The organism is Streptomyces sp. NPDC059355 (assembly GCF_042752335.1).
GTDB lineage: Bacteria > Actinomycetota > Actinomycetes > Streptomycetales > Streptomycetaceae > Streptomyces.
On record NZ_JBHYXN010000028.1, the window covers coordinates 1 to 111,733 of the forward strand.

Consider the following 111,733-nt stretch of genomic DNA (forward strand, 5'->3'; position numbering starts at 1 on the left):
TCGAGGACGGGCTCACCACCCGCCCGCTGTACACCGCACCCGAAACGGCCGACGAGACCGGGTTTCCCGGGTTCGCTCCGTTCATACGGGGCGGCAGCCCCGCCGGCGGTACCGCCGCCGGCTGGGACGTACGCCAGCGGTACGTCGGACATGACCCCGTACGGGTGAACGAGGCTGTTCTCACCGACCTCGAGAACGGGGTCACCTCCCTCTGGCTGTCCCTGGGCAGCGGCCTCGGCGGCCTCCCCGTCGACACGCTCCCCCGCGCACTCGACGGCGTCTACCTCGACCTGGCTCCCGTCTCCCTCGACGCCGGAGCCGAATACGGCGACGCCGCCCGCGCCTTGCTGCGCCTGTACGCCGAACGGCAGGTGGCCCCCGGGGCCGCCCGCGCGAGCCTCGGCGCCGACCCGCTCGGCCACGAGGCCCGTACGGGTGAGGTCCTGGACCTCACCGACGCCGTCGGCCTCGCCCGGGAGGCGTCCGCGCACTGGCCCGGCGTCCGCACCCTCCTCGTCGACGCGCTGCCGTACCACGAGGCCGGCGGCTCGGCCGCCGAGGAGCTCGGCCTCTCCCTCGCGACCGGAGTCGCCTACCTCCGCGCCCTCACGGAAGCCGAAGGCGAAGCCGACTCCGGCGCCGACTCCCGCACCGACTCCGGCACCACCGCCGGAGCCCTCGCCGTCGACGCCGCCCTCGGACAGCTCGAGTTCCGCTACGCCGCGACCGCGGACCAGTTCCTCACGATCGCGAAGTTCCGCGCCGCGCGCCGTCTGTGGGCCCGGATCGCCGAGGCCTGCGGGGCCCCGGACGCCGGCGCCCAGCGCCAGCACGCCGTCACCTCGCCCGTGATGATGACCCGCCGCGACCCGTGGGTGAACATGCTGCGCACCACCATCGCCTGCATGGCGGCGGGCGTCGGCGGGGCCGACTCGGTCACCGTGCTCCCCTTCGACCACGAGCTGGGCCTGCCGGACGCCTTCGCGCGCCGCATCGCACGCAACACCTCCACCATCCTGCTGGAGGAATCGCACCTGGCCCGCGTCATCGACCCGGCCGGCGGCTCGTACTACGTGGAGCGCCTGACCGACGAACTCGCTCACGCCGCCTGGGAGTTCTTCCAGACGATCGAGAAGGCCGGCGGCCTCGCCGCCGCCCTGCGCTCCGGCCTGGTCGCCGACCGGCTCGCCGCCACCTGGGCCGAGCGCTCCAAGAGGCTCGCCAAGCGCCGCGAACCCATCACCGGCGTCAGCGAGTTCCCGCTGCTCTCGGAGAAGCCCCTCGACCGCGAGCCCGCCCCGGCGGGCCCCGCCGGCGGGCTGCCGCGCGTACGGCGGGACGAGGCGTACGAGGCGCTGCGCGTCCGCAGCGACGCACACCTGGCCGCGACCGGGAACCGTCCGCGGATCTTCCTCGCCGCGCTGGGACCCGCGGCGGCGCACACCGCGCGCGCCACCTTCGCCGCGAACCTGTTCCAGGCGGGCGGTGTCGAGCCCGTCCACGACCCGGTGTCGGTGGACCCGGCGACGGCCGCCGAGGCCTACGCCGCGAGCGGCGCGGACGGCATGGCCGTGCTGTGCTCCAGCGACCCGCTCTACGAGGAGCAGGCCGAGGCGGTGGCCGCGGCCCTGCGCGCGGCCGGCGCGACGACCGTGTTCCTCGCGGGCAAGCCCGGCACGTCGGCGGACGCCGTGGACGAGTACGTCTTCGCGGGCTGCGACGCGGTCGCCGTGCTGTCCTCCGTACTCGACCGGATGGGAATCGCGTCTTGAGCATCCCCGATTTCTCCGAACTCGCGCTGACCGGCGCGGGCCCGGCCGCCGGGTCCGAGGACCGGTGGCGCGCCGCCGTCAAGGAGTCCACCGGGACCGCCGCCGGCGACCTGCTGTGGGAGACCCCCGAAGGCATCGGCGTGAAGCCGCTGTACACGGGCCGGGACCTGGAGGGGCTCGACTTCCTGCGGACCTACCCGGGCGTGGCACCGTACCTGCGCGGCCCGTACCCGACGATGTACGTCAACCAGCCCTGGACGATCCGCCAGTACGCGGGATTCTCCACGGCCGAGGAGTCGAACGCCTTCTACCGGCGCAATCTCGCGGCCGGCCAGAAGGGCCTGTCGATCGCCTTCGACCTGCCCACGCACCGCGGCTACGACAGCGACCACCCGCGCGTCACGGGTGACGTCGGCATGGCGGGCGTGGCGATCGACTCCATCTACGACATGCGGCAGCTCTTCGACGGCATCCCGCTGGACAAGATGACGGTGTCGATGACGATGAACGGCGCGGTGCTGCCGGTCCTCGCCCTCTACATCGTGGCGGCGGAGGAGCAGGGCGTCTCCCCCGACAAGCTCGCCGGGACCATCCAGAACGACATCCTCAAAGAGTTCATGGTCCGCAACACCTACATCTATCCGCCCAAGCCCTCGATGCGGATCATCTCGGACATCTTCGCGTTCACCTCGCAGAACATGCCGCGGTACAACTCCATCTCGATCTCCGGGTACCACATCCAGGAGGCCGGGGCCACCGCCGACCTGGAGCTCGCGTACACCCTCGCGGACGGTGTGGAGTACCTGCGCGCCGGGCAGGCGGTCGGTCTGAACGTGGACGCCTTCGCGCCGCGCCTGTCGTTCTTCTGGGCGATCGGCATGAACTTCTTCATGGAGGTCGCGAAGCTGCGCGCCGCCCGCCTGCTGTGGGCGCGGCTCGTCAAGCAGTTCGACCCGCAGAACGCCAAGTCGCTCTCGCTGCGCACCCATTCGCAGACCTCGGGCTGGTCGCTGACCGCTCAGGACGTCTTCAACAACGTGACGCGTACGTGCATCGAGGCGATGGCGGCGACCCAGGGACACACCCAGTCGCTGCACACCAACGCCCTCGACGAGGCGCTCGCGCTGCCGACGGACTTCTCGGCGCGCATCGCCCGCAACACCCAGCTGCTGCTGCAGCAGGAGTCGGGTACCTGCCGGTCGATCGACCCGTGGGGCGGCAGCGCGTACGTCGAGAAGCTGACGTACGACCTGGCGCGCCGGGCCTGGCAGCACATCCAGGAGGTCGAGGCGGCCGGCGGCATGGCGCAGGCCATCGACGCGGGCATCCCGAAGCTGCGCGTGGAGGAGGCCGCCGCCCGCACGCAGGCGCGGATCGACTCGGGGCGCCAGCCGGTGATCGGCGTGAACAAGTACCGGGTGGAGAACGACGAGCAGATCGACGTGCTCAAGGTCGACAACTCCTCGGTGCGCACCCAGCAGATCGAGAAGCTGCGGCGGCTGCGCGAGGAGCGCGACGAGGCGGTCACGCAGGACACCCTGCGGGCGCTGACGAACGCGGCCGAGCGCGGCGACGGCAACCTGCTCGCGCTGGCGGTGGACGCGGCGCGCGCCAAGGCCACGGTGGGTGAGATCTCGGACGCACTGGAGAAGGTGTACGGGCGGCACGCGAGCCAGATCCGTACGATCTCGGGTGTGTACCGCACCGAGGCAGGAGAGTCCCCGAACGTGGAGCGCACGCGTGCGCTGGTCGACCGGTTCGAGGAGGCGGAGGGCCGCCGTCCGCGTGTCCTGGTCGCCAAGATGGGCCAGGACGGGCACGACCGCGGCCAGAAGGTGATCGCGACCGCCTTCGCCGACCTGGGCTTCGACGTGGACGTCGGCCCGCTGTTCCAGACCCCGGCGGAGGTGGCCCGCCAGGCCGTCGAGGCGGACGTCCACGTGGTGGGCGTGTCGTCGCTGGCGGCCGGCCACCTGACCCTCGTACCGGCGCTGCGCGAGCAGTTGGCGGAGGAGGGGCGCGAGGACATCATGATCGTGGTGGGCGGGGTGATCCCGCCGGCCGACGTGCCGACGCTGCTGGAGATGGGCGCGGCGGCGGTGTTCCCGCCCGGCACGGTGATCCCGGACGCGGCCCACGACCTGGTGACGCGGCTGGCCGCGGATCTGGGCCACGAGCTGTAGGCCGCGGCCGATGCCTCCGAAGATCGAGATCGAGGCCTACGCGAAGGGGGTGCTCGACGGGAAGCGCGCGTTCATCGCGCGCGCCATCACCCTCGTCGAGTCCACCCTGCCCGCTCACCGCGCCCTGGCGCAGCAGCTGTTGACGGAACTGCTCCCCCACACGGGGCGGGCCCGCCGGATCGGGATCAGCGGGGTGCCGGGGGTCGGCAAGTCCACTTTCATCGACGCGTTCGGCACGATGCTGACGGGGCTGGGTCACCGGGTGGCGGTGCTGGCGGTGGACCCCTCCTCGAAGCGTACGGGCGGTTCCATCCTGGGCGACAAGACCCGGATGGAACGCCTGTCGGTGGACCCGGCGGCGTTCGTACGGCCCTCTCCTTCGGCCGGCACGCTGGGCGGGGTCGCGAAGGCCACCCGCGAATCCATGATCGTCATGGAGGCGGCGGGCTACGACGTGGTCCTGGTCGAGACGGTGGGCGTGGGCCAGTCGGAGACGACGGTGGCCGGCATGGTGGACTCGTTCCTCCTGCTCTCCCTGGCCCGTACGGGAGATCAGCTGCAGGGCATCAAGAAGGGTGTCCTGGAGCTGGCGGACGTCCTGGCGGTGAACAAGGCGGACGGCCCGCACGAGCGCGAAGCGAAGGCGGCGGCGCGGGAGCTGTCGGGCGCCCTGCGCCTGATGCACCCGGCGGACGCTGCCTGGACCCCGCCCGTACTCACGTGCAGTGCGCGGGAGTCGGCGGGTCTGGACGAGGTCTGGAACCGCCTGGAGCAGCACCGCCGGCTGCTGGACGCGGGCGGCCGCCTGGCGGCCAAGCGCGCGGAACAGCAGGTGGAATGGACCTGGTCGATGGTCCGTGAGGAGCTGCTGGAGCGGCTGCGCGCGAACCCGGCGGTCCGCGACCTGGCCCCCGGCCTGGAAGCAGCGGTCCGGGCCGGCGCGGTGACCCCCACCTCGGCGGCGGACCGGATCCTCGCGGCCTTCACGGACAGGGACAGTCCCGCCGGGGTGTGAGTCATGGCGGGCCACCCCGGTACGGCGGGCAGATGTGCCGGGGGCAGCGCCCCCGGCACGGTCCCGGGCCCGGGCTCAGACAGTGACCAGCGCCGGCCCGGCCGAATCCACGCTGCGCCGCAGAACGCGGACCCGGTCCGCGGCGTCCTCCGAGGCCAGCAGCGCCGAGAGCACCGCGATCCGCGCCTGCGGCGCCCGCAGCGTCCCCGTCGGGACCGCCCCCGCCGCCACCAGGTCCACGGCCCCGCCGTGCGTGTAGATCTCCGTCACGGGCCCGGCGGCGACCCGCGTGGTCAGCGCCACCAGCACGCCCCGCGCCACGGCGTCCTTCACCGCGTCCACGATCTCCGGCGTCGCGTTCCCCGCGCCGGTGCCCACCAGCACGAGGCCCCGCGCGCCCGCCGCGAGCGCCGCGTTCAGGAGCACCGGGTCCCCGTCCGCGTGGTGCATCACGACGTCCACCCGCGGCGGCACCTGCGGCATCGCGGGCAGCGGCAGCGGCTCCGGGCGCTGCGGAGCCCGCAACATCGTGACCTTGCCGAAGCCGATCTTCCCGAGCAGTTCCTTCGAGGGGTCGGCGAAGGCGTCCAGCGCCACCGCCTGGGTCTTCACCGTGCCGCGGGCCGCGTGCACCCGGCCGCCGAACGTGATCAGCACGCCGAGCCCCCGCGTACTCGCCGCGGTGAGCAGCGCGTCGTACAGGTTGCCCGGTCCGTCCCCGTCCGCTGTACCCATCGGCCGCTGCGCGCCCGTGAACACCACGGTGCGCGGGTCGTGGTGGTGCAGGTCGACGAGGAACGCCGACTCCTCCAGGGTGTCGGTGCCGTGGGTGACGACGATGCCGTCCACGCCCGGGTCGGCCAGCACCTCGTGCACCGTGCGCAGCAGGGTGAGCTGGTGGGCGGTGGTCAGCCGGGGGCTGTTCACGCTGAACAGGTCCACCACCTCGACGGTGATGTCCTTGGGCAGCGGCGCGGTGGCCATGACCTCGCGCCCGTCGGCATCGGCCGCGAAGCCTGAACCCTGCCAGCGGCTGGCTATCGTGCCGCCGGTGCTGATGACGACGATCCGTCCCATGGCCACCCTTTCTCACGTACGGGTGATACCTCGTACATCCGTCCTATCGAAAGCAATGATAGTGAGATCTACGCGCAATACGATTGCCACTTCAGGCCCACCCGTTAGATAGTCTGGGGTGATAATTGCTCCATGGACGCCATTGACCGTGAAATCTTGCGCGAGCTCCAGGCCGACGGCCGCCTCAGCAACCAGGAACTGGCCCAGCGTGTCGGCTTGACCCCCTCCCCCTGCATGCGGCGCGTACGCCAGCTCGAACAGGACGGGGTGATCCAGGGCTACCGCGCGGTGATCGCCCCCGAGGCTGTCGGCCGGGCCTTCGAGGTGCTGGTCTCCGTCGAGGTGCGCCGCGACCGCGCCGCCGTCGAGGCCTTCGAGGCGGCCCTCCAGGACATCCCCGACGTCATCGAGGCGTACCGCCTCTTCGGCAGCCCCGGCTGCCTCCTGCGCATCGCGGTGGAGGACCTCCGCGCCTACGAACGCCTCTGGATCGAAAAGCTGACGGCCCTCTCCGGCATCACCGAGGTCAACTCGCAGATCATCATGAAGCGCATCAAGGAACCGACGGGCCTGCCGGTCTAGGCGCCGAGGCCACGGCATTCACCGCTGCCTCGGCGCCCCGCCGGCCGCGCCGAAGGGGACATCACCCTCCGCGCGTTCGTCGCCCGCTTCCCCGGATTGCATCTGGCGCCCCCGCAGGAGGACTTCGATCGCACATCCATGGATTTCACGCCATTGACCAGCAAGTTTCAGCTATACGGGAGTGAGTTGACCTTCGTCTCGATAGCCTCGCGGGTCCGTGTGTCCGCAGCACGGGCGAACAGGGGGACAGTGAACGTGAGCACCAGCGGCGCGGGCCCGGCCGGCCACCGCATCTCCATCATCGACGAAGACCCGTTGCGCGCACGACGCGAAGCACGCGAACTGCTGGCCGTCATCAGCGACTCCGATCCGCACGCCGCTCTCGACATCCCCCGGCCGCCGCAGGCAGCCGAACACGACCTCCCCGTGGCCAAGGGCGGGCTGGTCACCGACCTGATCGGGCTCGTGTTCGGCGGCGGCTCCATGGTCGCCGCCGGCATTCAGATCTGGCTGGCCCGCGTGCCCCAGCGCACCATCGTCGTCACCCGGCCCGACGGGGCCACGCTGAGCATCTCCGGCAAGCAGGCCCGGGCCGACGACGAGCAGATCCAGCGGTTCCTCACCGGCGGCCCGGAGGCCGGCCCCGCGGACGGTCCGGCCGCCGAGTGAGTGACAACGACCGGTACGCCATGCTCATCGGCGTATCCACGTACGAAAGCGACCGCTACCACGATCTGCCGCCCGTCCGGGCCGACCTGCACTACATGCAGGCCGTACTGGAGAGCACCGAGATCGGCATGTACAACGACTGCGCGGTGGTCGCCGAGCCGACCCGCGCCGAGATGCTGCACGCCATCGAGACGTTCCTGGAGGAGCGGCAGTCCAGCGAGACCGCCCTGCTCTACTTCAGCGGGCACGGGGAGTTCTGCGAGGCCGACAACCAGCTGTACTTCCTCACCCGGGACGCCGACCCGGACGACCTGCCGGGCACGGCCGTGCCTGCCGAGTTCCTGGAGCGGATGCTCCAGTCCTGCCGGGCCTCCTCGAAGGTCGTGCTGCTGGACTGCTGCTCCAGCGGGTCGGTCGTCCAGGGATGGACCGCCAAGGGCGCGAGCGACACGAGCGGTCGGCCTCCACGATCCGGGCGACGAACTCGCTCCCTCTGGCCCGCTCCGTGGCCCGCTCCGTCAACCTCCCCGCGCCGCCCCGCGACCCCGCCCAAGCAGCCCAGGCCTCCCCTGCGCTGGTGAAGGCCCGGCAGCTGGCGGGGCTCGATGCCCGTGACGGCATCGACCTGCAGCGGCTGCTGCGCTACTACGTGCACTGCCTGGGTGCGCAGGCGGCGTCGGGCATGCTGCCCGACCGGGACAGCGGGCGCGGCTCCGCGTACTTCCTGCTGGGCCAAGGGTCGGAGACGATCCAGTCCGGGCTGGGATCCGCCCTGCCCGCACCCTCCCAGCTGCCGAAACCCAAGAGCACAGGTGCCCAGGCCGACGGCGCCGGGCTGCAGGAGTACTGGTACGGCTATCCCGCGGTCACCCTCCCCGAGCGGGGCGGGGACGGTCGGCGGCGCACCGCGGTACGGATCGCGCCGCTGCTGATCCAGTCGATGGAACTGGCCCCCGACGAGGACGGCCGCGACAAGCTCCGCCCGAACGGGGTGCCTTCCCTGCACACCGGGCTGATCACGGAACTGCTGGACGACGACGCTGCTGCCGACCTCCTCGCCCGCTGGCAGCCGACCTGGCAGGAGGGCAACGGCACCCAGATGGTGCGGGCAGTCCGGGAGCTCCTGACCGAGCTCGGCGTTCCGGAGCTGGAGCCCCTCGACCTGTCGGCGCTCAGCGAGCGGTCCGTGATGGACTCGCTGCGGCCCGGTGCGCACAACGCCGCCGTCCTGCTGGCTCCTTCCGGCGTGGAACGGGTCGCGAGCCAGGCGCTCGTGGACAACCTGCTCCAGATGTCCACGCGTACCGGACAGATCCCCGGCACCGCGCTGGACGCACTCCTGGCCGGCGGTGGTGACGACGGCAGCGTCGGCGGCGGCGACGCACCGTTCGTCGTCGCCCCGGGGCCGTGCAACGAGAGCCAGGAGCTGGTGATCTCGTCGGCGATGACCCGCCCGCTGACCGTTGCCACCGGGCCGCCCGGTACCGGCAAGAGCGAGGTCGTCACCGCCGTCGTCACGACTGCGGTCGCCGCCGGCCAGACCGTGCTGGTGGCGTCCACCAACAACGAGGCCGTGAATGTCGTGGCCGAACGCTGTGACGCCATCTCGCCCGGACTGCTCATGCGCACCGGCAATTCCGAAGCGCTCCAGCGCGAAGCGGCCAAGCTCGAGCGGCTTCTTGCCCAGCCCGTAGAGGCGCCGGGGCGCGGTTCGGCGACCGTGGCCGGCGAGCTCCGCAACCGGCACGCCCGATCGGCCGCCCATCGGGCAGAGGCCGCACGGCTGGTGGGCGAGGAGACCCGCGTTCTGGATCTGCTGCGGCAGCGCGCCCGGCGGGCCGACGAGCTCGGACTGCCGGTGGAGCTACTGGAAGGGGCATGGTCCGGCAGCGAGACGGCGGCGGCCTCCCGGTGGGAGGAGCGGGCCCGCAAGGCTGCCGCAGCGGGATGGCTCTCCCTCGGCCGATGGCGCAGGGGGCGGGCCCTCTCGGCGTTCGTCGCGGCATCGGGTCCCGATCCAGCCGCCCCGTGGCCGTCCTGGGCCTCGGGGCGACCGGCTCCGCCCGAGCTCCTCCTCGCCCTGGCGGAGGCCGTGGCCGTGGAGAGCGCGGTGCGGGAACGCGTACCGCAGCTCCTGGCCCAGGACGAGGACGAGCTCAAGCGCGTGCGCCTGGAAAGTGCCGCCGGGCTGTCGGCGGCTTCGGGCGAGCTCGCACGCGCCCTGGCGTCCGAGGCCATGGTCCGAGGGCGCTCCCTCATGGGCCAGCGGCTCCAGGCGCTGCGCCGGCGCTCCGGCTTCCAGAAGAGCCAGCGGAACCTGATGACGCACCTCAAGGGGTGGGCCATCAGCACGCACTCCGTGCGCCAGCTGGAGCTCGTTCCGAAGCTCTTCGACCTGGTGGTGATCGACGAGGCGAGCCAGTGCTCGATCCCGTCGGTCCTGCCCCTGCTCTTCCGGGCCAAGCGGGCACTGATCATCGGTGACCCGATGCAGCTCGGCCACATTCCCGGCATCACCGCGCAGCAGGAACGCCAGGCACGGGTACGGGCCGGACTGAGCGCGGCCCAGCTGGAGGACCACCGGCTCGCCTACCACGTGTACGCCTCGTACCACGCGGCGGCACAGCACGGGGAGGCGGCGCTGCTGCTCGACGAGCACTACCGCTGCCACCCGGCGATCGCGGACATCGTCAACGGCTACTGCTACGAGGGCCAATTGCAGGTCCTCACCGATGTCCGACGCCAGGTCCCTGCGTCGGACCCCTTCGGCAAGGCCGATCCGGCCCCGGTGCTCGGCTGGGTGGACGTGCCGCACGGCGAGTCCGCACGGGGCAGCGGCGATCGGTCCTGGCGCAACGCGGCGGAGGCCGGGCGGGTGCGGGAGACGGTGGACGATCTGCTGCTGCGCCTGCCCGAGGACGCGACGGTCGGTGTGGTGACCCCGTTCAAGGCCCAGAAGGAGGCCCTGGCGCGTGTCTGGGCGGACGACGAGCGGGTCCGCGTGGGCACCGTGCACGCGTTCCAGGGAGGGCAGCGCGATGTGATGGTGCTCAGCCCGGTGGCGACGGGCAACACCCCGCCGCGTACGACGCATTGGGTGGCCGGTCAGGTCAACCTGTGGAACGTGGCGGTCACCCGGGCGAAATCGCAGCTGATCACCGTGGGCAGCCACGCCTTCTGGCAGGAGCAGGCAGGACTCCCCGCGCTGCTCGCCGAACGGTCGACGGTCCTGCGCACGGGGGCGTCCGCCGACCAGGACACGGCCGGCAGGGCGTAGGTGGCCTCCGGCTTCCGCGAAGAGCTGGCCGACCGGCTCCAGGAATACCTGAGCACACGCGGCATCACCGATCTGGAGCGCGCGGCGGTGGTCGGCGGACACACCGTGGACCTGCTGTTCACGGCGGACGGTGCGAACACCGCGGTCCTGATCGACACCGGCCCCCGGCACGACCAGGACCCGGCCCGTCACCTGCGCCTGCACCACGCGCGCGGCGACCTGCTGATCGGCCTGCCCTCCGGCGGCGCCGGGGCAAAGACCGGCCCGGTGACCCGCACGATCCGGGTACCGGCCTGGAGGATCACGGCCGGCGGAGCGGTGCTGGACCCGCTCTTCACCTGACCGGGCGAGAAGGCCAGGGCCTACCAGAGACGTCGGAGCACTCCGGTGCGTTGAAGCTCCTGCACGTGCTCCAGGGCACGGACGGGAGCGGAACCGCCCTTGATCAGTATTCCCGCTTCGATGTTGCGGTCCACCCCGGCCTGGGTGAAGTTGGCGCTGGTCGTCAGCAAGGTGCGCTGGTCGGCCACTGCCAGTTTCGCGTGGGTCTTGGCTCCGGGCTCCTTCCGGTTGGGCAACGGCTTCCCGTAGCGCTGTCACCAGCGGTTCGTAGAACTCGCGCAATGCATCGACGGTCAGCAGATTCTCGCGCGGCACAGTGGCAGTCACGCTCTTCTTCCCCTGCTGGCGCGGCAGGTGCTGGTGTTCCAGTGACGCCCGATAGGCGAAGTGGTGCGGGGTCAATGCCCGTTCGTGCACCTGGATGTACTTGGCGGGGTCTTGTGGCACCACGACCACGACGAGGAAGCAGGGCACCTGCCGGTGGCCAGGGAGCCGCTTGAACTGCTCGATCGACAAGGAGATCTTGAATCCGCCCTCGACGGGCTCGAACTCGCCGACCCGGCGGGTCTTCACCTGGAGTGCGATCTGGACGTCCAGCTCCGGGTCCTCGTGGTCCCGGCCCAGGATCAGGTCCTTGCCGATGTCCGGATAGGGCACAGCCACCTGGAATCCGGCCGCCGCGGCGATCTCCGGTCGCAGGCCACTCACCACGCACCCACGCCCGGAGTGACACCGATCACTGCACGGGCACGCTACCCGGGCAGTGATCTTCACGGAAGGGTGCGATCCGGCCACTCATCGAGGGTGCGGGCGTCGAACGGTCCGTGTCAGAACACGGCCCGCGCGCTCTCCTCATCGAACGGACGGCGGGCCTCCGCCAGCGCCACCTCGTGAACGAACCACTCCAGTACCGCCCTGATGGCCTCACCCTGACCGGCGAAGACCTCCAACGCAAAGGACGGACGCAGGTCGAGCTTGGCCTCGGCCAGCTCGATGCCGTCCACGGCGTTGAACTGCTCCATCAGCGCACGGCGCAACGGCTCGTCGTCGAAGGGCGGCCGCCGCTTCAGGTACTGGAAGACCACCTCGACGGTACCGCTCACGGGATAGATCGCGATCGGCCACAGCGCACGCGAGTCGTTCGACCCTCCGGCATCCAACGTCGGGAAGCAGCTGGTCTCGTTCTTCTTGCCGTAGACCTGGTGTCCGCCCTGCTCCTCCCAGAACCGCAGCACGGCCAGGACGCCCTCGACGACCTCGGGCGTCTGGTTGTCACGGAGCAGCGCTTCGAAGCGGCCGGCTGCGGTCGCCTCCGCCTGCTCCCCGCCGCGTGCCGCCGGCACGGGGAGGTTCTCCTCGGGGATTTCCCCGCACACCAACACGGCGAGATCGGAAGCGGTCAGCCGGTGGGACTTGCCGGCCCGGCCGTTGTCGTCGAAAGGAACCCCTTCCGCTTCGAGGATCTCCTGGGGATCGCCGGAATGCCGGTCGTCCGTCCAGCGGAACCCTTCCGCGATCCGTCCGTCCGCGGTCAGTACGCGATAGGCGCAGTGGAGGCCCGCTTTGGAGGACACGTGGTGACCGACTGCGATGGCGCTGGTGCCGATGACACCGGCCAGGTCGCCGTACGACGTCCATGTCCCGGCCGGAACGGCCAGCAGGATCTCGCGCAGCTCCCGCCAGCCCGCCCACTCGTCATCGGCGTGGACGACCCCTTCCAGCGGGCCGGGCCACAACCGCACGGCCCGGTCGGCCAGGTCCTCGGCGCGGGCAGCGATTTCCGCACGGCCCCACCGCTCCTGCGCCGCGATCCGCTGGTTCATGCGCAGGGCACTGGCGTCCAGCAGTTCCTGCTTGCGGCGGAACGGGTGGTTGGAGAGCTTCGCGTTCTCACCCGTGAGGGTCAGGTTCCCGAGGGTGTGCACGAGCAGCCCGTGGATCTCCTCGGGGCTCTCGCCGTCCCCGACTTCCTCCGCGAGCAGGTCGAACCATTGCTGGGCCGGGCGCTGCGGCAGTACGTGCTCGACGGTGAGCTTCGCCTGGGCATAGTCGACCGGCTCGCTCGACCCGTGGCTCTCCTCCAGCCTGCGCAGGATCTGGAAGCGCTGGTTGCTGCGGCCGCTCTTGTAGAACGGCCGGGTACGGATGGCCTCTCGGACGGCATCGTCGCCGGGCCATGCCCGCGGACCGGTGCGGTTGCGCGACAGGAAGCGCCGTACCGCCTCGGCCGGAGAGCCATCCTTGTCGAGCTCCTTGGGGAGCTCCATGAAGACCCGGTTGCTGCCCGTCGTGGACAGGCCCGCGAAGAGGCGGCGCACCATGTAGCTCTCGGCGTAGGCGAGCGCGGCGGCAGCCTCGTCGGCCGTGGCACTGCCCTCGTCCACCAGGTCGAGGAGGTGCAGTGCGAGGGGGTAGTGGACCTGGCCGCCCCACCGCGACAGGCGTTCCAGCACCGTTCGCACCTGCGGGTCGGGCTCCCTTTCGGGCTCCACGATCCGCATCAGCCGGTCCGCGCGCAGGGCGAGACGGGCGATCTCGGCCTCCAGAGCCTCCTCGTCACCACTCAGCGGTTCGAGGCGCTTCTTCTGGTCCCGGTAGATCTCGCCCTGGCGTGCGCGGCTATTGCCTCCGACGACCAGGTCGAGCCAGACCAGCAGTTCGAGATTGCCCGGGCCCAGCAGTTCCTGCATGGGCAGCCACCGCTTGCGGTAGACCTCCTCCCCTCTGGTGGGCAGGCACATGAAGAGGTAGTTGCGCAGTAGGTCGCTCTGGCTGAGCCCCACACCCGTGTTGTTGATCGACTCGAAGATCCGGTAGACGTTGTCGCCCTCGGCCGCGGTGATCGCGACGATGGACAGGCAGTCACCCAGCACTGATTCGACCTCGTCCAACCAGGCCTCGCCACCGCTGTCGGTTCCGCCGGCCAGTGCGGCGACGAAGAAGCGGTACGCCGCACCCACGTTTCCGGCGCCACCGGCCTTGGGCAGGCTGTCCACACAGGCGATATAAGCCTCCCGGTCGGCCTGCGTCGGCAGCAGGCGGTAGCTGTCCGTGCCGTCCTGGTAGGTGTTGACCAGGAGCAGGTCGTTGATCCGGGCGGCCTTCTTGTCCGCACCGCGGCCGCGGTGATGGTCCCGCAGGGCGGTGAACGCGAGCATCAGGGTGGTCATCCGCTGCTGGCCGTCGACGACGAGCCAGCGCTGCATCCCGCCCGCGGCGATCCGCTCGGGTGCCAGGACCACGGAACCCAGGAAGTGGCCGCTGGCGGCCCTGCCCTCCAGGCGGTCCTCGACGAGCTCCTGCACGTCGTCCCACAACTGCTGGAGCTCCTCCCGCTGCCAGCTGTACGTACGCTGGTAGAGAGGGACTTGGAACTGCTTCTCCCCCTGGACCAGCTTGCTGAACGTGGTCTCCTGTGCGTGCACGCGCGTACCCTCCCCGACCGATGCGGCCCGCCATTGTCTCCCGTGTCGTACGGTGATCAACCGAAAGTTCAGTACTCGTCACCGGTTCGGGAGCTCGCATGGCGACACTGGGAATCCACAAGGACTTCCTCCTGGAGTTCGCCAAGCTGGAGAAACCGGTCCAGAAGCGGGTGTACGAGTCCTTCGACAAGTTCCGCGAGCACCAGCACGCCGGGCTCCACCTGGAGAAGCTGGAAAATCCCCGCGATCCCAGGATCCGAACCATCCGCATCACCAAGTTCATGCGGGGTGTTGTCCTCGCCCCGGATTCCGGCGACAGCTATCTGCTGCTCAAAGTGATGGCACACGACGACGCCATCGCCTGGGCACTGAGCCACCGGGCCACGGTCAACTCGGCAACCCAGGGAATCGAACTGCGTGACGACGTTGCCCTGGAACGCGCGGCCGTCCACGCCCGGAAGGACTCCCCCGCGCCGCCGGCAGCACTCTTCGCCCACGTCGCCGACAAGGAGCTGACCCGTCTCGGCGTCGACCCCGACCTGCTGCCCCTGGTCCGGAACCTCAACGACGAGACGCACCTCGACGCGCTGCGCAAGATCCTCCCGGAACAGCAGTACGACGTCCTCGCCGGCCTGGCCGCCGGACTGACCCCGGAGGAGGTCTGGCGGGAGTCCGTCGCCGTTCACGCCGAGCAGGCCGCAGCAGAGGAACAGCACGGTCAAGAGGACGAGCTCGCCGCTGCCATGGCCCGCTCCCAGGGCCGTATCGCCCTGTTGTCGGGGCCCGATGAACTGCTGGACATGCTGTCCAGGCCGTTCGACGCATGGCGGGTATTCCTGCATCCCAGCCAACAGCGCATCGCCTACCGACCCTCGTACAACGGTCCGGCCCGCGTGAGCGGCGGGCCCGGCACCGGGAAGACCGTGGTGGCCTTGCACCGGGCCCTCCACCTGGCCCGGCGGCTGCCTCCCGGGGCGCCGGACGGCGCGATCCTGCTCACGACCTACACCCGGGACCTCGCCGCCGATCTGCGGCGCGGTCTCGAACTGCTCGTGCCCGACGATTCGCTGGCCGCGAAGATCCACGTCGTCAACATCGACGCCCTGGCCAATCAGCTCGTACGCGACGACCGCGGGAGTCGGATCGCCATTCTGGCCGGTCAAAAGGAAATCCACGCGCGCTGGAACCGGATCGCCCAGCACCTCGGCATCGAGTTCAGCGACGTCTTCCTCGACCAGGAATGGCGGCAGGTCGTCCTCGCCCAGGACCTGCGCTCACCCGAGGCGTACCTCAAGGCCTCCCGCACGGGCCGGGGTGCCGCGTTGAGCCCGCTGCGGCGCGCACAGGTCTGGCGCGCCGTGGAAGCGTTCACCCGGGAGCTCCGGCAGGCCGACGAGTGGACTTTCCTCCAGGTGTGCGCGGAGGCGGCCCGGTTGCTGGAACCGCGCACCGACCGGCCGTTTCGTCATGTCGTGGTTGACGAGGCTCAGGACCTGCACCCCGTGCAGTGGCGCATGCTCAGAGGGCTGGTCGCCCCCGGACCCGACGACCTGTTCATCGCCGGGGACACGCACCAGCGCATTTACGGGAACAAGGTGTCCCTTCGCGGCCTGGGCATCAACGTCAGCGGAAGGTCGCAGCGACTGCGCGTCAACTACCGCACCACACGCGAAATCCTGCAGTGGTCCACGGCGCTGCTCAGCGGCGAGAGCACGGACGACATGGACGGCGGCGTCGAAACCCTCGCAGGCCTGCGGTCCGTGCTGCGCGGCGCACGACCGGATCTGCACGGGTCGGCCAGCAGGACCGAAGAGATGACCGGCCTCACCGCACGCATCGCGCAGTGGGTGAGCGATGGACTGGAGCCCGGCGAGATCGGCGTGGCCGTGCGGCACCTTCCACTCGGCAAAGAGGTGGCGCAGGCGCTCGCACTGACCGGTATCCCGGCCCATGTACTGGGTACTTCCCGTACACCAGGCGACGGCGTCAGCATCGGAACGATGCACCGGATGAAGGGGCTCGAATTCCGGTGCGTCGCGGTCGTGGGCGTGAGCCACGGTGTGATTCCGCTGCCGGCTGCCCTGACGTCGGAGGACGTGGACGCGCAGCAGCACAAGGACGATCTCCTGAGCGAGTTGAACCTCTTGTTCGTCGCCTGCACTCGCGCACGCGAGGAACTTCGGGTCTCCTGGCACGGGACGCCGAGTCCGTTCCTCGCACTCTGATACGGCGCCGCGCCGAACCGTGCGCAGCCAGGGCCACGATGCGTGCGAGAACCCTACGGATCGTCAGACCGCGCGGACATCCTGTCGACGCGTACGACATGACTGACGCTGTCGCCGCCCGGCATGCGGCAAAAACGGCCGAACGCGAGCGCCTGACTCGTGCGCGGGAACGGCGAGAAGGCCGGGACCCCTCTGCGGTGAGCGGCTTCGTCCAGCGCAAGTGGCGTTGGCTCGGCGTAGGCGGCAGCGATGCGGTCGAAGCAGTACTGGCCATGCTGGCAGAGTCGGTGGAGGCCGCCGGGATATCCGAGGCGGACAAGGCAGTGCTCGACCGCGCGCTCGAAGGGGATCCGGATCGCGCCGACTTGCTGCCCGCGGTGCGCTCAGCCCTCGCACACCTACCGCCCGCATCGGTCCTCGGCCACATGCGGAACCTGTGGGCGGGCGGTGTGCGGTGGCTCACCGAAGAGGGCCTGGAACGGTGCCGACTGTTATGTTCGACGGCTCCGAGCCTGGACCTCGTCAGCAAGCGGTCCCATACGGTGGTGGGCGGTCCCGCCTTCTCCCTCTTCGCGACCGCCGCCACCCGGGGTGCAGTGCCCGTGCCGAACCGGTACCTGGACGGACTTCTCCCGTGGGCCCCCCTGACCGTCCTCGACGATCTCGTCGACCACGGTGGCCTGCTGGCCGAAGACGAACCTTGGACGGCGCGCGACGAGCGGGAGGCCCTGTACCTGCGCGCCCGTCTCGCGCCGGAGAAGATCACTGACGAGGAGGCGTCGAGGCTCGGCTGGCAGGGGTTCCTGCGCCGGCAGTCCTTCCTGCGCGGTGAAGCGCTCACCCGGCAGGATCCGGATGACGTGTGGGATCTCCTGTACGACGTCGTCCTGGACAACGACCTGACCGTGTTCGACGCACTCGACGCGGCTCTGCCTCGGACCCAGCAGATCGAACTGCGCGACCTCAAGTCGGGTGCGCTGTCCGGACAATGGCCGCCGAGCATGGGTGAGGACCGCGGACTCTGGCAGCTGATGGCCACACTGTGGAAACCACGGGACATCGTCGACGCCGGACGCAGCCCCTTCTACGCACTCGTCGCCGTGAACCGGGCCTACGATCTGCTCAAGGAGGGCGATCTGGAGGCGGCAGCCCGCCAGGCGCACTCCCTTACGCGTGGTGGCGGCAGCAGCCGGAAGATCTCTGCCGAGTTGGTGCAGGAGGGCTGCGCCATCGCCGCCTACGCGGCTGCGGGACAGAGCGAGCAGGTCGAGTCGATCACGGTCAGAGACAAACTGCTCGACTCCGCGGAGAAGTACGCCGAGATGGCTGCGGAGCAGGGAGACTCCCTCGCCCTGCGCAACCTCCGGCTCCTGCGTGCCTGGAGGGAGACAAGGCGGAATTACCGAGGCCCGTTCGGCAATCCCTTCTTCGAAATCGGTCTGGACCACGGCGCCGACGGATGGGAGGAACGCTGCCGAGAGGTCTTCCGCCGGAACGAGGGCGACACCAAGGCCCAGTCCGCCCTGAACATGGCGGAGGAGCGTATCCGTGGGGCGCTGCGCAACGAGGCAGGCTGGGACGTCTTTTACCGGCTGCCACTGGACCCGGCCCGTTACTCGATGCCGTCCCAAGTGCCGCGGCATCTCGTGCCCCCGGTGGAGGCCCTGCCACGCAGAACGCCGGTGACGAATGGAGGGGAACTGGAGAGCATCCGGGCCCGTGCCGCCGTCGAACTCCTCGACGACTTCCGGACCACAGCCCCGCATCTCGACCGCCACGGTCCCACGCGATGACCTCGTCGCAGTCCGCGCATTGATCACCGCCCGTACCGAACGAAGCAGAGCCTGATGCCTCCCAAGAAGAAGATTCCCAAGAGAGAGCGCCCCCACCGCCCTTGCCCCACCTGCCACCGGACACAGCCTGGAACGGGTGAAGCGGATGCGCCTCACAAGCCCGGGGGACTGAAGCGTCGCCGAGAACGCCGCTCCGAGCTTCCGGCCGAGTCCGCGAAGACGAGCGTCGCCGACGGCCCGGTCCGCCCCGATCCGATCGACGCCATGACGGTGATCAGGGGAGTGACGAACCGGATACCGAAGGCCCTGGAGGACATCGGGACCGGCGAGATGCCCTCGTCCGGCGCTTTTGCCGCTGCAGTGCGCCGGGCGGTCCTGGACGAGTTCCGCACACGCGCCCAGTTCACCGGACGCCTCGCTGAGATCGATGCACTGCTCCGATCCCGGGCCGGGGGCAGTCCCGAGGCAGTCGCGAGCACAATGTCCGCTCACCTGCGCGAACTTCGGCTGCTGCGAGTAACGGAGCCGGAGGAAAGCGACCGGTTCGTGGTGACCGAGGGCGAGGGAGACGCCTTCGAACTCCTCAGTCCGGCATACGTCGACGAGCTGACCGGGAAGGTGGTTCTCGCGGGACAGCTGCGGCGCGTTGCCGGCCCCGCGGGTACGAACGTGGGGGAGGAAGCATGACGGCAGCAGGAATCGACTTCGGAACCACCAACTCCGTCGCCGCCCAGTGGAACGGCGAGTACGTCGAAGTGCTGGAGATCGGCGGGCAGGGCCTCGACGCCAACTGGCGACGGAAGGGGTTCGAGCTGCTCTACCCGTCGGTCGTGGGAACGAGCTCCCTCCGGCCTGGCACGCTGTTCGGCTGGGAGGCCAAGCTGCGTTCCGAACAGGCCGTCGAAGCGTGCAAGCGGATGCTCCGCGAGGAACCCTTCGTCAGGCTGGGAAGTGAGCGGTTCGCCGCGACCACCGCCGCGGCCGGTGTCTTCCATGCCATCGCCCGAGCCGCGGAGGAGGAAGCCGCCACCGAGATCCGCGAAGCCGTCGTCACCGTTCCCGCCAACGCGACCGGCGCCGCCCGCTTCCGTACACGTGAGGCCGCGCGTGCCGCCGGGATCACGGTCCGCACGCTGCTGAACGAGCCGACGGCGGCGGCCATCGCCTACGCACACGAAATGGAGGTCGACGGCGAGTTCCTGGTCTTCGACTGGGGCGGCGGCACCATGGACGCCACCCTGCTCCTGCACGACGACGGCTTCTTCGACGAAAAGGCGAGCCGGGGCGTCAACCGCCTCGGTGGCCTGGAGATCGACGCCCGGCTGCGCCGCCTGGTCCTCCGGCGAGCGCCTGCGCGCGGGCACTGGAGCGAATCGGAGCAGCGGATGTTCGCTCTCGACATCGAGCGGGCAAAGATCCTGCTCTCCCATCAGGAGTCGGTCGTCGTGCAGACGCCCGACGGGGTGGTCGTAGAGATCGGCCAGGACGAGTTCTCCGAGGCCATACAGGACCTCATCAGCCGGGCACTCGATCCTGTCGAGGAATGCCTGGAGCAGGCTCGGATCGATCCTCAGGACCTCACGGCGGTCCTGATGATCGGCGGCAGCAGTCAGATCCCGGCTGTGCGCACCGCCGTGTCGGAGGCACTGGACTGCGAACTCGTCGACACGGCGCTGTGCGACCCCATGACCGCGGTGGCCGAGGGCGCGGCGATCACCGCGGCAGCCATGGACGGCGAGCTGCGCAGCATCATCCGCGTGGTCAACACGCACGCCCTCGGCACGATCACCAAAGACCGCAAGGGCAGGCGGAACTTCAGCGCTCTGATCGACCGGAACCAGCGTCTGCCGCAACAGCGCGTGAAGTCGTACGAGCCGACCAGGGACAACGTCTCCGAGCTGACCGTGGAGGTCTGGGAGGGCGATCCGGACCGTGAGGTCGACCACCCGGACAACGTCAAACTGACCGACCTCGTCCTGACGTACCCGCGGCGTGGCCGGGCCCAGGACGGTGTCTTCGACCTGGAGTACACCTACAGCAAGGAAGGCCTGCTGACCGTCAAGGCGACTCTTCAGAAGACCGGCGAAGTCGTCCTCGACGGCGAGGTGAAGGTGTTCGGGGACGGCAACGTCCTGCCCGAGGTGAAGAAGGAGCTCGCCCGCCTGCGCAACCTCGCCCCGGCAGGCCGACCGGCCACCAAACCGTCCCAACCGGTACAGGGTCGCCCAGACGGCCGGGGGAATGCCGTGCCCAAGCCCGCACCTCCGCGCGCCTCACCGCGGTCGGCCGATCCGAAATCGGCAGCGTCCCCGCTCGTCGTCGATGGATCCAACCTCGCGTGGAACGGAAGGCCCCCACGTGCGGCCGGCGGCAAGCCGAGTTTCGCGGCCCTGGAGGCGGCTGTCCGGTCCCTGCAGTTCAAATATTCCGGACGCGACATCCACGTGGTGGTCGATGCCACGCTGCGCCACGACGTGCCCGCCGAGGAACGCCCCCGGGTGGAAGCCGCCATCGCCGACGGGAAGGTGGTGCAACCGCCCGCCGGGACCGAAGGCCGGGGCGACGCCCTGGTGATCAGCATCGCCGAGGAGGTCGGCGGGGTCATCATTTCCAACGACAACTTCGCGCCGTTCCAGAAGGCCAATCCGTGGCTCCGGGAGACGGGGCGGGTCCTCGGAGCCACCTATTCGCAAGGAGTGTGGGTCTTCAACCGCCGCGTGCCGAACCCGGCGACGCCGGCTCGCCAAAGGTTGACGCACTCAGGCTGACGAGGCGCGGACGCCGCGTCCGCCACGGTGGCACTCGGCAGCCCACGCCCGCACGCACGGTCGTCGCGGAGCGCATGGGCGAACCTCACGGCCCATCGCCTGTGCGGCATCACGCACCGCACAGGCGATGGCCCAGAGCTGCATACGGGCTCGACCGAAAACTTGCGGGTCACACGAACGGCCGGATTCACACTCCCTACCGTCCTGCGCTGCCATCCCGGGTTGATCGCGCGACATGAAAGCGGAACTCAGGGATCGCACCCCTGTCGAACAGGCGCACCTCGGCTCATGCCCGGGGCACTCACCAAAGAACATCCCGCAGCGGCCACCCGGCTGCGCGGCGGCTCTGCCCGGCCGGCGCTCCGTACGGGTGAATCCCGCGCCGCGCTGTCCACTGACGCCGACTGGCGCCAGGCGCGACACCCGACCGCGTTCACCGGGTCGCGCGCATCATCCATGACACGCTCCGCGCGCACCTGAGCTCGATGCGCGCCTCCGGCCGTCACCGGAAACCGTCCTCGTAGCGGCCACGGGAGATGCAGACACGGACAGTAGCAATCAGGCCACCTTGAGTAACCATCCGTCCGATTCGCGACCTTTTTCTCAGCGGGGCGCAAACCCTAAGATCGCGCCAGGCGGCCGCCGGTACGTGCCTGCCGTTGAGGGAATCCGTGAACGGGCTGTCGGCCACGTACAAGGAGATTCGCCACCATGCATGAAAGTGACCTACGCAAGGCGCTGGAAGGCGAGATCGCTGCACCATGCGTCCTCCCGCTGCGTGATCTGGGACCCGCCGATGGTGCCGTCCCCCTGTTCCCGGGCGGCACACTCCAGCTGACACGCGACGACGGGGGCGCGGCGGGGCTTCGGGTTCGGGGGCGGGCCCCGATCGCCATCTGCTCCGAACCAGCCGACGTGCGGGCGGAGTTCGGGAGCACTGACGGAGAGGTCTCCGGGATCGCCCTCGCCATCACGCTCCCCGGGACGGAGGTACGCGCAAGCGAGATCGCCCGGCTGTACGGGTACGAGCTGCCCGAGCTGCCCGCCCCGCCAGTGACGGGGCTGACGTTCCGTGGGGACGCCGGCGGATTCACGCTGGCGCTGGACGGTCTCGCCGGGGACGGCGGCATCCTGGACCGGGACGGCGCGCAGGTGCTGGTGGTGCCCGCCCCGGGCGGTCATGTCCTGGCCACCCGGACCGACCTGACCGCACACCAGCGGCCTGGGCGTGCCGGTGGCGGTCGCGCTACCCGCCGGGGTGTGGCTCGCCCTGCCGGACGGGACGGTGGTGCCGGTCAGCGCACCCCGCACCGTGATCCCCGACCACTCCGGTGGCACGGACGGGCTGGGCCGCCCGGGGACGGCCGCCACCCGGGTTCCGTACGCGCAGCACCCCTATCCGGGACTGTCGCCGCGTACCCGCGCCGTGCCTACCGCGGACGGCTTCGTGGTGCTCAACCCGCCGAGGTCCGGCGGTCCATGTGTGTCCTTCATTCCGAACGGGCCGCTGGACGGCGAGCACGGCATCGAGATCGTTTACGCCAAGTCCCCGTTGACGGTGAAGGGCGCGTTGCAGGTGCAGCCCGCCCAGTCCCCGTACCGGGCCGTGGTGGGCGGCCTGCTGATCTTCTCCTTCGGGGGTGGCACGACAGGGAAGCGCGGCCTGTACGGCATGGGCACCGGTGCCGTCGTCTTCCCCCGGGAGCCCGGCACTCAGGCCTCCTTCTTCGCCTTCGCCTCACTCGGCGCCGAACCGGGAATCGGCATTCCGGCGTTCCGGCTCACCGGGGTCGCGGCCGGTTTCGGCTGGAACAGCCGCCTGCGCACACCGGGACTGGGCGATCTGACCACCTTCCCGTTCCTCAAGGCGCTCAAGGACCCCTCGTCGATCGGCGGGGACGACACCAACCCGGTACAGATCCTCAACACCCTGACCGGCACCGCCACGCCGTGGGTCACTCCCCGACAGGGCGAGGTGTGGGTGGCGGGCGGCCTCGCCTTCACCATCGGTGAGCTGATCGACGGCTCCGCGATGGCGGTGCTCCAGACCGGGGCGGACCTCACCATCGGGCTGCTGGGCACGGCCGGGACGTCGTTCCCCAAGGGCGGTGACAAGAAGATCGCCCGGATCGACCTCGGGCTCCAGCTGGTGATCAAGCCGAACTCCGGCGAGCTGACGGTCGGCACCTCCCTCAACCCCAGCTCGTTCGTCCTGGACGAGAACTGCAAGCTGCGCGGCGGCATCGGTCTGAAGGTCTGGTACGGAGACCACCCCGACTCCGGGGACTTCGTCTTCAGCGTGGGCGGCTACCACGAGAACTACCACACCCCCGAGCACTATCCGAGGCTGCCCAGGGTCGGTTTCGACTGGTCGCTCGGCGGCAAGGTCACCGTCTCCGGCAACGCCTACTTCGCGCTCACCCCGCGCGCCGCGATGGCGGGCGGCGGCCTCGATGTGCGCTACCAGTCCGGGATCATCAAGGCCTGGTGCACCGCCAAGGTCGACGCGCTCATCGAATGGAAGCCCTTCTACTTCGACGTGGGCATGTCGCTGTCGATCGGTGTCGAGGGCTCGGTCAAGGTGTGGTTCGTACGGATCACCGTGCGCATCGAGGTCGGCGTATCGCTGAGCGTCTGGGGACCGCCGACCGGCGGCGAGGCCCGGGTGAAGGTGTGGTTCGTCTCCTTCGGCATCAACTTCGGTGCCTCCCGGCGCGCTACGGACAAGACCCTGGACTGGCCCGGCACCCGCGCGATGCTGCCCGAACCGGGCGCCCGGGCGCGGCTGCGGCCCGGCGACGGTCTGATCACCGAGGGCACCCCGGACGACCCGCACCAGGGAGACTGGCTGGTCAAGGCCTCCGGGTTCACTTTCGGCACCGACACGCAGGTGCCGCTGAGCCGGATCGAGCTCGCCACCACCGGATCCGACAAGGTCATCGGAGGGTCGGCATTCGGCGTCCACCCGATGCGGGTGACCGGCCTCAGCACCCGTCAGCGGATCAAGGTGGTTCTCGAAGGGCAACCGGTCGACCTGGCGCGCTGGAAGGCGACCGCGCAGTACACCGCGCTGCCGCCGCAGCTGTGGGACGACACGGGCGACCCCGAACACGGCGGAGGGCAGCGGCAGCACCTGACGGGGGTCACCCTCACGTCGCCCGACCCCGACTACGGCACCTCGACCGGTTACATCGGCGAGGACACCTTCAAGTTCGACCCCGTCTACCCGCAGGGCAAAGTCCCGATCAAGGCCACCGACGTGCCGCTGGTACCGGCTCCGACCCGGCCCGGCGGAGTCATCGGGCGGATCGCGGACGGCATGGACACCGCCGCGTCGCGCACCGCCCGCACGAAGCTGCACACGCTGATGGGTGCGCTCGGCCTGGACACCGAGGGCGCCAAGTCCGACCTCCCCGGCTACGCCCGGGGCGTGACCGGCTACTTCACCGCCGAACCGCTGCTGGTGCCCGCAGGTGCCACGCGCACCGCGAGCGCCCCGAGCACCCCCGAGGGAGACAACTGATGGCAGGCCCCGGACACCGCACCCGGTTCTTCGACCACCGGCTGCCTCCGCTGTACTCCGGACGGCACACCGTCACCGTCGACCACACCGTCAGCGGCTCCGACAAGGTCGGCGCCGATCTGCTGCCGGACCTGGAGCAGGTCTTCGCGGTGCGCCAGCCGCGCTTCCAGTTGCTGCCGGAGGACATCACCGCCTGCTATCCGCCGCCCGGCGCGGAGGGCGAGTACGGCACGCTGCTCCCGCACATCACCCTCACCCGGCCCGGCTTCCCCTGGATGCATCTGCTGCGCGGCGCCGAGGCCGGCGCCCCCTGGCTGGCGCTGCTGGTCTTCCGGGCGGAGGAGCTCCCCGAGGACCGGCATGCCGTAGGCGAGGTGCGGGTCTCGACGGCCGCCGAGCTCGCCGCCGGACTGGTACGCCCCGGCCGCCCGCCGACCCTCGACCCACCGTTGTACGACGACGAGCGGGAGCTCACCGTCACCAGCGTCCTGGTGCCAGGCCCGCTGTTCACGGCCGTGTGTCCCACCACGTACGAACTGGGCATGCTCGCGCACATCCGCGAGGGCGGCCCGCCGGACGCCACCCGCCGGGTCGGTGAGGACCCGCCGCCGGACGAGCACGACATCAAGGCCGTGGTGGTCTCAGGCCGATTCCCGGACACGGGCGGCCTCCACGTCGCCCACCTGGTCTCCCTCGACGGCTTCGAGGACTATCTCGACGGCGGGACCCCGCCGCCCGCCGAGGGGCTGCGGCTGGTGTCGCTGCACTCGTGGGCGTTCACCTCGGCCGACGACGGGAAGCTGGACTTCGGCGAGCTCGCCCAGCACCTCGCCGCCGATCCGGACCCGCTGCTCCGCCACCCCGGGCTGCCGACGACCTCTGATCTGCCGCTCGCGCTGGACCTGCTCCGCCAGGGCGGCACCGTGCTGCCGCAGCGCCTGGAGTCCGGGGAGCCGACCGTCGGGTTCTACCGGGGCCCGCTGACGGCCACCCCCGCCCATCAGCTGCCGCAGGGCACGGGCGTCCGCTTGGAGTCGGCGGGCGAGGGCCTGGTGTACGTGGAGGAGCTGGGGGCTTACGACACCGGGTACGCGGTCGCCTTCAGCCTGGGTCGCGGGCTCGCCCTGGCCGACGCCGAGTTCCGCAGCGCGCTCGTGGCGTACCGCAAGGCGGCGCGGCGGGCGGCCCGCAGGCTGCTGGCCTTCCCGGAACTGGCCGCGCTCGGTGAACAGGACGCTGCCGCCGGGATCGACACCCGCGTCGTACGGCGTTCCTTCGACCGGCTGCTGGGCGACGACGGCCCACTGGCCGCCGCACTCACCCGGCCGGGCGCCGAGGTGAGGGCCGGGGGCAGGCGGCCCGCGGCACGGGCCGCGACCGTCGCCCCGATGAGCGCCGACCGGCTGCGCACCGCCGTCGCCGACGCCTCGACCCGGTCGGTGCTGGCGTCGGCCGTCCGCGCCGAGCTGGCGCCGGTCCAGGCGTGGCTGACCCGGCTGGCCCGGCTGGAGATGGTGCCGTTCGGATATCTCGTACCGGACGAGCGGCAGCTGCCGCGGGAGTCGGCGCGGTTCTTCCACGTCGACACCGGCTGGATCCAGGCGGCCGTCGACGGGGCGCTGAGCGTCGGGGAGGGACACGCGCTGGACGCCGACCTCAACGACCTGGCCCGGGAGCTACGGGGCGTTCCGCAGCCCGCCTGCGGGGTGCTGATCCGCTCCGAGCTGCTGGCCAACTGGCCCGAGGCCGTCCTCACCGCGTTCGGCGAGGACCGCGAGATCGCGCCCGTCCGGCAGCGGAGCCTCGGCGACGACCTGCGGATGCTGCTGTACCCCCGGGTGATCGACCGGTTCGCGCTCGCCGAGCCCGCGCAGGGCCTGCACTTCGGGCTCAGCTTCAACAACACCACGGAGCTGCGCTCCATCGTCGCCCCGGTGGGACAGGCGCTAGGCGACTTCCCCGCCGACGGCAGCGGTTACCGGCCGTTTCTGCGGCCTGGCGGACACGACGTCCTCGACATCGAGCACCGGCTCGCGCCGGCGCTGGCCGCTGCCCTGTCCGTGGGTGCACTCTCCTCCGCGCAGTTCGCGCTCCAGGTCGTGAAGGCGCCGCTGGTGCAGGAGTTCACCCTCCATCCGAGGTTGTCGTCCGACGAGCCCACCGAAGGGACGCTGTAAGCCATGGCGCTGAACGACACCCTGGTGGTGCCCGTCGAGGTCGCCGCGTTCGTGGTGAACCCCAAGGTGCGCGACACCGACGACTCCTATGTGATGCACCGCTGGGGGTCCAGCTTCCTCACCTTCGCCTCGCGCAACGACGCGCCGGAGCCGGCGCCGTTCGAGGGTCTGGAGCCCTGGCGGGACAAGCCGGAGCGGCTCGGCGCGTACGTGATGTGGCAACTGCCGTCCGGCCTGGCCCACGGCCGGGAGACCGAGGACGGCATCGGCGACTTCCCCCTGGTCCCCAACCGCTGGCTGGTGACCCGTAGTTGGGACAGCGGCATCCGCAGCTGGCTGGTCGAGAGCGATCACCTCGGCGAGACGGGCACCGTCTCCTACCTCGACCCGCACGCCACTCCGGCCACCCCCACAAAGATCGGCCGCAAGCATGAGCTGACCGCTTCCTCGCCCTGGCAGGAGCCGTCGGACCGCCGCGACCCCTTCCTCACCGCGCTCGGCCCCGGCCTGCTGACCTTCTCCGTCTACCAGCCGTACAACACCAACGTGCTCTCCCTTCACGACACGCTGGAGGACGTGACCGCTGACGCCCGGGTCAGCTACCGGGTGATCGGCTGGTACGCGCAGGAGGACAGCGACCCCCTGCGCGGCGAGGGCGAGTTCCGCGACCTCATGGACGAGCTGGAGTGGATCCTGCCGCCCGGCTACGGCGCCCCCGGACGCTCGCTGTACGCGGGCAGCGTGCTCGGCATCGACTGGCAGCCCAGCGGGCCCGTCCCCGCCCGGACCAACCCCCACCCCGACGAGGTGGCCGTCGGCATCGGCAATTCGACCGCCGAAGCGTCCGCCGCGGTGGCGGAGCAGTACGGCGGAACGGGCGCGCTGCACGCCGACGAGGCCCGGCTGTACGAGGCGTTCGCCCTCGGCTGCCTGGAGCAGCTCGACCGCACGGACGGGGACCTGTTCCCGCCACGGGCCGCGCACCGTTCCGGCTTCGGCCCGGTGCCGGGCGGTTTCGCCTGGCGCGTGGTGGACCGCGGAAACCCGGACGCCCTGCCCCCGCTCTCCGCCGCGGAGGCGTCCCGCGAGCGGACCGCAGAAGCGAACGTTCTCGCCGCCCTCAACGCCACACAGCGCGAACTGGACTCTCTCGAACGCAAGTTGCGGAGCGCTCAAGAGCACCTCTTCCACCTCTGGTCGCTCAACAGGCTGCGCGACAAACCGGCCTTCTTCACCGAGCAGATCGATTCCAAGCTCAACCCCGAGGTGGCGGGGTCGCCCGCCCGGAAGGTCGCCGAGCTGACCGCCGAGGTCACCGCCAAGCGCGCTGACCTGCCCTGGTCGATGGACCAGGACGAACTCCACGCCCAGGCGCTGCGGCACGCCGCCGACCACGGCATGCGGGCGTCCCGCGTTCTCCAGCGCGTCCCGCTCGCCCCGTACGAGGAGTCCAGCGACCCGGTCGTACTGCTGCGCGGCGCCAAGCTCCACGCGCCCCTGGACCGGGACTCACTCCTGCCCTGCCGCACCGAGGAACGCCTGGTCACGGCGGTCGGCCCGGTCACCGAACTGACGGTGGCCGCAGACGTCGCCCGGGTCAGCACGGCCGGACTGCCCGCCCTCGTCCCCCGTCTGCTGGCCGAGTTCTTCATCCTGGACCGGGCCCGCGCCCAGGGCCTGGACCTGGCGCAGGCCGAGGGCGCGCTGCCCGAGTACGGAACGGCGGCATGGGTCCAGCCCTGGCAGCCGCTGTATCTGGCCTGGAAGGCCGACTACGTGGCCATCCCCTTCCAGGAGCCGGACGGCACCGAGAACTGGCGCTTCGACGGCACCCGCTACCGCTGGACGGGCACCGGAAGCGTCACCCACCGCATCCCCGCCTCCGGCCGGCAGATCCTCACCCCCACCAGCGGGCACCAGTCGGAAGGCCGCCTCGCCGCTTACGCCAACGGCCGCACGGACCTCGACCAGGACATGATCCGCTCCCTGCGCTCCCGGCTCCGTGAGACCGACGAGCTCTCGCAGCGCCTCGACGGACTCTCCGCGCAGATCAGCCAGCGGATCATCGGATCGGGGCTACGGCCCGACGGGACGCTCGGCACGCTGATCGCCGACGGCGACCAGGGCAAGCCCCGGCCGGGGAACTTCCCCGAGGAGGACTGGGAGGGCGGAGACTGGGAAGCCACCGACTTCCAGGAGCTGCGGTCCGGGCAGCTGGAGTTCACCCGGCTCGCCGTCGTGGACCGGTTCGGCCGGGCCGTCAACCTCATCGACAACCCGCTCCACTTCGACTTCGCCAAGCCCGAGACCTTCGAGCCCGACGAGGAAGTCGGCGAGATCGAGCCGGACCGTTACGCGCAGTTGGGCCCCCGGCTTCTCCAGCCCGGACGGCTCGCCTTCCACTTCGTGGACGGGAAGACCGGCCAGGAGGTGGACGTCACCGCCGGGGCCAACCCGGTGTGCGCCTGGCTGATCCACAACCGGCTCGACCGGTCGATCGCCTGCTACGGGCCCGAGGGCACCGCGTTCGGTGACATCCGGGTCGTCGTCGGCACGACCGGACAGCAAGTGGTCGACTGGAATCCGCTGCCGGGCTCGCCCGTCCCGGACTTCGCCGGCCTCGCGAACCTGTCCCCGCACGCCCACGGCTTCCTCGCCGGGGTGATCCGGCAGGGCCCCACCGGTTTCGACGCGCTGCGCCATCACCTGGACGCCTCGCTCGCCGGAATCGACCCGGACGGCCCGGACGACGCGGGCCTCGCCTACTTCTTCGGACGCCCGCTGGCCCTCGTACGGGCCGAACTGGGCCTGGAACTGTGCGGGCCGGCCCGGAGGGACGTGCACTGGCGGACCATCTTCGACCAGCCGGAACCGAAGCTGGGAAGCTACCAGTGGCGTGTGCGGCTGGGCGAGGCCGCCCAGCTGGACGACGGTCTGGTCGGATACGCGCACGGGGACGACTACGACCACTTCGAGACCACCCTGAACCCCGGCGAGGACGGCTATCTGCGGTGGATCGACACCGCGGAACGTCTGAAGCTGTCGTTCGACGGCCCCAGGGCGCAGGTGACGCTCCTGCTGGACGCGCGCGCCTCGGTGCACGCGACGACGGAGATCCTGCCGACGGGAGAGGTCTTCGTGCCGCAGGAGTTCACGGACGAGGCCGTCGCGGCCGTGGCGGTGGCCTTCCGCGCGGGCCCGCTGCTCGCTGCCGTCGAGCCGGGCACCTCAGGGCCGGACACCGTGCTGGCCCCGCATCCGGCGACGGCCACCGGCACCTGGTCGTGGGCCGAGCGCGACGGCGACGCATGGCCCCGCTCGTCCGTGTCGGCGCCGGACCCGGCGGTGTGGCCCCAGGGGGTCCGGCCCCGGATCCGCAGCGGATTCATGGTGCTGGACGACGCGGCGGGGGCGAGCCGCGACGGCGAGGGCTGAGGCCCTTCACCCCGCCCGTCACCCCGCCCCCATACGTCACGAGGAGCGTCACCATGACCGAGTACGTCCCGGCGGGCGCGCCACGCGCCGCCGAGAGCCGCATGGCCTTCCGATTGGACACCGTTCCGGAGACGGTGCGGGTCTCTCCCGGAACCGGGGACACCGAGCACGCCAAGATCACCGTCGTCGGATCGGTGACCGACGGCGAGAAGATCACCCTCAACGAGATCACCGTGAAGGTCCTGGCCGGGTCCGACTCCCCCCACTTCGCCTCCTCGCTCGCCGGAGTGGAGCCGGCGGTCGACCGCTCCGGCTGGACCTACACCGGTGTGCAGCAGTCCACGTTCTCCTTCATGCCGTCCTCCGGCGGTGAGGTGGTGGAACCCGGCACGAGCCTGACCGTCACCCTCGACCGCATCCCTGTCAACAAGGCAATCGGCTCGTCACAGGTGACCGTCACCGCGTACTGGAACAGCGGATCAGGGACCGGAAGGACCATCTTCGAAGTCGCCAAGTTCCCGCCCGGCTTCCACCTGAAGGACTTCATCGCCGTGCCGGCCGTGGTGGACAACGGTAAGGACGTCGAGCTGCGCTGGCAGGCCTCCGACGGCGCGACCCTGCATCTGCTGCACGAGAACGTGCAGTACGACGTCACCGGGCGCAGCGAGTTCACGGTGCCCGACATGCGCCGTACCACCGTGTTCTATCTGCGCGGCAGCCACGGGGCCGCCGAACTGACGCTGGGCACGATCGCCGGGGTCGCCGACCCGGACTTCGAGGTGAACAACCTGGTCGTCACGGGCGCCCTCCGGACCGACCGGCTGGAAAGCCACACCCTGGACCGGATCAGGATCGCGGCACCGATCGCACAGAGCGCGGCAGCCGTGCCGGAGCCCACCGCCGAGGAGGTCTGATGTCACTCGTCCGCCATGTGACGGCTCCGCCGTCGGGCCGGGCCACCGCCGCCGGCACCGATCCGCTCTACTTCGATCTCGCCGTCCACCCGGACCCACTGCGGGTCTCCCCGTCCAGCGGGCCCCGGCCAAGGGCGACCTGATCGTGGTGGCCTCGCTGGCCGCCGAAGCACGCGTCGAATGCCGGTCGTTCACGGTCACCCTGAAGGTCGGCCCAGGCGAGAACGACCTGTGCTCAAGCCTGACCGGCGTCACCGGGCGGTTCAGCCTGGCCGGCTGGACAGGGACGGTGAACGCGTCGGCCGGCACCCTCACCTTCGCCCCCGGGACCGGTATCCCCGCGCAGACGGAGTTCGGGCCCGACACCGGCGTGACCTTCCAGGTGATGGGCCTGCCGGTCAACCAGCGCGTCGGACTCAGCCAGGTGGACATCGGCGCCTCCTGGCGTCCGATGGGCACGACCAACTGGCAGTCACAGACCACCGGCCTGGGCGTCGGCAAGTTCCCGCTCGGATTCCATCTGCGGTCGTTCGTCGCCGAGCCGCAGAGCGTTCCCAAGGGCGGCTCGGTCACCCTTCGCTGGGATGCGAGTGCCGCCACCTCTCTCACGCTGTACTACGACGGTGAGTCGCACCCCGTGACCGGGGAGTCCTCGGTCACCGTCCCCGACATGCGGCAGACGACCTTCTTCCATCTGCGGGCGGTCGCGCAGGAGGGCGCGGGGAGCGTGGAGCGCACGCTCACCGTGCTGGTGCAGGTCTCCGGTCCCGTGGAGTCGGTGGGCCGGGTGATCGTTCGCGGGACGCTGCAGGTGGGGGAGATCGGCCCGGCGGCCTCTCCCGGCACCCCGCTCGTCTTTCCACAGCGGCTGCCCACACTCCCGGAAGCGCACCGTACCGACAAACTCGGATGGCAGGACAGCCACTGGATCCGGAGCGCACTGCCGGTCGGTGCCCCGGCGCTGTACTCGCACACCACGGGACAGCCCTCGGAGTCCGGGCTCCACCCGTACGTGGAGTTGGTCTACCAGCCGCTCGGCGGATCGGACCTGGTGTGGTCGTCGTTCGACGGCTACGCGTGGACCCGCGTCGAGGAACCCCTCGGCCCGGGTGCCGATCCGTCCGTCGCGCTCATGACGGACTGGCTCCTGCCGCTGCCCCTGCCCCTGATCCGGCTCTGGACCGCATATCGCGGCGGCGTGAACAACACACAGGTGATGACCCGCCGGATCCGGTTCGACGGGCAATGGGACAGTCCGGTGCCCGCTCCAGGTGGTGTCACGACCCAGTTCCGCCCCGCCCTGGCCGACCTGAACACCGCTTCACTGTTCCTCGCGGTCACCGACCGCACCGATTCGCCACCGATGCACTGGAGGCGGCGCCATCTCAACAACCAACCGGCCACTTGGTCCGAGGGGGCCCGGATGCCGGGCGCCGCGGCCACCGGCGCCCCGGCGCTCGCGGCGTTCGGCGGCCGGATGGTCTGCGTGTACCCCTCCAACGGCAGTCATCGGATGAACCACCACGACGGCGACCGGTGGGTGGCGGGCGCGGCACTGCCGACCGGGCCGGCGCCCGCGGGCCCGCCCTCACTCGCGGTTCACGAGGGCCGGTTGTACTGCGTCTACCGCGATGTCTCCGGCCTGGCCCAGGTCATGAGTTACAACGGCACGGCATGGACCGGTCCGACGCCGGTCTCCGACCGGATCTACGCCCACGACCCGGCTCTGGTGGCGACCGGGGGTCGGATGTGGCTGTTCTGAACCGTACCCGTATCCGTATGTGCAGCCGCGCCCGCCGAGGAGGAGACCCGTCATGATCACCGACATCGCGGAACCCGATGCCGACCCGGGCGCAGCGTCAGCGACCGTCGCTTCGACGGAAGCCGGCGTGGAACTGCTGTACACACTGTCCACAGCGCCCTTCCCGGTCGAGGTGTCCGCGGCCTCCGGCGCGTACCGCCTGGCGGACCTGACCCTCGTCCTCACCCGCCGCGCCGCCCGCCCGATCGAGTGCGGCGGTATCACCGTCTCCCTGCCCGTCGGCACCGGCGCGACCGCGCTGGCCGCCCAGACCACCGGAATGACGGCCTCCACCAACCCGGCCGGATGGGGCGCAACGGTCGCCGCCTCGGGAACGGTGACGTTCACTCCGTCCGGCGGCGTCGCCGAGATCGACAAGGCGAACGGTCTCGCGCTGTCGATCGCCAAAGTCCCCGTCAACCGTGTCGAGGGACGCGCCCAGCTGACCGTGACCGTGCGTTGGCGGGTCCCCGGCGATACCAGCGAGGACCCCTGGAGCACGGAGACCGTCAGGCTGCCCGTACCGAAGTTCCCACCCACCTTCAGCCTGGGCGAACTGCGCGCGGACCCCCTGCGCGTCGCGTACGGCGGCAGTGTCGCCCTCAGCTGGCAGGCGGCGAACGGCAGCTTCCGGCTGAGCTACGGCAAGGCGGACATCTCCGTCACCGACCGGGACGGCTTCACCGCCCACAACATCACCCAGGACACCCTCTTCCAACTGCGCGGCACCTCCTCGTCCGGTTCCGGAGAAGCGGAGGCGGTGCGCTCGGTGTGGGTGACGGTCGCCGTGCCGGACCTCGTGGTTCCGACCCTGACCGCGACCCGGGGGGTCGTCACGGACAGGATCGCGGCCCGCACCCACACCGTGCCGACGTTCACCGCGACCCGGCTGGAACACCGGCCGGAACTGTCCATGCGGAGCTTCGATCCGCGCCAGCGGCGCTGGAGCGAGCCGGTCCGGCTGCCGTTCGGCCCCGCCGCCGCCGCGCCCGCGATCGCCGTGCGAGACGGGAGACTCCACCTCCTGTTCCGGCCTTACGACAGCGAGCAGTTGACATGGGCGGAGTACGGGGGCCGCACCTGGCGGACCCTGCCGAACTCCCCCGGCCCGGCCGCGGTGGCGCCGGTCGCGCTGACCGCCGCGGGCACCTCGCTGGTCTGCGCCTACCAGGCCCCCGGCGGCGAGCAGTTCACCCGAACCAGCATCGACGGCACGTCCTGGGGCGCGGCTTCGGCGATGCCCGCCCCCGTGGGCGGCGGCGGGGTCGCGCTCTGCTGGGACGGCACCGCTCTGCACGCGGCGCTACGGACGGTGCTGGTCGGTCTGGTCACAGGCCATCGTCGGCGCGACGCCCAGGGCGAGTGGCAGAGCGACGGCGGCGGTTCGCAGCTCTTGGTCCACACCCCCGAACTCGTCCTGTGGAACGGGAACCTGACGTGCTACTTCCGTTCCCTCCACGGCAGTGTGTGGACACGGTCGCGCCCCAAGGACGGCTCACCCGAGGGCTGGATCGCGAAGAGGATGGACGATGTGCGGGCCTCCAACAGCGTCCGGCTCGCGGTCACCGGGCCGACGCTGTACATGCTGTTCCCCGACTCCGAGGGCGCACTGCACCTGCGGTCCTCGGACGGATCGACCTGGTCGGCAGCGGCCCCGGTGGACGAGTACCGCACCCTGGAGACCCCCGCCCTGGCCTGGTACGGCGACCGCCTGATCGCCATCGGCCGGGGCGGCGCCTGCCCTCCATGACCCCGCCGGAACACCACAACTGACTGAGTTCTTTCGGGTCAGTGGCCCTATGGCCGCTTCGTCGCTGGTCCGGCCACGCAGGAGTCGGCAAGAGATGTGGCGGCCATGCTCGTGCAGCTCGTCGACGCCGACGGGGCGGTGGTCGAGGCGTCACTGCCTCCTCCCCCTCCATACCGGCCCTTACCCAACACGCAGCTGTAGCCCTGGTGCGGGAGACGGCCTCAACGTGCTGGCGATCCATCAGGAATCCGTCGGGCGTGCTTCAAACGTGCGTCACGAGCGTCAAACCAGCGTCAAGACCCGCTCGCCGAAGGCCCGCCGAGCATCGAGCGCTACGCAGCCGCCTAACACCTCACCGTCTCGCGGCGCGGAAGCCTGCGCGACCCGATCGACGACGCCCTGGCCACGCGCGGCCTCGAACGACGCGTCGTCGTCGCCGGGCCCACCGCCGGAAACAACTCGGCCTGGCCACACTGCCGCCGCCACTCTCGCTGCCCGACGTACCCCCGTACCTGCTGTGACACCAGCGCTACGACAACGACCGCGCCCACACCTGGCTGCGAGAGCGGGCCACCGAAACCGTCCAGGCACTCTTCACACCATCGACCGCCTCTCAGCAGCCCCTCACCAACCGGACCAGGCAGTGACGTACACATCCGGGAAAGGCCTGCGGCAGCTGACTCCCATTCCAAGTCGTCGCGTACGAAGCCGCCCTTAAGACAGAGATACAAGACAGCGCGTCAATGATCTGCGAGCCCTGACTACACGGCATCGGGGCTACCCGTTCAGGTGGGCCAGGAGGAGGTTGGGGTCCTTGGCCGTGACGTACGCGGCGCTCAGGACGTAGGCGGTGTCGCCTCGCAGGGCGATGGAGGTGGGGTTCTGCAGGCCGTCGGCGGCGGTCAGGACGGCGGAGTGGGTGCCGTCGGGCTGGACGAGGGCGACCTCGCCGGGGCCGTTGAGGGCGGCCAGGATCTGGTCGCCGTGGCCGGTGAAGGCGAAGTCGTCGATCCCGGCCAGGCCGGTGGCCCGGGTCTGGACCTGGCCGGCGCGACCGTCCCGCAGGACGGGTATGCGCAGCACGGTGCCCCGGTCGAGGTTGGTGACCCACAGCGCCCCGTCCCGGATCTTCAACCCGTTGGCGCCGAGGAATCCGGCCGAGGCCAGTTCGGGGGCGGTGGACCAGGTGTGGGGGGTGCCTCCCGTGGTGGGGACGCTCGAGATGGTGCCGAGGACGGAATCGGTGACGTAGAGGGTCCGGGTACGCGGGTCCAGGGCCAGGCCGTTGGGCAGGCCGGTCGCGGGAAGCGCGGCGATGCGCTGCGGTGTGCCGCCGGGGCGCAGGCGCCACAGGCCGGTCAGGTCGGCGGTGCCGGTGGCGTACAGGAAGTACAGGGTGCCGTCGTGTGCGCGGACGATGCCGGTGGTCAGGGCGAAGCCCAGGACCGGGGTGTGGATGCCGCCGTCGCCGGGTGCGGGGAGGGTGGCCAGGGTCCGGGTGGATCCCTCGGGGGTGATGCGGGCGATCTGGCGGGCGGCGGCGAAGGTGACGTACGCGCTGCCGTCGGGAGCCAGTGCGATGTTCTCGGGGGTCTGGTGCCGGGCCAGGTCGAAGTGCGTGGCGATGTGCGCGCAGCTCAGCGGGGCGGAGACGGCCGACGCGGCGCCGGGGGTGGCCGCGACGACCGCTGCCGCGGTCAGTGCGACGGCTGCCGCGGTGGTCTTGGGCAAGGTGTACCTGTTCTTGGACATGGTTCCTTCACTGTTTTCGGGCATGCAGCAGCGGTACGCCGACGCGCGGGAGTTGGGGGTTGGCTTCCGGGAGGGGCGGCCGGTGGCCGCCCGTACCGGGGTGAGCGGAGGGATGGACGGGCGCTCGCGGATGTCTGCGCGGCGTCCGGTGGTGTGTGCCGGGTCAGCCGGAGGCGGTCGCCCGGACTCCCGGGCACGCCGGGTCGTGCTGCGGGGTGACCTGTGCGAGGAGGGCCAGCGTGGTCCGCGCGGGCGAGTCGGCCTCGGTGGTGGCGACCACGATGCTCTGCCCCTGATCCGGGTCCTGGCCCGGGCTCAGGGTCTGCTGGGTGACGGTCAGCGGGCCGACCAGCGGATGCCGCATCTCGTAGGTCGCGACGGCGCACGCCGTGACGCGGTGGTCGGCCCACATCGAGGCGAAGTCCGCGCTCTTCGCGCTCAGTTCACCCACCAGCGCGTGGAGCGCGGTGTCGTCCGGGTGCCGGCCCGCCACCAGGCGCAGATTCCCCACCACGGCCCTGGCCTTGGCCGGCCAGTCGGCGTACAGGTCACGGGTGTGCGCGTCGAGGAACACCAGCCGGGCCATGTTGGGCCGCTGTGCCGGCCGGTCCGGGGCGCCCCGGTCCAGGTGTCCGGCGAACAGCGCATGGCCCAGCCGGTTCCATGCCAGGACGTCACTGCGGCGGCCGGTCACGATCGCCGGGACGTGGACCAGTGCCTCCAGCAGCTGGCCGGTCGCCTCCGTCACCCGCTCAGGGGCGGGCCGGCGGCCTCGTACCGAGCCCGTGGCCGACGACCGGGCCAGGTTGTGCAGGTGCAGGCGCTCGGCCTCCTCCAGCCGCAGGGCCCGGGCGATCGCGTCCAGCACCGGCGGTGAGGCGTTCAGGGACTGCCCCTGTTCCAGGCGGGTGTAGTAGGAGACGCTGACACCCGCCAGCGATGCCAGCTCCTCGCGCCGAAGACCCGGCACACGGCGCCGCTCCCCGTAGCCGCGTATCCCGAGATCCTCCGGTTGCAGCCGGGAGCGCCGCGTCTGCAGGAACTCCCCGAGCCGCACTTTTGCGTTCATGGATCCGAGTATGGGCCGGGCCCGACCGCACAGCCTGCCCCTGGCGGGGATAGGCACCAGCGGGTCTGGCTCCCCGGCGGGACTGGTGGTGACGTGGGCGTCGCCGACATGGCACCACCCCGCCCGTCACCCGTTTCAGGAGGACACCTTGAACACCACCACCAGCGAACACGACCTCTTCGAGGTCCTGGACGCATCGGATTTCAGCTTCACCCGGCGCGCCTGGGTCGATGCCGCGCCCGCCCGGGTCTACGACCTGGTCAGTGACGTGTCCGCCATCGGGCGCTGGAGCCCCAACGCGAGCGACGTCACCTTCGACCAGGGCGCCGGGCCCCGGGTCGGGGCCTGGTTCAGCGGCCGCAACCACAAGGACGGCAGGCAGTGGACCACCCGCTCCCAGGTCGTACGGGCCGAACCCGGCGCCGCATTCGCCTTCGTGGTCGGCGGGGCCGAGGACGGCATCGCGCAATGGAGCTGGACCTGCAGCCCCCGGGGACGCGGAACCGTCGTCGAGCAGTCCTGGCAACTCCTGCGCCTCGACCGCGTACTGGGCGCCACCCGCGGCGACCTCGACTCCCTGCGCGACTACATGACCAACAGCGTCGAAACCACCCTGCTCGCCCTCGCCCAGTGGATCGCCGAAGCACCGGCCGATTGAACGACCCCACGGGGCGGTACACCTGGGCCGTCTCGCGATGCGCAGGAACTCGCTGACGCAGAGAAGCAATCCTGGGTCAGGATTCCCCGGTACGACCACTCCCCCGCTGGACGCCTGAGAATCTGCGTCGGCGGCGGCCTGCGACACAGGGCTGACGAATGGGCCGACACGGCCGCACGCCCCCTTGAGGACCAGCTCGCCGAAATCGCGCAGGAGGCGGCGTGGAGGCGCGCGGCGGGTCTTGTCGAGTACGTCGGCGCACTCCGACTCCACGCGGAGAGTCGCCGCTCGGACCCGCCAAGGACGAAGCCGAGGCGTGAATCGCCTGGGCCGAGGGCCACGCACAACGCCTGAATCCACTCAACGGTTCACCGCTGATGCCCGACCCAGCTACTGAGCACCCACTCTGCCGACTGCCGGCCACGATCCCACGCCTGGCAGCGCGCCCGCCGCCGCAACCAGCGACGGCGGAACGGTCCGGTTTTCTTCAAGTCTCCGCAAAGCCAGACCGCACACCGGGAAACCTACAGGTCAGGCGGCCTTCGCGATGGGTTCAAGGATCGCCACGCACTCCACGTGGTGGGTCATCGGGAAGAGGTCGAAGACGCGCAGGGTGCGGACCTTGTAGCCGTTCTCCTTGAAGTAGCCGAGGTCACGGGCCAGGGCCGCCGGGTCGCAGGCCACGTACGCGATGCGGCGGGCGGAGAGGCCCGCGATGTGGCGGACCGTCTGCTTGCCCGCGCCCGCGCGCGGCGGGTCCAGGACGACGAGGTCGCACTCGGTGATCCCGGTCTTCGGAAGGATCGACTCGACCTTGCCCTGCTCGATGCGGACCCGGGGGAAGTCCGCCAGGTTGTGCCGGGCGTCCTCGACCGCGCGCTTCGTGGACTCGATGCCGAGCACCGCGCCCGTCTCGCCCAGGCGTTCGGCGAGGGCGCCCGCGAAGATGCCGACGCCGCAGTAGAGGTCGAGGGCCATCTCGCCCTTGCGCGGCATCAGGCCCTGCATGACGGCCTTGATCAGGGTGTCCGCGGCCTGCGGGTGGACCTGCCAGAAGCCGCCCATGCCGACGCGGTACGTACGGCCGTCCGCGCGCTCCCGGACGAAGGGGCGGCCGTGGACCCGGTGGACCCCGCCGTCCTTCTCCTCGACCCGCAGGACCGAGACCGGCTTGTCGAGCTCGACCAGCGGAAGGCGGCCTCCCGGACGCGGGGTCAGGACGACCTGGCGGTCCTGGGAGCCGGTCGCGGCGATCGCCTCGACCGTGGCCATCTGGGGCCAGTCCTGCTTCTCGATGCCCAGCTCGCTGACGCCCGGCGCCGCGATCATGCAGTGGTCGACCGGCTCGATGTCGTGCGAGCGGTGCTTGCGCAGGCCCGCGTTGCCGTCCTCGTCGATCGCGAACTGAACGCGGGTGCGCCACTGCGGCACCTGCCCGGCCGGCAGCTTGTCGCCCTCGGCCGGCATGACCGTGCCGTCCCAGCCGGCCTCCTCCGGGGTGAGCCCGGCGAGGCGCAGCAGCTGCTCGGCGACGACCTCGCCCTTGAGTCGGCGCTGGGCGCCCGGCTTGGCGTGCTGCCAGTCGCAGCCGCCGCACTTGCCGGGGCCGGCGTACGGGCACGGGGCCTCGACCCGGTCCTTGGAGGCGTCGAGGACGGTGATCGCGTCGGCGCGCAGGAAGCGGGAGTCGGACTCGCCCTCCGTCACGCGCGCGACGACCTTCTCGCCGGGCAGGGTGTGGCGGACGAAGAGGACGCGTCCGTCGGCGGTGCGGGCGATGCAGTGGCCGCCGTGCGCGACGGGACCGACCTCGACCTCGTACTCCTCCCCGACCAATGACTGCTTCTCGTTCTGCTCGGTCATGGTGGGGAGACTCCAAAACATAAATGGGAACGGCCGGACGACCGACCCACCAGTTTACGTGGATCTCGTCCGGCCGTTCGCCACACCGACCGCGGCGCTACTTGCCCGCGCGGTCCTTCGGGCGCGGGGTGTCCACCGGTCCGCGGCGCACCGCGCCCGGGGCGTTCCACTCCTGCCGCTTCTTCGCCCGCCTCTTCGCGAGCTCCGAGGACTCCAGCTGGTACGGCACCGAGGTGACCATCACGCCGGGGGTGAACAGCAGGCGGCCCTTGAGCCGCAGCGCGCTCTGGTTGTGCAGGAGGTGTTCGTACCAGCGGCCGACGACGTACTCCGGGATGTACACGCTGACGGCGTCGCGCGGGTTCTCGCTGCGCAGGCCCTTGACGTACTCGACCACCGGGCGGGTGATCTCGCGGTACGGGGAGTCGAGGATCTTGAGCGGTACGTTGATCCCGCGCCGCTCCCACTCCTCCTTCAGCGCCTTCGTCTCGACCGGATCGACGCTGATGCTGAGCGCTTCCAGGGTGTCCGAGCGGGTCAGCTTGGCGAAGGCCAGGGCGCGCAGCGTGGGCTTGTGCACCTTGGAGACCAGGACGATGGAGTGGACCCGGGAGGGCCGCACGCTGTCGTCACTGGGGCCCTCGGCAGCGGCGATCTCGGTGGCGACCCGGTCGTAGTGCTTGCGGATCGCGGACATCGTGCCGTAGAAGATCACCATGCCCAGCAGGGCGACCCAGGCGCCGTGCGTGAACTTGGTGGCCAGGACCACCACGAGCACCAGGCCCGTGAAGATCGCGCCGAAGGTGTTGATCGCCCGGGAGCGGTGCATCCGGCGTCGCGCGGCCTGGTCCTTCTCGGTCCGCAGGTGGCGGTTCCAGTGCCTGACCATGCCGATCTGGCTCAGCGTGAAGGAGACGAACACTCCGACGATGTAGAGCTGGATCAGCTTCGTGGAGTCGGCGTCGTAGATCCACACGAGCAGGATGGCCGCGCCCGCGAGCAGCACGATGCCGTTCGAGAAGGCGAGCCGGTCACCGCGGGTGTGCAGCTGGCGCGGCAGGTAGCGGTCCTGCGCGAGGATCGAGCCGAGCAGCGGGAAGCCGTTGTAGGCGGTGTTCGCGGCCAGGAACAGCACGAGCGCGGTGGCGGTCGCCAGCACGATGAACAGGAAGCTGCCGTTGCCGAAGACGGCCTCGGCCACCTGGGAGATCACGGGGTGCTGGACGAACTCGGGGCCGACGGGGACGCCGTTGTCCAGGAGGTTGGTCGCGGGCGCCTCGGCCATCTTCACGTCGGTGGCCATGGCCAGGCCGATGATCCCGCAGAACATGGTGACCGCCAGGGCGCCCATCAGGGCGAGGGTGGAGGCGGCGTTCTTGCTCTTGGGCTTGCGGAAGGCGGGGACGCCGTTGCTGATCGCCTCGACGCCGGTCAGGGCGGCACATCCGGAGGAGAAGGCCCGCAGCAGCAGGAAGACCAGCGCGAAGCCGGCCAGCCCCTGGTGTTCGGCCTTGATCTCCAGGTGGGCCGTCGGGGCCTCCATGGTGTCGCCGGCGACCAGACCGCGCCAGGCGCCCCAGGCGATCATCACGAAGACGGCTCCGACGAACACGTACGTCGGAATGGCGAAGAGCTTCCCGGATTCCTTCACGCCGCGCAGATTCATCAGCGTGAGCAGCAGAATCATGATCACCGCGGAGAGCACCTTGTGCTCGATGACGAAATCCACGGCGGAGCCGAGATTCTCGACTCCGGAGGAGATCGACACGGCGACGGTCAGGACGTAGTCGACGAGCAGTGCGCTCGCGACGGTGAGTCCGGCCTTCGGCCCGAGGTTGGTGTTGGCGACCTCGTAGTCACCGCCGCCGCTGGGGTACGCGTGGACGTTCTGGCGGTACGAGGCGACCACGGTGAACATCAGCACGACGACCGCGACGGCGATCCAGGGGCTGAAGTGGTACGCCGACACGCCCGCGATCGACAGGACCAGCAGCACCTCGCCAGGGGCATATGCCACTGAGGAGAGGGGGTCGGAAGCGAACACAGGGAGGGCGATCCGCTTGGGGAGGAGTGTTTCCCCGAGGCGGTCGCTGCGTAGCGCCCGGCCGATCAGGATCCGTTTGGGCACGTCGGTCAGTTTGGACACGCAGAGGATCGTAAGCGTTCGAAATCGGCCTGACGAACACCCACCCGTATTACAGGGCAATGACACCCGCATTGAGACCCCGCGCGTGCCGCAAAGGTCACATGGGGGACCGCCCGTGTGTAGCTTGGGCCATGGTCTGAGACCCTGTGAAGCCAGAGCATGCAATGAGGCTGGGAACCAGCGAGCGCTGACAGCCGGAAGGACGGCCGTGCACATCGTCATTATGGGCTGCGGAAGAGTGGGCTCCGCCCTCGCGCAGACCTTGGAACAGCAGGGGCATACGGTCGCAGTCGTCGACCAGGACCCCACCGCATTCCGCCGGCTGGGAGCCGGATTCGGCGGGCGCCGCGTCACCGGGGTCGGCTTCGACCAGGACACGCTGCGCGAGGCCGGGATCGAGGAAGCGGGCGCCTTCGCAGCCGTCAGCAGTGGTGACAATTCCAACATCATCGCCGCCCGCGTGGCGCGCGAGATGTTCGGTGTCGAGAACGTCGCCGCACGCATCTACGACCCCAAGCGCGCCGAGGTCTACCAGCGCCTGGGCATCCCCACCGTCGCGACCGTGCGGTGGACCGCCGACCAGATGCTGCGCCGGCTGCTGCCGTCCGGGGCCGAGCCGCTGTGGCGCGACCCGAGCGGCGGGGTCCAGCTCGCCGAGGTGCACACCTCCGCCGCCTGGATCGGGCACAAGGTCAGCAAGCTGCAGGAGGAGACCGGAGTCCGCGTGGCGTTCCTCACCCGGCTGGGCGAGGCCATGCTGCCGACCTCCCAGACAGTGCTGCAGGAGGGCGACCTCGTCCACGTGATGATGCGTACGGACGAGATCGACAAGGTCGAGGCGTCCTTCGCCGAGGGCCCCGAGGAGGCACACGCATGAGGGTCGCGATCGCCGGAGCCGGCGCGGTGGGCCGTTCCATCGCGGGCGAGCTGCTGGAGAACGGGCACGAGGTGCTCCTCGTCGACAAGGCTCCGACCGCCATCTCCGTGGAGCGCGTGCCGCAGGCCGAGTGGCTGCTGGCCGACGCCTGCGAGATCACCTCGCTCGACGAGGCCGCGCTGCAGCGGTGCAACGTCGTCATCGCCGCCACCGGCGACGACAAGGTCAACCTGGTCGTCTCCCTGCTGGCCAAGACCGAGTACGGGGTCCCCCGGGTCGTGGCGCGGGTCAACAACCCGAAGAACGAGTGGCTCTTCAACGAGTCCTGGGGCGTCGACGTCGCGGTCTCCACGCCGCGTCTGATGTCGGCCCTGGTCGAGGAGGCCGTCAGCGTCGGCGACCTCGTACGGCTGCTCCGCTTCAGCCACGGCGACGCCAACCTCGTCGAGCTGACCCTGCCCGCCGACTCCTCGGTCGCCGGCACCCAGATCAGCGAGATCTCCTGGCCCGAGGACACCTCGCTGGTCACGATCATCCGCGGCAACCGGGTCCTCACCCCGCACGGCGAGGAGACCCTGGAGCCGGGCGACGAGCTGCTCTTCGTGGCCGCGCAGGCCCGTGAGGAGCAGCTGGAGGACCTCCTCCAGGCCCGTCACTGACGGACGTGCACGTGAAGGGGGCGGGCAGCCGGTCGGCTGCCCGCCCCCTTCACGTGGGCGCTACGTCACTTCGCGTGCTTGGCCCGGGTCTTGCGGGCCTTCTCCGCGGCCTCCTCGGCCTCCCACTCGGCGATCACGTCGATCGGCGGCGGTGCCTTCGCCAGGAAGACCCACGTGAAGTACACCGCGAGCACCATCGGCGGCAGCTTCAGCGCGATCAGCACCCAGCCGAGCTGCGTCGCGTCGCCCCACCAGTACAGCGGGAAGAGGATCGCGTACTTCGCCAGGAAGATGAGCCCCCAGGCCAGGCTGGCCTTGGTGTACGCCTTCTTCCGCCCCGGGTTGCGCGTCCGCCAGGACAGGTTCTCCTTGAACACCGGCCCCAGGATGACGCCCAGCAGCGGGAACCCGACCAGCGCGGACAGCGTGAAGGCCACGCCCAGCCCGGCGCCGTAGATCATGCCGGGCAGGTAGAAGCCCTTGGCGGTGCCGGTGAACAGGGCGAAGGCCACGCCGACGCCCACGCCGAAGACCCCGCTGAACGCGTGCTTGACGGTGTCCTTGCGCAGCAGTCGCACGATCACGAGCAGCACGGCGACCGCGCCCGCCGCGATCGCGGACATCTTCACGTCCTTGTTGACCGTGTAGATCATCACGAAGAGCAGCCCGGGGAGCATCGTCTCCACGGTGCCCCGCACGCCTCCGAACGCGTCGAAGAGCGCCGCCTGCGTCACGGCCTTCTGGTCCGCGGTCGGTTCGCCCGAGGGATCCGGGGTGATCGGTTTGTCGAGTGACGTCACCGGCTACTGCTCCTGTCCGAGCGGTCGGAGTTCGTACTTCGGGTTGAAGAGGACGCGGCGGCCGTGGCTCATCGCGATCCGCCCGGAGGCGATCATGCGCCGGCCCGGTTCGATTCCCACGATCGAGCGACGCCCGAGCCAGACCACGTCCAGCGCCGCCGAGCCGTCGAAGAGCTCCGCCTCCAGGGCGGGCACCCCGGCGCGCGGCCGGAGGGTGACGGTACGCAGGGTTCCCGTCACCTTGACTATCTGGCGGTCGTGGGAGTCGCAGATCCGCGTGCACCCCGCGGCTTCTGCGGCCTCCTGCAGTTCCGCCGAATGCAGCTCCTCCTGCGAGGTGGACAGCCGCTCTATCATCCGCCGGAACCGGCCCGTCGGCCTGACCGGCTTGACGGACTTCTCGGGACGCGGTTCAGCACTCATACAGGAAGCGTACCGGCGCCCGCACTACCTCTCGAAGCGGTATCCCATGCCCGGTTCCGTGATGAAGTGCCGCGGATGCGAAGGGTCCGCCTCCAGCTTGCGCCGCAGCTGGGCCATGTAGACCCGCAGGTAGTTGGTCTCGGTGCCGTACGAGGGCCCCCAGACCTCCTGGAGGAGCTGCTTCTGGCTGACCAGCTTGCCCCCGTTGCGGACCAGCACCTCCAGCAGGTGCCACTCGGTGGGCGTCAGACGTACGTCGCGCCCCTCGCGCACGGCCTTCTTGGCGGCCAGGTCCACCGTGAAGCCCTCGGTCTCCACGATCACCTCGTCCTCGCCGGAGCCCGTGCCCGGCTCGGCCCTGCGGACGGCGGCACGCAGCCGGGCCAGCAGCTCGTCCATGCCGAAGGGCTTGGTGACGTAGTCGTCGGCCCCGGCGTCCAGGGCCTCGACCTTCTCGTCGGAGCTGTGCCGGGCCGAGAGGACCAGGATCGGCACCCGGGTCCAGCCGCGCAGGCCCTTGATCACCTCGACGCCGTCCATGTCGGGCAGGCCCAGGTCGAGGACGACCACGTCGGGGTGGCGGGCCGCGGCGAGCTCCAGGGCCTGGGCCCCGTCCGCCGCGGCGTCGACCTCGTACTTGCGTGCCTTCAGATTGATCACGAGGGCTCGGACGATCTGCGGCTCGTCGTCCACCACGAGCACCCGGGTCATTGAGGTCCTGCTTTCTGTCGTATGGGGTCGAGATCGATGAGTTCGGTGCCGTCGGCGTCGGCGGATCCGCCGTCCGTGGGGCGGCGCGGTCCACTGTCCCGCGTCGCGGCGCGCAGCGTGAGCACCATGGTCAGTCCGCCGCCGGGGGTGTCCTCGGCCGCCAGAGTGCCGTCCATGGCCTCGGCGAAGCCGCGGGCGACCGCGAGGCCGAGGCCGACCCCGGTGCCGCGCGGGGCGTCCCCGTGCCGCTGGAAGGGGGCGAAGATCCGGTCCTTGGCCTCGTCGGGCACGCCGGGCCCGCGGTCCACGACGCGTACCTCGACCCGGTCGCCCAGGTGGCTCGCCCGGACCAGCACCCGCTCGTCGGCCGGGCTGTACTTGACGGCGTTCTCCACCACGTTGGCCACGGTCCGCTCCAGCAGCCCGGGGTCCACCGCCACCATCGGCAGCGTCTCGGGTACGTCCAGCACCACGCTGTCCTCCGGTACGCCGCCCAGCGCCATCGGGACCACCTCGTCGAGGTCGATCTCCCGGATCAGCGGGGTCACCGTGCCGGTCTGCAGCCGGGACATGTCGAGCAGGTTGCCCACCAGGTGGTCGAGCCGGTCGGCGCCGTCCTCGATGCCTTCGAGGAGCTCGGCCCGGTCCTCCTCGGACCAGTCCACGTCGTCGGAGCGCAGGGAGGACACGGAGGCCTTGATGGAGGCCAGCGGTGTACGGAGGTCATGGCTGACGGCGGCCAGCAGCGCGGTCCGGATCCGGTTGCCCTCGGCGAGCCGGCGGGCCTCCTCCGCCTCCCCGACCAGCCGCTGGCGGTCCAGGACGACGGCGGCCTGGGCGGCGAAGGCGCCGAGCACGCGGCGGTCCTCGGCGGGCAGCACCCGGCCCGACAGGGCCAGCGCCATGTGGTCCCCGATGGGCATGTCCACATCGGCTTCCTCGGGGCGGCCGACCGGGCGCGGACCGACGCTGCCGGCCCGTTTCCAGGGCTCGACGTCGCTGGTGCGCTCCAGCAGCGCCACGGACTCCATGGCGAAGGTCTCGCGCACCCGCTCCAGCAGCGCGTCCAGGGTGGTCTCGCCGCGCAGCACGCTGCCGGCCAGGAAGGAGAGGATCTCGGACTCGGCGCGCAGCCGGGCGGCCTGGTGGGTGCGCCGGGCGGCCAGGTCCACCACGGAGGCCACGGAGACCGCCACCCCGAAGAAGACGGCGATGGCCACGATGTTCTTCGGGTCGGAGACGGTGAACCGGTGGACGGGCGGGGCGAAGAAGTAGTTCAGCAGCAGCGAGCCGAAGGCGGCCGAGGCCAGCGCCGGCCAGAGCCCGCCCAGCAGGGCGGCGGCCACGGTCAGCGAGAGGAACAGCAGCATCTCGTTGGCGAGGCCCGGGTCGGCGTTCACGTGCGTGAGCAGGACGGCCAGCAGGGCGGGGAGGAGGATCCCTACGATCCAGCCGGCGATGATCCGGGGCCGGCCGAGCCGGGCGGCCGAGCGGACCACGGGCAGTCCGCGGCCCCGGGCGACCTCCCCGTGCGTGACGATGTGCACGTCGAGGTCGGGTCCCGAGTCGCGGGCCACGGTGGCGCCGACGCCGGGGCCGAAGACGTACTGCCAGGCCTTGCGGCGGCTGGAGCCGAGCACGATCTGGGTGGCGTTGACCCCGCGCGCGAATTCGAGCAGCGCGTCGGGGATGTCGTCGCCGATCACATGGTGAAACGTTCCGCCCAGGTCTTCGACCAGCGTCCGCTGGACCGCGAGCTCCTTCGGCGAGGCCGCCGTCAGCCCGTCGCTGCGGGCGATGTAGACGGCGAGGATCTCGCTGCCGGAGCCCTTCGCGGCCATCCGCGAGGCGCGGCGGATGAGCGTACGGCCCTCGGGCCCGCCCGTGAGCCCGACGACGATCCGCTCGCGGGCCTGCCAGGTGGAGCGGATGCCGTGCTCGCCCCGGTACTGCTGGAGGTACTCGTCGGCCCGGTCGGCCACCCACAGCAGCGCGAGCTCGCGCAGGGCGGTGAGGTTCCCGGGCCGGAAGTAGTTGGACAGGGCCGCGTCGACCTTGTCGGACTGGTAGATGTTCCCGTGCGCCATCCGCCGGCGCAGCGCCTGCGGGGACATGTCGACGAGTTCGATCTGGTCGGCCCGCCGCACCACCTCGTCCGGCACGGTCTCCCGCTGCCGCACCCCGGTGATGGACTCCACCACGTCGCCGAGCGACTCCAGGTGCTGGATGTTCACGGTGGACACGACGTCGATGCCCGCCCGCAGCAGCTCCTCCACGTCCTGCCAGCGCTTGGCGTTGCGCGAGCCCGGCACGTTGGTGTGGGCGAGCTCGTCCACGAGCGCGATCGCAGGCCGGCGCGCCAGCACGGCGTCCACGTCCATCTCGGTGAAGCCGGCGCCCCGGTACGAGAGCTCCTTGCGCGGGACCTGTTCCAGCCCGTGCAGCATCACCTCGGTACGCGCCCGTCCGTGGTGCTCGACGAAGCCGACGACGCAGTCGGTCCCCCGCTCCACCCGGCGATGGGCCTCGGACAGCATCGCGTACGTCTTGCCCACACCGGGCGCCGCGCCGAGGTAGATCCGTAGCTTGCCGCGTCCCATGCGCCCATTCTCGGGGACGTTTGCGCCGATCACGCACTTTCGGGGACCGTCCGCCCATCCCTGACGGATTCCTGACACCCGGGGCCGTGACCCGCGGGTACGACAGCGGGCCGTACCCCCGGAGGAGTACGGCCCGCGGCCGGAACCGGTCGGTCAGGATCGGTCAGCGGACCTCGGTGATCGTCGGACCCTGCTCCAGCTGGCCCATGCCGCCGGAGAAGCGGGAGCCCTCCTGGTCCTCGGTCTGCACGCCGTCCGGCACCATCTGGGCGTCGTTCGGCAGCTTCAGCACGATCGGGTCGCGCGGAGCCATCGGGCCGTCGCCGCGCACGATGACGGTCTCGCGGAAGATCTGCTCCAGCACGCCCGCCGACTCGGGGCGCACCGCGCCCTGGCCGGAGATGACGCCGCGCAGGAACCAGCGCGGGCCGTCGACGCCGACGAAGCGGACCAGCTGGGCGCCGGTCTGGCCGTCGGGCATCGGTACGGGCACCTGGGCGCGCAGCTCCCAGCCCAGCGGACCCTCGACCTCGTCGATGATGCCGCCCTGCTGGGTGATGCCCGTGGCGATCTCCTCGCGGACCTCGCCCCAGATGCCTTCCTTCTTGGGCGCCGCGAAGGCCTGCAGCTGTACGGCGCTGTCGCCGAGGACGACCGTCGCGGCGACGATCGCGTCACCGGCGACCTCGACGCGCAGCTCCATGCCCTCGACACCCGGTACGAGAATGCCGCCCAGGTCGACGCGACCCTCTTCGGGTGCACCGGGCACCTCGGAGACGTCCCACGGGCCGTCGGGCCGCGGGGCCGGCGGCAGATTCACCCTGCGGGGCGCGGAGTCGAGCTCCTCGCCGCCGTCCTGCTCATCGGCAGCCACGCCGTCCACGACCTGCTCGGCCGCGCCGCCGTCCTTGGCGGAGTCGTTCTTCTTGCGACGTCCGAACACGTCACTGTCCTTCCCGGTCGGATACGACCGAAGCGTAGCCATTCCCACCCTGCTGACCAGCGCCGGATCCGGCCACGGCCGCATGACCGCCGGTGGAGCCGAAACCCCCCTCGGCCCGCGCCGAGCCGGGAAGTTCCGCCACCTCGTGGAAGCGCACCTTCTCGACCCTCTGGACAACCAGCTGGGCAATGCGGTCGAAGCGCTCGAACCGGACGCTCTCGCGCGGGTCGAGATTGACCACGATCACCTTGATCTCCCCACGGTACCCGGCATCCACCGTCCCCGGGGCATTCACGAGCGCGAGCCCGCAGCGGGCGGCCAGGCCCGAGCGCGGGTGCACGAACGCCGCGTACCCGTCGGGCAGGGCGATGGACACCCCCGTGGGCAGTACGGTGCGCTCGCCGGGCTCCAGCACGGCCGCCTCGGTGGTCACCAGATCGCAGCCGGCGTCGCCGGGGTGGCCGTACGCGGGCAGGGGCACCTCGGGGTCGACACGCTTGATGAGCACGTCGACCGGGGCGTGGTTGTTCTCAGACATCAGGGGTTCACCTCGAAGGCGCGTGTGCGCCTGACCTGGTCCGGGTCGGACATCGCCGCCCGGATCTCCTCGGGCCGACCGTTGTTGATGAAGTGGTCGACCTTCACCTCGATGAAGAGCGCGTCGGCGCGCACGGCGACCGGGCCCTCGGGCCCGCCTATCCGGCCGATCGCGGTGGAGTAGATCTTGCGTCCGGCGACGGCGGTCACCTCGGCCTCCAAGTACAGCACGGTGCCCACGGGCACGGGCCGCACGAAGTCCGTCTCCAGCCGTCCCGTCACCGCGATGACGCGCAGCAGCCAGTTCAGGGAGCCCAGCGTCTCGTCGAGCGCGGTGGCGAGCACGCCGCCGTGGGCGAGGCCGGGGGCGCCCTGGTGCGCGGGCTTGACGGTGAACTCGGCGCTGACGCGGACGCCCTCCCCGGCACGGGCCTCCAGGTGGAGTCCGTGGGGCTGGCCCTCGCCACAGCCGAAGCAGTGCCCGTAGTGCGCGCCGAGCAGCTCGCCGGGTGCCGGTGCGTCGGGGTGCCGGACCGGTGCGGCGGCATCGGCCGGGGGCGTCAACGCTGTGTTTCGTCCACTCACAGGCGCAGACCTTACCCGCGCCGCTACCCGCCGGTCGCCTCGTGGCAGGCTTGGCCGTATGCAGCTCTCCCCCGCGCACCACGACGAACGTCTGACCGCCCCCCGCTCCTGGTGGGCCATCGCCGTGCTCATCGGCCTCGCGTGCGCGCTGATGCTGCTGCCGCTGGGCACACTGCCGCTGCTGGCCGGGCTGGTCGGGGGCACGGCGCTGGCGGGACTGCTGGTGAGCTCCTACGGCTCCGCGCGCGTGCGCGTGGTGAACGGTGCGCTGGCGGCCGGTGAGGCGCGGATCCCCGTGGCGGCCCTGGGCGAGCCCGAGGTGCTGGACGCGGAGGAGGCGCGCGCCTGGCGCACGTACAAGGCGGACACGCGCGCCTTCATGCTGCTGCGCAGCTACGTCCCGACGGCGGTGCGCATCCCGATCACCGACCCGCAGGACCCGACTCCGTACGCGTACGTCTCCACCCGCGAGCCGCAGGCGCTGGTCAAGGCGATCCGGGCGGCCAAGGGCTGATACGCCGGCGCCCGGCGGGGGTCAGGCCGGGGGCCAGTCTCCGGTCGGACCTTCGAGTGCGGCCCTGGTGGCCTCGGGAAGGGGCTGGGAGGGCTGCTCAAGGGGCGGGAGCTGCGGCAGGGAGTCCCAGGCCACGGCCCGGCTCCGCAGGTCGGCACGGACCTTCTCGGCGAGTCTGCGGGTGTCGCGGTGGTTCATGACCGCGCCGACGGTGGCGCCCACCATGAACGGCAGCAGGTTCGGCAGGTTGCGGAAGGTCCGCTTCATGATCTGTTGGCGCAGTTCGCGCTTCATCTGACCGCCGAGCGCGATGTTCAGCGTCGTCGGCTTGGTCAGGTCCACCCCGCGCTCCTCCGTCCACGCGGTCAGGTAGGCGAGGCTGCGTTCTTTGATGTTCCCGGCCGGCCGCCGGCCGTACACCTCGTGGAGCTCCGCGACGAGCTTCAGCTCGATGGCGGCGACCCCGGTGATCTCCGCGGCCAGCTCGGCGGGCATGGCGGGCGGCACCGGCAGCATGGCCGCCGCTCCGACGCCCGCGCCGACCGTGGAAGTGCCGTACGCGGCGCCCGCGATCAGCTTGTCGGCAAGCTGATCGGGACCGAGGCCCGGGAACTGCGCGCGCAGGGTCGCGAGATCCCGAACCGGAACGCGCGGTGCGTTCTCGATGACACGGTCCGTGATGTGCAGGACGAAGGCCCTGGCATGTTCGCCGCCCTTGCGCACACCGCTTTTGACGGCTTGCAGCCGACGAGCCCCGGACCTGCGCCGGGCTCCCTCGCCGGACTCTGCGGCCGACGGCACCGCCGCGGCGGTGCCGGACGACACGGCGGGTACGCCGGAGGCTGCGGGGCCCGTTTCCGGGCCCGTAACCGCCTCTTGCGCCTCCGCCGGATCACCAGCTTTCCGGAAGCGTCGCTTCCGAAAAGGTGTCGAGCCGGTCACGGCCGACGCCTCTCAGTCGCAGTCGCGGCAGATCGGCTGACCGTTCTTCTCGCGTGCCAGCTGGCTGCGGTGGTGCACCAGGAAGCAGCTCATGCAGGTGAACTCATCGGCCTGCTTGGGCAGCACCCGAACGGCCAGTTCCTCGTTGGAGAGGTCTGCGCCGGGGAGCTCCATGCCCTCCGCCGCGTCGAAGTCGTCGACGTCGACGCTCGAGGACGACTTCTCGTTACGCCGGGCCTTCAGCTCTTCAATGCTGTCGTTGTCGACGTCGTCGTCGGTCTTGCGTGGGGTGTCGTAGTCCGTTGCCATTGTTCGCTCTCCCCCTCTGGGATTTAGCGGTGTCTCAGCGCACGTAACGCGCGAGAGGCCGGACTTGTGCCCGACCTGAGGCGGAGATTTTGCCTCACATCAAGGTCTGTTACTCAATCGACACCCAGCCGCACGCCTGAAGGAGCGATTGGCTGGGATGACGACCGGGACCGTACACGGTCCGGGGGCCGTCTTGCACAAACGCCACCCCGTGTATTTCCCGCCGTTCGAGGGGCGGGAAACCCGGACTTCCCGGGCTTTCCGGCCCTCCGTGGGGTCACTGAACGCACATGCCCCAGCACTCGACAATGTGATCGATCACACAGGCGCCACCTTCGCCACCTCCTCACCATTCAGCCAAGAGCGAACAAGTAGCTCGGGGACTCACAGGGGCAAAGTGACACGCATCACGAGGCCACCGCCCTCGCGCGGCGTCGCGGAGATCCGCCCGCCGTGTGCGCGGGCCACGGAGCGCGCGATCGACAGGCCGAGCCCGACACCCTTGTCACTGCCCGTGCGCTCCGTACGCAGCCGCCTGAAGGGCTCGAAGAGGTTGTCCACCTCGTACGCGGGAACCACGGGACCCGTGTTCGAGACGGTGAGGATCGCCTGGCCGTGCTGGGACTCGGTGGTGACCTCCACCCAGCCGCCCTCCGGCACGTTGTACCGGACGGCGTTCTGCACCAGGTTGAGCGCGATCCGCTCCAGCAGGACGCCGTTGCCCTGGACCACGGCGAGCGCACGCTCGCCGCGGATCTCCACGCCCTTCACCGCGGCCTCCCCGCGCGCCTGGTCGATGGCGCGCGAGGCGACCTCCGCCAGGTCCACGGGTTTGCGTTCGACTATCTGGTTGTCGCTGCGGGCCAGCAGCAACAGGCCCTCGACGAGCTGCTCGCTGCGCTCGTTGGTGGCCAGCAGCGTCTTGCCCAGCTGCTGGAGCTCCACCGGCGCACCCGGGTCCGACAGGTGCACCTCCAGCAGCGTCCGGTTGATGGCGAGGGGTGTGCGCAGCTCGTGCGAGGCGTTCGCGACGAACCGCTGCTGGGCGGTGAAGGCCCGCTCCAGCCGGTCGAGCATCTCGTCGAAGGTGTCGGCGAGCTCCTTGAGCTCGTCGTCCGGCCCGTCCAGCTCGATCCGCCGGGTCAGGTCGGACCCGACCACCCGGCGGGCGGTCCGGGTGATCTTGCCGAGCGGCATGAGCACCCGTCCGGCCATCGCGTAGCCGAAGGCGAACGCGATGATGCTGAGGCCGAGCAGGGCCATCAGCGACCGGCTGAGCAGGTCGTCCAGGGCGTGCCGGCGCTGCTCCAGGATGCACGTGTTGATCGCGGCGTTGAACTGGTCGTACATCTGGCCCTTGCCGACCACGCCGGGGCACGTGCTGGTGACCTGGATGTCCGTGCCGCCCACGATCTTGAACGGCAGGCCGTTGCCCTCCCGCAGCGCCTGCGCGGCCAGCAGGTAGATGATCGACAGCAGCAGGATGCCGGCGATCAGGAACATCCCGCCGTACAGCAGCGTGAGGCGTATGCGGATGGTCGGCCGCAGCCAAGGGAAGGGACCCTCGGGCTGGCCGGGGTCCCAGGTCGGTCTCGGCGGCACCGTTGGCGGTGCCGGGGTCGCCGCCACCCGCGTCAGATCCGGTAGCCGGAGCCAGGCACGGTCACGATGACCGGCGGCTCCCCCAGCTTGCGCCGCAGGGTCATGACCGTCACCCGCACCACGTTCGTGAAGGGGTCGGTGTTCTCGTCCCATGCCTTCTCCAGCAGCTGCTCGGCGGAGACGACCGTCCCCTCGCTCCGCATGAGAACCTCCAGCACCGCGAACTCCTTGGGCGCCAGCTGCACCTCCCTGCCCTCACGGAACACCTCGCGCCGGTTCGGGTCCAGCTTGATGCCGGCCCGCTCCAGCACGGGGGGCAGGGCGACGGTGGTACGCCGCCCCAGGGCGCGCACGCGGGCGGTCAGCTCGCTGAACGCGAAGGGCTTGGGCAGGTAGTCGTCCGCCCCCAGCTCCAGGCCTTCCACCCGGTCGCTCACATCGCCGGACGCCGTCAGCATCAGCACGCGGGTGGGCATGCCGAGCTCGACGATCTTGCGGCAGACGTCGTCACCGTGCACGAGCGGGAGGTCCCGGTCGAGCACGACCACGTCGTAGTCGTTCACCCCGACGCGCTCCAGGGCCGCGGCGCCGTCGTACACGACGTCCACGGCCATGGCCTCCCGGCGCAGCCCGGTGGCCACCGCATCGGCGAGCAGCTGCTCGTCCTCGACGACGAGTACGCGCACGTCGTTTCCTTCCATCGAGCCCTGAGGGCACACGTGTATTGCGTCGTCCATCCTGCCCGTTTCAGCCGTAAACCGGCTGTAAGGCGCCCCTCCGGGGGCCGCGAGGGCCGGAAGTGAGGATTCCCTCGCCTCCCGAGGTTTCTGGGCCCAGGGTGCCGGGGAGGACGTCAGCACACCCCAGCCACTCCCTGACGGCGGACTGCCACGTGCCGCCGCCGACCCACGAAGAGGGGGCGAACCCACCATGGACGCATTCACCGCGGGTCTCCTGCAGCGCATCCGGGCCACGCAGACGGACCTCAACCAGGCCCGCGAGACGGGCGACGACTTCCTCGTGGAAGTGGAGCAGGCGGAACTGGAAGACCTCCAGCGCCTCGCCGCCGAACACGGCGTTCCCGTTTCCGTCTGCTGACGACCCCTCCTGTCCGGCAAGAACCCCGGCGGCCGCACGCGGCAGCCGGGGTTCCCTCATGCCGGGGCGCGGTCTCAGTCGTGCCAGGCCCCGGCCTCTTCCAGCAGCGGCTGGAGCGAGGCGAACACCGCCGGCGTGGCGGCCAGCGCCAGCTCCCCCGATGCCGGCCGCCCGGGCCGCCCGCCCGTGAGCGCCCCGGCCTCCCGGGCGATCAGCTCGCCCGCCGCCAGGTCCCAGGGGTTCAGCCCGCGCTCGTAGTACGCGTCCAGCCGCCCGGCGGCCACGTCGCTGAGGTCCAGCGCCGCCGATCCGCCCCGCCGGATGTCCCGCACCCTGGGGATCACCCGCCGGGCCACCTCCGCCTGCTGCTCCTTGCGTGCCTGGAGGTACGCGAACCCGGTCGCGACCAGCGCCTGGTCCAGCGGCGCCGCCGCCCGGCAGGCGAGGCGGACCCCGTCCAGCCAGGCCCCGCCCCCGAGCACCGCCGTGTACGTCTCGCCCCGCATCGGGGCCGCCACGACCCCGACCACGGTCTCGCCCCCGTACTCGGCGGCGACCGAGACGCTCCAGCTCGGCAGCGCGTACAGGTAGTTGACGGTGCCGTCCAGCGGGTCCACGACCCACCGCACCCCGCTGGTCCCCGGGACGTCCGCGCCCTCCTCGCCGAGCAGCCCGTCCTCGGGCCGCCGCCTCGCGAGGATCCCGGTGATCAGCTTCTCCGCCGCGATGTCCATCTCGGTCACCACGTCGATCGGGCTGCTCTTCGTCGCCGCCACCGCGAGATCGGCCGGCCGGCCGTCCCGCAGCAGCCGCCCGGCCTGCCGGGCGGCGTCCAGGCCCACGTCCAGCAGTTCGGCCTTCAGCTCTTCGGAGATCACGCTCGTCCTTTCCTGGGGGTGTCTTGTGGGTCGGGCCGGATCAGGGAGCGGCGTCCGGTGCCGTGGATCGCAAGGCCGAGGAGGGAGAGTCGACGCGGTGGCGGCACCTCCCAGCGGTGGCTGGGGGACGTCGGCGAGTGACGAGAACGCGGCGAGGCCCGGTGCCGGACGCCGCGAGCCCGGCCTGACCCACAAGACACCCCCCTAGGCGTACGGGCTGTCGACGCCCGCGGCCGCCGGCCGGGGCCCGCGCGCCGGGCAGCAGCCCACCGCGCACAGATCGTGGCTGGGCCCGAGCAGCCCCAGCGCGCACCGCTCCACCGGCCGGCCCCGCTCTGCGGCGGCGCGCTCCAGCACCAGCTCCCGGACCGCCGCCGCGAACCGCGGATCGGCCCCGACGGTCGCCGACCGGGCGACGGGCAGCCCGAGTTCGGCGGCCTTCGCCGTGGCCTCCGTGTCGAGGTCGTACAGGACCTCCATGTGGTCCGAGACGAAGCCGATCGGCACCATCACCACCGCGGGCGCCCCGGCCCCGTGCAGCGCCTCCAGGTGGTCGCAGACGTCCGGCTCCAGCCACGGGACGTGGGGGGCGCCGCTGCGCGACTGGTAGACCAGCTCCCAGGGCAGCTCCGTGCCCGTCTCGGCCCGTACCGCGTCCGCGATCACCCGCGCGACGTCCAGGTGCTGCTTGACGTACGCCCCGCCCTCGCCGCCGGCGGTGTGCTCCCCGACCGGGCCGGAGGTGTCGGCGGCCGCGGTGGGGATCGAGTGGGTGGTGAAGGCGAGGCGTGCGCCGGCGCGTACCTCCCGCGGCAGCGACTCCAGTGCGGCGAGCACCCCGTCGATCATCGGCTGCACGAAGCCCGGGTGGTTGAAGTAGTGCCGCAGCTTGTCGACCTTCGGCAGTTCGGCGACGCCTTCCTCCGCCAGCGCCGCCAGCGCGTCCGCGAGGTTCTCGCGGTACTGCCGGCAGCCCGAGTACGAGGCGTACGCGCTGGTCGCGAGCACCGCGATCCGGCGGCGCCCGTCGGCGGCCATCTCCCGCATCACGTCGGTGAGGTACGGCGCCCAGTTGCGGTTGCCCCAGTACACGGGCAGGTCCAGCCCGTGCTCGGCGAAGTCCTTGCGCAGGGCATCCAGCAGCTCGCGGTTCTGCCCGTTGATCGGGCTGACCCCGCCGAAGCCGAAGTAGTGCTGCCCGACCTCCTTGAGCCGCTCGCGCGGGATGCCGCGCCCGCGCGTCACGTTCTCCAGGAACGGCACGACGTCGTCGGGTCCTTCGGGACCGCCGAAGGAGAGCAGCAGGAGGGCGTCGTACGGGGCGGCGAGGCCTTCGGCCGGGGGCGAGGCGGCGGCGCGGAGCTGGTCTGACATGGTCCGAATCCTGCCACCCGGGATCCGCGCCCGGGAACCGGCCCGGCGGCGCGCCCCCACCCACAGCCTGGGTAAGGTAACCCTAAGTTTCCATGCCGGGCCCCGGTCCGGATTCTCCCCGTGCGGGTGCCTTGCCGGCGGTCGTAACCTGTATGGGCCAATGACGTCCCTTACGGAGGGCACCTTGCCCAGTCCCTACCGCGCGATATTCGCGGCCCCCGGCACTGTGGGGTTCAGCGCCGCAGGCCTCATAGGCCGCCTGCCCATATCCATGGTCGGCGTCGGCATCCTGACGATGATCTCCGAGATCACCGGCCGCTACGCGATGGCGAGCGCCCTCACCGGCACCCTCGCCCTGGCCGCCGCGTTCATCGGCCCCCAGGTGTCCCGCCTGGTGGACCAGTACGGGCAGCGGCGGGTGCTCCGTCCCGCCACCCTCATCTGCGTGGCCTCGGTCGCCGTCCTGCTGGCGTCCGCCGCCAACGGGTGGCCGGACTGGACCCTGTTCGTCTGCGCGGCCGTCGCCGGCTGCGTCCCGAGCGTCGGCTCGATGGTCCGCGCCCGGTGGACCGTGATCTACCGGGACTCCCCGCGCGAACTGCACACCGCGTACTCCTTCGAGTCCGTCGTGGACGAGGTCTGCTTCATCTTCGGCCCGATCATCGCCATCGGCCTGTCCACCACCTGGTTCCCCGAGGCCGGTCCGCTGATCGCCGCACTCTGCCTGCTCGTCGGGGTCTGGCTGCTCACCGCGCAGCGCTCCACCGAGCCCGAGCCGCACCCGCGCGAGGAGCACGGGGACCGCACGTCGGCCCTGCGCTCCCCCGGACTCCAGGTCCTGACCGCGACGTTCGTGGCGACCGGCGCGATCTTCGGTTCCATCGACGTGTCCACGCTGGCCTTCGCCGAGGAGCAGGGCCACAAGTCCGCCGCCAGCTTCGTCCTGGCCATCTGGGCGTTCGGATCCTGTCTGGCGGGCGTCGTCTTCGGCCTGCTCCACCTCAAGGGCAAGAGCGAACGCCGTTGGGTACTGGGCGTATGTGCGATGGCCGTGAGTATGATCCCCCTCCTACTGGCCGGGAACCTTCCGTTTCTGGCCGTGGCGCTCTTCGTCTCGGGCCTCGCCATCGCTCCCACGATGATCACCACGATGGCCCTTATCGAGGCGCACGTACCACGCGCGAAGCTGACCGAGGGCATGACCTGGATCAGCACCGGCCTCGCGGTCGGCGTCGCGGTCGGCTCGTCGGTGACCGGACTGGTCATCGACGCCTCCGGGGCGCGCAGCGGGTACGTCGTCTCCATCTCGTCGGGAGTGGCCGCGGCGGCGGTTGCGTTCGCGGGATACCGCCGGCTGACGAGGCCGGCGCAAGGGGAGGAGCCAGCAACCGATGGGGACGGCGACAGCAGGGCACGACAGCACGGCGACCGCGTGGCGTAACTGGGCGGGCAACGTCACGGCCACGCCCACCCGGGTGGTGACCCCGGCCTCGGTCGGGGAGCTTCAGGAGGCGGTGCGCCGGGCCGCCGAGGACGGACTGAAGGTGAAGGCGGTCGGCACCGGCCACTCCTTCACCGCGGCGGCCGCGACCGACGGGGTGCTCGTACGTCCGCAGGCGCTGGCCGGGATCCGGGAGATCGACCGGACCGCCGGGACCGTGACGGTGGGGGCGGGAACGGCGCTCAAGGACCTGAACGTGGCCCTGGCCCGGGAGGGCCTCTCGCTCACCAACATGGGCGACATCATGGAGCAGACGGTCTCCGGAGCCACCAGCACCGGAACCCACGGCACCGGCCGGGACTCGGCCTCCATCGCCGCCCAGATCCGCGGCCTGGAGCTGGTCACGGCGGACGGGCGGCTGCTGAACTGCTCGGAGAAGGGAGACGACGAGGAACGCGAGGTCTTCGCGGCCGCCCGGATCGGCATCGGCGCCCTCGGCATCGTCACCGCGATCACCTTCGCCGTGGAGCCGGTCTTCTTCCTGACCGCGCGCGAGGAGCCCATGGGCTTCGACCGGGTGACCGCCGAGTTCGAGCAGCACTTCGCGGAGAACGAGCACTTCGAGTTCTACTGGTTCCCGCATACCGGCAACTGCAACACCAAGCGCAACAACCGCAGCCAGGGTCCCGCCGCCCCGCCCGGAGCGGTGAGCGCCTGGATCGAGGACGAGCTGCTGTCCAACGGCGTCTTCCAGGCCGTCAACTCCCTCGGCCGCGCGGTCCCGGCGACCATCCCCTCCATCGCCCGGATCGCCAGCCGCGCCCTGTCGGCGCGCACCTACACGGACATCCCGTACAAGGTGTTCACCAGCCCGCGCCGGGTGCGGTTCGTGGAGATGGAGTACGCACTCCCGCGCGAGCAGGTGGTCGAGGCGCTGCGCGAGCTCAGGTCGATGGTCGACCGCTCCGGGCTGCGCATCAGCTTCCCGGTGGAGGTCCGGACGGCTCCCGCCGACGACATCGCGCTGTCGACGGCCTCCGGGCGGGAGACCGCGTACATCGCGGTGCACATGTACAAGGGCACGCCGTACCAGGCCTACTTCACGGCCGCCGAGCGGATCTTCACCGCGCACGGCGGGCGGCCGCACTGGGGCAAGGTCCACACGCGGGACGCGGAGTACTTCGCCGGCGTCTACCCCCGCTTCGGCGAGTTCACCGCACTGCGGGACCGGCTCGACCCGGACCGGCTGTTCGGCAACGACTACCTGCGCCGGGTCCTGGGCGGGTAACCCGGCTCAGGGGGCGTCCTGTTGCCCCTTGCCGCCCGGGGCCGGCGTGGGTGTGGGCGTCGGAGTCGGGGTGGGCGTGGGCTTCGGGCCCGGCGTCGGCGGGCTCGGACTGGGCGCCGGGCCACCGGAGTCGGGGGAACCGGAGGGGTCCGGGGACGACGGGTCGGGGCTCGGACTCGGGCTCCGGTCCCGGCCGCCGTGCGGAGCCGAAGGGCTCGGGGAGGTCCCGGACCCCGGGCTCGCCCCGCCCTTCCCGCCGGTGCCGGGCTCCTTGCCGGGGTCGGCGGGCCGCTCGTCGCCCGCCTTGCGCGTGCCGCCGGACCAGATGGTTCCGCCGCCCTGGCTGATCGCGGTGCCGGAGAAGGCCTCGTACGCCCCGAGGCCGCCGAGCGCGATGGCGAAGGCCGCGCCCGAGGCCACCGCCGTCCGCTTCCAGCCCCGTACGCGGGTGCCGTGCACGGTGGCCGCGCCGAACTCCCCGGAAGGCGCCGCCGTACGGAGCAGCAGGGTGCCGTCGGGCGCCTTCTCCCCGCCGGGCAGCGGGACCTGACGGGCCCTGGGGCGGGCGCTCTCGCGGAGCTGGTCGCCGGTGCGGTTGAAGAGGTGCTGGATGACGGGGCCGCCCGCGGTGGCGACCACGCTGACGACGCCGGCGCCGAGGATGGTCCCGTAGACGCCGAGCTTCGAGGCGAGCAGGGCCGCGGCGACGGTGGCGAGGGAAGAGCCCGCGATCTGGGCCACGCTCAGATCGAGCTTCTTCTTCTCGGCGCCGTCCGCGCCGCCCGCGCCGCCCGCGTTGTCCGCGCCGTCCGGTCCGTCCGTCCCGTCCGTCCAGGACCCCGGTCCGATCTCGGGCGTGGCCTTCTGACCCATCCTCATCCCCTGCGTGTTCTGCCTCTCGCGACGTTTCGCGCTTCACCGCTCTCAGCAGTTACTGACAGCTGAGCGAAACGGATAGTTCCGTTTCTGGTGATTCTGTGAAGCAGGACACGCGGATTCGGGTGCGGGCGCAGGTCCCGCCCGATTCAGGGCAGCCCAACTCCCGCCGCCCGCGACAAGTTCGGCGGCGCGGCGGTCCACCCAGGTGGCCCGAATGGAGTACTATGGCGAGCCCTGGGGCCGTCCTTCCTTACGGATGTCCGGACTCGGGAGAGGGGGCCGACCGATGGAGAAACGGCACTCGAGACCGGTGATGCCGCGGCATTGCACGCATTCCTGATGCGCACAGTAACCGTTCGGTCACTGTGCGTGCCCAACAGGTAACCGTGCCATAACGGCGATCAAGGGCGCATGCCCGACACGCCGGTTGAACTCGGCAAGGTTGTGGCAGGCTGCACCCGGGCAGGCCACACTCGACTAGCGGAAGCAGCGACGCACGTGACGTCGGCAGGCACCACCCGGGAGGTCCCCATGCCCGAACTGCGTGTCGTGGCCGTCTCAAATGACGGCACACGACTGGTGCTCAAGGCTGCGGACAGCACGGAGTACACGCTTCCGATCGACGAGCGGCTGCGGGCTGCCGTGCGCAACGACCGCGCGCGCCTGAACCAGATCGAGATCGAGGTGGAGAGCCACCTCCGCCCCCGTGACATCCAGGCCCGCATACGAGCCGGTGCCTCCGCCGAGGAGGTCGCTCAACTCGCCGGCATCCCCGTCGACCGCGTACGCCGCTTCGAGGGCCCGGTGCTGGCCGAGCGGGCGTTCATGGCGGAGCGGGCCCGCAAGACGCCCGTGCGCCGCCCCGGGGAGAACACCGGACCCCAGCTCGGCGAGGCCGTGCAGGAGCGGCTCACGCTGCGCGGCGCCGAGAAGGAGTCCGTGCAGTGGGACTCCTGGCGCCGTGACGACGGCACGTGGGAGGTCCTGCTGGTCTACCGGGTCGTGGGCGAACCGCACTCGGCGAGCTGGACGTACGACCCGCCGCGCCGGCTGGTCGTCGCCGTGGACGACGAGGCCCGCTCGCTGATCGGCGAGGCCGACGACCTGCCGGCGACGCCGGAGCCGAGCTTCCCCTTCGTGCCGAGGATCGCGCGGCTGCCCAGGGACCGGCCGCTGGACCGCGCCCTGGACCGGCAGTTGGAGCGAGCCCCCGGCAACACGGCTCCGGCGCCCGAGCCCGAGGAGGAACGGGACACCCTGACGAGCCTGCTGGAGGCCGTGCCGAGCTTCCGCGGCGACCTGGTGGTCCCGGAACGCCCCGAACCCCCGGCGGAGGAGGAGCCCGAGGTGGAGGAGCCCCCGGCGGCCTCGGCGAGCGCCGGTGCCGGCTCCGCCTACGCGGACGTCCTGATGCCGCGCACGGTCGCGGGCCACCGCGACCGGCTGACGGGCACCACGGACCGGCAGGCGGAGGCCGACGGCGTCCGCCCGGGCCGCCGCGCGGCGGTCCCGAGCTGGGACGAGATCGTCTTCGGCACCCGCCGCAAGAAACAGGAGTAGCCCGGGCGGCGCCGCCCGCCCGGGCCGGGGATCCGGCCCGGGCGCGGCCCCGCTACTGCGGGTCCGGGCCCGTGGCCACGGGCCGGGCCGGGTCCGCGGACCACTGCGACCAGCTGCCCGCGTACAGCGCGGCCGGAATCCCCGCCACCGCGAGCGCCAGCACCTCGTGCGCCCCCGAGACCCCCGAACCGCAGTACACGCCGACCGGCGCCCCGCCCGAAGCACCCAGCCCGGCGAACCGCGCCTCCAGCGCCTCCGCCGCGAGGAACTTCCCGTCCGCGTCCACGTTCTCCGTCGTCGGCGCCGACACCGCACCCGGGATGTGCCCGCCCACCGGGTCGATCGGCTCGACCTCTCCCCGGTACCGCTCCCCCGCCCGCGCGTCCAGCAGGACCCCGCTGCGCGCGAGCGACGCCGCGGCGTCCGCGTCCAGCAGCCCCAGCGCCCCCGGGTTTGGCTTGAAATCGCCCTCCGTAACGGTGACGGCATCCGCTGTCACCGGACCGCCCGCCGCCGTCCACGCGACCAGCCCGCCGTCCAGCACCCGTACGTCCGTGTGACCCGTCCAGCGCAACAGCCACCACGCCCGTGCGGCGGCCCAGCCCAGACCCCCGTCGTACACGACCACCGGCGCGTCCGCCGACACCCCGGCGCGGCGCATCGCCGCGCCGAACTCCTTCGGCTGCGGCAGCGGGTGGCGCCCGCCGGCTCCCGGCGGACCTGCCAGTTCGCGGTCGAGGTCCACGTACGCCGCCCCGGGCAGGTGGCCCGCCTCGTACGCGGAGCGCAGGTTCGGACCGCCCAGCTGCCAGCGGACGTCGAGCAGCGCCGGCGGCCGGGAACCGGCCAGCTCGTCCATCAGTTCGACAGCGGAAACGATCACGGGGGGCGCAGAGTTCGCAGTCATGCGGCCCATCTTCCTCCCCGCTCCACGGCCCGTGTAACAAGCCCGACATCGACAGGCCGCATCGATTCGGTCATCTCTCCCCGCGTCGGCGAAACCCGGCCGGTCGAGGCGCGCCGGACCCGCCGTAGTGGAAGCATCTGGTCCGGGATGAGCGACGACGGAGGAGACGGCTGACATGACCGAGGAACCGGAAGAAACGCGGCGCACGCCCGGCACGCCGTGCTGGTCGAGTCTGATGGTGCACGGCCTCGGGACCACCGAGGCCTTCTACACCGACCTGTTCCGCTGGGAGTACGAGCCCGGCCCCCAGCCCTTCGGCCCGTACGTCCACGCCCTGCTCGACGGCCAGGAGGTGGCCGGCATCGGCGAGATGCCGCCGGACCGGCATCTCCCGGTCGCCTGGACCACGTACTTCGCCACCGACGACGCGGACTCGACGGCCGAGACGATCCGCGCCTGCGGCGGCACGGTCGCGGTGGGCCCGCTGGACGCGGGCGGCGAGGGGCGCGTGGCGATCTGCTCGGACCCGCTGGGGGCGATCTTCGGGATCTGGCAGGCCGAGGAGCACATCGGAACCCGGCTGTCGGGTGTCCCCGGGACCCCGGTCTGGGCCGAGCTGGTCACGCAGGACACCTCGACCGTCGGCAAGTTCTACGAGCACGTCTTCGGCCACGAGGCCGAGACACACGCCACCGCCACCTCCGACTTCGACTACGTGACGCTGCTGCTGGACGGACACCCGGTCGCCGCCGTGCACGGGGTCGGGCGCTCGCTCCCCCACGACCGGGGCCCGCACTGGATGACGTACTTCGAGGTCGAGGACGTGGACACGGCCGCGGCCCGGGTCCACCTCCTCGGCGGGCGCGTCGTCCAGCCGCCCCACGAGGGGCTGACGGGCCGGGTGTCGACGGTCACCGACCCGGAGGGCGCGGTCTTCACCCTCGTCGAGCCCCGCCCCGCGAACGGCCGCTGACCGCCGGCGTGCTCAGGCGGGGTTGACCGGGAGGACGTCCGGGGAGAGGGCGGCGGCGTGGGCCGCAGCGCTCGTCATGCGGCGGCGGTGGTGGCGGCGGCACAGCACCTCGTAACCGACCTCCTCCGACGACCGGTTGACGTCGCCGACGACGACCTGCTCGCCCTCCACGACCATCTCCCCGCCCACCGTGCGGGCGTTGTGCGTGGCGCGCGCCCCGCACCAGCACATCGCCTCCACCTGGAGGGTCTCGATCCGGTCCGCCAGCTCGATCAGGCGCTGGGAGCCGGGGAAGAGCTTGGTGCGGAAGTCCGTGGTGATGCCGAAGGCGAAGACGTCCAGGTCCAGGTCGTCGACGACGCGCGCCAGCTGGTCGATCTGGTCGGGGGCGAGGAACTGCGCCTCGTCCACGATGACGTAGTCGACCTTGGCGCCCTTCGACATCTGGCCCACCAGGTACCCGTACAGGTCCATGCCCGGCCGGGCCTCGACCGCCTCGGTCACCAGGCCGAGGCGCGAGGAGAGCTTGCCCTCGCCCGCACGGTCGTCACGGGTGAAGATCACGCCCTGCAGGCCCCTCGCCGACCGGTTGTGGCCGATCTGGAGCGCCAACGTACTCTTCCCGCAGTCCATCGTGCCGGAGAAAAACACCAGTTCGGGCATGGCGGGAACGGGACCTTTCGGGTCGTGGGGGGGGGAGGTGCGGAGCGGGGGGCGGACGACGGCGGAGCGGGCGGTCAGGTGCGGATTTCGAGCAGCGGGACCAGCTGCTCGGCCGCGGTCATGGAGCCGTGCATCCCGGCGAGCGCCGATTCGTTGGGCTCCTTCACGGACGCGGTGATCGCGGCATCGGCGTACGCGGCGGCGACCACGTCCCCGATCCTGCCGAGCACGCGCTCGTCGCACTCCCCCGGCGCCCCGAACCAGCCCAGTTCCAGGGCCTCTTCGCGGCTCGCGATCCAGAACCGGTCGCCCAGCACCTCACGCCACACGGTCAGCACGTCGGCCTCGGCGCCCGGGACGGCGTACACGTGCCGGGCCCGGCCCTCGCCGCCGAGCAGGGCCACACCCGCGCCCAGCTCCCAGTCCTCGTCGAAGTCGATCCGGGAGTCCTCGTCGAAGGGGATGTCCACCATGCCGTGGTCGGCGGTCACGTACAGCGCGGTGCGCGGCGGGAGTTGTTCGGCGAGCCGCTGCACCAGCCGGTCGACGTACATCAGCTGGCCGCGCCAGGCGTCGGAGTTCACGCCGTGCCGGTGGCCGGCCCCGTCGAGCTCGCTGTAGTACGTGTACACCAGCGAGCGGTCGCCGGCCGCGAGGCGCTCGGCCGCGAGGTCCATCCGCTCCTCGCCGGTCATCCGGCCGAGGAAGGTGCCGCCACTCAGCGCGATCTTGGTGAGCGGGGTGGTCTGGAAGGCGGGCGAGGACACCTGCGCCGTCGCCACCCCCGCCTTGTCGGCCTGCTGGAACACCGTCGGGTACGGCTGCCAGGGCTTCGGCGGGGTCCAGGGGTACCAGCGGAGCTGGTTCATCAGCTCGCCCGTGGCCGGGTTGCGCACGGCGTAGCCGGGCAGGCCGTGCCGGGCGGGCGGCAGACCGGTGCCGACGGAGGCCAGCGAGGTGGCGGTGGTCGCCGGGAAGCCCGCGGTGATCGGGCGGCCGGTGCCGCCGCGCGAGCTGCCGAGGAGGGAGGTCAGGTACGGGGCCTCGTCAGGGTGGGCCTTGATCTGCTCCCAGCCCATGCCGTCGACCAGGAACACGCAGTTCCGGTCGGCCGGGGTGAGCTCGGGGATCGCGGCGGTGAACCCCGGGACGCCCTGGCCGGCCACGAGCGTCGGCAGCAGGTCGGCGAGCGAGCCGGTTCCGTACTCCGGGACGGGGGCGCCGGTGAGGTCCAGCAGCTCCGGCTCGTCCCAGTTCGATGGTGCGGAGTAGGACATCAGCGGGCGGGTCCGGATGTCGCCGCAGTTGCTTCACTGAGCGCCTGCGCGAAGACGAGGGTCTGGCGGACCGCCTCCGGGCCGTCGCCGGCCTCGCTGACGCGCAGGCTGAGGTCGTCGGCGGTGGAGTTGCCGGTGTAGCCGTGGTCGGAGTCGCAGTTCGGGTCGCCGCAGGCGGCGGGCTCCAGGTCGATCCGGGAGACCGCGCCCCAGCCGATGGTCAGGACGACCTCGCGGGGCAGGGTGCCGGGGGTGTACGACTCGGGGTTGGCGACGACGCGGCTGAGCACCACGGAGGAGATCGCACCGATCTTGACCGACTCGGTGGAGGTGGTCGCGTACGGGGACGGGGACCCGGCGTCGGCGGCCTGCTCGTCGGTGTGGCTCACGATGAAGCGGTTACCGGTCAGGACCAGGACGGTGACGTGCCGGCGCACCTCGTTGGAGTCGAAGGTCGTCTCCTGGTGGACCAGGTACGACGAGATCGGCTCGCCGCCCACCGCGGCCTCCACGGCCTCGGCCACGAGGGCCGGGTAGTAGCCGCTGCGCTCGATCGCCGTGCGCAGCCCCTGGGTCGTCGTACCGGATTTCGCCATGAGGCCCATCCTAAGGCCCGTACGGGGCGCCCAGGGCGCCCAAGGTGCTGGACTAACGGCCCGGTCAGTAGCTCGGCAGTGTCCGGGGGCCGAGATCGGTGCGGGCGGGCGGGTGGGCCACGCGGACGGCGGCGCTGAGCACGGAGAGGCCCTCGGTGGCGACGACGACGGGTTCGAGCGTGACGCCCACCACTTCGGGGTGGTCGTCGACGAGCCGGGACAGCCGCAGCAGGAGCTCTTCGAGGGCGGCGGTGTCGACGGGGTCGCTGCCGCGCCAGCCGAAGAGGAGGGGTGCGGTCCGGATGGACCGGATCAGGCCGGCGGCGTCCCGGTCGGTGGCGGGGACGAGGCGGTGGGCGGTGTCGCCGAGCAGCTCGGAGGCGACGCCCGCGAGCCCGAAGGAGAGGACGGCGCCGGCGGCGGGGTCGATGACGGACCGCACGACGGTGTCGACCCCGCGGGGCACCATGGCCTGGACCACGGGGAGCAGCTCGTCGGGGGTCCCGAGGAGGTCGGTGAGCTCCTCGTACGAGCGGCGCAGGTCGGCCTCGGTCGCGAGGTCGAGGCGTACGCCGCCGAGGTCCGCACGGTGGCGCAGGTGCGGGGCGGTGGTCTTGAGGGCGACGGGATAGCCCATGCTCCGGGCGGCCCGGACGGCGGCGTCGGCGGTGGGCGCGGGCAGGGTGGGGAGCACCCGGATCCCGTAGTGGGCGAGCAGTGCGGCCGCGTCGGGTTCCGAGAGGGTGAGCACGCCGTCGCCCACGCCGGCCAGGAGGGCGGCGAGCCGGGCGGCGGCGCCGGCCTCGTCGATGTCCTCGTACTCGGGGACCTGGCCGGCGTCGGCGTTGGCCCGCCGCCACTGGCCGTACCGGACGGCCTCGGCGACGGCCCGTACGGCCCGCTCGGCGGCGGGGTACGCCGGGATCCGCACGTCCGGTCCGGCGTACCCGCCTTCGTCCTCGTCCGTGGGGCGGGGGCGCGCGCGCAGCGGCCCCGTCGTGGGCGCTGCGGGCGCCGTGCCCGGCCCGGCCGGGGACAGGGCGTCGACCAGCTCGGCCAGTTCCACGTGGACCACCGCGACCGGTTTGCCGGGGTACGCGGCCACCGCGTCCCGCAGGGCGTCGGCCAGGTCGTCCTGCGGATCCTGCTCGTTCACCCAGGGGATCACGGTGACGATCACCGCGTCGTTCTCGGCGGAGCCCAGCGCCGCGCGCAGCGCCGTCCGGAAGTCCTCAGGGGTCGCCGCCGTCGTCAGGTCCCGCGGGGCCCCGGGCCGCAGCCCCTGCGCGAGGCAGGCGTCGTACGTGAGGACTCCGAGCGACTCCGAGTTCCCGAGGATCGCCACGCGCGGTCCGGCCGGCAGCGGCTGCGAGGCCAGCAGCAGCCCCACGTCCACCAGCTCCGTCACCGTGCCGACCCGGATCACCCCCGCCTGCCGCAGCAGGGCCGAGACGGTGGCGTCCGGCAGCCTGGTCCCGGGGACCACGTGCCCCGCCGGGGTGTGGCGGCCGCCCCGAGCGACGACCACCGGCTTCACGGCCGCCGTCCGCCGCGCGAGCCGGGTGAACTTCCGCGGGTTGCCGAGGGTTTCGAGGTACATGAGCGCGACGTCGGTGGCCTCGTCCTCGTACCAGTACTGGAGGATGTCGTTGCCGGATACGTCCGCCCGGTTGCCCGCCGAGACGAAGGACGAGAGCCCCTCGCCCCGCCGCAGCAGAGCGGAGAGCAGCGAGATGCCGATCGCCCCGGACTGGGTGAACAGCCCGATGCGGCCCCGGATCGGCGCGGGCGCCGGGGTCAGGGAGGCGTTGAGCCCGACCTCGGGGGCGGTGTTGATCACGCCGTACGCGTTCGGCCCGATCAGCCGCATCCCGTACGAGCGCACCTGGCGCACCAGTTCGCGCTGCCGGTCGAGCCCGGCGGCACCGCTCTCCCCGTACCCGGCGGACAGCACCACGAGCCCCTGCACCCCGTGTTCGCCGCAGGCGGCCACGGCCTCGGGGACCCGCTCGGCGGGGACCGCGATCACCGCGAGGTCGACGGGGGCGTCGACGGCGGCGAGCGTGCGGTAGGCCCGTACGCCGTCCAGCAGATCGGTGGTGGCGGCCTCGTTCACGGCGTAGAGGTGGCCGCGGAAGCCGCTGTCGCGCAGGTTGCGCAGGGCCGCCGCTCCGACGCCACCGCCGGAGCGGCTGACTCCGATGACAGCCACGGAGCGGGGGGTCAACAGCCTCTGCACGGAGCGGGCCTCGGCGCGCTGCTCGCGGGCGCGCTGGACGGCCAGGGACTCGGCGGTGGGTTCGAGGTCGAGGGTGAGGTGGACGGAGCCGTCCTCGAAGCTGCGCTTCTGCTCGTACCCGGCGTCCTTGAACACCTTGATCATCTTGTTGTTGGCGGGCAGCACCTCGGCCGCGAACCTGCGGATGCCCCGCTCGCGGGCGACCGCGCCGATGTGTTCGAGGAGCGCGGAGGCGACCCCGCGGCCCTGGTGGGCGTCCTGGACGAGGAAGGCGACCTCGGCCTCGTCGGCGGGGGCGGAGGCGGGCCGGCCGTCGGGGCCGATCCGGTCGTAGCGGACGGTGCCGATGAACTCCTCGCCGACGGTCGCCGCGAGGCCGACCCGGTCCACGTAGTCGTGGTGGGTGAAGCGGTGCACGTCGCGGGCCGAGAGCCGGGGGTAGGGCGCGAAGAAGCGGTAGTACTTCGACTCGTCGGAGACCTGCTCGTAGAAGCTGACCAGCCGGCCCGCGTCCTCCGTGGTGATCGGCCTGATCCGGGCGGTACCGCCGTCGCGCAGGACGACGTCCGCTTCCCAGTGGGCCGGGTACGAGGGGTCCGACGCGGTGGTCATGCGGCGATCTTAAGGCCAGGACTGGCCGAATAGCTCCTGCGCGGCGCACGCGGCAAGCATGGGCAAACCAGTGCAAGCTGGGGTAGGTCGAGCGGCGGTGGATCCGGGCCGAAGGTCGGTCGGAGCATGAGGGGCGTCGTGAGAGACTGGTCTAGACAACCGTAAGAACCTGAAGGGCATCACCATGGCAGAGCGCCGCGTCAACGTCGGCTGGGCCGAGGGCCTGCACGCTCGTCCCGCCTCGATCTTCGTCCGCGCGACGACCGCTTCCGGCGTCCCGGTGACCATCGCGAAGGCCGACGGGAACCCCGTCAACGCCGCGTCCATGCTCGCGGTGCTGAGCCTGGGTGCGCAGGGCGGCGAGGAGATCATCCTCGCGTCCGACGCCGAGGGCGCCGAGGTGGCGCTGGACCGCCTCGCGAAGCTGGTCACCGAGGGCCTCGAGGAGCTCCCCGAGACCGTCTGACCCTTCGGGTTCACCCCGGGTGCACGAAGAAGCCGCGGCCACCGGCATTCCGGTGGCCGCGGCTTCTCCGTTCCGCCGCATTCGGGAATTCAGCGCACGCGTACAGGACGAGCGGATATGCGGCGGGAATTCAACCGCAGCCCCCGCCCGTCGAGCCGCCCCTGCTTTTCAAGCCGCCTTTATTCCTCAAGACGCTCTCACTCTTTGATACGCGCCTTTTGTTAATGCGGGCCGCTCGACATGTTTACGGCATGTTGCGAAGTCCTCACCCGCAGCCGGTGCGCCCCCGCCGCGCGCTCCGCATGCATCGCCGCCAGCGCCCGGGCCCGCTCGGCGTCCCCGCGCGCGACGGCGTCCACGATCGCGCCGTGCTCCGCCCAGGAGTCCACGGGCCGGGCCGGCGCCTCCACGGCGTACATCCAGGCGACCTTGTGCCGCATCTGCGTGAGCAGCGCGATCAGCCCGGGGCTGCCGGAGGCCTGTGCGAGGGTCTCGTGGAACCAGCCGCCCAGGGACCGCAGATCCTCCCCCTGGCCCCGTCTGGCCCGCTCCTGGCCCAGCCTGACCAGCCCGCGCAGCACCTTGAGGTGGCCCTCGGTACGCCGCCGGGCCGCGCGGGCCGCCGCCAGCGGCTCCAGCAGCAGCCGCAGCTCCAGGAGGTCGGCCGCCTCCTGCTCGGTGGGCTCGGCGACGCAGGCGCCCGCGTGCCGGCGGGTGGTGACGAAGCCCTCGGACTCCAGGGTCCGCAGCGCCTCGCGGACGGGGACGCGGGAGACGCCGTACCGGCGGGCCAGCAGTTCCTCGGTCAGCCGGGCACCCGGTTCGAAGACCCCTGAGACGATGTCTTCGCGGATTGCCGTGCATACCGCGTGCGCAGGAATACGCAAGTCCGGACCTCCGCCTATTTCCGACTGCCGACGCCATTGCCGCGACCGTATCCCGATCGTACGGGGACTCTATTGCACTACGCGATAAATTCCGAGTGCGGGCGTGAATAGCGGAGGTTTACGGCCAACACGAAGGCCCCGGCTCGGGGAGCCGGGGCCTTCGGTGGAGTGCTGCGGGTCAGACGTTGACGCCGTGCTGGCGCAGGTACGCGACCGGGTCGATGTCCGAGCCGTACTGGGCACCGGTACGGGCCTCGAAGTGCAGGTGCGGGCCGCTGGAGTTGCCGGTGGAGCCCGACAGGCCGATCTGCTGGCCGGCGGCGACCTGGTCGCCGACGGAGACGCTCAGCGAGGACATGTGGCCGTACTGCGTGTACGTGCCGTCGGCGTGCTTGATGACGACGTTGTTGCCGTACGCGCCGCCCCAGCCCGCCTCGACCACGGTGCCGAGGCCGACCGCGTGCACCGTGGTGCCCGAGGCCGCGTGGAAGTCGATGCCGGTGTGGCTGCCGGAGGACCACATGCCGCCGCCCGCGTGCCACTGGGTGCTGATGTAGGACTCGTCGACGGGGGCGACGAAGGTGTTGAGGCGCTTGCGCTCCTCCTCGCGTGCGGCACGCTCGGCGGCCTCGCGCTCGGCCTTCGCCTTCTCCTCGGCCTTCTGCCGGGCCTCGGCGGCGCGCGCCTTCGCGTCGGCCTCCGCCTTCGCCTTGAGGGCCGCGGCCTCGGCCGCGTGCTCCTGGGCATCGGCCTGGGCCTCGATCTGCCCCGGAAGGTCCTCGGCCGTCACGACGGCGTTCAGGCCGGTGTCCTCCATGGAGGGGGCCTTGTCCGACGCGGCGAACGCCGGGCCTGCGAGGGAGCCGACGACACCGGTGGTGGCGAGGGCGGCTATGCCGGCGTAACCGGCGGTCTTGCGGCTCAGACGACTGGAACCACGGTGCTTACCGGCGGCACGACTGCCAAACGCCATGAAGGGGCTGATCCTTTCCTTCCTTCTCGCCTACCGGGTTAGCTGACGGGTTCGGAGCAGGAAGGTCTCCTACGGGCCCCCTCTGACGAGGCGGTCCGATTCACCCCAGGGACACATGTGGGTCCCCGGCTCCCCAGGCTCGCGCCTGACGGGGACTCGGCGATCGCTGCCCGGTGCCGCGGATGCGGCGGGTACAACTGACGGACAGCACGGCCGACGCTAGGCGGATCATCAGTCAATCGCCAAACACACACGCGTTTTTGTTGCATACGCCACACCCCATACGAGCAACCTCTCCACGAAACAGACAAAAGGGGCCCCGGCGGACAAGCCGCCGGAGCCCCTTGAAATGTCCGTCAGTTGGTGACGACGGAGACCTCACCGAGACCGAGCGCCCGAACCGGCTCCTCGATCTGTGCCGCGTCCCCCACCAGGACCGTGACCAGGCGGTCCACCGGGAAGGCGGCCAGGACCGCCGAAGTCGCCTCCACCGTTCCCGTCTGGGCCAGCTGCGCGTACAACTGCGACTGGTAGTCGTCCGGGAGCTCCTGCTCGACCTGGTCGGCGAGCGTGCCGGCGACGGCCGCGGCCGTCTCGAACTTCAGCGGGGCCACGCCCACCAAGTTCTGCACCGCCACGTCCCGTTCGGCGTCGGTCAGGCCGCCCTCCGCGAGGGTGCGGAGCACCTTCAAGAGGTCGTCGAGCGCCGGGCCGGTGTTGGGGGTGTCCACCGAGCCGCTGATGGCGAGCATCGAGGCGCCCTTGCCGTCGGCCGTGGAGCGCAGCACCTGGCCGAAGGCGCGCACGCCGTACGTGTAGCCCTTCTCCTCGCGCAGCACCTTGTCCAGGCGCGAGGTGAGGGTGCCGCCCAGGCAGTACGTGCCGAGCACCTGCGCCGCCCAGACCCGGTCGTGCCGGTCCGGCCCGATCCGGCCGATGAGCAGCTGCGTCTGGACCGCGCCGGGCCGGTCCACGATGACCACGCGGCCGGTGTCGTCGGCGGTGACCGGCGGGACCGGGAGCGGCTCGGCGAAGTTGCCGGTCCAGGCGCCCAGGGTGTCCCCCAGGACGGCGTCCAGGTCGATGCCGGTCAGGTCGCCGACGACCACCGCGGTGGCGGTGGCGGGCCGTACGTGGGCCTCGTAGAAGGCGCGTACGGCCGCGGAGTCGATCCGGGCGACCGTCTCCTCGGTGCCCTGGCGCGGCCGGGACATCCGCAGGGTCGGCGGGAAGAGCTGCCGGGAGAGCTCCTTGGCGGCCCGGCGCTGCGGGTTGGCCAGCTCGTGCGGGATCTCGTCGAGCCGGTTGCGCACCAGCCGGTCGACCTCGCCGTCGGCGAAGGCGGGCGCGCGCAGCGCCTCGGCCACCAGGCCGAGCGCCTTGTGCAGGCGGGAGGCCGGGACCTCCAGCGAGACCCGCAGGCCCGGGTGGTCGGCGTGCGCGTCGAGCGTGGCGCCGCAGCGCTCCAGCTCGGCCGCGAACTCCTCGGCGGAGTGCTTGTCGGTTCCCTCGGACAGCGCGCGGGCCATGATGGTCGCCACGCCGTCCAGGCCCTGGGGCTCGGCGTCCAGCGGGGCGGCGAGGTTCACCTCGACGGCGACGACCTGCTGCCCGGGGCGGTGGCAGCGCAGCACGGTCAGGCCGTTGGGCAGCGAGCCGCGCTCGGGGGCCGGGAAGGCCCACGGCCGGGCCTCGCCGGCCTGGGGCTGCGGGTGGAAGGTCATCGTGACGGCTGCGGTGTCGCTCACTGCTCCGCCCCTTCGTTCTCGTCGTTCACGTCGGCCTCGTCCGCTTCCCCGGCTTCCGCCGGGAGCGGCTCGTACACCAGCACCGCGCGGTTGTCGGGGCGCAGTCGGGCCGCGGCCACGGCCTGCACCTCCTCGGCGGTGATGTCGAGGACGCGCCCGACCGCGCTGAGCGCCAGCTGCGGGTCGCCGAACAGCACCGCGAAGCGGCACAGTTCGTCGGCGCGCCCGGCCACCGTGCTCAGCCGGTCCAGCCACTCGCGCTCCAGCTGCGCCTGGGCGCGCTCCATCTCCTCGGCCGTCGGGCCCTCGGCGGCGAACCGCGCGAGCTCCTCGTCGACGGCCGCCTCGATGGCGGGCACCTCGACCCCGCTGGAGGTCTTCACGTCCAGCCAGCCCAGCGAGGGCGCGCCGGCGAGCCGCAGCATGCCGAAGCCGGCCGCGACGGCGCTCTGGTCGCGGCGTACCAGGCGGTTGTGGAGCCGGGAGGACTCGCCTCCGCCCAGGACGGTCAGCGCCACGTCGGCGGCGTCGCACTCGCGGGTGCCGTCGTGCGGGAGCCGGTAGGCGGCCATCAGCGCGCGGGCCGGAACCTCTTCGACGATCTCCTCGCGGAGCTGGCGGCCCATGATCTCGGGCAGCGTGCCGTCGCGCGGCGGCGGCTTGCCGTCGTGCCCGGGGATGGAGCCGAAGTACTTCTCGACCCAGGCGAGCGTCTGTACGGGGTCGATGGCGCCGACGACCGACAGCACCGCATTGTTGGGCGCGTAGTACGTGCGGAAGAAGGCGCGGGCGTCCTCCAGGGAGGCCGCGTCCAGGTCGGCCATGGAGCCGATCGGAGTGTGGTGGTACGGGTGGCCCTCGGGGTAGGCGAGGGCGGTCAGCTTCTCGAAGGCCGTGCCGTACGGGACGTTGTCGTACCGCTGGCGGCGCTCGTTCTTGACGACGTCGCGCTGGTTCTCCATGGACTCGTCGTCCAGGGCGGCCAGCAGCGAGCCCATGCGGTCGGCTTCCAGCCAGAGCGCGAGCTCCAGCTGGTGGGCCGGCATGGTCTCGAAGTAGTTGGTGCGCTCGAAGCTGGTGGTGCCGTTGAGCGAGCCGCCGGCCCCCTGGACCAGCTCGAAGTGCCCGTTGCCGGGTACGCTCGCCGAGCCCTGGAACATCAGGTGCTCGAAGAGGTGAGCCAGGCCGGTCCGTCCCTTGACTTCGTGGCGCGAGCCGACGTCGTACCAGAGGCAGACCGCGGCGACCGGGGTCAGGTGATCCTCGGAGAGCACCACGCGCAGGCCGTTGGCCAGCCGGTGCTCGGTCGCTGTCAGGCCGCCGGAGCCGGCCTGGGCTGTGGCCGTGTGACCCATGGGCATGTGGTCCCTTCGATCGCGATGCAGAGTTTTCCGTCAGACCTGCCACTGTATGCAAGCGCGTCGGGCACCGGAGAAGTTCCCGACTCACACTCGCCCACCCCTCCGTCCGGGGGTGACCCCAGGGTCGGAGTCGGCGTTGTCGGCGCCTCGGGCCACAATGGTCCGCGACAACCCCGTCAACGCCGATCAGACCACCCGCCAGACCCCCAGCACACTCTCTTTCTTGGTTAAGGAGCCGCGCAGCGATGGCCCGCCGCAGCACGAAGACCCCGCCGCCGGAGGATTTCGAGGAGAAGATCCTCGACATCGACGTCGTCGACGAAATGCAGGGCTCCTTCCTCGAGTACGCGTACTCGGTGATCTACTCCCGCGCCCTGCCCGACGCCCGGGACGGCATGAAGCCGGTACACCGGCGCATCGTCTACCAGATGAACGAGATGGGCCTGCGCCCCGACCGCGGCTATGTGAAGTGCGCCCGCGTCGTCGGCGAGGTCATGGGCAAGCTGCACCCGCACGGTGACGCGTCGATCTACGACGCCCTCGTGCGCATGGCCCAGCCCTTCTCGATGCGGCTGCCGCTGGTCGACGGCCACGGCAACTTCGGTTCGCTCGGCAACGACGACCCGCCGGCCGCGATGCGTTACACCGAGTGCAAGATGGCGGACGCCACGTCACTGATGACGGAGTCGATCGACGAGGACACCGTCGACTTCACCGCCAACTACGACGGCCAGGAGCAGGAGCCGGTCGCGCTGCCCGCGGCGTACCCCAACCTGCTGGTCAACGGCGCCTCCGGGATCGCGGTCGGCATGGCCACCAACATGCCCCCGCACAACCTGGGCGAGGTCATCGCGGCCGCCCGCCACCTGATCCGCTACCCGCAGGCGGACCTGGAGGCGCTCATGCGCTTCGTGCCGGGTCCGGACCTGCCCACGGGCGGCCGGATCGTGGGCCTCTCGGGGATCAAGGACGCCTACGAGAACGGCCGCGGCACGTTCAAGATCCGCGCGACGGTCGCCGTGGAGAACGTGACGGCCCGCCGCAAGGGCCTGGTCGTCACGGAACTGCCCTTCACGGTCGGTCCCGAGAAGGTCATCGCGAAGATCAAGGACCTGGTCGGCTCCAAGAAGCTCCAGGGCATCGCGGACGTCAAGGACCTCACCGACCGCTCGCACGGCCTGCGCCTGGTCATCGAGATCAAGAACGGCTTCCACCCGGAGGCCGTCCTGGAGCAGCTGTACAAGCTCACGCCGATGGAGGAGTCCTTCGGCATCAACAACGTCGCGCTGGTCGACGGCCAGCCGCTGACGCTGGGCCTCAAGGAGCTGCTGGAGGTCTACCTCGACCACCGCTTCGAGGTCGTGCGGCGGCGCAGTGAGTTCCGCCGCACCAAGCGGCGCGACCGGCTGCACCTGGTCGAGGGCCTGCTGGTGGCCCTGGTCGACATCGACGAGGTCATCCGGATCATCCGGGACAGCGACAACTCGGCGCAGGCGATGGAGCGGCTGATCGAGCGCTTCTCGCTGAGCGAGATCCAGACCCGGTACATCCTGGACACCCCGCTGCGCCGGCTCACCCGCTTCGACCGGATCGAGCTGGAGTCCGAGCGCGACCGGCTGACGGGCGAGATCGACGAGCTGACCGGGATCCTGGAGTCCGACACCGAGCTGCGCAAGCTGGTCTCCGCGGAACTGGCCGCGGTCGCGAAGAAGTTCGCCACCGAGCGCCGTACGGTCCTGCTGGAGTCGGCGGGCACGGCGGTCGCCGCGGTTCCGCTGGAGGTCGCGGACGACCCGTGCCGGGTCCTGCTGTCCTCGACGGGCCTGCTGGCGCGCACCGCCAACGGCGAGCCGCTGCCGGAGGAGGAGGGCGGCTCCCGCGCGAAGCACGACCTGATCGTCTCGCAGGTGGCGGCGTCGGCCCGGGCCGACGTCGGCGTGGTGACCTCGTACGGGCGGCTGCTGCGGCTCGCGGTGATCGACCTTCCGCAGCTGCCGGACACCCACGCCGCGCCGAACCTGGCGGGAGGAGCCCCGGTCTCGGAGTTCCTCTCCGGGCTGGAGGCGGACGAGAAGGTGATCTGCCTGACCTCGCTGGACGAGTCCTCCCAGGGTCTGGCGCTCGGCACCGAGCAGGGCGTGGTCAAGCGGGTCGTGCCGGACTACCCGGCGAACAAGGACGAGCTGGAGGTCATCACCCTCAAGGAGGGCGACCGGATCGTCGGCGCGGTCGAACTGCGCACGGGCGAGGAGGACCTGGTCTTCCTCACCGACGACGCCCAGCTGCTGCGCTACCCGGCGGGCCAGGTGCGCCCGCAGGGCCGCCCCGCGGGCGGCATGGCGGGCATCAAGCTCGCCGAGAACGCCAAGGTGATCCACTTCTCCGCGGTGGACCCGGCCCGCCAGGCCGTGGTGTTCACGGTGGCGGGTTCGCACGGGACGCTGGACGACTCGATGCTGTCCGGAAAGCTCACCCCGTTCGACCAGTACCCGCGCAAGGGCCGGGCCACCGGCGGCGTGCGCTGCCAGCGGTTCCTGAAGGGCGAGGACCTGCTGGTCCTGGCCTGGGCCGGCACCGCTCCGGTCCGCGCGGCCGCGGCGAACGGCAGCCCGGCCGAACTGCCGGCCGTGGACCCGCGCCGTGACGGATCGGGGGTCGCGCTGCCCGCGGTCGTCGCCGCTCTGGCGGGGGGCGCGCTGTAGGACGTAGCGCGGCATTCGGGTGGTCCGACCGGGAGGACGTACCACCCGAATGCCGACTAGTGTTTTCCCTCTGGGTGTTGGTGGGGGGAGTACACAGCTGATGAGTCGTCGGTCGGGCGGATTGATCGGGGACTGGGCCGAGGCCCAGCGCCGGCAGCAGCAGACACAGGTGATCCAGCAGCGGGAGGCGGAGCGCCGGCTGCTGGCGTACGAACGGGACCGGCAGCGGACCCAGGAACGGGACGCGAACCGCAGCCACCGGCAGTACCGCGAGGCCGAGGCCCTGCGGCGGACCGCACAGATCGACGCCGAGGTCGAGGCCCTCAAGGGGCTGCTGGTCTCGGGCTGCCGGGCGCCGGCGTTCCGGATATCCGCCCTGGCCCGGTCCGAGCAGCCGGAACCCTTCAACCCCGGGGCCCTGGCGCATCCGGTGCCGATGCCGCGCATCGACCAGTTCCAGCAGCAGAGCAGCGGCTGGACGCTCGGCTCGAGCCACCGGGCGCAGGCGGAGCGCGAGGCCCACGCCCGGTACACCGAGGCCTGGCAGGCCGCGAGCGCCGCGGAGGCGCAGCGGCAGCAGGAACTGGCCGCGTACCGGCAGCAGTACGACCGGTGGGCCGCGGAGCAGCTCGCCGGGGTACGGGCGCACAACAGCGGGCTCACCGAGCTGGCCGCCGCCCTGCGCACGGGCGACGCGGAGGCGGCGGTGGAGTACTTCTCGGCCGCCCTGTACGCATCGACGGCCTGGCCGGAGGCGCTGCCGAGGCAGGTGGCGGCCGCGTACGACCCGGCGGCGCGCCAGCTGGTGCTGGACTGGGAGCTCCCCGGGTACGCGGTGGTGCCGGAAGCCGGTGCGGTGCAGTACCTGCCGAGTACGGACCAGGACAGGGTGAAGCCCCGCCGGGTGACGGAGCGTCGGGCCCTGTACCGGGACCTGCTGGCGCAGTGCATGCTGCTGGTGGTGCGCGAGCTGTTCGCGGCGGACGAGTTCGGCGTACTGGACTCGGTCGTGGTCAACGGGTTCGTGGACTGCCACGATCCGGCGACCGGGCAGGAGGCGCGGTTCGTCCTCTCCACGGTGCCGGCGGCGCGGAGCGCGTTCGCGGGGCTGCGCCTGGAGCAGGTCAGCGCCGTGGACTGTCTGGTGTCGGGGCTGGGCGGGCAGTTGTCAGGACGGCCCGACCAGCTGGCGGCGGTGCGCCCCGGGCGGCGGCCGGACGAGGTCGGCGGAGGGGTCGTCAGCCATGGCGGGCAGGCGGGCGACGCGGACGAGGACGAGCCGGACCTCTTCGTCATGGATCCGATCGCCTTCGAGAACCTGGTCGCCGAGTTGTTCCGGGCGATGGGCATGGAGGCGGTGACCACGCAGCGGTCGGGCGACGGCGGGGTGGACGTGGAGGCGCTGGACCCGGCGCCGATCCGGGGCGGGCGGATCGTCGTGCAGGTCAAGCGCTACCGGAACACGGTGCCGCCGACGGCCGTGCGTGATCTGTACGGCACGGTCCAGGACAAGGGGGCGAACAAGGGGGTCCTCGTCACCACCGCGTCCTTCGGTCCGGGGTCGTACACCTTTGCCAACGGCAAGCCGCTGGAGCTGGTTCCCGGGGCGGATCTCGTCGAGCTCCTGCACCAGTACGGGCTGCGCGGGCGGCTGGGCGGTGGTCCGGCGCAGCGCGCGCCCGAGCCCGAGCCCGCCGCCCCCTCGGCGGACCACAACGTGCTCGGCATGTCCTGGACGGGGTCCGTCGCGCTGGACGTGTGCGCCCTCGTCTGCACGGGCGGCCGGGTGCTGAGCGAGGAGCACTTCGTGTTCTTCAACAACCCGCGGACCCCGGACGGTTCGGTCCGGTCCCGCGCGCACGCGGCGCCCGACAAGGCGGCGCTGGAGGTCTCCTTCGACTCCCTGCCCGAGTCGGCCGACCGGCTGGTCCTCGTGGCCGCGATCGACCCGGAGGTCGATCCGCGCGCCGACCTCGCCGGATTCACGGACGCCCACATCCGCCTGCTGTCCGCCGGCGGCGAGGAGCTCGGCCGGCTGGACGTCTCGGACGGGCGGGCCGGGGAGACCGCTCTGGTCCTCGGCTCCTTCCGGCGCCGCTCCAACGGCGACTGGGACTTCGTGATCGGCGGAAAGGGCTACCGCGGCGGCCTGGAGGACCTGCTGGGCGAGTACGGCGTCGAGGTCGCCTGATCAGTCGGAGTCGGGATCGCCGTACGGATCGGTTTCGCAGGGCTCCAGCTCCGGTTCGGGCTCCTGCCCGGCCTCCGGCTGCGGCGGGCGGTCGACGTAGCGCAGGACGCCCCACATGCTCTCCGGGGGTGCGTGCTGCGGGGCCGGTTCGCGGCAGGCCTCCAGCTCGCGGAGCAGGGCGGGGCCGTCCGTACCGGCGCCGATCAGGACCAGTTGGCTCCGGCGCGGCTCGCCACGGCCCCAGGGGCCCGGCACGAAGCGGAGGAAGCGGCCGACGGCGTGGACCTCGTAGCGCTCCTCGTGGCCGGGGACGCCGAAGTGGACGTAGCCCTTGATCCGGTACAGCCCAACCGGGCGGCGGTCGAGGAAGTCGATGAAGCGGCGCGGGTTCAGGGCCTGCTCGGACACGAACTCCGTGCTGTCGTAGACCGTGTGGGCGTGCCCGGTGTGGTCCTCGTGATCGGCGTCGTCGCCGTCCCTGGCCTGTGAGATCAGGTCCTCGAAGGACAGCTGGCCCCGGGTCTCGGTCCACGGTCGCCGGTCGAAGAGCAGCTCCGGGTCGATCCGGCCGTGGTCGGCGGCCACCACCGGCGTGCCGGGGCAGAGCCTGCCGAGCTCGGCCTCGATCCGGGTGAGGCCGGCCGGCTCCGCCCGGTCGGTCTTGTTCAGCACGACCAGGTCCGCGACGGCCAGGTGGCGGTCGGTCTCCGGGTGCTTGGCCCGGGTCGCGTCGAACTCCGCCGCGTCCACGACCTGGACCAGCCCGCCGTACCGGATCGCCGGATTCTCGCTGGCCACCAGCATCCGGATCATCTCCTGGGGCTCGGCCAGCCCGCTCGCCTCGATGACGATCACGTCGATCCGGTGGACGGGTGCGGAGAGCTTCTCCAGGTACGCGTCCAGCTCGCTGCCGTCGACCGCGCAGCACAGGCAGCCGCCGCCGAGCGAGACCATCGAGTCGCCGACCTGGCCCGCCACGGCCATCGCGTCGATCTCGATCGAGCCGAAGTCGTTGACGACAACGCCGATCCGGGTGCCTCCCCGGTTGCCGAGGAGGTGGTTGAGCAGCGTCGTCTTGCCGGATCCGAGGAATCCGGACAGCACGACGACGGGAATCGGCTGGGCGGGCGGTGGAGCGGACCGCTGGGCGGGCTGACTGCTGTTCACACGGCCGATCGTAGTCAGCCGAGCACCGGAACCGGCTCGGGCGGGTTCGGGCCCACGTACCGGGCGGCCGGACGGATGATCTTCGAGTCGGCGGCCTGTTCGAGGATGTTCGCGCTCCAGCCGACCACGCGGGCCGCGCAGAAGGTCGGGGTGAACATCTCGCGCGGCAGCCCGCACAGCTCCATGACCACGCCGGCGTAGAACTCCACGTTGGTGTGCAGCTCCCGCCCCGGCTTGAGCTCGGCGAGGATCTCCTCGACGTGCCGCTCCACCTCCACCGCGAAGTCCACGAGCGGACCGCCGAACCCGAGCGCGATGTCGCGCAGCATGCGCGAACGCGGGTCCTCGGTGCGGTACACGGGGTGCCCGAAGCCCATGATCCGGTCCCCGGCGAGCACCCGCTCGCGGACCCACGGCTCGATGCGCTCCGCCGTGCCGATGGCGTCCAGGGTGTCCAGGGCCCGGCTGGGCGCGCCGCCGTGCAGCGGGCCGGAAAGCGCGCCGATCGCCCCGGTGAGGGCGGCGGCGACGTCCGCGCCGGTGGAGGCGATCACGCGGGCGGTGAAGGTGGAGGCGTTGAAGCCGTGGTCGATGGTGGAGATCAGGTACCGCTCCACGGCCCGCGCCTTGGCCGGGTCGGGCTCCTGGCCGGTGAGCATGTACAGGTAGTTGGCGGCGTACGGGAGGTCCGCGCGCGGCTCGACCGGCTCCAGGCCCTGCCCCAGCCGGTGCAGGGCGGTGAGCAGGGTCGGTACGGCGGCGCAGGCGGCCAGCGCGTCGGCGGCCCGCCGCCCGGGGTCGATGTCGTACACGGGGCGGAACCCGGCGGAGGCGCCGAGCAGGGAGAGCGCGGTCCGCAGCCCGGCGAGCGGGCCGGAGAGCGCGGTGGCCCGGGCGAGGGCGGGCAGGGCGCCCTGCACCGCGTCGGGCAGTCGGCGCAGCGGGGCGATCTCGGCGGCGAACGCGGCCCGCTCGGCGGCGTCGGCCGGGAGGGCGCCGCGGAACATCAGGTGCCACACGTCCTCGAAGCTGCGGCTCGCGGCGAGCTCGACGGCCGAGTACTGGCGGTAGTGGTAGAAGCCCTCGCGGCCTCGGACGTCACCGAGTTCGGTCTCGGTGACCACGACTCCCGCGAGACCGCGGGGCACATCGACGGTGGTGTTCATGAATCGACCATCCATCATGGATTGAATCCTTGTCAATGTTGATTGAATCAATATATGTAGGGTTGGTGTCATGAACGACCAGGCGGATGGCGAACGCCGGCTCAGCACCCGGCAGGCGGCGGAACTGCTGGGGGTGAAGCCCGCGACCGTGTACGCGTACGTCAGCCGCGGCCAGCTCGCCAGCCGCCGCGATCCTGTCGGCCGCGGCAGCAGCTTCGACGCACGCGAGGTGGAGGCCCTGGCCCTGCGCAGCCGGCGCGAGGCGGCGGCGCCCCCGGGCGCGGAGCTCTCCGTACGCACCTCGCTCACGCTCATCGAGCCCGACCGGTACTACTTCCGGGGCGTGGACGCCGTCGAGCTGGCTTCGCGGTACCCCTACGAGGAGGTCGCCGAGTGGCTCTGGACCGGGGCGCTGCCGCGCGGCGCGCGGTTCACCGCTCCCCCGCAGGCGCTCGCCGCCGCCCGGCGCGCGGTGGCCGCGCTGCCCGAGCACAGCGGTCCGATCGACCGGCTGCGGGTGGCGACGGCGGCCGCCGCGGTCGCCGATCCGCTGCGCTTCGACCTCTCGCCCGAGGCCGTTCTGGGCTCCGCTCGCTGCCTCATCCCGACCCTGGTCGGCGCGCTGCCCGAGCTCGGCCGGCCCGGCTGGCGCGGGGACGGCCAGCTGGCCCGGCAGCTGTGGACGCGGCTGACGCCGCGTGAGCCGGATCCGGACGCGCTGGCCGCGCTGGACCTGGCCCTCACCCTGCTCATCGATCACGACCTGGCCGCCTCGACCCTGGCCGTACGGGTGGCCGCCTCCGCGCGGGCCCATCCGTACGCGGCCGTCTCGGCCGGCCTCGGGGCGCTCGAAGGACCGCTGCACGGCGCGGCCGGACGGCTCGCGCACCGGATGCTGGTGGAGGCGCTGGAGCGGGGTGGGGCCGCGCCGGTGGTCGCCGACCACCTGCGGGCGGGGCGGCGGGTTCCGGGGCTGGGGCACCGGCTGTACGAGGGCGAGGACCCGCGGGCCACGGCGCTGTTCGCCCGGCTGGAGGGCGTACCGCAGGCGGGGCCGGCGCTGGCGGCCGCCCGGGAGGTCGTCGCGACGGCGGCGGCCCGGCGCGGCGGGCTCCACGCCAATGTGGACCTGGCACTGGCAGTGCTGACGGTGTCCGGCGGGATGCCCGCGGAGGCCGGGGAAACGGTGTTCGCGGTGGCCCGGACCGCGGGCTGGATGGCGCACGCGCTGGAGGAGTACCAGGAGCGGCCGCTGCGGATGCGCCCGAGCGGCCAGTACCAGGGGCCCCGCCCGCCGCAGCCGATGCCGTGACGCGCGCCGGCCCGCGCGCGATGTCGTACCGGCGGTCGGCAACGCGACCGGAGCGCCGGACAGGCTGACCGCGCAGACCAGCCCGTCGGGGCGGGCGAAGGCCGGCACCCCGGGCGGCGCGGGCAGCCACGCGAGCGAGCCGCCTCGTCCCTCGGCATGAGTTTTCCGAACCAGGTGAGGCAGGAATTTGCGGCGTGCCGTGCGAGAGTTGCAGAGCCTTGCCGAGTCGTCTACCGCTCTGACCACATTTCTATGCCGTCATCCCTTGCACAAGCTGCACGCACATCACGCAAGCCATTTGCGTGCACATGGGAAATTCCGCTTCGACCGAAGGCGACCTACCGTTGCTGGTCATGCGGTTCCTCCACATGAGCGCTCGGCGCCTCGGGCTGCCCAGACGGGCCGTCTCGCAGATCCTGCTCACCCAGCTGGCCATCGCCGCCGGGGTCGTCGTGCTGGCCACCGGGCTCTTCCTGGCCCCGCTCGGCGCGCAGCTCGACGACCAGGCCATGCGGCGCGCCCTGGCCATCGCCCAGAGCGCGGCGGCGGACCCGTCGCTGGCCGCGGACCTCCTGGACTCCGGGCCGACGGCCGACAGCCCGGTGCAGGCCTCGGCCGAGCGGATCCGGCGGGCCACGGGCGCCGAGTACGTGGTCGTCATGGACCTGGACGGCATCCGCCGCTCGCACCCCGGCGCCGACCGGATCGGACTGCCCGTCTCCACCGACCCGAGCGACGCCCTCGCGGGCCGCGACGTCATGGAGATCGACGAGGGCACGCTCGGCCGCTCCGCCCGCGGCAAGGTCCCCCTCGTCGCGGCCGACGGGGAGATCGTCGGCGCGGTCTCCGTCGGCATCGCCTACGACAGCGTCCACGACCGGCTGCTCGGCGCGATCCCGGGCCTGCTCGCCTACGCGGGCGGCGCCCTCGCGGCCGGCGCGCTCGCCGCCTACCTGCTGTCCCGCCGGATCCAGCGGCAGACCCGCGACCTGGCCTTCTCCGATATCGCGGGACTGCTCGCCGAGCGCGAGGCGATGCTGCACTCCATCCGCGAGGGCGTGATCGCCCTCGACCGCGACGGCCGGGTCCGCCTGGTCAATGACGAGGCCGCCCGGCTGCTGGGCCTGGCTCCCGACACGGCCGCCACCGTCGCCGGGCGTCCGCTGGACGACGTACTGGGCGCCGGCCGCACCACCGACGTCCTCGCCGGCCGCGTCACCGGCCGTGATCTGCTCACCGTCCAGGGCCCCCGGGTACTGGTCGCCAACCGGATGCCCACCGAGGACGGCGGCGCCGTCGCCACCCTGCGCGACCGCACCGAGCTGGAACACCTCGGCCGCGAGCTCGACTCCACCAAGGGCCTGATCGACGCCCTGCGCGCGCAGGACCACGAACACGCCAACCGCCTCCACACCCTCCTCGGCCTGCTGGAGCTGGGCCTGCACGAGGAGGCGGTGGAGTTCGTCACCGAGGTCGTCGGCGTGCACCGCAGCACCGCGGAACAGGTCACCGAGAAGGTCCACGATCCGCTGCTGGCCGCCCTGCTGGTGGGCAAGGCGACCGTCGCGGCCGAACGCGGCGTCCCGCTGCGGCTCGCCGACGCAACCTTCCTGCCCGACGGCCTCGTAGACCCCCGCGGGCTCGTCACCATCACGGGCAACCTGGTGGACAACGCCCTGGACGCGGCGGCGGGCTCCGCCACGCCCCTGGTCGAGGTCGAGCTGCGCGCCGAAGGCCGTACGGCGATCCTGCGGGTGCGGGACAGCGGCCCCGGCGTCCCGGCCGCCCGCCGCGAGGAGATCTTCACCGAGGGCTGGTCGACCAAGCAGCCCAAGGCACATCGCGAGCGCGGACTGGGCCTCGCGCTCGTACGCCGCCTCGCGGAGCGGCAGGGCGGCACGGCCCGGGCCGGCGAGACAGCGGACGGAGGGGCGGAGTTCTCCGTCGTACTCCCGGAGGCCCTGCGATGAAGGAGACCCCGATCCACGACATCCACGTATTGGTCGTCGACGACGACATGCGTGTTGCCCGGATCAACGCGGCCTACGTGGCCAGGGTTCCCGGCTTCCGCGTCGTCGCCCAGGCCCATTCTGCGGCCGAGGCGCTGGCCTGCCTCGACACCCACACCGTGGACCTGATCCTGCTCGACCACTACCTGCCGGACGAGAACGGCCTGGACCTGGTCCGTCGGCTGCGCCAGCTCGGCCACCGCACCGACGTGATCATGGTCACAGCCGCCCGCGACCTGGCCACCGTCCAGTCCGCCATGCGCCTCGGCGCCCTCCAGTACCTGGTCAAGCCCTTCACCTTCGCCGGCCTGCGCTCCCGGCTGGAGGCGTACGGCTCCCTGCGTCGCACCCTGGAGACGGGCGGCGAGGCCGAACAGGCCGAGGTGGACCGGATCTTCGGCGCCCTCGCCGCGGCCGGCTCCCCGAACGAGCTGCCCAAGGGCCACTCGGCCACCACCGCCGAGCTGGTCCGCCAGGTTCTCCGCTCCGCCGAAGGCCCGCTCTCCACCCAGCAGATCGCCGACCGCGCCGGCATCAGCCGCCAGACCGCCCAGCGCTACCTGAAGCTCCTGGAGCGCACCGGCCGGGTCACCCTGGCCCTGCGGTACGGCGAGACAGGACGCCCGGAACACCGCTACTCCTGGCTGCCGTCCGAGGGCTCGTGACCCGGCGGGCGGGGACGGACGTCCTGCTCAGACGGCCCCGGCCCCGGTCAGCGAGCGGACTTCCGTCTCCGCGTACTTCGCCTCGTCCGGCTCCTCGGCCGAGGTGACCGTACCCATCCAGCCCGCGAGGAAGCCCAGCGGGATCGAGACCAGGCCCGGGTTCTGCAGCGGGAAGAACTGGAAGCTCACACCCGGGAACAGGGATTCCGGGCTGCCGGAGACCACCGGCGACAGGAGCACCAGCACCACCGCCGGCACCAGGCCCCCGTACACCGACCAGACGGCGCCGCGCGTGGTGAACGCCCGCCAGAACAGCGAGTACAGCAGCACCGGCAGATTGGCCGAGGCCGCCACCGCGAAGGCCAGCCCCACCAGGAACGCCACGTTCAGGTCCTGGGCGAGCAGACCCAGGGCGATGGCCACCGCACCGATCCCGACGGCCGCGACCCGGGCCACGGCCACCTCGCTGCGCTGGCGCGCGTGGCGGCGCTTGAGCGAGGCGTACAGATCGTGCGCCACCGAGGCCGAGGAGGCCAGCGTGATCCCGGCGACCACGGCCAGGATCGTGGCGAAGGCGATCGCCGCCACGATGGCGAACAGCACCGCTCCCCCGGTCGACTCGGCCCCGCCGCCCAGGAACGCCGCGAGCAGCGGAACCGCCGTGTTCCCCGAGGCGTTGGAGGCCCGCACCTCGTCCGGGCCCACCAGTGCGGCCGCCCCGAAGCCGAGCACGATGGTCATCAGGTAGAAGCCGCCGATCAGCGCGATCGCCCACACCACCGACCTGCGGGCCGCCCGCGCCGTGGGGACCGTGTAGAAGCGCGACAGGATGTGCGGCAGCCCGGCCGTACCGAGCACCAGCGCGAGACCGAGGCTCATGAAGTCGAAGCGGGAGGTCCAGTCGGCGCCGTACTTGAGCCCCGGGCTCAGGAACCGCCGCCCGTGCCCGCTGCGCTCCGCGGCGCTGGTGAGCAGCTGGCCGAAGTCCCCGTGGAAGCGCAGCAGTACGAGCACAGTGAGGGTGACGGCCCCGCCCATGAGCAGCACGGCCTTCACGATCTGGATCCAGGTGGTGGCCCGCATGCCGCCGAAGGACACGTAGACCACCATCAGCGCGCCGACCCCGATCACGGTCAGCGTCCGGGCGGCGGTGCCCGAATCTCCGAGCAGCAGGCCCACCAGACTGCCCGCGCCGACCATCTGCGCGACGAGGTACAGCACCGAGACGGTGACGGAGGAGGCGCCGGCCGCGATCCGTACGGGCCGCTCGCTCATCCGGGCCGCGACCACGTCGGCGAGGGTGAAGCGCCCGCAGTTGCGGACCAGTTCGGCGACGAGGAAGAGCACGACGAGCCAGGCGACGAGGAAGCCCACCGAGTACAGCAGGCCGTCGTAGCCGAAGAGGGCGATGAGGCCGGAGATGCCGAGGAAGGAGGCGGCGGACATATAGTCGCCGGCGATGGCGAAACCGTTCTCCATCGGGGAGAACAGCCGTCCTCCGACGTAGAACTCCTCGGCGGAGCCGTGCCGGTTGCGGCTGACCCAGGTGGTGATGCCCAGGGTGACCGCGATGAAGAGGCTGAACAGGATCAGGGCGAGCGTCTGGTGTTCGGTGGTCACCGGCCGGACCCCCGGTTCTGGTTCCGGTTCCGCTCCTGGTCGCGCTCCTGCTCGAAGACCGTCCAGCGCAGGTCGAGCGCGGCCCGGTCCCGGCGCAGCCGCGCATGCCGGGCGTACGCCCAGGTCAGCAGGAAGGTGCTGAGGAACTGGCCGAGGCCCGCCAGCAGCGCCACGTTGACGGCACCGAACACGGGCCGGGCCATGACGCCGGGCGCCATGGTCGCCGCGACCACGTAGGCGACGTACCAGAGGAGGAATCCGGCGGTCGCCGGGACGACGAACCCGCGGTAGCGGCTGCGGACCTCCTGGAAGGCGGCGCTGCGCTGCACTTCCAGGTAGATGTCCGACGCCCCGGGCGCGGCCCGGCCTCCGGCCGCCGGACGCGGGGGCGGCGGATCCCCGCCCTCGCCCTCCCCCCAGCCGACGGCGAGCGCGTCGTACCAGGGGTCGTCGAGCCGGATCGTTCCGGCATCGGGACCTTCGTGCTTGTCCACCGAACTCTCCTTGTCCGCTGCCGCATTGGCCGCGTGCCCACAAGGATGTGCGGTATGGACGTTTTCCGGACTGGTGTCCCGGTGCTCTTCACTCCAACAGGTGATGGAGCGAAGAGCACCGGTGTGCCGTGGTCCCGGTGTGCGTCCCGGTCAGGCGTCGATGCGCGAGCGGTCCAGGGTCGCCGCGGAGCTCGTGATGAACTCCTTGCGCGGCGCCACCTCGTTGCCCATCAGCAGGTCGAAGACCTGCTCGGCGGAGTCCAGGTCGCCGATGTTGATCCGGCGCAGCGTGCGGAAGCGCGGGTCCATGGTGGTCTCCGCCAGCTGGTCCGCGTCCATCTCGCCGAGACCCTTGTAGCGCTGGATCGAATCCTTGTACCGGACGTTCTTGCGCTGGAATTCGAGCAGGGTCTGGCGCAGTTCGTTGTCCGAGTACGTGTAGACGTACTTGTCCTGGCCCTTCTTGGGCTGGACGAGTTCGATCCGGTGCAGCGGCGGCACCGCCGCGAACACCCGGCCCGCCTCGACCATCGGCCGCATGTACCGCTGGAAGAGCGTGAGCAGCAGGCAGCGGATGTGCGCGCCGTCGACGTCGGCGTCGACGAGCAGGACGATCTTGCCGTAGCGCGCGGCGTCGATGTCGAAGGTCCGGCCCGAGCCGGCCCCTATGACCTGGATGATCGCCCCGCACTCGGCGTTCTTGAGCATGTCCGAGACCGAGGACTTCTGGACGTTCAGGATCTTGCCGCGAATCGGCAGGAGCGCCTGGAATTCCGAATTCCGCGCGAGCTTGGCGGTGCCGAGCGCGGAGTCGCCCTCGACGATGAAGAGCTCGCTGCGCTCCACGTCGTCACTGCGGCAGTCGGCCAGCTTCGCGGGCAGCGAAGAGGTCTCCAGCGCGGTCTTGCGGCGCTGCGCCTCCTTGTGCTGGCGGGCGGCGATCCGGGTCCGGGCGGCCGCGACGATCTTCTCCATCACGGCGCGGGCCTGCTGCTTGTCATCGCGCTTCGTGCTGGTCAGGAAGGCCTTGAGCTCCTTGGCGACCACGGCCGCGACGATCCGGGCGGCCGCCGAGGTACCGAGCACCTCCTTGGTCTGGCCCTCGAACTGCGGCTCGGCCAGCCGGACGGTGACGACCGCCGTCAGGCCCTCCATCGCGTCGTCCTTGACCACGTCGTCCTCGGCCACGCGCAGCAGCTTCGCCGAGCGGAGCACCTCGTTCACGGTCTTGGCGACCGAGCGCTCGAAGCCCGTGATGTGGGTGCCGCCCTTGGGCGTGGCGATGATGTTGACGAAGGACTTGACCTGGGTCTCGTACCCGGTGCCCCAGCGCAGGGCGATGTCCACGCCGAGCTCGCGGGTGACCTCGGTAGGAGTCATGTGGCCGCGCTCGTCGAGGACGGGGACGGTCTCCTTGAAGGTGCCCTGGCCGGTCAGGCGCAGCACGTCGCAGACGGCCTTGTCCTGCGCGAGGTACTCGCAGAACTCGCTGATGCCCCCGTCGAAGCGGAAGGTCTCCTCCGTCTTGCCGGCCCCGTCGATGGCGCGCTCGTCGCGGACGACGATGGTCAGGCCGGGAACGAGGAAGGCGGTCTGGCGGGCACGCTGGTAGAGCGTGTCCAGGGTGAGCCGGGCGTCCTTCAGGAAGATCTGCCGGTCGGCCCAGTAGCGGACCCGGGTGCCGGTCTTGCCCTTGGCGACTCGCTTGATCTTGCGCAGGCCGTTGGCGGGGTCGAACGGGCTGTCGGGGCCCTGCTCGGTGAACATGCCCGGGACGCCGCGGCGGAAGCTGATCCCGTGGGTGGAGCTGCCCCGGTCCACCTCGACGTCGAGCCGGGCGGAGAGGGCGTTGACCACGGAGGCGCCGACGCCGTGCAGGCCTCCGGAGGCCGCGTACGAGCCGCCTCCGAACTTGCCGCCGGCGTGCAGCTTGGTCATGACGACCTCGACGCCGGACAGCCCGGTCTTGGGCTCGACGTCGACGGGGATGCCGCGGCCGTTGTCCCGGACCTCGACCGAGGTGTCCTCGTGGAGGATCACCTCGATGTGGTCGCAGTAGCCCCCCAGGGCCTCGTCCACGGCGTTGTCGATGATCTCCCAGAGGCAGTGCACGAGGCCTCGGGAGTCGGTGGACCCGATATACATGCCGGGGCGCTTGCGGACGGCCTCGAGGCCTTCGAGGACGAGCAGGTGCCGCGCGGTGTAGTTGGAGCCGTCCCGGTCTGCTCCGGACAGCAGTGCGCTGGAAGGCACGGACGTGTCGGCGGTCACGCAGTTCGCTCCTCGCTGAATTTCTTTTTCTGGCCCGTCGGGCGCAGGGTGGCTCGGTTGCCCGTCGAAGGGTACCGAGGCCTGGTAGAGCCGATGCAACGCCACCCTCGCGCCTTCATCAGCCTAGTGCAGGACCGCACGGGTGTTCGATCCCCCGGTCGGGTGAAGCAAACATCACGTTCCCTTCGAGGCATGAACCATTTAGGGTTCGGGCACGTCCTCATGAACAACCGGCACTCCGCCGGGGAGGACGGAACTGCAACAAGCGAACGACTGACAACGCGAAACCGTAAAGCAACGCAATACGGCTCCTTCGCCGCCAACCGGCAGCAGCCGGCCAGCTTCGGAAGGAAGTTTCGAGGAAAAGCCGCGAGCGGGAACGTTTTCGGCCTGGTTGGATGTTGACCCTGGTACGACAGCTCGTCGAGCTAGAGAAGAGGCGACGTGACTACTGTTCTGACACCCGCGACCCCGCTGACGGCCGCTGACCGATGCGACCGTTGCGGCGCCCAGGCATATCTGCGCGTCGTCCTGCTGAGCGGCGGTGAACTGCTGTTCTGCGCCCACCACGGGCGTAAGTTCGAGCCGGAACTCAAGAAGATCGCCGCGGATATACAGGATGAGACCGAGCGGCTCACGTCCGCTCCGACGGCCAATGCCGACACCGAGGACCGCTGACACAGGCCTATACCTCGCATCCGACGAGCCAGGACCGGCCAGGCCGGTCGACGGGCGGCACCCCTGAGACCCAGGAGTGCCGCCCGTCCTCACGTCCGGAGCCAGGATGGCGGGGCGGCCTAGCGCCCCCCGGGCCGGTGTGTGCCCCCCGGCGCTCCCGCGGAACCCGGCGGCTCTTGCGCCACATGCCCCCGTACGGGCCGTGCGGCCGGTACGGAGCCCCGTTCGGCACCCCACGCGATGTCGTGGCCGTCGCTTCGCCGCGGGGCCGCCTCCGGGGCTGTCACGAAGCCCGTGAGCGGCGCGATCTTCGTGTACACGCCCGGGCTGTCGGGGCGCCCGCAGCCGCGCCCCCATGACACCAGCCCGATGAGCCTGCCCTGGGCGACGAGCGGCCCACCGCTGTCCCCCTGGCAGGCGTCCCGGCCGCCGTCGCGGTGTCCCGCGCACACCATGGAGTCGGGCCGGTACTGCCCGTCGGCGTCTCCCGGATAGGCGCGCCGGCAGACGTCGTCCGCCAGCACCGTCACGCGCGCGGCCCGCAGCGCGTACGCGTAGTCGCCGAATCCGCTCGTGTCCCCCCAGCCGTACACCGCCGCCTCGCCGCCCGCCGCGTAGCCCGGATGCCCCGCCCCGGCCATGGGGAGCACGTAGTGGGCGGGCACGGCCTCGGCCAGCTCCAGTACGGCCAGGTCCCCGGCATTGCTGCGGGCGTCGTAGGCCGGGTTCACCCGGGCCGAGCGGATCGGGATCTCGCGGCCCTCTTCCGCGCGCAGCTCCGTACGCCCGGTGATCACCCGGAAGTCGGGGACGGACTCGATCGGGCCGCCCAGCACCTGGCGGCCCAGGCAGTGGGCGGCGGTCAGGACCTTGGTCGGGCCCACGATGACGCCGCCGCAGAACTGGCCGCCCCGCGTACCCCCGAACCGGTCACGGCTGGCGAGGGCCACCACCCACGGGCTGTCGGCCGCCTTCACCGGCTTCCCGCCGATCACCACACTGTCCGCGGCTGCCTGCGGCGCCTGGGCCAGCGGCGCCGCGGCCGCCCCCGCCACCAGGGTCAGCGCGCCCGCCAGAGCACGGGAAAAGGGACGACGCATGAGGCCTCCTGACTCCGAGTGTGCATGACTCCACCCAGAGTGGGACGCCAAGTGGCCGTGCGCACCCGCGCACGGCCACCTCCGTACGGCCCCGGCCGGACCACCGCGTGCCCGGCCGGTCCAGGGATCAGTCCAGGTAGTCGCGCAGGACCTGCGAGCGCGACGGGTGGCGCAGCTTCGACATCGTCTTGGACTCGATCTGACGGATCCGCTCGCGCGTGACGCCGTAGACCTTGCCGATCTCGTCGAGGGTCTTCGGCTGGCCGTCGGTGAGGCCGAAGCGCATCGAGACCACGCCGGCCTCGCGCTCGCTCAGGGTGTCGAGCACCGAGTGCAGCTGCTCCTGGAGGAGCGTGAAGCTCACGGCGTCGGCCGGGACGACCGCCTCGGAGTCCTCGATGAGGTCGCCGAACTCGCTGTCGCCGTCCTCGCCGAGCGGGGTGTGCAGGGAGATCGGCTCACGGCCGTACTTCTGGACCTCGATGACCTTCTCGGGGGTCATGTCGAGTTCCTTGGCCAGCTCCTCCGGGGTGGGCTCGCGGCCCAGGTCCTGGAGCATCTGGCGCTGCACACGGGCGAGCTTGTTGATGACCTCGACCATGTGCACCGGGATGCGGATGGTGCGGGCCTGGTCGGCCATGGCACGCGTGATCGCCTGCCGGATCCACCAGGTCGCGTACGTGGAGAACTTGTAGCCCTTGGTGTAGTCGAACTTCTCCACCGCGCGGATCAGGCCCAGATTGCCCTCCTGGATCAGGTCCAGGAAGAGCATGCCGCGGCCGGTGTAGCGCTTGGCCAGGGAGACCACGAGGCGGAGGTTGGCCTCCAGCAGGTGGTTCTTGGCGCGGCGGCCGTCCTCGGCGATGATCTCCAGCTCGCGCTTGAGCTTGGGCGCCAGCTTGTCGGAGTTGGCCAGCTTGTCCTCGGCGAACAGGCCCGCCTCGATGCGCTTGGCGAGCTCGACCTCCTGCTCGGCGTTGAGGAGGGGGACCTTGCCGATCTGCTTGAGGTAGTCCTTGACCGGGTCGGCGGTGGCTCCGGCCACGGCGACCTGCTGGGCCGGGGCGTCGTCCTCGTCATCGGAGATGACGAAGCCCTTGCTCTCGCCGCCGTCCTCTTCCTCCTCGCCCTCCGCCTTGACCGCGCCGGGGCCCTCCTCGGAGGACTCCTCCTCGCCGGCCTCGTCGGTGTCCTTCTTCCCCGCGGTCTTCTTCGCCGCGGTCTTCTTCGCGGCGGTCTTCTTGGCAGGGGCCGCCTTCTTGGCCGCCGTCTTCTTCGCCGCGGTCTTCTTCGCGGCCGGCTCGGTTCCGGGCTCCTCCGCGAGAGCGTCCACGGGCTCCGGGTCCACCGTCTCGGCCGCGGGTGCCGCGGCGGCGACGGTCTGCGCGGCCGTCGTCTTCGCCGCGACGGTCTTCGTGGCCGTCCGCTTGGCCGGGGTCTTCGCTGCGACGCTCTTGCGGGTGGTGCGCTTGGGCGACTCCGCGGCACTGACCATCAGCGTCACACCCTCTTCCTCGAGGATCTGGTTGAGGCTGCGCAGAACATTCTTCCACTGGGTCGCAGGAATCTGGTCAGCCTCGAAGGCCCGACGCACGTCATCGCCGGCGATCTGCCCCTCGGCCTTGCCCCGCTCGATGAGCGCCATCACAGACTCGGAATCGGCGATCTCCGACGGGAGCGTACGGGATGTGCTGGCCGACACGAACAACCTCTCGGAACGATGGAAACGGCTTCCGACCCCGGCCGGATGGTGCTGAACCGGAGCCGACGACCACCGACTGGGGATGGGCCGGGGGCGCGGGCAGGGGCCGGGGAGCTGCACAGCACCCGCAAGGGCTGCTGTCTTCCCTCCGTCGGCCATCACCTCTCTAGGTCATCGCTCGACCTCGCGGAGTGTTACGCCCAATCTTCGTGGCCCGAGTCACACCCCGACCGCCCGACCGCCCCGCCGCCCGCGCCGCCGGGCCTCTGCGCGTCAGTGCTCGCGCGGGGCGGGGACCACGCGCTCGACCTCCGGGTGCACCGTCAGGAGCTGGCGCATGGCGTTCTCGGCGCCCACTGCGTCGCCTGCCGCGAGGGCCTCGACCATGCGCGCGTGGTGCGCGACGCACGTCTCGCTCGGACGGTCGCAGGCGGTGATGGGGGTGCCGGAGACCTGCAGGGCGGCGGAGACGATGCCGGAGAGGTGCTCCAGCATGCGGTTGCCCGCGACCTGGATGAGGAGCGCGTGGAACTCGTTGTCGGCGCGCGCGAAGGTGATCGCGTCGCCCTGGCCGAGGGCGTGGCCCATGATCTCGACCATGTCGGCGAGGCGCTGCTGGATGTCCGGGCGCCCGTGGCCGGCGGCGAGGCGGGCGGCGAGCGGCTCGATGGTCCAGCGGAGCTCGTTCAGCTCGCGCCGCTGGTCGTCGCGCTGGGGGCCGAAGGCGCGCCACTCGATGATGTCGGGGTCGAGCAGGTTCCAGTCGGCGACCGGCCGGACGCGGGTGCCGACGTTGGGGCGGGCACTGACGAGGCCCTTGGCCTCCAGCACGCGCAGCGATTCGCGGACCACCGTGCGGGAGACCTCGAAGCGCTGGCCGATCTCCTCGGGGACCAGGGGGCGGTCTGCGCCGAGGTCGCCGGAGACGATCATCTGGCCGAGCTGCTGGACGAGTTGGCCGTGCAGTCCGCGGCCGCGGCTGCCTGCCGCGCGGCGGCCCACCCGGCTCAACTCGACGTCGGCGCCGTCCCAGTGGGGCACTGCGACGCGGTCGGTCCCGGAGGCCTCCGCGTAGGGGTAGCGGTCGAGTTCGCCCGGGCCGGCAAGGCCGGAGTCTGCATGGCGGGCGGCGGTCATCATGGTGTGCGCAAGGGTACTCACGAATCCTTTGTCGGCCGCGCCTGGATGACCCTTGAGGTCTTTGGTGAAAAGCACACGAAAGGGTGATCGGTGCCACCTACGCAATTGACGACTTATCGTAAAGAACCGGGCCCTTTGCGAGGAGTTGTGGTCCGGTTCACGTGATGTGGACCGGATCGGTCCCCTTCAGACCTTCTCCGGCACCACATCGATCAGCAACGGTCCTTTACCAACGGACGCGGCTGCGCAGTCCTGTGAACGCATAGGCGCACAACAGAACCATCAGCGACAACAGCAGCGCCGTGCCGACGGGTTGGGCCATCACCCGCAGGGCGCCCAGGACCAGGCGGTCCGCCTCGGGGGGCCACTGCGCCCAGGCCAGCCCGCGCAGCCGGGCCGCGAGCCCGCTCGCCGCGTACGCGGACGGCCCGTCCAGCGCCTTGCGTACGAGCGGCACGACGATGACCGGTACGGCGAGCACGGCGGCAAGGCCCGCGACCGCCGACCGGAAGACGCCGGAGGCAAGCACCCCGGCCCAGGCGCAGCCGATGAGCAGTCCGGCCCAACTCACGACGGGGGAGAGCCATTCCCCGGGGGCGCGCAGCGGGCCGCGGTCGAAGACGAGCTTCAGCGCGGCGGCGTCGACGGTGACCGCGAGCGCGCCGAAGGCCAGGGCGAGGGCGGCGCAGACCGCGAGCTTGGCGGCGAGCAGGCCCATGCGGCGCGGCACGGTGCCGCGGTCTGCGGCGAGCGCGGGGTAGCGGTACTCCTCGCCGAAGGCCAGGGCGCCCAGCAGTCCGGCGCCGAGGGCGGCGGGGGGCAGGGGCAGCAGCTCCGGCCAGGCGGCGAGCAGCCGGTTCTGCGGGGTGCCGCCGGCCCGGGCCAGCGCCAGTGCGGTGACGGCGGAGACGGCGACGACCACGGCCGCGGTCAGGAGGGGCGTGGCGGTGCCGAAGACCCGGCACAGCTCGTAGCGCAGCGGCCGCAGCGGCCCGCCCACCCGGCGCACCGTGGAGGCCGGCCGCGCACTGCCGGAGGTGGCGGCGGCAGATCTCCTGGGTGCCGGGTCCGCGCCATCCGGCTCGGTGCGCGCCTGCGGCGCCGGCGGTACGGGCGGGCGCGGCGCGCCCGCGTCCCCGGTCTCGTCGGCGAGCTGGTGGACCAGCACGCCGTGCCGGAACGCCGCCTCGCCCACCTCCGCGCAGCTGCTGCCGTACACCGACAGGCGGCTGCCGCTCTCCTCGACGATCTCCACCGCGCGCTGGGCGGCCCGGGCCTCCCGGCCGAGCACGTCGGCCAGCCGGCCGGCGTACGGGCTGCGTACGGCGACCCGGGGCCGCAGCCGGGTCCGGGCGAACTCGGCCGCGTCCTGGTCGGCGACGAGCCGGCCCGCCGCGATGCTGACGACCCGGTCCGCACCGCGGGCGGCCTCCTTGGCGTCGGCGGTGGTGAAGAGCACCGCGCCGCCCTGGGAAGCGTGTCCGCGCAGCAGCCCGTGGAGCCAGCCGTGTTCTCGGGGCGAGAGTCCGGCGGCGGGCTCGTCGAGGAGCAGCGTGCACGGGTCGGCGAGCAGGGCCGCGGCCAGTGCCACCCGGCGCTCCATGCCGAGCGAGAGCGAGCCGAGCCGCTGGTCGCGCAGGCCCGCGATGCCGACCACCTCCAGCATGCTGTCGGCCCGGGAGGCCGGCACCCCGGCGGCGGCGCACAGCATCCGCAGCTGGCTCAGGACGGTCCGCGACGGGTTGCCGGGCACGTCTGCGAGCAGTACCCCGACCTCACGGCCGGGGTACGGGATCCGGTGCAGCGGGCGGCCGCGGAAGTAGGTGACGCCGCGGCCCGGTTCGAGTTCGAGCATGAGCCGCAGTGCGGTGGTCTTGCCCGATCCCGGTTCGCCGAGGAGGGCGGTCACGGTTCCCGGGCGGGCCTCGAGGGTGAGGTCGTCCACCAGGGGCGGGAGGTCTCGACGGGGTGTGCTGGTGAGTCCGATGGCCTGGAGCATCGCTTCTCTCGCGGGGGGTGAGACCGCTCTGCGGCAATGTGAGTACCGCAAACAAGATAACGCGATATGTCCGATTTTCTGGGTAGCCGGGGCGCGTTCGCGCCCGTGTCGACGCGTCAGATTTCGGGGCGCAGCATCGGCGGGTTGAGCAGGGTCGCGCCGCCGGCCCGGAACAGCTGGGCGGGACGGCCGCCCTGACGGGTCGTCGTCCCTCCGGCCGGCACCAGGAACCCGGGGGTCCCGGTGACCTTGCGGTGGAAGTTGCGCGGGTCGAGGGCCACGCCCCACACGGCCTCGTAGACCCGGCGCAGCTCGCCGACGGTGAACGCGGGCGGGCAGAAGGCCGTGGCCAGCGAGGAGTATTCGATCTTGGACCGAGCCCGCTCCACGCCGTCGGCGAGGATCCGGGCGTGGTCGAAGGCGAGCCCCGCGGCCGCCTCGTCGGAGGCCGCCAGGAGTTCGTCGATGGGGGCCCAGCGCGCGCTGTTGGCGTCTCCGCCCGCCCGGGGTGCGGGCAGGTCCGGAGCCAGGACCAGATGCGCGACGCTGACGACACGCATGCGCGGATCACGCTTCGGATCCCCGTACGTGGCCAGCTGTTCGAGGTGTGCCCCGTTGCCCGCGCCCGGATCGGCCGGGTCGTGCGCGCACAGGCCCGTTTCCTCGGAGAGCTCGCGGGCGGCGGCCGCGGACAGGTCCTCGTCTCCGCGGACGAAGCCGCCGGGCAGGGCCCAGCGTCCCTGGAACGGCTGCTCACCCCGCCGGACGACCAGCGCGCAGAGCGCGTGACGCCGCACGGTGAGCACGACCAGGTCGACGGTGACAGCGAAGGGCGGATAGGCCGACGGGTCGTAGGGCGACATGCCGCGATCATAGTCGTCTGCTTGACGATAAACAGAGCTTTGGTGATCCCGCAGGCGGCGGTCCCCAAGCTACCCGCCCAGTTGGAGCGCATCGGCCGCCTCCTCCACCATGCCGAGGCCGAGCCGGCTGATCCGGACGGCGAACGGTTGCCCCGATACCCGCAGGTCGCAGAAGCGCAGGGCGCCGAGGGGAGCACCCGGCAGCGGGACGACGGCGACGGTACCCCCAGGGGCGTCGGGACGGATCCCTGCGAGGGCTGTCAGGGCGTGCACCCCGGCCGCCGCGGCCACCGCGGCGGGGCGGCAGGCCGCCGGATGCGGGAGGGGCGCGCTGCCCGCGGTGCGCTGCTCGGCGGCGTACATCTCCGGCAGCCGGTACCCGAAGCTCTCCGCGGCGTCGAGCAGACCCCGCAGCAGACCGGCGGCCTCCTTCTCGAAACCTGCCTGGGCGAGCCCGGCGACCGCCACGGCGCTCTCGTACGCCCGCACCGCTCCGGAGCGGTGGCCGAAGGGGTTGTGGCCCGGCTCGCGCGACGCCATGCTCCGCAGGCCCCAGCCGGAATCCATGGCGGGGGCCCCGAGGAGGCGGGCCAGCTGTTCCGTGCGGACCCGGTCCAGCAGCCCGGGGGCGAGCAGGCCGCCTCCCAGCAGGCCGGTGTCCAGGAGGTGGGCCGCGCTTCCCGTCAGCCGGGGCAGCGGCCTCCCGTCGGGGTGCAGGGCCGCCGCGGGCCGGCCGCCGTCCGGGCCGTCGATCCAGAACCCGTCCTGGAAGCGCTTGCCGAGTGCGGCCGCCCACTCCCGCCACTCCTCGGCCCCGGGCCGCCCGCATCCGGCGAGCAGGTCGGCCCCGAGCAGCGCGGCCCGGTGGGCGTGGGCCTGGGTCTCGCAGCGCCGCGGCCCGGGATCGGGATCGGCCAGGAAGCCGTCCGGCCCCAGGGCTCCGCGCAGCCAGTCCAGGCACCGCTCGGCCGCCGGGAGGAGCCGGGCCACCTCCTCCTCTGGCATCCCCCAGCGCCGGGCCTCGGCGAGCACCGCCGGGAAGGCGAGGGTCGCCTCGGTGCCGGTGCACCCGGGCGGCAGCTGCGGCCCCGCCCCGCGCAGCGGCCCCGGAATCTTCCCGGCGTCGGGGCCCCGGCCGCCGGTCTGGGTCCGCGCCAGGGTGCGCAGGGTGGCCGCCGCGAGCCCGGTGCCGAGCGGCAGCGCCATCCTGGCGGCCCAGAGGGACTCCGCCGGAGCGAGCCCGAGCCGCCACGGCACCCCGGCGGCGACGAAGGCGTCGGCCGGCTCCTCCCGGTCCCGCATCAGCAGCGCGCCGAGGTCCTCGACGCTGCGGCGGAACCAGACCTCGACCCGCGGGTCGTCCCCCTCGGCCCGGGCGCCGGCCAGCGGATTGGCCACCTGACCGGCCGGGGCCCGCGAAACGCGGTCCTGCGTGGTCCGCAGCTCGATGGTGCGTGACTCGCCGGGCCCCAGTTCGAGCTGCCAGCGCAGCAGCCCCGCCGAGGCCAGCGCGTCGTCCGGGGCCGGCTCGGCCGTGATGACGGCCTGCGCCTCCCCGCTGGTCCAGCGCAGCCCGGCGGCGTGCACCCCGGCCGGCAGCTCGGGACCGGCCCGGCCGGCCGCCACCGCGGCCAGCTCGGCCAGGTCGGTGCCGAGCAGCAGCTCCACGGGCAGGCGCAGCGGCCGGGCCGTGAAACTCCGCACGGTGATCCGCTCGGTGCCGTCCGCGTGCCGGACCCGCTCCACCCCGATGTCGGGATCGGGGCCCGCGTCGGCCCCGGTGCGGACGGTCGCGGTGAAGGAGGCCCGGTCGGAACCGAGGCTGCGCCCCTGGACGGCGACCGGGTCCCGGCCGCCGATCCGGAGCACGCAGCGGGAGAGCAGCCTGCGTCCGGAGCGGTAGATCCCGTCGATCCCACGCCCGGTCAACTGGCCGTGTTCCGGCGAGATGACCAGGCAGGGTGCGGCGACGCAGATGACGGCGCCGTGCACGGGCGGCAACTCGGTCCTGCGGGCGGGCGGTACGGAGGGGGCCATGGGTCGCCTTGTCTGGGCTGTCTGCGCTCCGGCCTGTTTCGCTGGGCGGCGGCGCGGCCGGGCCCCCGCCACCCTCCAGCTGAACGGCCCCGCCCCCGCCCGGGTCACGGGCCCCGGTGGCGGCTGCGCCCGTACTGGGCCGTGCCGGTGACGGATCCCGCGCCGCAGGACGGCCACGGCCACGCCCCGGATCCGCCGCACGGAACTCCCCGCACCCCGGCCCCGGTCCCGGTCCCGGCTCACTGGTCGCCCCCCGCGGCGCGGCGGGGCTCCCGGCGGGGCTTCGCCTCCCGGCGGCCCGGCGGGCGGGTGGTGGCCGCGACGCGCCCCCGGCGCGGTTCCCGGCGCCGCCGCTCCTCCCGCAGGCAGGCACGCAGCCCCTCCGGGTCGATGCCCTCGTTGCAGGCGTGGTGCAGCAGTTGGGCGAAGCGGTATTCGGCGTCGGCCCGCAGGGCCAGCCCGAGGGCGATCCGTGCCGTCGGCTCGTCCCCGGTGGACCACGAGACCCAGCCGGCGAGGGTGAGCGGGGCCGCCGCGTGCTCGCCGTAGGCGCCGACGCAGCGGCGGGCCAGCGCCCGCCACAGCCGCAGGGCGGGGGCCGCCTCCTCACCCTCCATCCACTCGGCGGCGATGTCGCGGACCTCGCGGTCCTGGAGACCGAGGATCACGGTGGCGGCCTCGTCGTGGCCCAGCAGCGCATCGTCCCAGTCGTCGGCTCCCGGTCCCCCCTCGACGGGTGGGGCGAGGGTCATCCGCTGCACCAGGGTGCGGGCCAGCGTGACCGTCTCCGCGCCGACCTCCTCGCGGGTGGCGCCGTCGAGGATCTTCGGCACGAGGGCGGCTGCCGCCCGGTCCAGGGCCCGCTCCATCTCCGCCGCAACGCCGCCGCACAGGGGTACCAGCCGGCCCTCGATCTCCCGGAGGGAGCCCCGGACCTGGAGTCCGGCGAAGGTGGCCGTCGCCGCCATCACCGAGGTGCCGGTCGCGGCCAGCGGGCTGCCCTCCGCGGGGCAGCACCGCTCGTCGGGGCAGCAGTAGGACCAGTACCGACCGGCGGACAGGCACAGTGCCTCCATCACGGGCACGTCGAGCGCGCCGCAGGCCAGCCGGATGCGCTGCGCCAGCGGCCGCAGCCGGGTCATGACCCGCTGGCCGCTCTCGCCGTCCACCGGGTCCTGGCAGAGGTAGACGACGATGCCGTCGGGCTTGGCGCCGCGCCGTTCACTGCCGCGGACCAGGCAGTCGGCGACCTGCCGGGCGGTGTCCTCCCATTCGGCCGGGGCCGTGGGGATGCCGACGCGGAGCCGGCCGCCGAAGCGCCCGCCCTCGCCGTGCACGGTGACCATGACGAGGGAGTCGCTCGGATGGAATCCGAGCATGTAGGGCAGCGCGTCGGCCAGTTCGGCCGGGCTGCGCAGGGTGATCCGAGGGGCGAGGGCTGGCCCGGACGGGCCGATGGCGGGCCGGTCGGACGGGGTGCGTGATTCGCGGTCGTTCGTCATGCCCCGACGGTCCCGCGGACGATCGGATCCCGAAAGCCCTGTGGATAACTGTTGACTGCTCAACATCCACAGGTTTTCCGTGCCCTTGACGCGATGTCAGAGTCGTCGGGTTCCATGGGGACATGAACACGCATCCGCACCGTCCGCCATGCCCTGTTGCCCGCCGAACGGCAGCCGGTCCGGGCCCGCCGGGCGTTCCGCGCGCCGGAATCGGCACCGTCTCGGCCGACGAGGCCTCTCCCCCGGCCAGAGGCCGCGCGGGCCGTCTACGCCCGGGCCGGTGGTCAGCCCGCCGTCGCGAGGATCAGCGGGAGGACCCGGCCTCCGCCCGCCTGTCGGATCAGGCGGGCGGCGACGGCCAGGGTCCAGCCGGAGTCGGAGTAGTCGTCGACGAGGAGGACCGGCCCGGGCGACTGCGCCAGCGCCGCGGCCAGCTCCTCCGAGACGGCGAACGTGCCGGACAGGGCCCTGAGGCGCTGGGCGGAGTTGCTGCGCCGCGCCGCGTGCGCGCCGTCCGGCCCCGTGTACGTCAGGGTGCCCAGGTACGGGAGGCGACCGATGCGCGCGATCCCCTCCGCGAGGGAGCCCACGAGCTGCGGACGGGCCAGGGACGGTACGGCGATGACGCCCACGGGCCGGTCGGAGGCGTCCGGGACACCGGGGGCCCAGCCGCCCGCGGAGCGCGCCCAGTCGGCGAGCACGGCCACGGCGGCGTGCAGGACGTCCTCGGGGACCGGCCCGTCGGGGGCGTTCTCGGCGAGCAGCGGGCGCAGCCGGTTGCCCCAGCCGATGTCCGAGAGCCGGCCCAGGGCCCGCCCGGTGGAGCACTGCTCCCCGGCCGGGATGCGTCCCTTGACGTTGATGCCGAGGGCGGCCATGCCGGTCGGCCACATCCGGCGCGGCTCCACCTCCACACCCGGGCGCTCCAGTTCCTTCGCCGCGCCGGTCAGGGTCTCCGCCGACACGGAGGAATCGGCCCAGGCGCCCGCGCAGTTGTCGCACCGGCCGCACGGGGCCGCCCCCTCGTCGTCCAGTTGCCGGCGCAGGAACTCCATCCGGCATCCGGATGCGCTCACGTAGTCGCGCATGGCCTGCTGCTCGGCGGCCCGCTGGCGGGCGACCCAGGCGTACCGCTCGGAGTCGTACGTCCACTCCCGGCCGGTGGAGCTCCAGCCGCCCTTGACCCGCTTCACGGCTCCGTCGACGTCGAGCACCTTGAGCATCGTCTCCAGCCGGGTGCGCCGGAGCTCCACCGCCGCTTCCAGGGCCGGTACGGACAGTGGCCGCCCCGCGTCGGCGAGGGCCGACAGGGTCTGCCGTACCTGGGCCTCGGGCGGGAACGCGGTGTCGGCGAAGTAGCGCCAGATGGCCTCGTCCTCCTTGCCCGGCAGCAGCAGGACCTCGGCGTGCTCCACTCCGCGCCCGGCGCGGCCGACCTGCTGGTAGTAGGCGATCGGGGAGGACGGCGAGCCGAGGTGGATCACGAAGCCGAGGTCGGGCTTGTCGAAGCCCATGCCGAGCGCCGAGGTCGCGACCAGCGCCTTGACCCGGTTCGCCTGGAGGTCGTCCTCGGCCTGCAGCCGGTCGGCGTTCTCCGTCTTGCCCGTGTACGAGGCGACCGGGAAGCCGCGCTGGCGCAAGAAGGCGGCGGCCTCCTCGGCCGCGGCCACCGTCAGCGTGTAGATGATCCCCGAGCCGGGCAGCTCGTCCAGGTGCTCGGCGAGCCACGCCAGCCGGTGCGCGGCGTCCGGCAGCTCGACCACGCCGAGGCGCAGGCTCTCCCGGTCCAGCGGACCGCGCAGCACCAGGGCCTCGCCGGCCCCCGTGCCCAGCTGCTCCGCGACGTCCGCGGTGACCCGGGCGTTGGCGGTCGCGGTGGTGGCCAGGACCGGCACACCGGGGGCGAGCTCGGCGAGCATGGCCCGCAGCCGGCGGTAGTCGGGGCGGAAGTCGTGGCCCCAGTCGGAGATGCAGTGGGCCTCGTCGACCACGAGCAGACCGGTCGTGGCCGCGAGCTTGGGCAGCACCTGCTCGCGGAAGTCCACGGAGTTGAGGCGCTCGGGGCTGACGAGGAGCACGTCGGTCTCGCCGCGCTCCACCTCCCCGTAGATGGCGTCCCACTCCTCCGGGTTGGCCGAGTTGATGGTGCGCGCCTGGATGCCGGCCCGGGCCGCCGCCTCGACCTGGTTGCGCATCAGCGCCAGCAGCGGAGAGATGATCACCGTGGGGCCGGAGCCGCGGCGGCGCAGCAGTGCGGTGGCGACGAAGTACACCGCCGACTTGCCCCAGCCGGTGCGCTGCACCACCAGGGCCCGCCGGCGCTCCTCCACCAGGGCGGCCACGGCCTGCCACTGGTCCTCCCGCAGCCTCGCCCCGCTCCCGGGGGCGCCGATGAGCTCAGCGAGGATGGCGTCTGCTTCGGTGCGGAGCTCCAGGTTGTCCATGCCCCCCATGCAACCGGATGGCAAGGACAATCGGCCAATTCACCCAGCGTGAGAACAGCGTCGCGGATCGTCCACCTGTCGGACGCACGCTCCACCCGGCCTCGATCCTGTCCTCAAAGGGGTGTTTCCGCTGGTACTGGGGCTTCAGCCGTAGTCGGATGAGTCATCTTCGGCTTGACGGGGCAAGGATATGAACGGCATACCGGCGAATTCCGGTCGGCGGCGCCAATTGCTCGTTGCCGCAGGCTCACGGGCCACGCGAGAATTGGCATGCTCCCGCTCGGCCGGACGGCGCTCTCCCAGGCCGCGCCGCGGCGCGCCCGCACGACAGCTGTGCCCGTCCGCGGGCGTGTACCCGAAGGGAGGACCGTGGCCTTCGGATTCGCCCCGCCCTCGACGTCGTCACTGACAACGGCAGCCGGCGGTGCCAGCCGGCACGGCAGACTGCTGGAGCCCTCCGAGTGGACCGCGGCAGGCATCCCCCTGCTGCGCAATCCGCGCGAGGTCGTCCACGGACTGCACTCCCGGCACGCCCCGGCGCCCTCGACCGCGGTGATCGCCGTGCTCGGACCCGAGGAGCGGCTCGTCGCGAGCGCCTCCTTCGCCCGCCGCTCGGCGTCGGCCGACGGCTGGGAGTACCGCAACGCCCTGCTCGCGGCGCTGCGCCGGGTCATCCCGCACGACCTGCGGCGCCGGACCCCGGTGCGCACCGCGGTCCTGCTGTACTGCCGCGAGGGCGACGAGCGGTGGACCGAGGAGGACGGCGCCTGGATGTGGGGGCTGCGGGACGCCTGCACCCTGCACGGGCTGCGCTGCGGCGCGTACATCACGCTGACCCGCGGCGGCTGGCAGGTGCTGGGCGAGGGCCGGGGCGGCAGGCATCCCAGCTCCGACTCGCGGCCCGAGCGCCTCGGCGACAGCGTGGCCGAATTCCCCGCGGTGACCCTGCGCACCGGCGGCGGCGCGACCGAGGTCATGCGGAGCCGTACCGCCGCACGCTGAGAACGCACCGCACGCCGGAGCCCTAACCGGGGCCGGACCCGCGCGGTGCGCCGAAGCCCGCCCGCGCGCCGTTCCCGCACGCGGGCAGCCCTCACGGCCGTACACCCTGGATCGGGCGTACGGCTGGTCAGGCCTCGGGCTTCAGCGGGGCCGGTCCGACCGGCCCCGCCCCGTGCCCGCGCCGGGTACGGGGCGTCAGACGCCCGTGCCCAGCACGGAGTTGCTCTGCTGTGCGTCGCCGCACACGATCAGCAGGGCGCCGGCCCGCGCGAGCGCGGTCGGCAGGGCGGCGGCGGTCGCCCCGGCCGGTCCGCCGTTGGCCGCGAAGACCACGACGGGACGCCCCGCGGCGCGCTGGACCTGCGCCGCGTCCGCGTAGAAGACGTCGTCCCCGGCGTCGTGCAGGGCCCAGTACGCGGCCTCGCCGAAGGACAGCTCGTGCGCGGCCCACGGGTGCGGGTCGCCGGTGGTGAGCACCAGGATGTCGCCGGGCGCGCGCCCGGTGTCGAGCAGCAGGTCGACGGCCTCTTCGGCCGCGTCCAGCGCACCCTCGGCGGAGGCCGGGATCAGCTGGATCTGGGGCACCGCCGCGGAGACGGACGGTGCGGTGGGGGCTACGGGTCCGGGGGTGGCCTGCGGCGCACGCTGCGCGGGCGGTACGGGCCTGGGAGCCCCGCCCGCACGGCTCGCCGCCGCGGGGGAGGGACCGGGGCGTCCGGGCCGCGGGACGGCGGCGGGACGCGGACCAGGTACGGGGCGGGGGGTCTGCGCGGTGCGGCTCGCGGCCGGCGTGACGCGGGGACCCTGGGCACTCTCGTGAATCTGAGGCTCCTCGGGGGTGAGAGGCATGAGTTGATGTCTATCAAACACCGGTACGAAACGTACCGGCGGGTGGCACGTGGGTGCGATCAGAAATCGAAGCCGAGTTGGCCTCCGTTTTCCAGCTCCGTCGCTTCCTCGCTGCGCCGCACCTTCTTGAGGTGCCGCCACTTGGGCAGCCCGTCGAGGTACGACCACGAGAGCCGGTGGTATGGGGTGGGCCCCAGCTCCTCGAGCGCGGCCCGGTGCACCGGCGAGGGATATCCGGCGTTGTCGCCGAAGGCGAACTCGGCGCATCCGCCGTCCTGTTGGCCAAGCTCGGCCATCATCCGGTCGCGCCTGACCTTGGCGATCACCGAGGCGGCGGCGACGGCGACGCAGGACTGGTCGCCCTTGATCACCGTGCGGACCCGCCAGGGCGCGCCGAGGTAGTCGTGCTTGCCGTCGAGGATCACCGCGTCGGGCCGCACGGGCAGCGCCTCCAGGGCGCGCTCCGCGGCGAGCCGCAGGGCGGCCGTCATCCCGAGCGCGTCGATCTCCTCCGGGGAGGCATGTCCCAGCGCGTACGCGGTGACCCAGTCCTCCAGGACGTCGAGGAGCGCGTCGCGTCGTTTGTGGGTGAGCAGTTTGGAGTCGGTGAGACCTGCGGGCGGCCGGCGCAGACCGGTGATCGCCGCGCACACGGTGACGGGACCGGCCCAGGCCCCTCGTCCGACTTCGTCGACCCCGGCGATGACCTTGGCGCCGGTGGTTGCACGGAGGGAGCGTTCGACAGTGTGGGTGGGTGCTTCGTACGGCATGGCGCCAGCAAGGGTACGCCGCCCCGCGCCGCCTGCACACCCCACCCCGGCTGGAGTCCGCACGCCGTCTCACACCCTGAGCAGCGGCACCATCACCTGATCGATCATTTCCGTGATGTCCCCATCCGTCCATTCACTCCCGCACACCTTCGCGCGGTACATCATCATGGCCGGAATGACGTCGGCGACGAACGGACTCGCCGCGTCCGGCCGGACGTCGCCCCGCTCGATTCCGCGCTGCACAAGCTCCCTGATCAGACGATGGGCCGGCTCGTGCAGCCCGGCCCGGACGACGTCATGGAACCTTCCCGCATGGGTGTGGTCGCATTCGTGAAGGACCGCACGCAGCGCCTGACCAGCGCGCGACTCCATCACGTCACGCATCCGCACACACAACCGGAGGAAGTCTCCACGGACCGATCCGCCGTCGGCGATCTCACCGATCGGCGGCAGCCCGGCCCGCAGCACCTCGGTCACCAGGTCGGCCTTCGAGGGCCACCGCCGGTACACCGCCGCCTTGCCGGTGTGCGCGCGGGCCGCGACACCCTCCATGGTGAGCCCGTTCCAACCGACCGTGCTCAGCTGCTCCAACGCCGCGTCGAGAATCGCCCGTTCGAGCTCCGGACCCCGCCTGCGGCCCGGTGACGTCACTGACCAGCGCGAACCCACCATCACCTCCACCTTCGACCCGCCCACGCGCCCCTCGTACGCATTTTCAGCCTTAGTGAACGGTTGCGTTCACTAACCGGGGGCTCCTACCGTGGGGCCGCAGTGAACGGCTGCGTTCACTATTTCACTATGGGGGGATCCTCGGTGAAAAGCTCTCCACTCGCCACGCCCCGGATACCGGGCGCGGCCCGCAGGGAAGGGCGGCCCGGCGTGGCACTCGCGGTCATCGCCGCCTGTCAGCTCATGGTCGTCCTCGACGCGACGATCGTGAACATCGCGCTCCCGCACATCCAGACCGCCCTCTCCTTCTCCACCACCGACCTGTCCTGGGTGATCAGCGCGTACACCCTGGCCTTCGGCGGCCTCCTGCTGCTCGGCGGCCGGGCCGGCGACATCCTGGGCCGGCGCCGCGTGTTCCTGACCGGCATCCTGCTCTTCACCCTGGCCTCCCTGCTCGGCGGCTTCGCCGAGGAGCCCTGGCAACTGCTGGCCGCCCGCGCCCTCCAGGGGGTCGGCGGCGCGATCGCCTCGCCGACCTCGCTGGCCCTGATCACCACGACGTTCGCCGAAGGCCCCGAGCGCAACCGCGCGTTCGGCGTGTTCGCCGCCGTCTCCGCGGGCGGCGGCGCGATCGGCCTGCTGGCGGGCGGCATGCTCACCGAGTGGCTCGACTGGCGCTGGGTGCTCTTCGTCAACGTGCCGATCGGCCTGCTGATCGCCGTGCTCACGCCGCTCTACATCACCGAGTCCGAGCGCCACCCGGGCCGCTTCGACATCGCGGGGGCCCTCACCTCCACCGGCGGCATGGCCTCCCTCGTCTACGGATTCATCCGCGCGTCCGAGGACGGCTGGCGCGACGGGGGCACCCTCGTCTCCTTCACCGTGGCCGTCGTCCTGCTCGGGCTCTTCGTGGCCGTCGAGACGCGGGCCCCCGAGCCGATCATCCCGCTGCGGATGTTCGCCGACCGCAACCGCGCCGGAACCTACCTGATCATGCTCGGCCTCGCCGCCGCGATGTTCGGGATGTTCTTCTTCATCGTCCAGTTCGTCCAGAACGTGCTGGACTTCTCCCCCATCCGGTCCGGGCTCGGCTTCCTGCCGGTCACCGTCGCGATCGTCACCGCCGCCGGGCTCTCGCAGCGTTTCCTGCCCCGCTTCGGCCCCAAGCCGTTCATGGTCGCCGGATCCGCCCTCACCGGCATCGGCCTCGCCTGGCTGACCCTCATCCGCACCGACAGCTCGTACGTGTCCGGGGTGCTCGGGCCGATGCTGCTCTTCGGCTTCGGCATGGGCCTGAACTTCGTGACGCTCACCCTCACCGCCGTCTCCGGGGTCGCCCAGCGGGAGGCGGGCGCGGCTTCCGGGCTGCTCAACGCCAGCCAGCAGGTGGGCGGCTCGCTCGGCCTGTCCATCCTGGTCACCGTCTTCGGCACGGCCAGCCGGAACGAGGGCGCGAAGCAGGTGCCGGACTTCATGACCCACGCGGACCCCGATCAGATGGCCGCGTTCCAGGAGACCGGGCGGCTTCCCGACCCCTGGGGGGACCTCGTCCTCACCCAGGGCATCTCCACCGCGTTCACCGCGGCTGTGGCCATGGCCGGAATCGCCCTGGCCACCGCGCTGCTGGTGATCCGGGTACGCAAGAGCGACCTGGAAGCCCTGAACGGCGCCGTCGCGGAGGCCGGTCCGGCGGCCTGAGCGCTGCAGCGCCGGCGTACGGGGACCCCGGCGCGCGAGGTGATCCCGCGCCGGGGTCCCCGTACATCTCCCCGGCGGCTACTCGATGCGGCTGTGGAAGGTGCCCAGGGTGCGGCACACCTCGTACGAGGCCCTCACCGGACGCTCGCGGAAGATCCGTCGGGCCCGGTACTCGCCGAGGCTCATCGCGTACCAGGGCACCTGGCCGCGGCTCGACAGGTCGTTGTTGATCCCGCGCAGGGCACAGGAGCGGCGGGGTTCGGGCAGCCGGTCCAGCGCGGGCACGGCGTCCGCCGAGAGGGACTGGAAGTACGCCAGGTCGAGCTTGCCGGTCTGCTCGAAGCGGGCCGCGTTCTTCTCGGCGACCATGCCGTCCGGGGACAGCAGCCCGAAGGCCAGGACGGCGGCGGCCGCGCCGGCCGCGAACGCGCGCGGCAGCCAGCGCGTGCCGAACACCCCGGCGGCCATGATCAGTACGATGACCAGCCCGAGCCAGAGCTCCATCGCCGCCACCGACACGCGCAGCCGGGTCAGGCCATACGCGTCCACGTACAGGTCCATGCGGCGCAGCGCGGAGGCGACCACGACCAGGGTCAGGACGCACAGCGTGCCGAGCACGACGCGGACGAAGCGGCGGTCGCCGGCTCCGGAACGCGGGGCCCACCGCAGGGCGATCGCGATCACGGCGAGGGTGAGCAGGGTGGCCCAGAGCAGCTGCCAGAAGCCCTGGCGGGCGTACTCGGCGTAGCTGAGCCCGGTGCTCTGCAGGACCTTGTCGTAGCCGCCGAACAGGACCGCCAGCTGGACGGCGTTGAACCCGGCGAAGAGCAGGTCGAGCACGATGAGCGGAAGCGCCCATTCGACGCGGGAGCGGGCCTTTCCGGGCGCGATCCGGATGCGGTCCCAGCGCGAGGGCGCGACGGCGGCGCGGGCGGCGGCGAGCGCGAGGACGGCTCCGAGCAGGAAGAGCACGAGGCGTACGGGTCCGTCGCCGAGGGAGATCTCCGGGGTGAACCCGTCCAACAGGCCGGCGAAGGCGGCGTCGGCGGAGGCGAACAGGGTGCCGAACAGCACCAGCAGGACGAGGGCCACGGCGGCGGCCTTGACCACGGGCAGCCAGCGGGCGCGGTCGACCCCGCTGCCGCGCGAGCGCAGCCCGCTCCAGGCCCAGCGGATCCCGAGCACGGTGGAGTCGGCGAAGCCGAACGGGCTGAGCAGGACACCGGGCCAGGTGCGGCTGCCGTGCAGGGCCAGTGCGCCGAGCAGGACGGCGGCGAGCAGTGCCAGGGTGGACGGCCAGTCGGCGTCGCGGAGGGCGGGTACGGCGAGGAGGGCGACGCAGCCCACCGCCCAGGCCACGCTCCAGGGCCGCGCGCGGCGCCGGGCCGCCCGGGCGGCGAGGTACGCGCCGACCGCGGCGGGCACGACGGCCAGCAGCAGCCCGAGGCCCAGGCCGTCACCGAGGAACAGCCCCGAGGCGAGGCCGGCCGCCGCGGCGGCGAGCAGCACGGCGGTGGGTACGGGCCCGGCCGGAGCCGGTCGCGCGGCTTCGGCCCAAGCCAGCGGCATGACGGACCACGCCCCGGACTTGGCCCGCTGCCGGCGGACTTGGTAGGCCTGCCACGCCTTGGGGTCCCACCCGGGCGGCGGCCCCGCGCCGGCCCCACCCGCGTGCTGGCCGGCGGCCTGCGCCGGGGCGGCGGGCAGGTCGGCGGCCGCCTCCGGCTCACCGGGCGGCCGGGGCGGCGGGGTCTGCTGCTCGGGACCGGCAGGCGACCCGCCGGTCGCGTCGCCGGTCGCCTCGTCGGGCTCGCCGGCGGTGTTCTCTGGCATCGGGTTCCCCTCCCCTGTCGGCCGCCCTCGCCGTTACGACGGAGGCGGCAGCGCCGACAGGTTAGGCCCGTGACGTGCGGTGTCAGCCCGGCCAGAAGTCCGCTGTGGCAGGACCGTGACAATCTAAACGGCCCGTATCGCCGGCCCGCCGACCGGCCACCCGGGCGCCCGGCGGCCGGTCCCTCGGCTAGTGTGCCGCCGTCTCCGGCAGCCAGGCCGGCAGGGCCTCCGTACGGGCCAGCCAAGCGGCCGGCAGCACCGCGTCGCCGCGCGCCCCCAGCACCCCGCCGACGATGGCGCAGGTCGTGTCCACGTCCCCGCCCACCTGGGCGGTGGTCCAGAACGCCCGCTCGTAGTCGTCCAGCGAGCGCGCCGCCGACCACAGGGCGAACGGCACGGTGTCGTGCGCGCTCGTCCGCCGCCCACACCCCAGCACCGCCGCGACCGTCGTGGCGTCGCCGTAGTCCAGCATGTCCCGCGCCCGCCGCAGCCCCGCTCCCACGGCACTGCGCGGCACCAGCGCGATCACCCCGTCCAGCAGGTCGCCGGCCTTGGGCGGACCGGCCGGATCCGCCGCCAGTGCGGCCGCCGCGGCCACGGCCATGGCCCCGCACACCGCCTCGCGGTGCTGGTGCGTGGTGTAGGCGGAGATCTCCGCCTGGTGCGTGGCCTGCTCCGGATCGTCGGCGTACCAAGCGCCCAGCGGCGCGATCCGCATGGCCGCGCCGTTGCCCCACGAGCCCTGCCCGTTGAACAGCTCGGCGGCCAGCGTGCGCCAGTCCTCGCCCTCCCGGACGAGGCGGAGCATCCGGTTGACGGCGGGACCGTAGCCGCGGTCGAAGTCGTGGTGGTGGGCGAAGGAGCTCGCCAGGGCGTCCTGGTCGATGCGCCCGTGCGTGGCCAGGACGGCGA

Annotated in this window: 86 protein-coding genes, 2 pseudogenes and 1 riboswitch; of the genes and pseudogenes, 38 read left to right on the plus strand and 50 right to left on the minus strand. The window is 71.9% G+C overall.

Annotated features, from left to right (window positions below):
- The 3 genes from ACFXGI_RS24825 to meaB form a co-directional block, all read left to right on the plus strand.
- The coding region (locus ACFXGI_RS24825; RefSeq protein WP_384710560.1) for a methylmalonyl-CoA mutase family protein at nt 1-1,772 on the plus strand (1,772 nt) is incomplete at its 5' end.
- Nucleotides 1,769-3,955, plus strand: a complete 2,187-nt coding sequence (gene scpA / locus ACFXGI_RS24830) for a methylmalonyl-CoA mutase (RefSeq protein ID WP_384710563.1) — start codon at nt 1,769-1,771, stop codon at nt 3,953-3,955. The genes ACFXGI_RS24825 and scpA, both read left to right, overlap by 4 nt.
- Before the next feature lie 10 nt (nt 3,956-3,965).
- On the plus strand, nt 3,966-4,970 hold the full coding sequence (gene meaB / locus ACFXGI_RS24835; protein WP_384710566.1) for a methylmalonyl Co-A mutase-associated GTPase MeaB: 1,005 nt from the start codon (nt 3,966-3,968) through the stop codon (nt 4,968-4,970).
- 75 nt (nt 4,971-5,045) lie between these two features.
- Here the strand turns inward: meaB and ACFXGI_RS24840 are convergent, their stop codons facing one another.
- Nucleotides 5,046-6,047, minus strand: a complete 1,002-nt coding sequence (locus tag ACFXGI_RS24840; protein ID WP_384710569.1) for an asparaginase — start codon at nt 6,045-6,047, stop codon at nt 5,046-5,048.
- A 132-nt stretch (nt 6,048-6,179) separates the two neighbouring features.
- Between ACFXGI_RS24840 and ACFXGI_RS24845 the strand changes: the two genes are divergently transcribed.
- The 5 genes from ACFXGI_RS24845 (at nt 6,180) to ACFXGI_RS24865 (ending at nt 10,917) form a co-directional block, all read left to right on the plus strand.
- Nucleotides 6,180-6,629, plus strand: coding sequence for an Lrp/AsnC family transcriptional regulator (locus tag ACFXGI_RS24845; RefSeq protein WP_384710572.1), 450 nt, complete (start codon nt 6,180-6,182; stop codon nt 6,627-6,629).
- A 255-nt stretch (nt 6,630-6,884) separates the two neighbouring features.
- Nucleotides 6,885-7,298, plus strand: coding sequence for a hypothetical protein (locus ACFXGI_RS24850; RefSeq protein WP_384710575.1), 414 nt, complete (start codon nt 6,885-6,887; stop codon nt 7,296-7,298).
- On the plus strand, nt 7,295-7,879 hold the full coding sequence (locus ACFXGI_RS24855; protein WP_384710578.1) for a caspase domain-containing protein: 585 nt from the start codon (nt 7,295-7,297) through the stop codon (nt 7,877-7,879). Before ACFXGI_RS24850 ends, ACFXGI_RS24855 begins: the two co-directional genes overlap by 4 nt.
- Complete coding sequence (locus ACFXGI_RS24860) at nt 7,876-10,575, plus strand: DEAD/DEAH box helicase (RefSeq protein WP_384710581.1); 2,700 nt, start codon at nt 7,876-7,878, stop codon at nt 10,573-10,575. Before ACFXGI_RS24855 ends, ACFXGI_RS24860 begins: the two co-directional genes overlap by 4 nt.
- The gene (locus ACFXGI_RS24865; RefSeq protein WP_384710584.1) at nt 10,576-10,917 is read left to right on the plus strand and encodes a hypothetical protein; all 342 of its coding nucleotides are present in this window, start codon (nt 10,576-10,578) and stop codon (nt 10,915-10,917) included.
- A gap of 20 nt (nt 10,918-10,937) precedes the next feature.
- Here the strand turns inward: ACFXGI_RS24865 and ACFXGI_RS24870 are convergent, their stop codons facing one another.
- The 3 genes and pseudogenes from ACFXGI_RS24870 to ACFXGI_RS24880 all read right to left on the minus strand — a co-directional run bounded on the left by ACFXGI_RS24870 (nt 10,938) and on the right by ACFXGI_RS24880 (nt 14,342).
- On the minus strand, nt 10,938-11,153 hold the full coding sequence (locus ACFXGI_RS24870; protein WP_384710587.1) for a phospholipase D-like domain-containing protein: 216 nt from the start codon (nt 11,151-11,153) through the stop codon (nt 10,938-10,940).
- Between the two features lie 49 nt (nt 11,154-11,202).
- Nucleotides 11,203-11,712: pseudogene (locus ACFXGI_RS24875) on the minus strand (DUF4365 domain-containing protein); the annotation flags it as partial.
- Between the two features lie 32 nt (nt 11,713-11,744).
- Nucleotides 11,745-14,342: a DUF262 domain-containing protein gene (locus ACFXGI_RS24880; protein WP_384710590.1), complete on the minus strand. Its 2,598-nt coding sequence runs from the start codon at nt 14,340-14,342 to the stop codon at nt 11,745-11,747.
- Nucleotides 14,343-14,440: 98 nt separating this feature from the next.
- Here ACFXGI_RS24880 and ACFXGI_RS24885 point away from each other — a divergent pair, with 98 nt between their 5' ends.
- Genes ACFXGI_RS24885 through ACFXGI_RS24900 form a run of 4 tightly spaced genes read left to right on the plus strand, consistent with a single transcriptional unit; the run spans nt 14,441 to nt 21,128 of the window.
- Nucleotides 14,441-16,567, plus strand: a complete 2,127-nt coding sequence (locus tag ACFXGI_RS24885; RefSeq protein WP_384710593.1) for a UvrD-helicase domain-containing protein — start codon at nt 14,441-14,443, stop codon at nt 16,565-16,567.
- A 38-nt stretch (nt 16,568-16,605) separates the two neighbouring features.
- Nucleotides 16,606-18,360, plus strand: coding sequence for a hypothetical protein (locus ACFXGI_RS24890; protein ID WP_384710596.1), 1,755 nt, complete (start codon nt 16,606-16,608; stop codon nt 18,358-18,360).
- A 54-nt stretch (nt 18,361-18,414) separates the two neighbouring features.
- Nucleotides 18,415-19,047: a hypothetical protein gene (locus ACFXGI_RS24895; protein ID WP_384710599.1), complete on the plus strand. Its 633-nt coding sequence runs from the start codon at nt 18,415-18,417 to the stop codon at nt 19,045-19,047.
- A complete protein-coding gene (locus ACFXGI_RS24900) occupies nt 19,044-21,128 on the plus strand; it encodes an Hsp70 family protein (protein WP_384710602.1) in 2,085 nt (694 codons plus the stop codon). Before ACFXGI_RS24895 ends, ACFXGI_RS24900 begins: the two co-directional genes overlap by 4 nt.
- A 726-nt stretch (nt 21,129-21,854) precedes the next feature.
- On the opposite strand, the gene ACFXGI_RS24905 is transcribed toward ACFXGI_RS24900, so the two are convergent.
- Nucleotides 21,855-22,310 (minus strand): hypothetical protein, encoded by a 456-nt coding sequence (locus ACFXGI_RS24905; protein WP_384710605.1) that lies wholly within the window; start codon nt 22,308-22,310, stop codon nt 21,855-21,857.
- 52 nt (nt 22,311-22,362) lie between these two features.
- Between ACFXGI_RS24905 and ACFXGI_RS24910 the strand changes: the two genes are divergently transcribed.
- The 8 genes and pseudogenes from ACFXGI_RS24910 to ACFXGI_RS24945 form a co-directional block, all read left to right on the plus strand.
- Nucleotides 22,363-24,651, plus strand: coding sequence for a DUF6603 domain-containing protein (locus tag ACFXGI_RS24910; protein ID WP_384710608.1), 2,289 nt, complete (start codon nt 22,363-22,365; stop codon nt 24,649-24,651).
- On the plus strand, nt 24,651-26,828 hold the full coding sequence (locus ACFXGI_RS24915; RefSeq protein WP_384710611.1) for a hypothetical protein: 2,178 nt from the start codon (nt 24,651-24,653) through the stop codon (nt 26,826-26,828). Before ACFXGI_RS24910 ends, ACFXGI_RS24915 begins: the two co-directional genes overlap by 1 nt.
- A gap of 3 nt (nt 26,829-26,831) precedes the next feature.
- Nucleotides 26,832-30,263, plus strand: coding sequence for a hypothetical protein (locus tag ACFXGI_RS24920; RefSeq protein WP_384710615.1), 3,432 nt, complete (start codon nt 26,832-26,834; stop codon nt 30,261-30,263).
- 53 nt (nt 30,264-30,316) lie between these two features.
- Nucleotides 30,317-31,177, plus strand: coding sequence for a hypothetical protein (locus tag ACFXGI_RS24925; protein ID WP_384710618.1), 861 nt, complete (start codon nt 30,317-30,319; stop codon nt 31,175-31,177).
- Nucleotides 31,177-31,320 carry a hypothetical protein gene (locus tag ACFXGI_RS24930; protein WP_384710620.1) on the plus strand — a complete coding sequence of 48 codons (144 nt, stop codon included), beginning with the start codon at nt 31,177-31,179 and terminating at the stop codon, nt 31,318-31,320. The genes ACFXGI_RS24925 and ACFXGI_RS24930 overlap by 1 nt, the downstream gene beginning before the upstream one ends.
- Before the next feature lie 2 nt (nt 31,321-31,322).
- Nucleotides 31,323-32,939 (plus strand): hypothetical protein, encoded by a 1,617-nt coding sequence (locus tag ACFXGI_RS24935; protein WP_384710623.1) that lies wholly within the window; start codon nt 31,323-31,325, stop codon nt 32,937-32,939.
- A gap of 52 nt (nt 32,940-32,991) precedes the next feature.
- On the plus strand, nt 32,992-34,728 hold the full coding sequence (locus ACFXGI_RS24940) for a hypothetical protein (protein WP_384710626.1): 1,737 nt from the start codon (nt 32,992-32,994) through the stop codon (nt 34,726-34,728).
- A gap of 300 nt (nt 34,729-35,028) precedes the next feature.
- Nucleotides 35,029-35,375: pseudogene (locus ACFXGI_RS24945) on the plus strand (LysR family transcriptional regulator); the annotation flags it as partial.
- Nucleotides 35,376-35,505: 130 nt separating this feature from the next.
- Here ACFXGI_RS24945 and ACFXGI_RS24950 read toward each other — a convergent pair.
- Together ACFXGI_RS24950 and ACFXGI_RS24955 are read right to left on the minus strand one after the other, a co-directional pair.
- Nucleotides 35,506-36,480 (minus strand): SMP-30/gluconolactonase/LRE family protein, encoded by a 975-nt coding sequence (locus ACFXGI_RS24950; protein ID WP_384710629.1) that lies wholly within the window; start codon nt 36,478-36,480, stop codon nt 35,506-35,508.
- Between the two features lie 163 nt (nt 36,481-36,643).
- Nucleotides 36,644-37,549, minus strand: coding sequence for a helix-turn-helix domain-containing protein (locus ACFXGI_RS24955; protein ID WP_384710632.1), 906 nt, complete (start codon nt 37,547-37,549; stop codon nt 36,644-36,646).
- A gap of 148 nt (nt 37,550-37,697) precedes the next feature.
- On the opposite strand from ACFXGI_RS24955, the gene ACFXGI_RS24960 reads away from it, so the two are divergent.
- Nucleotides 37,698-38,207: an SRPBCC family protein gene (locus ACFXGI_RS24960; RefSeq protein WP_384710635.1), complete on the plus strand. Its 510-nt coding sequence runs from the start codon at nt 37,698-37,700 to the stop codon at nt 38,205-38,207.
- A 531-nt stretch (nt 38,208-38,738) separates the two neighbouring features.
- Here the strand turns inward: ACFXGI_RS24960 and ACFXGI_RS24965 are convergent.
- Both ACFXGI_RS24965 and ACFXGI_RS24970 read right to left on the minus strand, forming a co-directional pair.
- The gene (locus ACFXGI_RS24965) at nt 38,739-40,070 is read right to left on the minus strand and encodes a class I SAM-dependent RNA methyltransferase (RefSeq protein ID WP_384710638.1); all 1,332 of its coding nucleotides are present in this window, start codon (nt 40,068-40,070) and stop codon (nt 38,739-38,741) included.
- Nucleotides 40,071-40,167: 97 nt separating this feature from the next.
- Nucleotides 40,168-42,216: an APC family permease gene (locus ACFXGI_RS24970; RefSeq protein WP_384710641.1), complete on the minus strand. Its 2,049-nt coding sequence runs from the start codon at nt 42,214-42,216 to the stop codon at nt 40,168-40,170.
- A gap of 208 nt (nt 42,217-42,424) precedes the next feature.
- On the opposite strand from ACFXGI_RS24970, the gene ACFXGI_RS24975 reads away from it, so the two are divergent.
- Together ACFXGI_RS24975 and ACFXGI_RS24980 are read left to right on the plus strand one after the other, a co-directional pair.
- Nucleotides 42,425-43,093 (plus strand): TrkA family potassium uptake protein, encoded by a 669-nt coding sequence (locus ACFXGI_RS24975; protein ID WP_030154367.1) that lies wholly within the window; start codon nt 42,425-42,427, stop codon nt 43,091-43,093.
- Nucleotides 43,090-43,752, plus strand: a complete 663-nt coding sequence (locus tag ACFXGI_RS24980; RefSeq protein WP_266842943.1) for a TrkA family potassium uptake protein — start codon at nt 43,090-43,092, stop codon at nt 43,750-43,752. The genes ACFXGI_RS24975 and ACFXGI_RS24980 overlap by 4 nt, the downstream gene beginning before the upstream one ends.
- Nucleotides 43,753-43,817: 65 nt before the next feature.
- Here ACFXGI_RS24980 and ACFXGI_RS24985 read toward each other — a convergent pair whose 3' ends face one another.
- From ACFXGI_RS24985 to ACFXGI_RS25015, 7 genes are all read right to left on the minus strand, one after another.
- Complete coding sequence (locus ACFXGI_RS24985) at nt 43,818-44,552, minus strand: DUF3159 domain-containing protein (RefSeq protein ID WP_384710645.1); 735 nt, start codon at nt 44,550-44,552, stop codon at nt 43,818-43,820.
- Nucleotides 44,553-44,555: 3 nt separating this feature from the next.
- Nucleotides 44,556-44,975 (minus strand): OB-fold nucleic acid binding domain-containing protein, encoded by a 420-nt coding sequence (locus ACFXGI_RS24990; RefSeq protein ID WP_384710648.1) that lies wholly within the window; start codon nt 44,973-44,975, stop codon nt 44,556-44,558.
- A 24-nt stretch (nt 44,976-44,999) separates the two neighbouring features.
- Entirely contained in the window at nt 45,000-45,686 is a 687-nt protein-coding gene (locus ACFXGI_RS24995; protein ID WP_030859501.1) for a response regulator, read from the minus strand.
- The gene (locus tag ACFXGI_RS25000; RefSeq protein ID WP_384710651.1) at nt 45,683-48,286 is read right to left on the minus strand and encodes a DUF4118 domain-containing protein; all 2,604 of its coding nucleotides are present in this window, start codon (nt 48,284-48,286) and stop codon (nt 45,683-45,685) included. Before ACFXGI_RS25000 ends, ACFXGI_RS24995 begins: the two co-directional genes overlap by 4 nt.
- Before the next feature lie 163 nt (nt 48,287-48,449).
- The gene (locus ACFXGI_RS25005) at nt 48,450-49,229 is read right to left on the minus strand and encodes a DUF3710 domain-containing protein (protein ID WP_030859504.1); all 780 of its coding nucleotides are present in this window, start codon (nt 49,227-49,229) and stop codon (nt 48,450-48,452) included.
- 1 nt (nt 49,230) lies between these two features.
- Nucleotides 49,231-49,767 (minus strand): dUTP diphosphatase, encoded by a 537-nt coding sequence (gene dut, locus ACFXGI_RS25010; protein ID WP_030859505.1) that lies wholly within the window; start codon nt 49,765-49,767, stop codon nt 49,231-49,233.
- Nucleotides 49,767-50,351, minus strand: a complete 585-nt coding sequence (locus ACFXGI_RS25015; protein ID WP_384710654.1) for a PaaI family thioesterase — start codon at nt 50,349-50,351, stop codon at nt 49,767-49,769. Before ACFXGI_RS25015 ends, dut begins: the two co-directional genes overlap by 1 nt.
- Nucleotides 50,352-50,409: 58 nt before the next feature.
- Between ACFXGI_RS25015 and ACFXGI_RS25020 the strand changes: the two genes are divergently transcribed.
- Entirely contained in the window at nt 50,410-50,865 is a 456-nt protein-coding gene (locus tag ACFXGI_RS25020) for a DUF3093 domain-containing protein (protein WP_384710657.1), read from the plus strand.
- 21 nt (nt 50,866-50,886) lie between these two features.
- Here the strand turns inward: ACFXGI_RS25020 and ACFXGI_RS25025 are convergent, their stop codons facing one another.
- The 4 genes from ACFXGI_RS25025 to ACFXGI_RS25040 form a co-directional block, all read right to left on the minus strand.
- Complete coding sequence (locus ACFXGI_RS25025) at nt 50,887-51,807, minus strand: hypothetical protein (RefSeq protein WP_384710659.1); 921 nt, start codon at nt 51,805-51,807, stop codon at nt 50,887-50,889.
- A 12-nt stretch (nt 51,808-51,819) separates the two neighbouring features.
- The gene (locus tag ACFXGI_RS25030) at nt 51,820-52,116 is read right to left on the minus strand and encodes a DUF4193 domain-containing protein (RefSeq protein WP_030154344.1); all 297 of its coding nucleotides are present in this window, start codon (nt 52,114-52,116) and stop codon (nt 51,820-51,822) included.
- A gap of 384 nt (nt 52,117-52,500) precedes the next feature.
- On the minus strand, nt 52,501-53,745 hold the full coding sequence (locus ACFXGI_RS25035; RefSeq protein ID WP_384710663.1) for a sensor histidine kinase: 1,245 nt from the start codon (nt 53,743-53,745) through the stop codon (nt 52,501-52,503).
- A 5-nt stretch (nt 53,746-53,750) separates the two neighbouring features.
- Entirely contained in the window at nt 53,751-54,404 is a 654-nt protein-coding gene (locus tag ACFXGI_RS25040) for a response regulator transcription factor (RefSeq protein WP_030154340.1), read from the minus strand.
- 244 nt (nt 54,405-54,648) lie between these two features.
- Here ACFXGI_RS25040 and ACFXGI_RS25045 point away from each other — a divergent pair, with 244 nt between their 5' ends.
- Nucleotides 54,649-54,816, plus strand: coding sequence for a hypothetical protein (locus ACFXGI_RS25045; protein ID WP_384710666.1), 168 nt, complete (start codon nt 54,649-54,651; stop codon nt 54,814-54,816).
- Between the two features lie 74 nt (nt 54,817-54,890).
- On the opposite strand, the gene ACFXGI_RS25050 is transcribed toward ACFXGI_RS25045, so the two are convergent.
- Together ACFXGI_RS25050 and ACFXGI_RS25055 are read right to left on the minus strand one after the other, a co-directional pair.
- Nucleotides 54,891-55,691, minus strand: a complete 801-nt coding sequence (locus ACFXGI_RS25050; protein WP_384710772.1) for an inositol monophosphatase family protein — start codon at nt 55,689-55,691, stop codon at nt 54,891-54,893.
- 207 nt (nt 55,692-55,898) lie between these two features.
- Nucleotides 55,899-57,068, minus strand: coding sequence for a ferrochelatase (locus ACFXGI_RS25055; protein WP_384710669.1), 1,170 nt, complete (start codon nt 57,066-57,068; stop codon nt 55,899-55,901).
- 184 nt (nt 57,069-57,252) lie between these two features.
- On the opposite strand from ACFXGI_RS25055, the gene ACFXGI_RS25060 reads away from it, so the two are divergent.
- Together ACFXGI_RS25060 and ACFXGI_RS25065 are read left to right on the plus strand one after the other, a co-directional pair.
- Complete coding sequence (locus tag ACFXGI_RS25060; RefSeq protein WP_384710671.1) at nt 57,253-58,509, plus strand: MFS transporter; 1,257 nt, start codon at nt 57,253-57,255, stop codon at nt 58,507-58,509.
- The gene (locus tag ACFXGI_RS25065; protein WP_384710674.1) at nt 58,460-59,797 is read left to right on the plus strand and encodes a D-arabinono-1,4-lactone oxidase; all 1,338 of its coding nucleotides are present in this window, start codon (nt 58,460-58,462) and stop codon (nt 59,795-59,797) included. Before ACFXGI_RS25060 ends, ACFXGI_RS25065 begins: the two co-directional genes overlap by 50 nt.
- Before the next feature lie 6 nt (nt 59,798-59,803).
- Here ACFXGI_RS25065 and ACFXGI_RS25070 read toward each other — a convergent pair whose 3' ends face one another.
- Entirely contained in the window at nt 59,804-60,670 is an 867-nt protein-coding gene (locus ACFXGI_RS25070) for a hypothetical protein (protein ID WP_384710676.1), read from the minus strand.
- 537 nt (nt 60,671-61,207) lie between these two features.
- Here ACFXGI_RS25070 and sepH point away from each other — a divergent pair.
- Entirely contained in the window at nt 61,208-62,236 is a 1,029-nt protein-coding gene (gene sepH, locus ACFXGI_RS25075) for a septation protein SepH (protein WP_384710679.1), read from the plus strand.
- A gap of 52 nt (nt 62,237-62,288) precedes the next feature.
- Here the strand turns inward: sepH and ACFXGI_RS25080 are convergent, their stop codons facing one another.
- Nucleotides 62,289-63,143, minus strand: a complete 855-nt coding sequence (locus tag ACFXGI_RS25080; RefSeq protein WP_384710682.1) for a sulfurtransferase — start codon at nt 63,141-63,143, stop codon at nt 62,289-62,291.
- 175 nt (nt 63,144-63,318) lie between these two features.
- Between ACFXGI_RS25080 and ACFXGI_RS25085 the strand changes: the two genes are divergently transcribed.
- The gene (locus ACFXGI_RS25085) at nt 63,319-64,116 is read left to right on the plus strand and encodes a VOC family protein (protein ID WP_384710685.1); all 798 of its coding nucleotides are present in this window, start codon (nt 63,319-63,321) and stop codon (nt 64,114-64,116) included.
- A 12-nt stretch (nt 64,117-64,128) separates the two neighbouring features.
- Here ACFXGI_RS25085 and ACFXGI_RS25090 read toward each other — a convergent pair whose 3' ends face one another.
- The 4 genes from ACFXGI_RS25090 to ACFXGI_RS25105 form a co-directional block, all read right to left on the minus strand.
- Nucleotides 64,129-64,779, minus strand: a complete 651-nt coding sequence (locus ACFXGI_RS25090; protein ID WP_229336104.1) for a thymidine kinase — start codon at nt 64,777-64,779, stop codon at nt 64,129-64,131.
- 74 nt (nt 64,780-64,853) lie between these two features.
- The gene (locus ACFXGI_RS25095; protein WP_384710689.1) at nt 64,854-66,056 is read right to left on the minus strand and encodes an alkaline phosphatase family protein; all 1,203 of its coding nucleotides are present in this window, start codon (nt 66,054-66,056) and stop codon (nt 64,854-64,856) included.
- On the minus strand, nt 66,056-66,652 hold the full coding sequence (locus ACFXGI_RS25100) for a DUF5998 family protein (RefSeq protein WP_030859534.1): 597 nt from the start codon (nt 66,650-66,652) through the stop codon (nt 66,056-66,058). Before ACFXGI_RS25100 ends, ACFXGI_RS25095 begins: the two co-directional genes overlap by 1 nt.
- 64 nt (nt 66,653-66,716) lie before the next feature.
- Nucleotides 66,717-69,503, minus strand: a complete 2,787-nt coding sequence (locus ACFXGI_RS25105; protein ID WP_384710693.1) for a GNAT family N-acetyltransferase — start codon at nt 69,501-69,503, stop codon at nt 66,717-66,719.
- Between the two features lie 184 nt (nt 69,504-69,687).
- On the opposite strand from ACFXGI_RS25105, the gene ACFXGI_RS25110 reads away from it, so the two are divergent.
- A complete protein-coding gene (locus ACFXGI_RS25110) occupies nt 69,688-69,969 on the plus strand; it encodes an HPr family phosphocarrier protein (RefSeq protein ID WP_384710696.1) in 282 nt (93 codons plus the stop codon).
- A gap of 221 nt (nt 69,970-70,190) precedes the next feature.
- Here the strand turns inward: ACFXGI_RS25110 and ACFXGI_RS25115 are convergent, their stop codons facing one another.
- The 4 genes from ACFXGI_RS25115 to ACFXGI_RS25130 form a co-directional block, all read right to left on the minus strand.
- Complete coding sequence (locus ACFXGI_RS25115; protein WP_384710699.1) at nt 70,191-70,856, minus strand: GntR family transcriptional regulator; 666 nt, start codon at nt 70,854-70,856, stop codon at nt 70,191-70,193.
- 178 nt (nt 70,857-71,034) lie between these two features.
- Nucleotides 71,035-71,829: a M23 family metallopeptidase gene (locus tag ACFXGI_RS25120; RefSeq protein WP_351776800.1), complete on the minus strand. Its 795-nt coding sequence runs from the start codon at nt 71,827-71,829 to the stop codon at nt 71,035-71,037.
- A 12-nt stretch (nt 71,830-71,841) separates the two neighbouring features.
- A riboswitch (cyclic di-AMP (ydaO/yuaA leader) is annotated at nt 71,842-72,001 on the minus strand.
- A gap of 184 nt (nt 72,002-72,185) precedes the next feature.
- Complete coding sequence (locus ACFXGI_RS25125) at nt 72,186-73,553, minus strand: M16 family metallopeptidase (protein WP_384710775.1); 1,368 nt, start codon at nt 73,551-73,553, stop codon at nt 72,186-72,188.
- A gap of 20 nt (nt 73,554-73,573) precedes the next feature.
- Complete coding sequence (locus ACFXGI_RS25130; RefSeq protein WP_384710703.1) at nt 73,574-74,932, minus strand: M16 family metallopeptidase; 1,359 nt, start codon at nt 74,930-74,932, stop codon at nt 73,574-73,576.
- Nucleotides 74,933-75,183: 251 nt separating this feature from the next.
- Here ACFXGI_RS25130 and ACFXGI_RS25135 point away from each other — a divergent pair, with 251 nt between their 5' ends.
- Nucleotides 75,184-77,640, plus strand: a complete 2,457-nt coding sequence (locus tag ACFXGI_RS25135) for a DNA topoisomerase (ATP-hydrolyzing) subunit A (protein WP_384710706.1) — start codon at nt 75,184-75,186, stop codon at nt 77,638-77,640.
- 100 nt (nt 77,641-77,740) lie between these two features.
- Nucleotides 77,741-79,831 (plus strand): restriction endonuclease, encoded by a 2,091-nt coding sequence (locus tag ACFXGI_RS25140; RefSeq protein ID WP_384710709.1) that lies wholly within the window; start codon nt 77,741-77,743, stop codon nt 79,829-79,831.
- Here the strand turns inward: ACFXGI_RS25140 and ACFXGI_RS25145 are convergent, their stop codons facing one another.
- Together ACFXGI_RS25145 and ACFXGI_RS25150 are read right to left on the minus strand one after the other, a co-directional pair.
- Nucleotides 79,832-80,998, minus strand: coding sequence for a CobW family GTP-binding protein (locus ACFXGI_RS25145; RefSeq protein ID WP_384710712.1), 1,167 nt, complete (start codon nt 80,996-80,998; stop codon nt 79,832-79,834).
- Between the two features lie 14 nt (nt 80,999-81,012).
- Entirely contained in the window at nt 81,013-82,179 is a 1,167-nt protein-coding gene (locus ACFXGI_RS25150; protein WP_384710778.1) for a citrate synthase/methylcitrate synthase, read from the minus strand.
- Between the two features lie 55 nt (nt 82,180-82,234).
- Here ACFXGI_RS25150 and ACFXGI_RS25155 point away from each other — a divergent pair, with 55 nt between their 5' ends.
- From ACFXGI_RS25155 to ACFXGI_RS25165, 3 genes are all read left to right on the plus strand, one after another.
- Entirely contained in the window at nt 82,235-83,476 is a 1,242-nt protein-coding gene (locus tag ACFXGI_RS25155; RefSeq protein ID WP_384710715.1) for a citrate synthase, read from the plus strand.
- Between the two features lie 368 nt (nt 83,477-83,844).
- Nucleotides 83,845-85,446, plus strand: coding sequence for an ATP-binding protein (locus tag ACFXGI_RS25160; RefSeq protein ID WP_384710718.1), 1,602 nt, complete (start codon nt 83,845-83,847; stop codon nt 85,444-85,446).
- On the plus strand, nt 85,443-86,150 hold the full coding sequence (locus tag ACFXGI_RS25165; RefSeq protein WP_384710721.1) for a response regulator: 708 nt from the start codon (nt 85,443-85,445) through the stop codon (nt 86,148-86,150). The genes ACFXGI_RS25160 and ACFXGI_RS25165 overlap by 4 nt, the downstream gene beginning before the upstream one ends.
- A gap of 27 nt (nt 86,151-86,177) precedes the next feature.
- Here the strand turns inward: ACFXGI_RS25165 and ACFXGI_RS25170 are convergent, their stop codons facing one another.
- From ACFXGI_RS25170 to ACFXGI_RS25180, 3 genes are all read right to left on the minus strand, one after another.
- Nucleotides 86,178-87,770 (minus strand): cation acetate symporter, encoded by a 1,593-nt coding sequence (locus ACFXGI_RS25170; protein WP_384710724.1) that lies wholly within the window; start codon nt 87,768-87,770, stop codon nt 86,178-86,180.
- Nucleotides 87,767-88,264, minus strand: a complete 498-nt coding sequence (locus ACFXGI_RS25175; protein ID WP_384710727.1) for a DUF485 domain-containing protein — start codon at nt 88,262-88,264, stop codon at nt 87,767-87,769. The genes ACFXGI_RS25170 and ACFXGI_RS25175 overlap by 4 nt, the downstream gene beginning before the upstream one ends.
- A 150-nt stretch (nt 88,265-88,414) precedes the next feature.
- On the minus strand, nt 88,415-90,535 hold the full coding sequence (locus ACFXGI_RS25180; protein ID WP_384710730.1) for a type IIA DNA topoisomerase subunit B: 2,121 nt from the start codon (nt 90,533-90,535) through the stop codon (nt 88,415-88,417).
- Between the two features lie 444 nt (nt 90,536-90,979).
- Between ACFXGI_RS25180 and ACFXGI_RS25185 the strand changes: the two genes are divergently transcribed.
- Nucleotides 90,980-91,213 carry a hypothetical protein gene (locus ACFXGI_RS25185; RefSeq protein ID WP_030154305.1) on the plus strand — a complete coding sequence of 78 codons (234 nt, stop codon included), beginning with the start codon at nt 90,980-90,982 and terminating at the stop codon, nt 91,211-91,213.
- Nucleotides 91,214-91,332: 119 nt separating this feature from the next.
- Here the strand turns inward: ACFXGI_RS25185 and ACFXGI_RS25190 are convergent, their stop codons facing one another.
- From ACFXGI_RS25190 to ACFXGI_RS25225, 8 genes are all read right to left on the minus strand, one after another.
- Nucleotides 91,333-92,313: a serine protease gene (locus ACFXGI_RS25190; RefSeq protein ID WP_384710733.1), complete on the minus strand. Its 981-nt coding sequence runs from the start codon at nt 92,311-92,313 to the stop codon at nt 91,333-91,335.
- A 127-nt stretch (nt 92,314-92,440) separates the two neighbouring features.
- The gene (locus ACFXGI_RS25195; RefSeq protein ID WP_384710736.1) at nt 92,441-94,015 is read right to left on the minus strand and encodes an RNA polymerase sigma factor; all 1,575 of its coding nucleotides are present in this window, start codon (nt 94,013-94,015) and stop codon (nt 92,441-92,443) included.
- Between the two features lie 273 nt (nt 94,016-94,288).
- Nucleotides 94,289-95,230 (minus strand): FadR/GntR family transcriptional regulator, encoded by a 942-nt coding sequence (locus tag ACFXGI_RS25200; protein ID WP_384710739.1) that lies wholly within the window; start codon nt 95,228-95,230, stop codon nt 94,289-94,291.
- 151 nt (nt 95,231-95,381) lie between these two features.
- Nucleotides 95,382-97,154: an ATP-binding cassette domain-containing protein gene (locus ACFXGI_RS25205; protein WP_384710742.1), complete on the minus strand. Its 1,773-nt coding sequence runs from the start codon at nt 97,152-97,154 to the stop codon at nt 95,382-95,384.
- 116 nt (nt 97,155-97,270) lie between these two features.
- Complete coding sequence (locus ACFXGI_RS25210) at nt 97,271-98,017, minus strand: NUDIX domain-containing protein (RefSeq protein WP_384710745.1); 747 nt, start codon at nt 98,015-98,017, stop codon at nt 97,271-97,273.
- 69 nt (nt 98,018-98,086) lie between these two features.
- Nucleotides 98,087-100,054, minus strand: coding sequence for a glycogen debranching N-terminal domain-containing protein (locus ACFXGI_RS25215; RefSeq protein ID WP_384710748.1), 1,968 nt, complete (start codon nt 100,052-100,054; stop codon nt 98,087-98,089).
- A gap of 239 nt (nt 100,055-100,293) precedes the next feature.
- Nucleotides 100,294-101,556 carry a DUF4192 domain-containing protein gene (locus ACFXGI_RS25220; RefSeq protein ID WP_384710751.1) on the minus strand — a complete coding sequence of 421 codons (1,263 nt, stop codon included), beginning with the start codon at nt 101,554-101,556 and terminating at the stop codon, nt 100,294-100,296.
- A gap of 284 nt (nt 101,557-101,840) precedes the next feature.
- A complete protein-coding gene (locus tag ACFXGI_RS25225) occupies nt 101,841-104,000 on the minus strand; it encodes a RecQ family ATP-dependent DNA helicase (protein WP_384710754.1) in 2,160 nt (719 codons plus the stop codon).
- A gap of 369 nt (nt 104,001-104,369) precedes the next feature.
- On the opposite strand from ACFXGI_RS25225, the gene ACFXGI_RS25230 reads away from it, so the two are divergent.
- Nucleotides 104,370-105,002 carry a hypothetical protein gene (locus ACFXGI_RS25230; protein WP_384710757.1) on the plus strand — a complete coding sequence of 211 codons (633 nt, stop codon included), beginning with the start codon at nt 104,370-104,372 and terminating at the stop codon, nt 105,000-105,002.
- A 195-nt stretch (nt 105,003-105,197) separates the two neighbouring features.
- Here ACFXGI_RS25230 and ACFXGI_RS25235 read toward each other — a convergent pair whose 3' ends face one another.
- From ACFXGI_RS25235 to ACFXGI_RS25245, 3 genes are all read right to left on the minus strand, one after another.
- The gene (locus ACFXGI_RS25235) at nt 105,198-105,851 is read right to left on the minus strand and encodes a hypothetical protein (protein WP_384710759.1); all 654 of its coding nucleotides are present in this window, start codon (nt 105,849-105,851) and stop codon (nt 105,198-105,200) included.
- Nucleotides 105,852-105,910: 59 nt separating this feature from the next.
- On the minus strand, nt 105,911-106,621 hold the full coding sequence (locus ACFXGI_RS25240; protein ID WP_384710762.1) for a ribonuclease HII: 711 nt from the start codon (nt 106,619-106,621) through the stop codon (nt 105,911-105,913).
- 69 nt (nt 106,622-106,690) lie between these two features.
- Complete coding sequence (locus tag ACFXGI_RS25245) at nt 106,691-107,293, minus strand: TetR/AcrR family transcriptional regulator (RefSeq protein ID WP_384710781.1); 603 nt, start codon at nt 107,291-107,293, stop codon at nt 106,691-106,693.
- Nucleotides 107,294-107,419: 126 nt separating this feature from the next.
- Here ACFXGI_RS25245 and ACFXGI_RS25250 point away from each other — a divergent pair, with 126 nt between their 5' ends.
- Nucleotides 107,420-108,988: an MFS transporter gene (locus ACFXGI_RS25250; RefSeq protein ID WP_384710764.1), complete on the plus strand. Its 1,569-nt coding sequence runs from the start codon at nt 107,420-107,422 to the stop codon at nt 108,986-108,988.
- A gap of 78 nt (nt 108,989-109,066) precedes the next feature.
- Here the strand turns inward: ACFXGI_RS25250 and ACFXGI_RS25255 are convergent, their stop codons facing one another.
- Nucleotides 109,067-110,821: a DUF4153 domain-containing protein gene (locus tag ACFXGI_RS25255; RefSeq protein WP_384710767.1), complete on the minus strand. Its 1,755-nt coding sequence runs from the start codon at nt 110,819-110,821 to the stop codon at nt 109,067-109,069.
- A 187-nt stretch (nt 110,822-111,008) separates the two neighbouring features.
- Nucleotides 111,009-111,733 (minus strand): ADP-ribosylglycohydrolase family protein (locus ACFXGI_RS25260; RefSeq protein ID WP_384710770.1); only part of this gene is annotated, 725 nt, incomplete at its 5' end.

Bases quoted from the DNA above. Each gene is read 5' to 3' on its own strand.
- meaB (WP_384710566.1), top strand. From the start codon at position 3,966: ATGCCTCCGAAGATCGAGATCGAGGCCTACGCGAAGGGGGTGCTCGAC.
- ACFXGI_RS24840 (WP_384710569.1), bottom strand. From the start codon at position 6,047: ATGGGACGGATCGTCGTCATCAGCACCGGCGGCACGATAGCCAGCCGC.
- ACFXGI_RS24845 (WP_384710572.1), top strand. From the start codon at position 6,180: ATGGACGCCATTGACCGTGAAATCTTGCGCGAGCTCCAGGCCGACGGC.
- ACFXGI_RS24885 (WP_384710593.1), top strand. From the start codon at position 14,441: ATGGCGACACTGGGAATCCACAAGGACTTCCTCCTGGAGTTCGCCAAG.
- ACFXGI_RS24890 (WP_384710596.1), top strand. From the start codon at position 16,606: ATGCGTGCGAGAACCCTACGGATCGTCAGACCGCGCGGACATCCTGTC.
- ACFXGI_RS24895 (WP_384710599.1), top strand. From the start codon at position 18,415: ATGCCTCCCAAGAAGAAGATTCCCAAGAGAGAGCGCCCCCACCGCCCT.
- ACFXGI_RS24900 (WP_384710602.1), top strand. From the start codon at position 19,044: ATGACGGCAGCAGGAATCGACTTCGGAACCACCAACTCCGTCGCCGCC.
- ACFXGI_RS24905 (WP_384710605.1), bottom strand. From the start codon at position 22,310: ATGACCGCCCGGGGCGGGCACCACCAGCACCTGCGCGCCGTCCCGGTC.
- ACFXGI_RS24915 (WP_384710611.1), top strand. From the start codon at position 24,651: ATGGCAGGCCCCGGACACCGCACCCGGTTCTTCGACCACCGGCTGCCT.
- ACFXGI_RS24920 (WP_384710615.1), top strand. From the start codon at position 26,832: ATGGCGCTGAACGACACCCTGGTGGTGCCCGTCGAGGTCGCCGCGTTC.
- ACFXGI_RS24925 (WP_384710618.1), top strand. From the start codon at position 30,317: ATGACCGAGTACGTCCCGGCGGGCGCGCCACGCGCCGCCGAGAGCCGC.
- ACFXGI_RS24930 (WP_384710620.1), top strand. From the start codon at position 31,177: ATGTCACTCGTCCGCCATGTGACGGCTCCGCCGTCGGGCCGGGCCACC.
- ACFXGI_RS24940 (WP_384710626.1), top strand. From the start codon at position 32,992: ATGATCACCGACATCGCGGAACCCGATGCCGACCCGGGCGCAGCGTCA.
- ACFXGI_RS24950 (WP_384710629.1), bottom strand. From the start codon at position 36,480: ATGTCCAAGAACAGGTACACCTTGCCCAAGACCACCGCGGCAGCCGTC.
- ACFXGI_RS24955 (WP_384710632.1), bottom strand. From the start codon at position 37,549: ATGAACGCAAAAGTGCGGCTCGGGGAGTTCCTGCAGACGCGGCGCTCC.
- ACFXGI_RS24965 (WP_384710638.1), bottom strand. From the start codon at position 40,070: ATGACCGAGCAGAACGAGAAGCAGTCATTGGTCGGGGAGGAGTACGAG.
- ACFXGI_RS24980 (WP_266842943.1), top strand. From the start codon at position 43,090: ATGAGGGTCGCGATCGCCGGAGCCGGCGCGGTGGGCCGTTCCATCGCG.
- ACFXGI_RS24990 (WP_384710648.1), bottom strand. From the start codon at position 44,975: ATGAGTGCTGAACCGCGTCCCGAGAAGTCCGTCAAGCCGGTCAGGCCG.
- ACFXGI_RS24995 (WP_030859501.1), bottom strand. From the start codon at position 45,686: ATGACCCGGGTGCTCGTGGTGGACGACGAGCCGCAGATCGTCCGAGCC.
- ACFXGI_RS25000 (WP_384710651.1), bottom strand. From the start codon at position 48,286: ATGGGACGCGGCAAGCTACGGATCTACCTCGGCGCGGCGCCCGGTGTG.
- dut (WP_030859505.1), bottom strand. From the start codon at position 49,767: ATGTCTGAGAACAACCACGCCCCGGTCGACGTGCTCATCAAGCGTGTC.
- ACFXGI_RS25020 (WP_384710657.1), top strand. From the start codon at position 50,410: ATGCAGCTCTCCCCCGCGCACCACGACGAACGTCTGACCGCCCCCCGC.
- ACFXGI_RS25030 (WP_030154344.1), bottom strand. From the start codon at position 52,116: ATGGCAACGGACTACGACACCCCACGCAAGACCGACGACGACGTCGAC.
- ACFXGI_RS25045 (WP_384710666.1), top strand. From the start codon at position 54,649: ATGGACGCATTCACCGCGGGTCTCCTGCAGCGCATCCGGGCCACGCAG.
- ACFXGI_RS25055 (WP_384710669.1), bottom strand. From the start codon at position 57,068: ATGTCAGACCAGCTCCGCGCCGCCGCCTCGCCCCCGGCCGAAGGCCTC.
- ACFXGI_RS25065 (WP_384710674.1), top strand. From the start codon at position 58,460: ATGGGGACGGCGACAGCAGGGCACGACAGCACGGCGACCGCGTGGCGT.
- ACFXGI_RS25070 (WP_384710676.1), bottom strand. From the start codon at position 60,670: ATGGGTCAGAAGGCCACGCCCGAGATCGGACCGGGGTCCTGGACGGAC.
- sepH (WP_384710679.1), top strand. From the start codon at position 61,208: ATGCCCGAACTGCGTGTCGTGGCCGTCTCAAATGACGGCACACGACTG.
- ACFXGI_RS25080 (WP_384710682.1), bottom strand. From the start codon at position 63,143: ATGACTGCGAACTCTGCGCCCCCCGTGATCGTTTCCGCTGTCGAACTG.
- ACFXGI_RS25085 (WP_384710685.1), top strand. From the start codon at position 63,319: ATGACCGAGGAACCGGAAGAAACGCGGCGCACGCCCGGCACGCCGTGC.
- ACFXGI_RS25090 (WP_229336104.1), bottom strand. From the start codon at position 64,779: ATGCCCGAACTGGTGTTTTTCTCCGGCACGATGGACTGCGGGAAGAGT.
- ACFXGI_RS25095 (WP_384710689.1), bottom strand. From the start codon at position 66,056: ATGTCCTACTCCGCACCATCGAACTGGGACGAGCCGGAGCTGCTGGAC.
- ACFXGI_RS25100 (WP_030859534.1), bottom strand. From the start codon at position 66,652: ATGGCGAAATCCGGTACGACGACCCAGGGGCTGCGCACGGCGATCGAG.
- ACFXGI_RS25105 (WP_384710693.1), bottom strand. From the start codon at position 69,503: ATGACCACCGCGTCGGACCCCTCGTACCCGGCCCACTGGGAAGCGGAC.
- ACFXGI_RS25110 (WP_384710696.1), top strand. From the start codon at position 69,688: ATGGCAGAGCGCCGCGTCAACGTCGGCTGGGCCGAGGGCCTGCACGCT.
- ACFXGI_RS25120 (WP_351776800.1), bottom strand. From the start codon at position 71,829: ATGGCGTTTGGCAGTCGTGCCGCCGGTAAGCACCGTGGTTCCAGTCGT.
- ACFXGI_RS25125 (WP_384710775.1), bottom strand. From the start codon at position 73,553: ATGACCTTCCACCCGCAGCCCCAGGCCGGCGAGGCCCGGCCGTGGGCC.
- ACFXGI_RS25130 (WP_384710703.1), bottom strand. From the start codon at position 74,932: ATGGGTCACACGGCCACAGCCCAGGCCGGCTCCGGCGGCCTGACAGCG.
- ACFXGI_RS25135 (WP_384710706.1), top strand. From the start codon at position 75,184: ATGGCCCGCCGCAGCACGAAGACCCCGCCGCCGGAGGATTTCGAGGAG.
- ACFXGI_RS25140 (WP_384710709.1), top strand. From the start codon at position 77,741: ATGAGTCGTCGGTCGGGCGGATTGATCGGGGACTGGGCCGAGGCCCAG.
- ACFXGI_RS25150 (WP_384710778.1), bottom strand. From the start codon at position 82,179: ATGGATGGTCGATTCATGAACACCACCGTCGATGTGCCCCGCGGTCTC.
- ACFXGI_RS25155 (WP_384710715.1), top strand. From the start codon at position 82,235: ATGAACGACCAGGCGGATGGCGAACGCCGGCTCAGCACCCGGCAGGCG.
- ACFXGI_RS25160 (WP_384710718.1), top strand. From the start codon at position 83,845: ATGAGCGCTCGGCGCCTCGGGCTGCCCAGACGGGCCGTCTCGCAGATC.
- ACFXGI_RS25165 (WP_384710721.1), top strand. From the start codon at position 85,443: ATGAAGGAGACCCCGATCCACGACATCCACGTATTGGTCGTCGACGAC.
- ACFXGI_RS25190 (WP_384710733.1), bottom strand. From the start codon at position 92,313: ATGCGTCGTCCCTTTTCCCGTGCTCTGGCGGGCGCGCTGACCCTGGTG.
- ACFXGI_RS25205 (WP_384710742.1), bottom strand. From the start codon at position 97,154: ATGCTCCAGGCCATCGGACTCACCAGCACACCCCGTCGAGACCTCCCG.
- ACFXGI_RS25210 (WP_384710745.1), bottom strand. From the start codon at position 98,017: ATGTCGCCCTACGACCCGTCGGCCTATCCGCCCTTCGCTGTCACCGTC.
- ACFXGI_RS25215 (WP_384710748.1), bottom strand. From the start codon at position 100,054: ATGGCCCCCTCCGTACCGCCCGCCCGCAGGACCGAGTTGCCGCCCGTG.
- ACFXGI_RS25220 (WP_384710751.1), bottom strand. From the start codon at position 101,556: ATGACGAACGACCGCGAATCACGCACCCCGTCCGACCGGCCCGCCATC.
- ACFXGI_RS25225 (WP_384710754.1), bottom strand. From the start codon at position 104,000: ATGGACAACCTGGAGCTCCGCACCGAAGCAGACGCCATCCTCGCTGAG.
- ACFXGI_RS25235 (WP_384710759.1), bottom strand. From the start codon at position 105,851: ATGCCTCTCACCCCCGAGGAGCCTCAGATTCACGAGAGTGCCCAGGGT.
- ACFXGI_RS25240 (WP_384710762.1), bottom strand. From the start codon at position 106,621: ATGCCGTACGAAGCACCCACCCACACTGTCGAACGCTCCCTCCGTGCA.
- ACFXGI_RS25245 (WP_384710781.1), bottom strand. From the start codon at position 107,293: ATGGTGGGTTCGCGCTGGTCAGTGACGTCACCGGGCCGCAGGCGGGGT.
- ACFXGI_RS25250 (WP_384710764.1), top strand. From the start codon at position 107,420: ATGGGGGGATCCTCGGTGAAAAGCTCTCCACTCGCCACGCCCCGGATA.
- ACFXGI_RS25255 (WP_384710767.1), bottom strand. From the start codon at position 110,821: ATGCCAGAGAACACCGCCGGCGAGCCCGACGAGGCGACCGGCGACGCG.